At 50.4% G+C, this 115,343-nt stretch carries 96 protein-coding genes, 1 other RNA gene, 2 pseudogenes and 6 riboswitches (1 of these 105 running past the window's edge); of the genes and pseudogenes, 70 read left to right on the plus strand and 29 right to left on the minus strand.

What is annotated here, in order from left to right:
- Positions 1-38: 38 nt before the first annotated feature.
- From MKY58_RS00005 to MKY58_RS00090, 18 genes and pseudogenes are all read left to right on the plus strand, one after another.
- Positions 39-302: pseudogene (locus MKY58_RS00005) on the plus strand (hypothetical protein); the annotation flags it as partial.
- Between the two features lie 266 nt (positions 303-568).
- On the plus strand, positions 569-1,051 hold the full coding sequence (smpB, locus tag MKY58_RS00010; RefSeq protein WP_339322908.1) for an SsrA-binding protein SmpB: 483 nt from the start codon (positions 569-571) through the stop codon (positions 1,049-1,051).
- 239 nt (positions 1,052-1,290) lie between these two features.
- Positions 1,291-1,657: a transfer-messenger RNA gene (gene ssrA, locus MKY58_RS00015) on the plus strand.
- Between the two features lie 311 nt (positions 1,658-1,968).
- Positions 1,969-3,099, plus strand: a complete 1,131-nt coding sequence (locus MKY58_RS00020; protein ID WP_339322909.1) for a protein kinase family protein — start codon at positions 1,969-1,971, stop codon at positions 3,097-3,099.
- Positions 3,100-4,060: 961 nt separating this feature from the next.
- Positions 4,061-5,818, plus strand: coding sequence for a reverse transcriptase domain-containing protein (locus tag MKY58_RS00025; protein ID WP_339322910.1), 1,758 nt, complete (start codon positions 4,061-4,063; stop codon positions 5,816-5,818).
- A 474-nt stretch (positions 5,819-6,292) separates the two neighbouring features.
- Positions 6,293-7,198, plus strand: a complete 906-nt coding sequence (locus MKY58_RS00030) for an ABC transporter ATP-binding protein (protein WP_339322911.1) — start codon at positions 6,293-6,295, stop codon at positions 7,196-7,198.
- Positions 7,199-7,224: 26 nt separating this feature from the next.
- The gene (locus tag MKY58_RS00035) at positions 7,225-7,968 is read left to right on the plus strand and encodes an ABC transporter permease (RefSeq protein WP_339322912.1); all 744 of its coding nucleotides are present in this window, start codon (positions 7,225-7,227) and stop codon (positions 7,966-7,968) included.
- Positions 7,969-9,141: a sensor histidine kinase gene (locus tag MKY58_RS00040; protein WP_339322913.1), complete on the plus strand. Its 1,173-nt coding sequence runs from the start codon at positions 7,969-7,971 to the stop codon at positions 9,139-9,141.
- Positions 9,142-9,747 (plus strand): response regulator transcription factor, encoded by a 606-nt coding sequence (locus MKY58_RS00045; RefSeq protein ID WP_339322914.1) that lies wholly within the window; start codon positions 9,142-9,144, stop codon positions 9,745-9,747.
- A 264-nt stretch (positions 9,748-10,011) separates the two neighbouring features.
- Entirely contained in the window at positions 10,012-10,659 is a 648-nt protein-coding gene (locus MKY58_RS00050; protein WP_339322915.1) for a TetR/AcrR family transcriptional regulator, read from the plus strand.
- Between the two features lie 127 nt (positions 10,660-10,786).
- Positions 10,787-13,105, plus strand: coding sequence for an FtsX-like permease family protein (locus tag MKY58_RS00055; protein WP_339322916.1), 2,319 nt, complete (start codon positions 10,787-10,789; stop codon positions 13,103-13,105).
- A 4-nt stretch (positions 13,106-13,109) separates the two neighbouring features.
- Positions 13,110-13,868, plus strand: a complete 759-nt coding sequence (locus tag MKY58_RS00060; protein WP_339322917.1) for an ABC transporter ATP-binding protein — start codon at positions 13,110-13,112, stop codon at positions 13,866-13,868.
- Positions 13,869-14,126: 258 nt separating this feature from the next.
- Complete coding sequence (locus tag MKY58_RS00065; protein ID WP_339322918.1) at positions 14,127-14,921, plus strand: sensor domain-containing protein; 795 nt, start codon at positions 14,127-14,129, stop codon at positions 14,919-14,921.
- A 337-nt stretch (positions 14,922-15,258) separates the two neighbouring features.
- Positions 15,259-15,459 carry a cold-shock protein gene (locus tag MKY58_RS00070; protein WP_036711062.1) on the plus strand — a complete coding sequence of 67 codons (201 nt, stop codon included), beginning with the start codon at positions 15,259-15,261 and terminating at the stop codon, positions 15,457-15,459.
- A gap of 80 nt (positions 15,460-15,539) precedes the next feature.
- A complete protein-coding gene (locus MKY58_RS00075; RefSeq protein WP_036711064.1) occupies positions 15,540-15,752 on the plus strand; it encodes a cold-shock protein in 213 nt (70 codons plus the stop codon).
- Positions 15,753-15,943: 191 nt separating this feature from the next.
- A complete protein-coding gene (locus MKY58_RS00080) occupies positions 15,944-16,954 on the plus strand; it encodes an AraC family transcriptional regulator ligand-binding domain-containing protein (RefSeq protein ID WP_339322919.1) in 1,011 nt (336 codons plus the stop codon).
- Between the two features lie 206 nt (positions 16,955-17,160).
- A complete protein-coding gene (locus MKY58_RS00085) occupies positions 17,161-17,952 on the plus strand; it encodes an SDR family oxidoreductase (RefSeq protein WP_339322920.1) in 792 nt (263 codons plus the stop codon).
- Between the two features lie 187 nt (positions 17,953-18,139).
- Positions 18,140-18,604 (plus strand): hypothetical protein, encoded by a 465-nt coding sequence (locus MKY58_RS00090; protein WP_339322921.1) that lies wholly within the window; start codon positions 18,140-18,142, stop codon positions 18,602-18,604.
- Between the two features lie 515 nt (positions 18,605-19,119).
- Here MKY58_RS00090 and MKY58_RS00095 read toward each other — a convergent pair.
- Both MKY58_RS00095 and MKY58_RS00100 read right to left on the minus strand, forming a co-directional pair.
- On the minus strand, positions 19,120-19,953 hold the full coding sequence (locus MKY58_RS00095) for a metallophosphoesterase (RefSeq protein ID WP_339322922.1): 834 nt from the start codon (positions 19,951-19,953) through the stop codon (positions 19,120-19,122).
- A 43-nt stretch (positions 19,954-19,996) separates the two neighbouring features.
- Positions 19,997-20,338 (minus strand): hypothetical protein, encoded by a 342-nt coding sequence (locus tag MKY58_RS00100; RefSeq protein ID WP_339322923.1) that lies wholly within the window; start codon positions 20,336-20,338, stop codon positions 19,997-19,999.
- Positions 20,339-20,867: 529 nt separating this feature from the next.
- Between MKY58_RS00100 and MKY58_RS00105 the strand changes: the two genes are divergently transcribed.
- From MKY58_RS00105 to MKY58_RS00185, 17 genes are all read left to right on the plus strand, one after another.
- Positions 20,868-21,161 carry an AbrB/MazE/SpoVT family DNA-binding domain-containing protein gene (locus MKY58_RS00105; RefSeq protein WP_339322924.1) on the plus strand — a complete coding sequence of 98 codons (294 nt, stop codon included), beginning with the start codon at positions 20,868-20,870 and terminating at the stop codon, positions 21,159-21,161.
- A 1-nt stretch (position 21,162) separates the two neighbouring features.
- Positions 21,163-21,558: a type II toxin-antitoxin system death-on-curing family toxin gene (locus tag MKY58_RS00110; protein WP_339322925.1), complete on the plus strand. Its 396-nt coding sequence runs from the start codon at positions 21,163-21,165 to the stop codon at positions 21,556-21,558.
- Positions 21,559-21,740: 182 nt separating this feature from the next.
- A complete protein-coding gene (locus tag MKY58_RS00115) occupies positions 21,741-22,502 on the plus strand; it encodes an Ig-like domain-containing protein (protein ID WP_339322926.1) in 762 nt (253 codons plus the stop codon).
- Between the two features lie 188 nt (positions 22,503-22,690).
- Positions 22,691-22,789, plus strand: a riboswitch (cyclic di-GMP riboswitch).
- A 225-nt stretch (positions 22,790-23,014) separates the two neighbouring features.
- Positions 23,015-27,136, plus strand: coding sequence for an isopeptide-forming domain-containing fimbrial protein (locus tag MKY58_RS00120; protein WP_339322927.1), 4,122 nt, complete (start codon positions 23,015-23,017; stop codon positions 27,134-27,136).
- A 299-nt stretch (positions 27,137-27,435) separates the two neighbouring features.
- Positions 27,436-27,530, plus strand: a riboswitch (cyclic di-GMP riboswitch).
- 223 nt (positions 27,531-27,753) lie between these two features.
- A riboswitch (cyclic di-GMP riboswitch) is annotated at positions 27,754-27,848 on the plus strand.
- Between the two features lie 141 nt (positions 27,849-27,989).
- Positions 27,990-28,757, plus strand: coding sequence for a LuxR C-terminal-related transcriptional regulator (locus MKY58_RS00125; protein ID WP_339322928.1), 768 nt, complete (start codon positions 27,990-27,992; stop codon positions 28,755-28,757).
- 235 nt (positions 28,758-28,992) lie between these two features.
- On the plus strand, positions 28,993-30,201 hold the full coding sequence (locus tag MKY58_RS00130) for a cytochrome P450 (RefSeq protein ID WP_339322929.1): 1,209 nt from the start codon (positions 28,993-28,995) through the stop codon (positions 30,199-30,201).
- Positions 30,202-30,455: 254 nt separating this feature from the next.
- Positions 30,456-31,400, plus strand: a complete 945-nt coding sequence (locus MKY58_RS00135; RefSeq protein WP_339322930.1) for an ABC transporter permease subunit — start codon at positions 30,456-30,458, stop codon at positions 31,398-31,400.
- Between the two features lie 11 nt (positions 31,401-31,411).
- Positions 31,412-32,341: a carbohydrate ABC transporter permease gene (locus MKY58_RS00140; protein WP_160039646.1), complete on the plus strand. Its 930-nt coding sequence runs from the start codon at positions 31,412-31,414 to the stop codon at positions 32,339-32,341.
- 174 nt (positions 32,342-32,515) lie between these two features.
- A complete protein-coding gene (locus MKY58_RS00145) occupies positions 32,516-34,003 on the plus strand; it encodes an ABC transporter substrate-binding protein (protein WP_339322931.1) in 1,488 nt (495 codons plus the stop codon).
- 223 nt (positions 34,004-34,226) lie between these two features.
- Complete coding sequence (locus tag MKY58_RS00150; RefSeq protein ID WP_339322932.1) at positions 34,227-35,954, plus strand: histidine kinase; 1,728 nt, start codon at positions 34,227-34,229, stop codon at positions 35,952-35,954.
- A 6-nt stretch (positions 35,955-35,960) separates the two neighbouring features.
- Positions 35,961-36,722 carry a response regulator gene (locus MKY58_RS00155; RefSeq protein ID WP_339322933.1) on the plus strand — a complete coding sequence of 254 codons (762 nt, stop codon included), beginning with the start codon at positions 35,961-35,963 and terminating at the stop codon, positions 36,720-36,722.
- A gap of 27 nt (positions 36,723-36,749) precedes the next feature.
- Complete coding sequence (locus MKY58_RS00160) at positions 36,750-38,276, plus strand: ABC transporter substrate-binding protein (RefSeq protein ID WP_339322934.1); 1,527 nt, start codon at positions 36,750-36,752, stop codon at positions 38,274-38,276.
- A gap of 303 nt (positions 38,277-38,579) precedes the next feature.
- A complete protein-coding gene (locus tag MKY58_RS00165; protein ID WP_339322935.1) occupies positions 38,580-39,140 on the plus strand; it encodes a hypothetical protein in 561 nt (186 codons plus the stop codon).
- 561 nt (positions 39,141-39,701) lie between these two features.
- Positions 39,702-39,800, plus strand: a riboswitch (cyclic di-GMP riboswitch).
- 1,004 nt (positions 39,801-40,804) lie between these two features.
- Positions 40,805-42,838 carry an Ig-like domain-containing protein gene (locus MKY58_RS00170; RefSeq protein ID WP_339322936.1) on the plus strand — a complete coding sequence of 678 codons (2,034 nt, stop codon included), beginning with the start codon at positions 40,805-40,807 and terminating at the stop codon, positions 42,836-42,838.
- An 80-nt stretch (positions 42,839-42,918) separates the two neighbouring features.
- Positions 42,919-43,572: a class D sortase gene (locus MKY58_RS00175; RefSeq protein ID WP_339322937.1), complete on the plus strand. Its 654-nt coding sequence runs from the start codon at positions 42,919-42,921 to the stop codon at positions 43,570-43,572.
- 194 nt (positions 43,573-43,766) lie between these two features.
- Positions 43,767-43,863: riboswitch (cyclic di-GMP riboswitch) on the plus strand.
- 123 nt (positions 43,864-43,986) lie between these two features.
- Positions 43,987-44,730 carry a hypothetical protein gene (locus tag MKY58_RS00180; RefSeq protein WP_339322938.1) on the plus strand — a complete coding sequence of 248 codons (744 nt, stop codon included), beginning with the start codon at positions 43,987-43,989 and terminating at the stop codon, positions 44,728-44,730.
- Positions 44,711-44,986, plus strand: a complete 276-nt coding sequence (locus MKY58_RS00185; protein ID WP_339322939.1) for a hypothetical protein — start codon at positions 44,711-44,713, stop codon at positions 44,984-44,986. Before MKY58_RS00180 ends, MKY58_RS00185 begins: the two co-directional genes overlap by 20 nt.
- Before the next feature lie 213 nt (positions 44,987-45,199).
- Here MKY58_RS00185 and MKY58_RS00190 read toward each other — a convergent pair whose 3' ends face one another.
- From MKY58_RS00190 to MKY58_RS00205, 4 genes are all read right to left on the minus strand, one after another.
- On the minus strand, positions 45,200-46,381 hold the full coding sequence (locus MKY58_RS00190) for an MFS transporter (RefSeq protein ID WP_339322940.1): 1,182 nt from the start codon (positions 46,379-46,381) through the stop codon (positions 45,200-45,202).
- A gap of 433 nt (positions 46,382-46,814) precedes the next feature.
- Positions 46,815-47,120: a metalloregulator ArsR/SmtB family transcription factor gene (locus MKY58_RS00195; protein ID WP_339322941.1), complete on the minus strand. Its 306-nt coding sequence runs from the start codon at positions 47,118-47,120 to the stop codon at positions 46,815-46,817.
- 262 nt (positions 47,121-47,382) lie between these two features.
- Positions 47,383-48,876 (minus strand): MFS transporter, encoded by a 1,494-nt coding sequence (locus tag MKY58_RS00200; RefSeq protein ID WP_339322942.1) that lies wholly within the window; start codon positions 48,874-48,876, stop codon positions 47,383-47,385.
- Between the two features lie 113 nt (positions 48,877-48,989).
- Complete coding sequence (locus MKY58_RS00205) at positions 48,990-49,760, minus strand: arylamine N-acetyltransferase (protein WP_339322943.1); 771 nt, start codon at positions 49,758-49,760, stop codon at positions 48,990-48,992.
- Between the two features lie 175 nt (positions 49,761-49,935).
- On the opposite strand from MKY58_RS00205, the gene MKY58_RS00210 reads away from it, so the two are divergent.
- Together MKY58_RS00210 and MKY58_RS00215 are read left to right on the plus strand one after the other, a co-directional pair.
- Entirely contained in the window at positions 49,936-51,279 is a 1,344-nt protein-coding gene (locus tag MKY58_RS00210; RefSeq protein ID WP_339322944.1) for a PLP-dependent aminotransferase family protein, read from the plus strand.
- A 42-nt stretch (positions 51,280-51,321) separates the two neighbouring features.
- Positions 51,322-51,732: a hypothetical protein gene (locus tag MKY58_RS00215; RefSeq protein WP_339322945.1), complete on the plus strand. Its 411-nt coding sequence runs from the start codon at positions 51,322-51,324 to the stop codon at positions 51,730-51,732.
- A gap of 120 nt (positions 51,733-51,852) precedes the next feature.
- Here MKY58_RS00215 and MKY58_RS00220 read toward each other — a convergent pair whose 3' ends face one another.
- Positions 51,853-52,986, minus strand: coding sequence for a DUF4261 domain-containing protein (locus tag MKY58_RS00220; RefSeq protein ID WP_339325001.1), 1,134 nt, complete (start codon positions 52,984-52,986; stop codon positions 51,853-51,855).
- A gap of 223 nt (positions 52,987-53,209) precedes the next feature.
- On the opposite strand from MKY58_RS00220, the gene MKY58_RS00225 reads away from it, so the two are divergent.
- Positions 53,210-53,419 (plus strand): hypothetical protein, encoded by a 210-nt coding sequence (locus tag MKY58_RS00225; RefSeq protein ID WP_339322946.1) that lies wholly within the window; start codon positions 53,210-53,212, stop codon positions 53,417-53,419.
- 117 nt (positions 53,420-53,536) lie between these two features.
- Here the strand turns inward: MKY58_RS00225 and MKY58_RS00230 are convergent, their stop codons facing one another.
- Positions 53,537-54,166, minus strand: a complete 630-nt coding sequence (locus MKY58_RS00230; protein WP_339322947.1) for an HD domain-containing protein — start codon at positions 54,164-54,166, stop codon at positions 53,537-53,539.
- Between the two features lie 543 nt (positions 54,167-54,709).
- Between MKY58_RS00230 and MKY58_RS00235 the strand changes: the two genes are divergently transcribed.
- Entirely contained in the window at positions 54,710-55,588 is an 879-nt protein-coding gene (locus tag MKY58_RS00235; protein ID WP_339322948.1) for a hypothetical protein, read from the plus strand.
- Between the two features lie 283 nt (positions 55,589-55,871).
- Here MKY58_RS00235 and MKY58_RS00240 read toward each other — a convergent pair whose 3' ends face one another.
- From MKY58_RS00240 to MKY58_RS00250, 3 genes are read right to left on the minus strand one after another with little or no spacing between them, the layout of a single operon-like run.
- The gene (locus tag MKY58_RS00240) at positions 55,872-57,542 is read right to left on the minus strand and encodes a hypothetical protein (RefSeq protein WP_339322949.1); all 1,671 of its coding nucleotides are present in this window, start codon (positions 57,540-57,542) and stop codon (positions 55,872-55,874) included.
- Between the two features lie 35 nt (positions 57,543-57,577).
- Positions 57,578-58,396: a WYL domain-containing protein gene (locus MKY58_RS00245; protein ID WP_339322950.1), complete on the minus strand. Its 819-nt coding sequence runs from the start codon at positions 58,394-58,396 to the stop codon at positions 57,578-57,580.
- Positions 58,383-59,693 (minus strand): WYL domain-containing transcriptional regulator, encoded by a 1,311-nt coding sequence (locus MKY58_RS00250; RefSeq protein ID WP_339322951.1) that lies wholly within the window; start codon positions 59,691-59,693, stop codon positions 58,383-58,385. Before MKY58_RS00250 ends, MKY58_RS00245 begins: the two co-directional genes overlap by 14 nt.
- 152 nt (positions 59,694-59,845) lie before the next feature.
- On the opposite strand from MKY58_RS00250, the gene MKY58_RS00255 reads away from it, so the two are divergent.
- The gene (locus tag MKY58_RS00255) at positions 59,846-61,111 is read left to right on the plus strand and encodes a methyltransferase domain-containing protein (RefSeq protein WP_339322952.1); all 1,266 of its coding nucleotides are present in this window, start codon (positions 59,846-59,848) and stop codon (positions 61,109-61,111) included.
- Between the two features lie 6 nt (positions 61,112-61,117).
- Positions 61,118-63,703 (plus strand): metallophosphoesterase, encoded by a 2,586-nt coding sequence (locus MKY58_RS00260; RefSeq protein ID WP_339322953.1) that lies wholly within the window; start codon positions 61,118-61,120, stop codon positions 63,701-63,703.
- Positions 63,704-63,758: 55 nt separating this feature from the next.
- Here the strand turns inward: MKY58_RS00260 and MKY58_RS00265 are convergent, their stop codons facing one another.
- Together MKY58_RS00265 and MKY58_RS00270 are read right to left on the minus strand one after the other, a co-directional pair.
- Positions 63,759-64,895, minus strand: coding sequence for a response regulator (locus MKY58_RS00265; protein ID WP_339322954.1), 1,137 nt, complete (start codon positions 64,893-64,895; stop codon positions 63,759-63,761).
- Between the two features lie 107 nt (positions 64,896-65,002).
- Positions 65,003-65,103, minus strand: a riboswitch (cyclic di-GMP riboswitch).
- A 165-nt stretch (positions 65,104-65,268) separates the two neighbouring features.
- On the minus strand, positions 65,269-65,397 hold the full coding sequence (locus tag MKY58_RS00270; RefSeq protein WP_339322955.1) for a hypothetical protein: 129 nt from the start codon (positions 65,395-65,397) through the stop codon (positions 65,269-65,271).
- Positions 65,398-65,647: 250 nt separating this feature from the next.
- Between MKY58_RS00270 and MKY58_RS00275 the strand changes: the two genes are divergently transcribed.
- The 9 genes from MKY58_RS00275 to MKY58_RS00315 all read left to right on the plus strand — a co-directional run bounded on the left by MKY58_RS00275 (position 65,648) and on the right by MKY58_RS00315 (position 74,222).
- Positions 65,648-65,980 (plus strand): helix-turn-helix transcriptional regulator, encoded by a 333-nt coding sequence (locus tag MKY58_RS00275; protein WP_212950562.1) that lies wholly within the window; start codon positions 65,648-65,650, stop codon positions 65,978-65,980.
- Positions 65,977-67,293: an FtsW/RodA/SpoVE family cell cycle protein gene (locus MKY58_RS00280; protein ID WP_339322956.1), complete on the plus strand. Its 1,317-nt coding sequence runs from the start codon at positions 65,977-65,979 to the stop codon at positions 67,291-67,293. Before MKY58_RS00275 ends, MKY58_RS00280 begins: the two co-directional genes overlap by 4 nt.
- Positions 67,294-67,573: 280 nt before the next feature.
- On the plus strand, positions 67,574-68,503 hold the full coding sequence (locus MKY58_RS00285) for a stalk domain-containing protein (protein ID WP_339322957.1): 930 nt from the start codon (positions 67,574-67,576) through the stop codon (positions 68,501-68,503).
- 126 nt (positions 68,504-68,629) lie between these two features.
- Positions 68,630-68,818: a hypothetical protein gene (locus MKY58_RS00290; protein WP_339322958.1), complete on the plus strand. Its 189-nt coding sequence runs from the start codon at positions 68,630-68,632 to the stop codon at positions 68,816-68,818.
- 181 nt (positions 68,819-68,999) lie between these two features.
- A complete protein-coding gene (gene vanG / locus MKY58_RS00295) occupies positions 69,000-70,073 on the plus strand; it encodes a D-alanine--D-serine ligase VanG (RefSeq protein ID WP_339322959.1) in 1,074 nt (357 codons plus the stop codon).
- Entirely contained in the window at positions 70,070-70,933 is an 864-nt protein-coding gene (locus tag MKY58_RS00300) for a D-alanyl-D-alanine carboxypeptidase family protein (protein ID WP_339322960.1), read from the plus strand. The genes vanG and MKY58_RS00300 overlap by 4 nt, the downstream gene beginning before the upstream one ends.
- Positions 70,930-72,126, plus strand: coding sequence for a serine racemase VanT catalytic subunit (gene vanT, locus MKY58_RS00305; protein WP_339322961.1), 1,197 nt, complete (start codon positions 70,930-70,932; stop codon positions 72,124-72,126). The genes MKY58_RS00300 and vanT overlap by 4 nt, the downstream gene beginning before the upstream one ends.
- A gap of 390 nt (positions 72,127-72,516) precedes the next feature.
- The gene (locus tag MKY58_RS00310; protein ID WP_339325002.1) at positions 72,517-73,329 is read left to right on the plus strand and encodes a MerR family transcriptional regulator; all 813 of its coding nucleotides are present in this window, start codon (positions 72,517-72,519) and stop codon (positions 73,327-73,329) included.
- Positions 73,330-73,457: 128 nt separating this feature from the next.
- Positions 73,458-74,222, plus strand: a complete 765-nt coding sequence (locus MKY58_RS00315) for an SDR family oxidoreductase (RefSeq protein WP_339322962.1) — start codon at positions 73,458-73,460, stop codon at positions 74,220-74,222.
- A gap of 206 nt (positions 74,223-74,428) precedes the next feature.
- Here MKY58_RS00315 and MKY58_RS00320 read toward each other — a convergent pair.
- The 3 genes and pseudogenes from MKY58_RS00320 to MKY58_RS00330 form a co-directional block, all read right to left on the minus strand.
- Positions 74,429-74,509: pseudogene (locus MKY58_RS00320) on the minus strand (acetyltransferase); the annotation flags it as partial.
- Between the two features lie 183 nt (positions 74,510-74,692).
- Positions 74,693-75,760, minus strand: coding sequence for a hypothetical protein (locus MKY58_RS00325; RefSeq protein WP_339322963.1), 1,068 nt, complete (start codon positions 75,758-75,760; stop codon positions 74,693-74,695).
- A 221-nt stretch (positions 75,761-75,981) separates the two neighbouring features.
- A complete protein-coding gene (locus MKY58_RS00330) occupies positions 75,982-76,776 on the minus strand; it encodes a DeoR/GlpR family DNA-binding transcription regulator (RefSeq protein WP_339322964.1) in 795 nt (264 codons plus the stop codon).
- Between the two features lie 241 nt (positions 76,777-77,017).
- Between MKY58_RS00330 and MKY58_RS00335 the strand changes: the two genes are divergently transcribed.
- From MKY58_RS00335 to MKY58_RS00365, 7 genes are all read left to right on the plus strand, one after another.
- Positions 77,018-77,770, plus strand: coding sequence for an ABC transporter ATP-binding protein (locus MKY58_RS00335; RefSeq protein WP_339322965.1), 753 nt, complete (start codon positions 77,018-77,020; stop codon positions 77,768-77,770).
- Entirely contained in the window at positions 77,763-79,379 is a 1,617-nt protein-coding gene (locus MKY58_RS00340) for an ABC transporter permease subunit (protein WP_339322966.1), read from the plus strand. Before MKY58_RS00335 ends, MKY58_RS00340 begins: the two co-directional genes overlap by 8 nt.
- A 143-nt stretch (positions 79,380-79,522) precedes the next feature.
- Complete coding sequence (locus MKY58_RS00345; protein WP_339322967.1) at positions 79,523-80,515, plus strand: extracellular solute-binding protein; 993 nt, start codon at positions 79,523-79,525, stop codon at positions 80,513-80,515.
- Between the two features lie 49 nt (positions 80,516-80,564).
- Entirely contained in the window at positions 80,565-81,659 is a 1,095-nt protein-coding gene (gene phnW / locus MKY58_RS00350) for a 2-aminoethylphosphonate--pyruvate transaminase (protein ID WP_339322968.1), read from the plus strand.
- Positions 81,656-82,474, plus strand: a complete 819-nt coding sequence (phnX, locus tag MKY58_RS00355; protein ID WP_339322969.1) for a phosphonoacetaldehyde hydrolase — start codon at positions 81,656-81,658, stop codon at positions 82,472-82,474. Before phnW ends, phnX begins: the two co-directional genes overlap by 4 nt.
- A 133-nt stretch (positions 82,475-82,607) precedes the next feature.
- Positions 82,608-83,297: a hypothetical protein gene (locus MKY58_RS00360; protein ID WP_339322970.1), complete on the plus strand. Its 690-nt coding sequence runs from the start codon at positions 82,608-82,610 to the stop codon at positions 83,295-83,297.
- A gap of 197 nt (positions 83,298-83,494) precedes the next feature.
- The gene (locus MKY58_RS00365) at positions 83,495-83,749 is read left to right on the plus strand and encodes a hypothetical protein (RefSeq protein ID WP_339322971.1); all 255 of its coding nucleotides are present in this window, start codon (positions 83,495-83,497) and stop codon (positions 83,747-83,749) included.
- A gap of 156 nt (positions 83,750-83,905) precedes the next feature.
- Here the strand turns inward: MKY58_RS00365 and MKY58_RS00370 are convergent, their stop codons facing one another.
- Positions 83,906-84,979 carry an LCP family protein gene (locus tag MKY58_RS00370; RefSeq protein ID WP_339322972.1) on the minus strand — a complete coding sequence of 358 codons (1,074 nt, stop codon included), beginning with the start codon at positions 84,977-84,979 and terminating at the stop codon, positions 83,906-83,908.
- 225 nt (positions 84,980-85,204) lie between these two features.
- The gene (locus MKY58_RS00375; protein WP_339322973.1) at positions 85,205-87,286 is read right to left on the minus strand and encodes a hypothetical protein; all 2,082 of its coding nucleotides are present in this window, start codon (positions 87,284-87,286) and stop codon (positions 85,205-85,207) included.
- A 228-nt stretch (positions 87,287-87,514) separates the two neighbouring features.
- Here MKY58_RS00375 and MKY58_RS00380 point away from each other — a divergent pair, with 228 nt between their 5' ends.
- Entirely contained in the window at positions 87,515-87,829 is a 315-nt protein-coding gene (locus MKY58_RS00380; RefSeq protein ID WP_339322974.1) for a helix-turn-helix transcriptional regulator, read from the plus strand.
- A gap of 15 nt (positions 87,830-87,844) precedes the next feature.
- Positions 87,845-88,459, plus strand: coding sequence for a DUF2812 domain-containing protein (locus MKY58_RS00385; RefSeq protein ID WP_339322975.1), 615 nt, complete (start codon positions 87,845-87,847; stop codon positions 88,457-88,459).
- Between the two features lie 181 nt (positions 88,460-88,640).
- On the opposite strand, the gene MKY58_RS00390 is transcribed toward MKY58_RS00385, so the two are convergent.
- Complete coding sequence (locus tag MKY58_RS00390; RefSeq protein WP_339322976.1) at positions 88,641-88,943, minus strand: hypothetical protein; 303 nt, start codon at positions 88,941-88,943, stop codon at positions 88,641-88,643.
- A gap of 300 nt (positions 88,944-89,243) precedes the next feature.
- Here MKY58_RS00390 and MKY58_RS00395 point away from each other — a divergent pair, with 300 nt between their 5' ends.
- Together MKY58_RS00395 and MKY58_RS00400 are read left to right on the plus strand one after the other, a co-directional pair.
- Positions 89,244-90,473: a hypothetical protein gene (locus MKY58_RS00395; RefSeq protein ID WP_339322977.1), complete on the plus strand. Its 1,230-nt coding sequence runs from the start codon at positions 89,244-89,246 to the stop codon at positions 90,471-90,473.
- On the plus strand, positions 90,470-96,091 hold the full coding sequence (locus MKY58_RS00400; protein ID WP_339322978.1) for an alpha-amylase family glycosyl hydrolase: 5,622 nt from the start codon (positions 90,470-90,472) through the stop codon (positions 96,089-96,091). Before MKY58_RS00395 ends, MKY58_RS00400 begins: the two co-directional genes overlap by 4 nt.
- A 168-nt stretch (positions 96,092-96,259) precedes the next feature.
- Here MKY58_RS00400 and MKY58_RS00405 read toward each other — a convergent pair whose 3' ends face one another.
- Positions 96,260-96,556, minus strand: a complete 297-nt coding sequence (locus MKY58_RS00405) for a hypothetical protein (RefSeq protein WP_339322979.1) — start codon at positions 96,554-96,556, stop codon at positions 96,260-96,262.
- Between the two features lie 261 nt (positions 96,557-96,817).
- Between MKY58_RS00405 and MKY58_RS00410 the strand changes: the two genes are divergently transcribed.
- On the plus strand, positions 96,818-97,342 hold the full coding sequence (locus tag MKY58_RS00410) for a sigma-70 family RNA polymerase sigma factor (RefSeq protein WP_339322980.1): 525 nt from the start codon (positions 96,818-96,820) through the stop codon (positions 97,340-97,342).
- Positions 97,339-98,190 carry a hypothetical protein gene (locus MKY58_RS00415; RefSeq protein ID WP_339322981.1) on the plus strand — a complete coding sequence of 284 codons (852 nt, stop codon included), beginning with the start codon at positions 97,339-97,341 and terminating at the stop codon, positions 98,188-98,190. Before MKY58_RS00410 ends, MKY58_RS00415 begins: the two co-directional genes overlap by 4 nt.
- Positions 98,191-98,413: 223 nt before the next feature.
- On the opposite strand, the gene MKY58_RS00420 is transcribed toward MKY58_RS00415, so the two are convergent.
- Positions 98,414-98,875, minus strand: coding sequence for a general stress protein (locus tag MKY58_RS00420; protein WP_339322982.1), 462 nt, complete (start codon positions 98,873-98,875; stop codon positions 98,414-98,416).
- 385 nt (positions 98,876-99,260) lie between these two features.
- Between MKY58_RS00420 and MKY58_RS00425 the strand changes: the two genes are divergently transcribed.
- Together MKY58_RS00425 and MKY58_RS00430 are read left to right on the plus strand one after the other, a co-directional pair.
- On the plus strand, positions 99,261-99,479 hold the full coding sequence (locus tag MKY58_RS00425) for a hypothetical protein (protein WP_339322983.1): 219 nt from the start codon (positions 99,261-99,263) through the stop codon (positions 99,477-99,479).
- 41 nt (positions 99,480-99,520) lie between these two features.
- Positions 99,521-100,705: a DUF4272 domain-containing protein gene (locus MKY58_RS00430; protein WP_339322984.1), complete on the plus strand. Its 1,185-nt coding sequence runs from the start codon at positions 99,521-99,523 to the stop codon at positions 100,703-100,705.
- 116 nt (positions 100,706-100,821) lie between these two features.
- Here MKY58_RS00430 and MKY58_RS00435 read toward each other — a convergent pair whose 3' ends face one another.
- From MKY58_RS00435 to MKY58_RS00445, 3 genes are read right to left on the minus strand one after another with little or no spacing between them, the layout of a single operon-like run.
- On the minus strand, positions 100,822-102,351 hold the full coding sequence (locus tag MKY58_RS00435) for an extracellular solute-binding protein (protein WP_339322985.1): 1,530 nt from the start codon (positions 102,349-102,351) through the stop codon (positions 100,822-100,824).
- 36 nt (positions 102,352-102,387) lie between these two features.
- Positions 102,388-103,272, minus strand: a complete 885-nt coding sequence (locus MKY58_RS00440; protein WP_339325003.1) for a carbohydrate ABC transporter permease — start codon at positions 103,270-103,272, stop codon at positions 102,388-102,390.
- Positions 103,273-103,312: 40 nt separating this feature from the next.
- Positions 103,313-104,266 (minus strand): sugar ABC transporter permease, encoded by a 954-nt coding sequence (locus MKY58_RS00445; RefSeq protein WP_339322986.1) that lies wholly within the window; start codon positions 104,264-104,266, stop codon positions 103,313-103,315.
- Between the two features lie 25 nt (positions 104,267-104,291).
- Between MKY58_RS00445 and MKY58_RS00450 the strand changes: the two genes are divergently transcribed.
- The 5 genes from MKY58_RS00450 to MKY58_RS00470 all read left to right on the plus strand — a co-directional run bounded on the left by MKY58_RS00450 (position 104,292) and on the right by MKY58_RS00470 (position 109,324).
- Positions 104,292-104,606, plus strand: a complete 315-nt coding sequence (locus tag MKY58_RS00450) for a hypothetical protein (protein ID WP_339322987.1) — start codon at positions 104,292-104,294, stop codon at positions 104,604-104,606.
- Positions 104,607-104,690: 84 nt separating this feature from the next.
- Positions 104,691-107,030, plus strand: a complete 2,340-nt coding sequence (locus MKY58_RS00455; RefSeq protein ID WP_339322988.1) for an AraC family transcriptional regulator — start codon at positions 104,691-104,693, stop codon at positions 107,028-107,030.
- A gap of 213 nt (positions 107,031-107,243) precedes the next feature.
- Positions 107,244-107,516 carry a type II toxin-antitoxin system Phd/YefM family antitoxin gene (locus MKY58_RS00460; RefSeq protein WP_036713353.1) on the plus strand — a complete coding sequence of 91 codons (273 nt, stop codon included), beginning with the start codon at positions 107,244-107,246 and terminating at the stop codon, positions 107,514-107,516.
- The gene (locus tag MKY58_RS00465) at positions 107,500-107,829 is read left to right on the plus strand and encodes a type II toxin-antitoxin system RelE/ParE family toxin (protein ID WP_339322989.1); all 330 of its coding nucleotides are present in this window, start codon (positions 107,500-107,502) and stop codon (positions 107,827-107,829) included. Before MKY58_RS00460 ends, MKY58_RS00465 begins: the two co-directional genes overlap by 17 nt.
- A gap of 433 nt (positions 107,830-108,262) precedes the next feature.
- Positions 108,263-109,324: a LacI family DNA-binding transcriptional regulator gene (locus tag MKY58_RS00470; protein WP_339322990.1), complete on the plus strand. Its 1,062-nt coding sequence runs from the start codon at positions 108,263-108,265 to the stop codon at positions 109,322-109,324.
- Between the two features lie 268 nt (positions 109,325-109,592).
- On the opposite strand, the gene MKY58_RS00475 is transcribed toward MKY58_RS00470, so the two are convergent.
- The 5 genes from MKY58_RS00475 to MKY58_RS00495 form a co-directional block, all read right to left on the minus strand.
- Positions 109,593-110,780 (minus strand): glycosidase, encoded by a 1,188-nt coding sequence (locus MKY58_RS00475; protein ID WP_036713350.1) that lies wholly within the window; start codon positions 110,778-110,780, stop codon positions 109,593-109,595.
- A complete protein-coding gene (locus MKY58_RS00480) occupies positions 110,777-112,012 on the minus strand; it encodes an AGE family epimerase/isomerase (protein ID WP_339325004.1) in 1,236 nt (411 codons plus the stop codon). The genes MKY58_RS00475 and MKY58_RS00480 overlap by 4 nt, the downstream gene beginning before the upstream one ends.
- 4 nt (positions 112,013-112,016) lie before the next feature.
- Complete coding sequence (locus tag MKY58_RS00485) at positions 112,017-112,946, minus strand: 1,4-beta-xylanase (RefSeq protein WP_197070023.1); 930 nt, start codon at positions 112,944-112,946, stop codon at positions 112,017-112,019.
- Between the two features lie 320 nt (positions 112,947-113,266).
- Positions 113,267-114,784, minus strand: a complete 1,518-nt coding sequence (locus tag MKY58_RS00490) for a response regulator (protein ID WP_339322991.1) — start codon at positions 114,782-114,784, stop codon at positions 113,267-113,269.
- Between the two features lie 36 nt (positions 114,785-114,820).
- Positions 114,821-115,343, minus strand: the end of a protein-coding gene (locus tag MKY58_RS00495; protein ID WP_339322992.1) for a sensor histidine kinase. It continues 1,283 nt past the right edge of the window; 523 of the gene's 1,806 nt are visible here — the last part of the coding sequence; the start codon falls outside the window, past its right edge; it ends in the stop codon at positions 114,821-114,823.

A 115,343-nucleotide genomic window follows, 5' to 3' on the forward strand; every position in this document is an offset into this window, starting at 1 on the left:
CGGCGGCGGGCGAGAGCGTCGAGGCCAACCGGCCGAAGACGTTCAGCTTCGGTTCCGGCAAGGGCGGCTACAACTCGGCTCCGGCGCAAGGTGAACAAGCCGGCAGCGGACGCCGGAAGAAAACGTCGGGCAGCGGCATCTTTATCGGCGAAGGGGCCGGATCGGGCGAAAGCCAGCGCAAACGCGGCGAAGGTTCCGAGCAGGGCAGCGGCGAAGCTTTTTGGCAGTTCCGCAAAGGCAAAAAGAAAAAGGGTGCCAGCAAAAACGGCACGGCTGCTTTTGTTCGGAAGAAGAAAAAGTGAATTCGGTACGCTGGTGAGAACGTAGAATGAGATTCAACCGGTTCTGAGCTTTTTCAGGAATTTGTGCAAGCTCGCTTTCGGTAGTGCTTGTTTGGTGCACTGGGGATTTATCCGCGGCGGTTTCGTTTGCATCTGGACAAGCTCGGTCTTTGCCTTGATTTTGGCGAAACCAGTTGATACAATGGACTTCTGGTACGTGTGTGGCGACGAACTGTGATGCCCGAGCCGGAAGTCCGCTATTTTGTAATGGGTGAGGAGTGAAAGACATGGGTGGTAAGAAGAGTGACGGGAAGGTACTGGCCCAGAACAAGAAAGCTTCCCATGATTATTTCATCGAGGATACGTACGAGGCCGGCATCGTGCTGACCGGGACCGAGATCAAATCGATCCGAAACGGGAAAGCGAACATCGGCGATGCGTTTGCGACGATCCGCAATGGGGAAATTCATATTCACAATATGCACGTCAGCCCGTTCGAGCAGGGAAACCGGTACAATCCGACCGATCCGACGCGGGCGCGCAAGCTGCTGCTGCATAAGGAACAGATCCATAAGCTGCTGGGTCAGACGAAACAGGAAGGCTACACGATCGTTCCGCTCAAAATCTACATTCGAAATGGCTATGCCAAGCTGCTGTTAGGCCTCGGCCGCGGTAAGAAGCAATACGACAAACGCGAATCCGCTGCCAAACATGATGCACAGCGCGATATACAGCGTGCTTTGCGCGAAAAGCAGAAAATTGCGCGTTAATGACCTGTTATGTGAAAGCTTAGCAAGTTTCACCTGCGTTTCCTTGCATCATCTGTGTCATTTTGGCCGGATGGTGTGATATAATAAATGATGTAAGAGATGCGCATGCCGCGATTCTTTTACAGAATCAACGAATTGCTTCTGATCGTCCTTTCTTTATGGAGGGAAAGGATGCGGAATTAGATTGCTTCTTGTGCTGCAGAGCAGCTCATCTAATCCGGAGAAGCCCTTTATAACAAGGGGGCGTTCTTGGATTCGACGGGGACAGTTCGAGCATGAGTAGCGGGTAGTGGGGACGCGTCCGCTTCATCAACGCTAACGCCAATAATAACTGGCAAACAACAAAACAACTACGCTCTCGCAGCTTAATAACCTGCAGACGTGCTCTCGCTCTGCATCGCCCATGTGCCGGGATGAGGGCTCACTTTTAGTGGGATACGCTGTCTAGTCTCCGCCTGCGGCTAGCTGAAGAAGACAAACAGGCTGACCCTTTCGAGATCCGGTGACGGGGAGCTTGATCGGGTGACATCAAAACTGTCACTACACCCGTAGAAGCTTATGTGGCGTTGTCTTCGGACAGGGGTTCGACTCCCCTCGCCTCCATATGTAACATGCAAAAAAGCGACCTTGACCGGTCGCTTTTTTGCTGCTCATATTCGAAGGGAATAAACCGCTGCGGCTCTTGGGTTTCTGACATCTCTGACGTCGAATGCGACATATTTCTGATGATGTACAAGGTCTACATCTATACAGGCACTTTTGATGTCCTCTTTTGGCTATCCTGCTTGTCTTCTTCCGTTCGCCACAGGCGAAAATGAGAGAATGTTCACTGATGGCTTACATAAAATAATCCTGCATTGACAACCTCAATTAACTTGTGAGACCATAATTTTCAAGTTGATACAAGGAGGATTACTATGTTAGTGCCAGGGGAACTTGTGAAATTCGACAGCATGAAAAACTTCAGATATCTTTCTCCATTGGGGTCTGGAGGAACTGGAGATGCTCATCTTTTTAAGGATGAGACAACGGATATGTTGTTTGCATTTAAAAAATATGCTCCTAAAGATAGTAACAACTCAGATGATAACTATAGACGTTTTGTAGACGAGATCAAAATTCTATTTAATATATCCCACAACAACATTGTCAGGATTTTTAATTATTACTTGTATCCCGAAGCCAAGACTGGCTATCTACAAATGGAGTATGTGGAAGGCACAGCTCTTCATGAATTTGAACCGAGTTTCGGGAAAGACTGGGAAGATATCTTTAAAGAAGTTATATATGCATTTGAATATTTAGAAGAAAAGAAAATATTACATAGAGACATCCGTCCCACGAATATACTAATAGACAAGAACGAGGATGTAAAAGTTATAGATTTTGGGTTCAGTAAAAAATTGGAGTTTGAAGAGACTGGGGGTGAAAGTGTATTTCTTAATTGGCCGGTTACTCAATGGCCTAACGAGACTCAGTTAGAAGGTATATATAACCATCAATCTGAGATTTATTTTATTGGGAAAATGTTTCAGAACATTCTTAGAAGTAAAGGGGAAGTAGAGCGGTTTAAGTTTAATCATATAATAGATAAGATGACTAAATTAGAACAAAAAGAACGTTACGCTTCATTTAATGATATCTCACAAGCAATTTCTGAAGGAGTAATAAGCGAGATTGATTTCTCAAGAATAGAGAAGGATATGTATAAGAAGTTTGCCGATGCTTTAGTTGGTCACATTCTTTATTATAACGATAAATACGATCCAATAAATGATATTGACATTATACTCAATAAGTTAGGGACTCTAATCCGTAGTAGTTCACTTGAAACGTTTATACAAGATAACTCTCAACTTATAAAATGTTTCATTAAAGGAAGCTATAGATACAACGATAAATGCGATATAGAAGTTCAGCATGTGAAAAATTTCTATCAATTAATGGTAAAATTAGATCCATATAAGCAAAAAATTGTACTTGATAATATTCAAACTCGATTAGGTGGCATCACAATTAATATTACTGACGATGACTTGCCATTCTAATTACTGAATTTGTGATAATCTTATATCTGCATCCAAACGGTATGATACAACTAACGGTAATTTTTGGATTGTTACTAACCGTATTGGGCGTTGATTTAGTAAAAAAGCTCTAATTTTGTGATCTATACAAAATGCCGTTATAAAGCTTTCAATTAAGATGTAAAAGTTGCGGATTTTCTTCCCCTATTCTATCTATTTTCAAAATGGCGATTTTGTAACGTGATTTTAAAAAATGTTGTATTCGGATACCCAGCCTTGAGGCAAAGGTCTATAAATAGCAATAGCGGAAAGGACAACTGCATTCTCTATGCTATTCATGTTATTCGTCCACATCAACGCATCCGCACCATCCCAACCTGCCGTCCTCCGTCTTGATGTAGTCCTCGGTATGCGTCTCATGCCTTGCTTACTGTCTAAACAGAAAAGGTGGCCGCCACAAGTAGGAGACTCAGGAAAAACCAATCTATCACTTTGGTTTTTCGTGGAGCTGTGAAGCGTTCTGCGGCTTCTATTCACCTTAGCGGCAACCCGGCTCTCATCAGCCGAGGACATTCAGTTAACTAAATGGTTGGTAGAGAGCGGGAATATCGATGGTGCCGCGTATAAAGCCCTACTCAAAAAGCAAGGAGGTACCGTTCTATCTTCATCCAAGCCTGTTGATATGGATATACCACACGGTTTTCTGCTGGAGCCGATGTTGGAAGTCATCAGCAAGAATTGAGAAAGAAATAAAGACAAAATACAGATGGTTGTAGTATAATATTTTGGACAAACAAGGTGCAGTTGAACTTTTGATGGTGATAATCGCTATCGAATATTTTAATGTATATACACATCGCTATGCACTATTCTAGTTGTTTATCCTAATCGTCGCATATGTATCAACGGTATGATTTAGAAAGGTAGAACTGACTTGTTTGTCTACTTTTTTTAAAAAAAGGTGATTTTTATCAGTACTTCAGTGCAACCTTCATTACATAGCTCAGACGAAGAAATAAAAACTAAATTTAGAAGTTTAGTGGATTTCGAAGATGTAGCAGCACTTTTGGAAATTTCGACTGAGTTTCTTTGGAAGATTCTTATAAGGGACAAACAAATTAACTACACGTCCTTTCCCTTGATTAAAAAAAATGGTGGTTATCGCACAATTTACTCTCCTTCAAAGAATCTGAAAATTCTTCAAAAAAAACTCGCCTATATCCTTTCTTTAAACTTTACCCCTCATAATCGAGCATACGGTTTTATAGAAAAGCGAAGCATCGTTACAAATGCCTCGGAGCATTTGAAAAAAGCCTTTGTACTGAATATAGATTTAGAGAACTTTTTTGAGAGTATATCTTTTGCAAGAGTAAGAAAGATGTTTATTTCATACTTTAAGTTGAATGAAGCGGTTTCAACAACTCTTGCAAATATATGTACTCATCCCGATGGTTTCTTGCCTCAAGGAGCGGCGACTTCTCCAATCGTCTCTAACATTCTCGCTAAGAGTCTGGATAAAGAACTCCTAAAACTGTCCCTTGAAAGTAAGGGGGTTAAATATACACGATATGCAGATGATATTACATTCTCCACAAATAAGAAGGTTTTTCCTAGAAGTATCGCATTTTTGAATGATGATGAGCAGGTAGTGTTAAGTGATAAATTAATTCAGATCATTAAGAAGAATGGCTTCAATGTGAACGAAGACAAAATAAGATTGCAAGATCGTGAAGGCAACCAATCTGTAACCGGAATAACAGTAAATGAAAAATTAAACGTAAGCAGGACATACATTCGTAGAATTCGTTCCATCTTGAATTGTATTGAAAAGAACATTGATGACCTTGACGTTGCAAGGGGAATTTTTGAAAGCAAATATCCATTTCGACAAAGGGCGAAAGAAAACTACCCAGAAATGTTCTTAGTACTCCGAGGTATGATCACTCATGTAGGTCATGTAAAGGGAAAACGTGATCCAATTTACTTAAAATTAGCAAACCGCTTTAACAGTATATCTCCAAAGAAACTAGTTATTAAGTCTGCTGAAATGCAAAAGAATAAAAGAAAAGTCTATGAAGATTATACTTATGTGATAAATCAGGATGATGATATTAAAAAAGTTTACGATCCTCAAAAGGGTGAACTGGTAGATCTTTATTACGGACAAGGGACAGGATTCTTGCTTAAGGGAATAGGCATAGTAACCAATACACATGTACTTGGTACAGTAGTAGAAGCCCTGAAAAATGGTGCTAAGCTTCCTAAAAGTTATCGAATTCATGCATTTAAACATGATTATCAACTGGCTTGTCAACTGAATATTACATGCTACGACCCCGAAAGAGACATTGCAATTCTGACACCCGATGGCATAGACTGCTCATCTATTGGGTTTGAATACAATAAGAGTATCACAAAAGGACAGTCTATTGATTTGATAGGATATCCAGATTATCGGCAAGGACAAGAGATTAGGGTTGAAAATGGTTTTGTTCAAGGTAAAAGAATTCATAAGGGGAGTCAAGGAGAATACATTCGCCATGAAATATCACCAACAATTTATGCAGGAAACAGTGGAGGTCCGGTTGTTAATGAAAATGCAGAAGTGATAGCTGTTGCTGTAAAAGGAGCAACCATGAACGGAGTAGTGCCGAACGAGGTGATTCCTATATCTGAAATTATCAAGTTAGCTCAGGACCATGGCTTACTCGACGATAAATCAATTAATGCACTACTTTAGCATTAGCTTAAAACCTGCAGACATGCTCTCCCTCTACACACCCGTAGAAGCTTATGTGGCGTTGTCTTCGGACAGGGGTTCGACTCCCCTCGCCTCCATTTATACCATCAAAAAAGCGACTGTCTTAGGTCGTTTTTTTGCGTTTTCTTATGCGTTGTGCTGTAAAACTTCGTGGAACGCGGTCTAGTCCCTGCCTGGGGCTAGCTGAAGAAGACAATCAGATTGTGGTTTTTGCTGTGTTCGATTTAAATATGTAGAATCCTGAGCAATAAGTTTGCAAAGCAAGACACCCCAATCCAATGCACGTTATGCTGAAGAAGGGCCTTTAGAGGTCCTTCTTCTTTGCTTTCGTCCTTTTTTCTGACATTTGTCATAACCGGCTTGTGACAACCCACACTAATTGAACCTCGCGCTTTTTCAATATAATGAGGACATCAAGGAACGAAAGAAGAAATTAGCGGAGGTTAGTACAAAATGACAAAGGCGATTGAATGTATAAATCTGGTGAAGAAATTCGGCGATTACTGTGCCGTTGATCATATGAATCTATCATTTGAGAAAGGCCAAATATCCGCATTGCTCGGACCGAATGGGGCAGGCAAGACGACAACCATTTCCATGATCCTCGGAATGATCAAGCCAACCTCAGGAGAAGTTAGGGTCTTGGGGGTTCCATCCGGAACAAAAGAATTACGGCAACGCGTCGGAGCGCTTTTGCAGGATGTGAAAGCAGCAGATGGGCTTACGGTCAAAGAAGTGCTTCAATTGTTCCGCAGTTATTATCGTAATCCGATGTCGCTGGAGCGATTGTTAGACATTTCGGGTCTCCACGCGGATCAGAAACGTCGCGCATCCTCCCTTTCCGGAGGACAACGCCGTAGATTAGCTTTCGCCCAAAGCTTGGCGGGAAATCCAGAGCTTCTCCTGCTCGATGAACCAACCGTCGGAATGGATATCGAGGCTCGTGGCCGCTTTTGGGACACCATCCAAGCGCTGGCAAGTGATGGACGTACGGTGCTCTTAACGACACATCATTTGGAGGAAGCGGGTGCTGTCGCAGATCATATCGCAGTCATCGCCAGAGGACAGGTTGTTGCGGAAGGGACACCAGAACGTTTAAAGGCTCAAACAGCGCTTAGAACGGTTTCATTTCGGGCGGCGAACGCGCCAGCCCAGCAGGAATGGCTCACATTGCCTGGTGTGGAAAAGGCAGAGTGCAAGGGCGAGCGTATTCGTCTGTATGTCAAGGAGACCGATGCATTGTTATTTACACTGATGCAGTCTGAATGGGGAATATCAGATATTGATATACAATCCGCCAGCTTAGAAGATACATTCCTAAGTCTCACCGGTACACATAAACCAACGACGATAAGATAAAAAACATTTTTAGGAGGAAAACAGCTATGTTACATATGTTTGTTGCCCAGACCAAAACAGAAAGTATACGAATTATCCGCAGTCCATTTTTCTTACTCTTCTCCATTGCGATGCCGCTTGCTTTCTACTTTTTATTTGCGAGCATGAATGGGGTAGATCAATCGATTCAATCGACAACTTGGGGCGTCTTTTCATTGATGTCGATGACGGCATTCAGTTTGATTGGTACGGCTGTATCCCAATTCGGTATTCGTCTATCGTTTGAGCATCAAGACGGATGGGTGCGCTTGTTGAAGCTGACTCCACTATCTCCTGCAGTATGGATTGGCAGCAAAATTGTATCGCAAATGGCTGTTCACTTGATCGTCATTGTTGTTATCTTTTTATCTGCCGGCCTTGTTCATGATATACAATTGACAGCCGGGCAATGGATTCTATGCGGATTATGGTTATGGATCGGGAGCATATCTTTTCTGGCGCTTGGTGCCTTGTTAGGAACGCTTAAAAATGCGAATACTTCGGTTGCCATCGGAAATGTGTTACAGATGGGGCTTGCCATTATGGGGGGGCTTTGGATGCCGCTTAGTACTTTGCCAAGTTGGATGGGCTCGGTCGGGGAATGGCTTCCATCTCATCGTTACGCCAATGGGGCATGGAATATGATCGCCGGACAAAATCCGGCAGGCATTGATTTCATAATTTTGACAGGATGCGGTCTCTTCTTTATGCTAGTATCAATCTATATCTATAATCGACGGGATGCGGTCTAATTGAATAAGGAAAAGTGGCGTCTCTTTCCAAAGTCGGAAGGAGCCGCCCCTTATATTTTGTTAACAAATGTCATGATACCCATGTACTTTTTGCTTTATGAGCCATCAAGTATACAGTGGTTTGGCTTTGCTCTGTTAGGCCTATTCGTTCTATCGTTTCGACAATCCTACTTTTATGCAAAGTGGGCCACGCCAATATTGATGGTCCAGGTGGGTATACTTTTAATTTTAGCCGCTGTATTTCACCCTATGTATACGTTTATGGGTTTTATGATCGCTGCTCCGCTGAGCAAACAAAAGCTGCCGATATTACTCTCTATAACGGTCGTTTTCACGATAGCTATGGGATTTATCGCTGTTCCTTACTTGGATCGGATGGGCAGCCTAGTATGGATAGGGCTGGTGCCTATGTTTGGCATCTGTATTCTGCCGTATATTATTCGAACTTCGACCAGGTTTCAACAGAAGTCCGCGCAGCTGCGGGCAGAAACGGCTGAACGAATGGCACAGCAGGAGGAGCGCCAGCGGATCGCACGTGAATTGCATGATACATTGGGACATACGCTGTCATTAATCGCGCTAAAAGGGGAGGTCGTTGAGAAATTGGTCCATCGCCATCCCGAGAGAGCGATCGAAGAGGCTCGCGAAATACGGGAAACGGCACGCGCAGCCTTGAAACAAATGCGTGAATTGGTTACGGAGATGAAAGTTACAACTTTTGCTGACGAATATAAGCATGCCGTATCGTTATGTTCAGCTGCGGGCATACCGCTTAATTTTCAATATCAATCGATTTCAGATTCCAGACCTTCGAATGTAGGAACGGATGACGCTTTAGTGAACAATCCGCTTCCGTTAACACCCTTGCAGGAGACGATTTTGGCGATGTGTTTTCGCGAGACGATTACAAATGTGGTTCGACATAGCCGGGCAACAAAGTGCAACGTTCTTCTCGACATTCAGGAAGGGGAAGTCCGTGTATCTGTAAGTGATGACGGGATTGGGGCAGATCCGGAGCAACTCTCTACTAGCAGTAATGGCCTCGCCGGATTGCGGCAGCGGTTGGTTATGATCGACGGACGTATGTCGCTGTCCTCATCCTCAGGCAAGGGGACGGAGGTCACCTTACATATACCTAGGGTAATACGAAATGAAAAGGTAGGTAGCGCTTAGATGATTCGTATTGTGTTGGCAGAAGATCAAAAGTTATTAAGGGGAGCACTGGCAACTTTACTCTCGTTAGAAGATGATATTGAAGTCGTCGGTCAAGCTGAAAATGGGGAAGAAGTGATGTCCATGATTCAGCAATATGAACCAGATGTAGCCGTTCTGGATATTGAGATGCCGCTGAAAACGGGGTTAGATATTGCGGAGCTGGTTCAAAAAAATAAGTCCGCTTGTCGTGTCATCATCTTGACGACATTCGCGCGCCCCGGATATTTCCAGCGGGCGATGCAGGCAGGAGTTTATGGATATCTTCTTAAAGATACGGGCAGCGATGAACTGGCTGATGCGATTCGTCGGGTCCATGATGGGAAACGTGTCATCAATGCAGAATTGTCGCTCGCGGTATGGGATGATCCATGTCCATTATCGCCCAGGGAGCGGGAGGTCATGAAGTTGGCTGCTCAAGGCTTAGTTCTTCAAGATATTGGAGCACGGCTGTTTCTATCCTATGGAACGGTGCGGAACTATATGTCGGAAGCGATTGGGAAGCTTGGGGCAAATACGCGGATCGAGGCAATAGATATCGCACGTAGCAAGGGATGGTTGGATTAAAGGAAGAGGGCTTGGAAATTATGGAATGCCCCCTCTCTATTACGTAGACAGCAAAAAAAGCAATCTTTAAGCAGCCTGAGTCCTGTATTCATAAGAGCTCAGGTTGTTTATTTTCACTTGAAAGGTTGATGGTTGCAAACTAAAGAAATTCTCCATACAGGAGATGGTGGATTTTTAGACGAGTTTAGGCCCCGCTTGACATCATAGAAAAATATGATACGATTTAACCGACAGACAGTCGGTCTATAGAAAGGAGGTAATATCGTGAGAGTTGTGAAAGAAGCTGAGGAACGCAGAAATGAAATTCTTGATGCGGCGGATGAGCTTTTCGGTCAGAAGGGCTTTGACGGCACAAGTACAAACGACATTCTGGAGAAGGTCGGTATTGCGCGGGGAACATTGTATCATCATTTCAAGTCAAAAGAGGATATTATGGACGCGCTGATTGCTCGGTATAATGTCCGTCTTTTAGGTGCGGCGCAGGAAATTGCCCTAGACAAGAGCATTCCCGTAGTCGAGCGCATGATTCGCGTTGTTATGGCGCTGAACTTAAGCGGGGAAAGCAGCAACGAAATTATGGAGCATATTCACAAGCCGCAGAACGCGCTTATGCATCAGAAAATACAAAGGGTCATAGTCAACGGCGTTACGCCGATATTGACGGAAATCATCCGCGAGGGCATTGAGCAGGGACTATTCAGCACACCGTACCCGTATGAATGCGTGGAAATGATCGTGATCTATGCGAATACCGTTTTGGATGATGATATCGTTCAAATGACGAACGAAGAGCGAGTTCTACGCATACAGGCGCTTGTTTTCAACATTGAAAGGCTGCTTGGAGCCGAAACCGGGAGCCTGATGAGCGTCATGAAGATGTTTGGCGGCGGAAATGGAGGAAGCCATGAGTAATTCAGGGCAGCCTTTCAATAAATTTCTTTGCTTATGGTCGGGACAGTTTATTTCCGCAATAGGGAGTGGGCTTACGTCGTTCGGGCAACTTAAGGTCGGTTAAAAAGCTTGAATACAGAGGTGACTTATGAATTACCGAATCATCCGCAACGATATATCAAAAAGCAAATTAGTTACACTGACAACCACGTTGTTTATCGTTGTGGCAGCTAATCTCGTCTCGCTTGCGGCCATTCTCTTCGTAAATCTTTCCGGAGCACTAAATGATCTTATGACAACGGCGAAAACGCCGCATTTTATGCAGATGCACTCGGGTAAGATCGATTCCGAACGACTTCAGGCTTTTGCGGAGCAAAATCACAATGTCGATCAATTTCAGGTGCTTGAATTTCTTAACATGGACGGCTCGAAAATTCGACTCGGCGCTCATTCCCTGGCAAATAGTGTTCAGGACAACGGCTTCAGCATCCAAAGCGATAAATTTGATTATCTTCTTGACCTTGACGGGCAAATCATAAACGTATCCGACGGTGAGTTATATGTTCCGATAAGCTTTATGAAAGACAACGACATAAAGGCCGGTGACAAGGCTGTCATAGGCGGAAAGGAATTTCGTGTGGCGGGTTTTCTTCGAGACTCGCAGATGAATTCCAAGCTAGCCTCTTCCAAAAGATTTCTGATCAGTAAAAATGACTTTGAGGAGTTAAAGAACCTCGGAAGTATAGAGTATTTGATTGAGTTTAGATTAAAGGATTTGTCGAAGCTCAGTGAATTTGAAACGGCTTATGCTTCGGCGGGACTTGAAACGAACGGACCAACGATGACATATCCGCTTTTCAAAACAGTTAACGCACTTTCTGACGGGGTAATGATCGGGATTATCCTATTTGTAAGCGTTCTTGTTATTGCCATCGCATTTATGTGTATTCGCTTTACGCTCCTTGCGAAGGTTGAAGATGATTACCGGGAAATTGGCGTGATGAAGGCCATCGGGCTGCGTATCTCCGACATTAAGAAGATTTATCTTGCGAAGTACGCGGCGATTGCGGCGGCAGGCTGTATGCTCGGTTTTGCACTTTCTTTGGTGTTCAAAGGGTATCTTCTTGAAAATATCCGGCTTTATATGGGTGAAAGCAAAAACTCATTTGTGGCCTCGTTTCTTGGAATCATCGGCATACTGCTCGTATTCTTTGCGATCATTGCCTATGTAAACGGAGTGCTGAGATGCTTTCGGAAAATATCTGCCGCCGAAGCCATCCGCATGGGCACTTCACAGGAAAAAAACGCGGGCGCAAAGCGTTTGAACCTAAGCGGTAACAGGCTTATCCCCACGAATGTTTTCCTCGGTGTCAAAGATGTTCTCGCAAGGAAAAAACTTTACGCTACAATGCTTGCGGTGCTGATGATTTCGGCATTTATCATTATTGTTCCGCGGAACCTGCACAACACGATTTCCTCAAAAAGCTTCATCCAATACATGGGAATCGGCAACAGTGATATGCGCATAGACATTCAGCAGACCGATAATATGCCTGAAAAGGCTACTGAAATTATAAAAACGATGAGCAGTGATCATACCATTTTAAAATATGCCGTACATACAACAAAAACATTCCAAGCAAAGACGGAGGACGGCTCGGAGATTAAGTTAAAAATTGAGCTCGGTGATCATTCCATATTCCCCCTGGAATATGCCGAGGGCAGAGCACCCACCGCAGAAAACGAAATTGCGCTTTCGGTTATGAATGCGAGTGAGCTGGGCAAAAAGGTCGGAGAAACCATTACACTGGTGACAGAGGGAAAGGAGAGGGATCTCTCAGTAAGCGGTATTTACTCCGACATTACCAACGGAGGCAAAACCGCAAAGGCTGTGTTCACCGATCATTCGGCGGACGTGATGTGGTACGTGATCTCTGCAGAGCTTTTGGATCAATCCCTTATCAAAGGTAAGGTTTCGGAATATGCAGACAGGTTTGCTTATGCAAAAGTTGCGGACATTGAGGAATACATGGAACAGACCTACGGCTCCACAATAAACTCCGTCGGAAAGGCTTCTAATGCTGCTATTGCGGCTGCGCTAGTGATAACCGTACTGGTGACATTGTTGTTTATGAAAATGCTTGTCGCCAAAGATAAACACTCGATTGCCGTCATGAAAGCGTTCGGTTTCACAGACTCGGATATTAAGGCGCAGTATGTATCACGTTCGGCATTTGTTATGGTTGTCGGAATTGTTCTCGGCACGCTTCTGGCTAATACGCTCGGAGAGATGCTTGCAGGCGCGATGATTTCTTCCTTTGGGGCGTCAACGTTTCGTTTTACGGTCAATCCGCTGTCCGCTTATCTGCTTAGTCCGTTAATGATGATAGGTTCGGTACTTATTGCAACCATCATCGGTATATCAGGCGCGGGACAAATCAAAATTTCCGAGAACATAAGGGAGTAGGCATATGAAGAAGATCATTATTGGTGATCATATCGTAAAATCTTTCGGCGAGGGCGATGACAAGCGCAATGTTCTGGATGGAGTGTCCGCCTATATAAACGAGGGCGAGTTCGTTGCGGTTATGGGACCTTCGGGCTCGGGAAAATCAACGCTGATGTTTGCACTGAGCGGGACCGATGGCGTAAATGGAGGAAAAGTCGTTGTTGACGGCAGGGATCTATCGGAGATCGGGGAGAATGAGCTTTCAGACATCCGCAGAACGAAAATGGGATTTGTATTTCAACAGCCAACGATGCTGAAAAGTCTGAATATCCTCGACAACATCATTCTTCCCTCCATGCGGGACAATAGAAAAAACGTCGCGAAAATTACGGAGAGGGCAAGAGCACTTATGAAAAGGACAGGCATTGCGGAGCTTGGAAAGCGTGACATTACGCAGGTTTCGGGAGGTCAGCTCCAGCGCGCGGCAATATGCCGTGCGCTGATGAACAGTCCGAGCATTATCTTCGGCGACGAGCCTACGGGTGCGCTCAACTCAAAAACCGCGCAGGAGATCATGGACATCTTTTCCGAAATCAACGAAGAGGGTACTGCGGTAATGCTTGTCACTCACGACGCCAAGGTTGCGGCGCGGACGGAGCGCATTATGTTCATGCGTGACGGCACAATCGTAAGCGATTTGAAACTTCCGAAGTTTAATGGGACGGAAATGGATGTTAGGGTCGAGAAGGTAACGGCGAAAATGAGGGAAATCGGAATATAGTTTTAATCCAATCATTCTTGTGCAAAAAATCCGAATAAAATTCACAGGATGGATTCCCTATGTACCCTTATCCCCATTTCATGTGTTTTCATCTTCACTTTTGGTGAAGAATAAGTTCATCTGAGCCGGCCGATCCCTAGTCTTAAGTCTAGGTTCAGACCCCCCTTGAGACGGTTATGTCAGCCCAATAAGGCGGTTATAATGAATCTATATAACTCGCTGATACGTGATATAGGAAGCCAAAAGGGGTGTTTGAATTTGAAAGCAATAGAAGCGACGAACACGGCGCGGGCAGGTAAGGTGAAATGGGTCCTTTTTAATCCTAAAACCTACGCAACGATCCTCTATTTATTGCTATCCCTCCCGTTAGGGATTATTTATTTTACAGTAGCGATAACAGGACTGGCATTATCCATCGGATTAACTCCCATATTTATCGGAATACCGCTGTTCTTTGGCGTAGCGAAGCTGTTGAACGGGATTGTGCTTTTTGAACAAAGCATGATTAGACAAATTTTGGGTTTGCCTGCTCCTACCGTTTCGTATTCCTACAATCAACAGCCTGAAGCTGGGCAGAACTGGTTTATGCGAATGGTGAGAGGTTTTGAGGGCGGACTATTCATTCGAAATCTGCTGCTTGTATTCCTGAGATTTGTAACGGGTATCGTATTCTTTGTTATTATGGTTACCGTGATTTCACTGGGACTCGGATTAATTGCGCTTCCCGTCGTGCATATCATATTGATGAATGAAATCCAGCTTGATATTTTAGAAAATAGCTTGTTTAGTTACTTTCATATCGATTGGACTTATAATCAGCAATATCTGCTGTACGTTGGCGTTGGCCTTGTCCTGTTCTGGGTCGCGCTGCGCGTCGTGAATGGGCTCATGCAAATTCAGCGCAGAATCATGTATGTAGATGAGCCATATCAGCAGCCGTCAGTACCGCCAATGGAAGAACAAATACATGCGTCCGTTCAGTCGCGATATTATGAGTACCAAGAGGATCACCCCACTCAAGGGATGATGCAGCCAGCCCATAGAGAGCTTTAGAAGCTCTCTTTTTTATGACCGCTACTTGGCGAACCGTAACCTCATCAATACACTCCGGCGAATTGTGGATTTACCAAGCCGCTGTTCGCCTTTAAGGATCACACAGGAAAGTTTATGCGGTGTCGTACTGCAGGATGAGGCGAAGGAAATAAAATGGAAACAAAAGCAAAACAAGCTTGTAAACGAACTCCGGTTGTGTTATAGTTGATTTATTAGAATTTGAACCTGAGATCACATATTGTAGAGGGTTAGATTTTGATATGTAGCCTTGTACAATATGTGATTTTTTTTTAAATTCAAAGATCATGTAAAAATAAAAATATGGAGGTAATTGACCATGACACAAGGAACAGTAAAATGGTTTAATGCAGACAAAGGATTCGGTTTTATCGAGGTTGAAGGCGGAGACGACGTATTTGTGCACTTCAGTGCAATCGTTGGCGACGGCTTCAAATCTTTGGACGAAGGTCAAAGAGTCGAATTTAATGTCGTTCAAGGCAATCGCGGCCCGCAGGCTGAGAATGTCGTTAAACTGTAAAACTGTAGTTGAAAGGTCCCGCACTTAGTGTCGGGGCCTTTTTTTCGCTCATGATTCCAGAAGAGAAAGAGGGATGCTGCTTGTACGATTCGCGGAAAAGACTGATGATGGAACTTCCAGAGGAAATGACGACGATATGGTCATGCACGAATGAAAAGTGCAACGGATGGATGAGGGATAATTTTGTTTTTTTGATTCAACCCATTTGTGTCCAATGCCATTCCTTCATGGAGAAGAGCGAGAAAATGCTGCCTGTTTTAGAAAATACAAGTCCTAATCAGACGAAGCACTAAATCAAACGAGGGCCGGTGACACCACAATGGCCGCCATTTACACCCGTAGAAATCTATGTGGCGTTATCTTCGGAAAAGGTTTTACTCCCCTCGTCTCCATAAAGAGTCAAAAACTATATAAAAGGGCAGTCAGGATGTATCCTGGCTGACCTTTTATTTTTTTAGGTTAGCATCTAAAGGAGTTATAGGTTATGAAATCCGACCGTATAAAATTCCCGTCAGGATATTGGGCGGGACTACAACTATTGGGAATTTCTCCGCGCGACGTAGCGAGCAAAGCTCGGTTGCCGCTCAGCATGATGACAGAATCGGCTGGCGTCACCGCAGCCCAGTATTTTAAAATCTGGCAAGCTTACTCCGATCTCGTTGGTGACACTGCCGTTGGAATCATCAAACTTGCAACCGTGTTTGAGACGGCACAGTACCCGCCGCCCGTCTTGGCGACTTACCATGCGCATGATTATCGTGACGCTCTTTACCGAATGGCCAGGTACAAACAACTGTGCCCTCCGGAAAGCTTGCGTATAACCGAAGAGGGCGAGGTCTGTACGATCGAATTGGAATGGACGCACAGAGAGGAGCCTGTACCGCCCGTGCTGGTTGGAGCTACACTGGCCCTTCTTCTGGAGCTTGGGCGACGGGGTACGGGCTTGCCTTTAACTGCACGGTCCGTAGAATTTTCTCACCCGATGGGGGGTGTAAAGGCCCTCGAAGCTTATTTCGGGTGTCCGATCCGGACGGGTGCAACCGCCAACCGATTGACGCTGCATCGAAGAGACCTGGATCGCCCCTTTATTTCGCATAATAAAGAGTTGCTGGAGATCTTGACTCCAGTATTGGACCAATCATTGGAGGAGGATCGCAACCGTTCAATCTCTGAGATCGTCAGACGGATCTTGAAGCGCAGTTTAATCGGAGGGGGCCTGGACATTCGGGCTGTGGCAAGCGAGCTTTGCATGAGCGATCGTACCTTGCAGCGCCGTCTTACTGGCGAAGGTACAACTTTCAAGCAGTTGTTGACACAGGTTCGGCATGAACAGGCTCGAGAATACTTGGCAGAACCCGAGCTTAACATTAAAGAAGTGGCTTATTTAATTGGATATGAAGACCAAAACTCGTTTTACCGCGCCTTTCGCCTTTGGGAAGGCGATACTCCTACCAATTGGCGTTCCGAACATTTAAGGGCAAACCCAACGTCATAGAATCCGGGCCTTAACTCGTTCCTAACATGGCTGGCATTTTCCGGCTTCATTATATTTGGCGGGGTAGACAAGAAATTTGGCGTTGTACGCTAGTTACCGGACGGTCCGGACAAAGTAACATAATCCCTATCCGGAGCACAAGGATGTTCCAGGAATAATTTCTAATTCAGCTTGATGTGAATGACAACAAAGGAGACACCTAAGTTATGGATATGGGATTAAAGAACAAAACGGCTTTGGTAACCGGATCGACGAAAGGGATAGGGAAAGCCATTGCCATTGAACTTGCCAGAGAAGGCGTCAATGTCCTCGTTAACGGACGGGAGCATGAAGAGGTAGAACGAACCGTTAATGAATTGAAGTCGGAGTTCCCGGCTACTTCTCCTCAGAATGCAACGGCCGATCTTGTGGATTTGCAGCAAAGAGAAGCGTTGTTCGAGAAATATCCCCACGTCGATATTCTGGTGAACAATATGGGGATTTATGAAATCATGCCTTATGAGGACGTTGACGATGAAATATGGGAAAAATACTTCCGCACGAATGTCCTTGCCGCGAATGGATTATCTAAATTTTATTTGCCTAACATGTTGAATAACAATGATGGGCGAATCATCTTTATTGCAAGTGAAGAAGCCATTATGCCATCAGGGCAAATGCCTCAGTATTGCATGACCAAATCCATGTTATTATCGCTGTCAAAAAGCTTATCTAAGCTAACCGCAGGAACGGAAGTCACATCCAATACGATCATGCCGGGCCCAACGCTTTCCGAAAACGTATATCAGATCATTGACAGTATGTTTCCTGAAGATATGGCATTTTCGGAAAAAGAGAAAAAATTTATGGCTGCAAACCTGCCCCAATCCGAAATACAGCGATTTATCAAGCCTTTTGAAATAGGCAGGCTGGTTGCGTTCGTCTGCAGCCCCTATGCATCCGCATTCAAAGGTTCTCCGATCCGTATGGATGGGGGCATGGTGCCTACGATTTTTTAACATCATATGTGGTCTTTAAGGAAGGCTGCTTTCCGAATCCATCGGAAGGCGGCCTTTTTTCTATATTCAAGAAAATGTTATGAGCTGTATAATAAACAGGAAAGGATTGGATTTATAGTCATGAAAAAGTAATCTTTAAAAATATATCACTTCATTAAAAAGCAAAATTTGAAAGGGAGCGTTTTGTTTGAAAGGCTCAAAATTAGTAGTTATCATGTCGTTGATATTGCTATTAACTACAGGTTGTTTTTCTGAAAAAACATCTTCTGATAAAGTAACCCAGCTTGCAACATTAAATGGTGAAAGCGAGCATTGGCAGCTGCAAGGATATAAATTGAAAATTGAAGGGGATACCCTTTTTGCCGGGGATGGTGAATTACACTATAAGTTTGATGAAAAAATAACTGATCGTGGTTCATTTAGGACGGTTGCAGTAATTGATGATAAAGAAATTGTTTTACAAGAAACGAAAATTGTAAGTGAAGGAAGAAATTTCAATAAGCAAGATACAGGTAAAGCGGAATTAAAAGTGCCTATGAATAACGAACGCGAAAAAATTACCTTTATAAATAAAGATAAAATATATGGGATAATAGAATGGATATCACAAGAAGGAAAACGGATGAAAGAAACTATAAAGTTTAGCGAATAAAATGATTGTTTGCTTCACTAACGGGAAACAACAGCTCGAAACATTTTGTTTTCCCTTTGCTGTGGAAATTCACTGAGCAACAACAATATTATAGAAAAGAGCCTATTTATTTTTAAAGTGCCTTAAGAATAGAAGGTTTTAGTTTTACGGATATGGTGGCAGCAAATGCTGGGTTGCTAGCTCCTGTTGCCAACATAAAAAACACCTCCAAGGTTGAAAGTCGCTCCACCGAAGTACTTTTCATTGAGTATCCCTTTTTCGTAAACCTCGCAAAACGTGGAGTTGTATATTGGATACCCAACAGCTATTCCAGTTTTTCCACCTACTACTGAGACGTTTTCATTTGCTGATACTGTAATCTCAATTCCTTTTGCATTGCTGAGTAGAAGGCTTGTTACAAAATGAATTGAAACCAGTTTTGCGTCTGGAGATGCGCCAAAATTAATAGAAACGGCGTAACCGGTCTAGGGCCCGGCAGTATCGTCTGCCGGGCCGTTATTTTATGGGGTTATAGGCTATGCGGTTGATTCTCGAGCTGGAAATTCAATGCTATATTGGGCTTCCTGTACCCATTCCTTCTTGGCAAAATCTCTTCCTTTGATCAAAACCTTGTCGTCGTAAACTTCCACGTATAACCCTTGGCTGCTTTGTTCTTCGGTTATACTGTTCCATGATGCCATCACGCTCGCCGTATTCACCATCGTGAACTTATCGCGGTGCAACGCATGAGACATTTCCAGTGCCGCATGGGAATGCCCGGAAAAATAGACGACTTGCGGATACCGGCCCAGCAAGCTTCTCAGCTGTGCATCCGGAACGACGCCATGCCATTCGACGGACCCGGCAACCGTTTCCTGGAATGGCTGATGCAGAATCACGAAGATCGGTTTAGCGGGATCCGAACGCTCGGCAAGCTTTTGTTCCAGCCAATCCAGCTGTGTCTCGGATATATAGGAATGATCTTTTAAAGTCGCCTCGTCTTTATAATCCGTTCCCAAAACGATAAAATGATAGCCGTTCAGCCAAAAGTCGTATGTAATGCCCGTGCCGAGCTTCTCCTCGAAGCGCTTTCTTTTGACCTCATAGCTTTCATGCCACCGAATATCGTGATTGCCCAGCGCAAAATACGGACGGGGATGTGGTACCGCTTCCAAAACCGCCAAAAAGCCGTCGTATTCTTCCTCCATACCCCGGTCGGTCATATCTCCGGCAATGATGAGCGCCGCGCTATCCGGGTCATTTTCCCGAATGTCCTCCAACACGCGAATGAACTGCCTACTGTGTCTGGATTGCAGATCTGTCTCGGTAATATGGATGTCGCTGATCACTTGAAAACTTAATCTTTTCATACGGTTGCCTCCCCAATGAATATGTAATTCGGGTCCTACAGGATCATTTAAAAGTTAGCCTGCGGGATGAAATAACCGGCGTAATTTCGTGTCCCGACTCCATATTGCAGTGCCCAAGCTCAAGAGGGCTCGGCCCGACGAATTCGCTCTGAACGCCTTCCACCGACAGCTCGCCTTGCTTCAGCGTAACGATCGCATACAGCGGATCTTTGTAAGAGACCGTATATTTCAACGTCGGATATTGCTTGTCGACTTCCTCGAAGTATCGGATGCACTCATACCCGGAACCGAGCCATTGGTAGGACATGCTGTTGATCTCGATATAAGATATGCCGTCGATGGTCGTGACTGCATCAAGATGATTATGCCCGTTCAAGCAGGCCATAACTTTGGAATATCCGGCTTCCTCATTTGAAGCGCAACGTATTCGGAGCACTGCTCATTCGATCACTCCTTGTTTTTTGGACGTTATTGGCAACATGGTTCAAGCCATCGCTGAAAACAAATACTTTCTGATAGTTTAAGAAATAGCGCTTGATCTGTAAACCCAAAAAGTGGCTCTTGAACCGAACCGTCAAAACCGAAAGCCAAAAAACGTACTCCTAACGGATACAGAACATGACCCGAGTGAGGGCACCTTTTTAAAAGCGTCCATCTCCCGGGTCAGAGTTCGGTCCGAACAAGGGCTGGGATTACTTTTCTATTTATATGCTTTCAGATCGAAGCATGGCCCTATCCGTTCCTTTATTTGTTCCAGCCTTATCCGGCTTACGGGTGACTGGGAACCTTGATCAGGTCGTTTTTTTCTTTATATTCCTTATTAAAATTGTTAAAATGTAATTATGTTATAACGTTATTACAGTTATAAGGTATAACATATTGCGTTTCGATCATACTATAGGAGGAAAATGAACATGGACGGTGTGATCAAATTGAAAAACAATAAACAAAAGTTGACCCGTTATTCCCGAAAAATCGGCCGAATGGGTAATAGTCTAGGTGTAAGCCTGCCTAAACAACTGGCTGAGCGGTTAGATGTTTCGCAAGGTGATGAGGTTGAATTCATCGAAAATGAACGTGGCGAAGTGATCCTTAAAAAAGTTCAGCAAGCGAAACTTCCTGACCATGTCCGCCCGGAAGTGTTGGAGGCGTTTTTTGACGTATTCAATAAAGATCGAGGAATACTCGATGATCTAAGGGATCGATAATATGTCTGTCGTGTTTATAACCAAGGAAGAAGTTATTGCCGCGCATTATTTTATCATGACAAGAATGAACGATGCAGATCAAGCAGGTGTCAAAGACCATGGCCTGCTTGAATCTGCGGTACATAGACCGCAACAAAGCCTGTTTGGGGAAGATGCATACCTAACCTTATTTGACAAAGCAGCCGCATTAGTCGAATCTTTGGTCAAAAATCATTGTTTCCACAATGGAAATAAGCGGACAGCCTATCTTGTGACAAAATCATTTTTATTGTTAAACGGCTTCCATTTGAGAATGGAACGTAATGAAGCGGTAGAGTTTATCGTTGATATCGCACAAGGGAACTACGAACTCGAATCGATTGCTCAAATCCTTGAAAAACATTCGTATGCTAAGTGATGTGGCAATGGAAGAAATCAAAGTGATTTTAAACTTATAGCTTCACCCTTTGAACTTGCAAGGGAAATGGCATACAAGCGAGGAGGGCATATTAAAGCAAGGACAATAAATGAGGCCCGCTCAAAAAAATTAATCCTATAATTTTCCTAAAAACGACAAATGGCGAGGGGAATACTAGAAGAATGAGTCTCGTTGAGCCGGAACTGCCGGTCGATCCAGTAGATCCACCGGTTACTCCACCTGTAGATCCGGGAACGGACCCTGAAACAAGCCCGGGCACCACACCGAATACGGGAACGGGAACGGACCCGGTAAAACCAAATCAGGTACCAAGCGTGCCTTCCTATACTACGGAGACGACAATCAACACGCCGGCGACCGGAAAAATAGAAGGTACGGACGCGGATGGAGACAAGCTGACGTATACAAAAGGAAGCGATCCGAAGCACGGTACGGTAACGGTGAATCCGGACGGAACGTGGACGTATGTACCGGAGCGTGATTATACCGGCAGCGACAGCTTTACGGTGACGGTGAGCGACGGCCGGGGAGGCACCGTGACGTCCGTCGTGACGGTTAACGTGAAGGGAAGCGAGGCTGGCAACGGAACAACCGTTCCAGGAACCACTCCTGAGCCAACGAATCCGGGAAGCGGAACGACACCAACGAATCCTGGAAACGGAACAACGCCGTCGAATCCCGGAACAGGAACAACGCCAACCCATCCTGGAACCGGAACGGCTCCGGATGCGGGCGACGGATCGGACTCTCCGTTTGGAGATAACGGAACCGTTGCAGGGGAGTCTGGAAAAGCTCCTTCACCGGGAGAACAATCCGGCAACAAGCTGCCGAACACAGCTACGAACGTTTATAGCTTAGGGTTCCTCGGATTGATCATTCTGTTCGCAGGATGGTTTTTCTGGAGAAGAAATAAAGTGCAATAACGATCTCTCAAGAAGAAACATCTTTCTATACGAAAGGTGTTTCTTCGCTGTATAAGAAAGTCGCAATTTTCACAAAAACGACAAATGGTGAGGAAAATACTAGAAAAATGAGACTAAAGAACCTAACTTATGATTCTTTTATATTATATTTTTAAATATATATTAAATTTTTGATTACATACACGATCGTACGATCAAGGCAAACTCATTGAAAAATGGGGACGCAAAGCTATAGGGGCTAACGTATTTGCTGTAAAGTGCGAATGCTATGCCAGCCAGTTGCCGAATACGACGGACAACTCCGTCTATTAGCGTTTGCTTGTGGATGGGGTTTTTTCTTTTTCAGATATTTAAAATTTTAATTATGGATAGTCGAGGGGTTATGCCTTGTCTATAGAAGAGATGAATAAGCGAGGAGGAGAGGCTTTGACCAAGAATAATACATACTTATCCTAAAAGAACGAGATTACCGGCGCGTGATTTGGAAATAACAACGATTGGGGGGAGAGGAATTGAACCTTACCCGTACGGTAACTAGAGCAAATGTGGTAAAACGTCTGTTTATTCAATTTAGTGTATTTTTGGTCGCTTTGAGCGGTTTTTTTCCATTGAACCCGGTGCAAACGGAAGCCGCGGAGCTAAATCCCAAGGTATGTCCTACACCAGTAGCGTTGATAAATGGTGATTTTGAAAAGCCGGAGGGACCTGGTACCTATGATAACTCGGTAGCAGGAGGCGGTTATTACTATGCAGACACGGTTCCAGGGTGGAAAACGACTGATGTCTGGCGTACACCAAGAGGAATTATTCAAATCATGGACCCTGCCCGACCGAGCACGATACCATCAGATACTCCGAATAAGGAAAATCTCACGAGTAGATATGCAGAATTGAATGCTGATCAAAACAGTATGTTATACCAGGAATTACCGACCATACCAGGGCAGACGATTTATTGGCGCTTAGATCACCGAGGATGGGCTGGTGTGGATATGATGAGTGTTAATATTGGACCGATTACGGCCGATCCATTCAACACCACGCCAGAAATAAAGAGAATTTCAACTGGGACTACATGGGAAACTACTTCAGGAAGTTATAAGGTTCCAGCAGGTCAAACCATGACGCGTTTTGGATTTAAAGCAATTAGTTCATCTAATGGGAATGTGGCCTTCGGTAATTACCTTGATAATGTCTTCTTAGGAACAGAACCATGTGTAGTTGCAGAGAAGACTGTCTCTCCAGAAGGAAAAGTATATGCTGGCGATGTATTAACCTATGAAGTAACCATTAAAAACAATGGTGGAGATATTGCAGCCAATACCGTCTTTGAAGATGCGATTCCAGAAGGAACGGAATACGTTCCAGGCTCGATGAGAATTGTGAGAGGAACGAATGCCAAGGCATTAACCGATGAAGATGATCCAGATGAAGGGCATTTTGACGGGCAAAAGGTAATCATCAGGCTCGGCGATTTGCCAAACACGACTAACTCACCTGATGGGATTACCGTACAATTCAAAGTGAAAGCACTATCCAGCCATGCAGAAGGTTCTGTCGCCAATATAGCGACTATTGCCTACAAAAACTTGCTGACAGGTGGAAATGAAACAATCCAGTCCAATAATGTGACAACATCCGTCCAGTATAGAGAACCACATTTAGAAGCTGAAAAAACAGCGGGACTGTTTAAAAAGGCGGACGGAAACACCGACGCCGTACATCCGGAAGTCGGGGACACACTGCAGTACACGATTCAGACACGCAACACGGCCTCCGATAGTCGGGTAACCAACCTGACGATCACGGACGAGGTTCCAGCTGGTCTGGAATATGTTCCGGGCACGCTGACAGTTGACGGTGTGCAAGTCACCGATGACCAAGATGGCGACAAGGGCCATTTCGCTAACCGTAAAATCTTCGGTCAGTTCGGAGATGTGACCGATACCGAGTGGCACAAGGTGACGTTTCAGGCTAAAGTGCAGCCGGGGCAAGCCGGCAATGACATCCAAAATGTCGCTGTCGTAGATGGCGACAATGTCACCACGCCGAGCACGCCGAAGCAAATTGTCGAGGTTTATCCGCGTGAAACTTCGCTGGAGTCCACGAAAACAGTGAAGCTGTTTGAAAAAGCATCCGGCAACACCGACGCCGCAAATCCGGAAGTCGGGGACACACTGCAGTACACGATTCAAACGCGCAACAATATTAAAAATAGTCTGGTAACCAACCTGACGATCACAGACGAAATTCCAGCTGGTCTGGAATACGTAGCGGGTACGCTGAGAGTCGACGATGCAGCCGTTTCCGATGCCGAAGGTGACGACAAGGGCCAATTCGCGGACGGTAAAGTCTTCGCTCAATTCGGGGATGTGAAGGATACCGATTGGCACGAAGTGACGTTCCAGGTGAAGGTATTGCCGGGACAAGCCGGCAAAGTCATCCGAAATATCGCTGTCGTGGATGGCGACAATGTCAACACACCTAAAACGCCGGAGAACGTTGTCGAGGTTTACCCGCGCAAAACTTCGCTGGAATCCGCGAAAACAGCGGAACTGCTTGATAAAGCGGCCGGGAACACCGACACCGTACATCCGGAAGTCGGAGACACACTGCAGTACACGATTCAAACACGCAACACGGCCTCTGATAGTCTGGTAACCAACCTGACGATCACGGACGAGATTCCAGCTGGTCTGGAATATGTTGCGGGCACGCTGACAGTTGACGACGTGCAAGTCACCGATGACCAAGATGGCGACAAGGGCCATTTCGCTAACCGTAAAATCTTCGGTCAGTTCGGAGATATTACCGATACCGCGTGGCACAAGGTGACATTCAAAGTGAAAGTGCTGCCGGGTCAAGCTGGCAAAAACATCCGAAACGTAGCTGTCGTGAATGGCGATAATATCACCACGCCAAACACGCCAGAGAAAGTTGTTGAAGTTTATCCGCGCGAAAACGCTCTGGAGTCTACAAAAACAGCGGAAGTGTTTAAAAAGGCAGACGGCAACACCGATGCCGCACATCCGGAAATCGGGGACACACTGCAGTACACGATTCAAACACGCAACACGGTCTCCGATAGTCGGGTGACTGACCTGACGATCACGGACGAGATTCCGGAAGGTCTGGAATATGTCGCGGGCACGCTGACAGTTGACGGCGTGCAAGTCACCGATGACCAAGATGGCGACAAGGGCCATTTCGCTAACGGTAAAATCTTCGGTCAGTTCGGAGATGTTACCGATACCGCGTGGCACAAGGTGACGTTCCAGGCGAAAGTACTGCCGGGACAAGCAGGCAAGAATATTGTCAATATTGCGGCCGTCGAGGGCGACAATATTGGAACGCCGGACAGACCAAGAAATGAAGTCGAAGTTTATCCGCGGAATCCGCAGATTGAAACGAAGAAGTCCGCAGCGAATACAGTAAGCAAGGCCACCTATGAAGTCGGGGATACGATCACCTATACGATTCGTGTAAGAGGCGTGGTCAACGATACGTATCTGGAGAATCTGACGATTACAGATACATTGCCTGCAGGCTTGAAATACGTGCCGGACAGCCTAAAGGTGGACGGTGCATCGGTCACCGATGAGAACGATAACGATGCCGGTTATTCGGTAACGGGAGAAGTGTATGGCTCATTTGGCAATGTTATGGGCATGAACTGGCATACGCTGGAGTTTAAGGCCGTTATTCAACCGGGACAAGGCGGTCAGACGATCCCAAATACAGCGCTGGTTGATGGCGACAACATCGTTCAACCAGGCGAACCAACAGAGAAAATTGTCGTTGAGCCGGAACCGCCGGTCAATCCTCCAGTAGATCCGCCGGTTGACCCGCCAGTAGACCCGGATCCACCAGTAGAGCCACCCGTCGACCCGCCGGTCGATCCTGTGGATCCACCGGTTACTCCACCTGTAGATCCAGGCACGGACCCTGGAACAAGCCCGGGCACCACGCCGAATCCGGGAACGGACCCGGTAAAACCAAATCAGGTACCAAGCGTGCCTTCCTATACTACGGAGACGACAATCAACACGCCGGCGACCGGAAAAATAGAAGGTACGGACGCGGATGGAGACAAGCTGACGTATACAAAAGGAAGCGATCCGAAGCACGGTACGGTAACGGTGAATCCGGACGGAACGTGGACGTATGTACCGGAGCGTGATTATACCGGCAGCGACAGCTTTACGGTGACGGTGAGCGACGGCCGGGGAGGCACCGTGACGTCCGTCGTGACGGTTAACGTGAAGGGAAGCGAGGCTGGCAACGGAACAACCGTTCCAGGAACCACTCCTGAGCCAACGAATCCGGGAAGCGGAACGACACCAACGAATCCTGGAAACGGAACAACGCCGTCGAATCCCGGAACAGGAACAACGCCAACCCATCCTGGAACCGGAACGGCTCCGGATGCGGGCGACGGATCGGACTCTCCGTTTGGAGATAACGGAACCGTTGCTGGCGAGTCAGGAAAAGCTCCTTCGCCAGCGGACCAAACGGAAACGCAGTCCGGCAGCAAGCTGCCGAACACAGCTACGAACCTTTACAACTTAGGGTATCTCGGATTGATCATTCTGTTCGCAGGATGGTTGTTCTGGAGAAAAAATAAGGTACAATAACAGTATCTCTCAAGAAAAGAAGAAAACATCTTTCAGCGCGAAAGGTGTTTTCTTCGCTTTATATCCACATGCGCAGTTGCCATTTACCAATGTACCGAACATCAGACGATCAAATATCGAAAAAGCCAAATCAGCTTAGATTTTTCTCTTGGCTCCTGTATATAACATTATTTCCTAACAAAATGGTACGATGGTCCTATATTCATGGTAAAATCATGTAGTCTATAGTTAAAATAAGTCGGAAAATAAAAATTTATGGAAAAGATGTCCCGGGACTCGACAATTTCATAGTTCGTTTCGTACGACAATAGCAAACCCACTGAAAAGTGGCGACGCAAAGCTATAGGGGCTAATGCGGATCAACTTCGGATCGCGATGCCAGCCAGTTGCCGAATACGACGGAAGCCTCCGTCTATTTATCTATGCCTTTAAAGCTGACGGAGGCTTTTTGCGTTCTTTAACATACTTTAAAGAGGAGAGAATTGCACAAACTTAAATTAAACTTTCTGGGCTTTATCTGTAGCAGCACCTTTCTTCCTGCAGCGAAAAAATTCGAATTGATGCAAGCGTAGGATGGACTTTCAAAACGTAAAAGCTGTCTTAACTGAATAGTTATCGTACGATAATAGCAAACCCACTGAAAAGTGGCGACGCAAAGCTACAGGGGCTAATGCGGAACGACTTCGGACCGCGATGCCAGCCAGTTGCCGAATACGACGGAAGCCTCCGTCTATTTAGCTGTGTTTTTTATATGCTGACGGGGGTTTTTGTTTCTCTTGAAATGGAGCGGCGGCGATAACGAGAGAGATCGATCTTATTATTGATCGCAATACATTCGAAAGAGGGGAACACAATGATCGATAGCAAACGTTCGTGGAAGCATGTGTCGGATATGGAATCAAAAACATTCTTGGAGGCAAACCATCCATTTCCTCATGTCGATCATAGATCCGAAGCAGGCGACAGGCTGGTTGAACAGAGAGAGAGCCTTTCTTTGCTGCAAGAGGAAATCCGGAATATAAGCGATTTGCTGTCTATCCCTTATTTATTTATCATTGCTGATCCTGACGGGAATGTTTTGGATTTTCTCGGAACCGATTCGTTAAAATGCTTTTTTGAAAGGAATCATATTCAAAAGGGCAACTCCGTTGCCATCCAAGACGCAGGAATGAGCGCCATTTCATTATCCATCAAATTACAGTCTCTTTCCGTCGTCATTGGGACCGAACATAGCAATAATTTGTTTTGGGAGCTGGCATGCGTTTGTACCCCAATTCGAATAAAAAACGTTGTTATAGGCTACCTTGGCCTCAGTTTTCACTCTTTTCACGAGGTGACATTTGCCTTGCCGCTTATTGAGCGCCTGGCGAAGAGCGTTCAAGAAAAATTGTCTCCTAAAAATCCATTGGTTTATAAGGAGCAGGTCTATGCCCTGTTTGATCAGTATGATTTAACGAATCGGGAAAAGGAAATCGCATTTGGGTGGCTGGAAAATAAAAACGTTCCCGAAATTGCGGACATTTGCGGGATTAGTCAAAATACGGTTCGAACGTTTATTAAGAAGATCTATGCTAAAACGAGAGTCCATCATAAAGGAGCGTTTCTTAAAAAGTTTATATGACCACGTTCGAAACCAATAGTACCCAATTTTGGGTATTTTTTTGACGCTTGCGTTTTTTTATAATTACATCAATGTTGTAGTTACTTCATCACTCGACAATTTCATATATCGTACGATCATAGCAAACCCATCGGAAAGGTGTGACGCAAACCTACAGGGGCCAATGGAACCCTCGGATCGCGATGCCAGCCAGCTGCCGGCTTATTAATTATCACGTGAAGGGCAGGTGATTCATTTGAAATTGGCCGACATTGACTTAACAGACCTTGAGTTGTTTGCAAGCGGCAGAATGGAACCCGTTTTTGCTGCTCTAAGGCAAAACACGCCGGTCTTTTGGAACCCCACTTCACGCTCGAGCGGGTTTTGGGTATTAACCAGGTATCATGATATTTTGCATGCATGGAAGGATACAAAAGCGCTAAGTTCGGAGTATGGGAATATGTTGCGTCTGCACGGGAAACGGGATCCTGCTGCCGGCCGCATGATTAACTTGACCGACCCACCTCGCCATACCCAGCTGTATGCTTTACTCAGTTCAGCCATGAATCGGAGAACGGTGGCGGAGATGGAGCCGCGAATCCATGCCATTATCTGCGAGCTGCTTGATGGTGTGGTTGAGGGTGAAGTGTTCGATTTTGTAGAGGACGTCGCGGCTAAATTGCCGGTTGCCGTTACCTGCGAGTTATTGGGAGTTCCCAGGGCTGACGGGGATTTCATAGCGGATCTTAGCAGGGCCGTAGTCACTGGGGAGGATCCGGAATTCAAAAGAGAGGATTCGGTGATGAAATCGCTCTCGACGGCCCATACGCAAATACTAAGCTATTTTCTCGACATTATTCGTTCCCGTAGACAGAATCCTGCTCAAGATGTGATAAGCCGCTTCATTCAAACCGATAGGGATGGGGAGAGACTGAGCGACCAGGAAATTGCCCTTCATTGTTTTGTTCTTCTGCTGGGTAGTATCGAAACGACGAAGTACGCTGCAGCAGGGGGGCTGCTCGCTTTCATTACGCATCCAATCGAATGGGAACGTTTGCTGCAAAACCCCGCTTTACTATCAAGCGCCGTAGAGGAAATTTTGCGCTGGACGACTCCCAACGTACACGTCATGAGAGTGGCAACAAAGGATATACGAATCAGAGATCATACTATTTACAGCGGACAGGCCGTGACGTTATGGACCGCATCGGCCAATCGGGATGAGGAAGTCTTCCCATCCCCCTATACATTTGACATTGGCCGAAGCCCCAATCGACATTTAACTTTTGGGGCAGGGCCTCATTATTGTTTCGGGGCCGATTTAGCCCGGTTAGAACTAAAGCTCTTGTTTGGCGAAATTCTAAACCGCCGCTACCTGGCGGAAATTCTAGAGGTTCCCCCGCGGGTCGTCTCCAATTTCATGCAGGGTTACAAACACCTTTCAATCGTTTTTACCCGTCAGTGACTGGTAAGAGCATACATTCATTCCGTGTGGTCCAGCTGTTGTTAGGTTATTCCAACTGAGCACAAGCTGCTTCCGTGCAACCATTGACGACCGATTTCCTGGTCGATGGTGGTTGTCTTTTTTTGTCCATTGACCTTGCAAAACCTAACGTTTGTTGACTACTTTATCATGTTTGTTATCTGGATGAAAGCGCTCTATTTCCTATAAAATTGACTTACAACAAGCAATATAGGATGACGGAAGAGGTGACAGACATGAGCACTAAGACAAAGGGTAAGCGCTTACGAACGCGATGGCGCAAGCAAGATGCCGAGCTGACGCTTTTGGCGCTGCCGACGACCATATGGTACATTCTTTTCTGCTTCTTACCCATGTTCGGCATCATTATCGCCTTTAAAAACTTCAAAATAAGCGGCGGATTTCTAAGTAACGTCATTAACAGTCCATGGGCGGGGTTCAAGAACTTCGAATTTTTGTTCAAATCCAACGATGCCTGGATCATTATTCGAAATACGCTGGGATACAATATCGTTTTTATCGTCCTTGGCATTGTCATCCCCGTTGCTTTAGCACTGATGGTCGGGATGCTGCACAATCGGAGAGCAGGCAAAGTGTATCAAACCATGATGTTTTTGCCCTACTTTCTGTCATGGGTCGTCGTTTCGGCGGTAGGCTGGGCATTTTTGAGCTTTGACAAAGGGATTGTCAATCAAATGCTGGTTAATATGGGCGGCGAGCCGATCAACTGGTATATGGAGTCGAAATACTGGCCTTACCTTTTGATCTTCATGCATGTTTGGAAAAGCGTAGGTTACGGTATGGTCGTTTACTTGGCGACAATCACCGGCATTGATAAAACCTACTATGAGGCGGCCGTCATTGATGGCGCTTCCATCTGGCAGCAGACACGATTCATTACCCTGCCTTTGATGAAACTGGTTATCGTCATGATGTTTATTTTGGCCGTGGGCCGCATCTTCTACACGGATTTCGGATTGTTCTTCCAGGTACCGCGGGATTCGAACTCCTTGTTTAACGTGACCACCACCATTGATGTATTGGTTTATAAGCAACTCAAAACGGCAACTGTCGGCATGGCTTCCGCGGCCGCATTCGTGCAATCCGTACTGGGTTGTATCACGATTCTAACCGCAAACTGGATCGTTCGCAGAATAGATCCGGATAGCGCGATGATGTAGGGGGTGCGTTTATGGCAGCAAGAACGGTTTATGAAAGCGGTTTGGATAAATTCAATCGCCCGAGCAAAGGCGTCAACATCGTTTTCAATCTCATATTTATTTTGCTCGCGTTAGTATGCGTGGTGCCGATGCTGGTTGTGCTTTCCATATCCTTATCCAGCGAGGACTCCATCCGTCAGACGGGATATCACATCATTCCAACCGCGCTATCCGGCGATGCTTACAGTTATATAGCACAGCAAGGGACGATGATTCTGCGTGCGCTCGGTATATCGGCATTGGTCACGATTGTGGGCACGGTACTGGGCGTGCTGCTGACCGCCTCTATGGGTTACGTCATCTCCCGGCCGAATTACAAGCTCAAAGGGCTGCTGACCTGGATCGTATTTATTCCGATGATCTTCAATGGAGGTTTGGTTTCCAGCTATTACATCAACGCTAATTTGCTTGGACTTAAGGATACGGTTTGGGCGCTGATTTTACCGCTGGCGGTTTCGTCCTTCAACGTCATTATTTGCAAAACGTTCTTTAAGAGCACGATTCCGGATGGCCTGATCGAATCCGCGGAAATCGACGGCGCGGGCCAGCTGCGTATTTTTTTCTCAATCGTTTTGCCGATTTCCTTGCCGGTTATCGCAACCATCGGACTGTTCCTGTGCTTTGCTTACTGGAATGACTGGTTCCAATCGATGCTGTACATCAACAACCAGGATCTGTATTCCTTGCAGGCGCTGCTGAATAACTTGATGAGCAACGTGGATGCTCTTGCGAAAAATGCCGCCAGTATGGGCGTCAGCTACGCGATGCTTGCGGCAACGATGCCGAAAGAATCCGCGCGGATGGCGGTGGCGATCATTATCGTGCTCCCTGTAGCCTTTGCTTACCCGTTCTTCCAGCGGTATTTCATTTCCGGCCTGACGATTGGCGCCGTTAAGGGATAAGGCGTCGCCCGAAGGCTAAGCATTTGGGGAAAGTTTCGCTAAAGGCGGTCTGTCAGCCGAGAGAACGCGTCGAAAAGACGTTTTCTTTATAAACAACGCCGTTCTGAGGATGACCTTTTTTATACAAAAGCTTCAAAACGGCGTAAGAACAACATTTATAAGGGGGAAATACTTATGAAAAAGCCTTTGAAGCTCCTTTCTACCGCTTGCGTTCTGACGCTTCTGATGTCAGCGCTTGCAGCTTGCGGCTCGAAGTCGGATACATCCGCTTCCGATCCGAAGGCTTCCGACGCTTCCAAAACTTCTTCATCTTCCACTGATGTGCCTACTTTGGTATGGTGGACGATCGGCGGCCAGGTTCCGAACAACTTTGACAAGGCTGTCGCAGCGATGAATGAATACACAGCCGAGAAAATCGGCGTCAAAGTGGATATCAAAGTGGCCAGCTGGGGCGAATGGGATACGAAGATCAACACGATCGTAAATACGGGCGAACCTTTCGATATCATGTTCACGAACGGCTCCAAGTACAATCAGCAAGTTGCCATGGGCGCCTTTGCCGATCTCACGGATCTCGTGCAAAGCGAAACGCCGGACCTGTATAAGCTTATTCCCGAGAAGGTATGGGATGGATCAAAAGTTGGCGGCAAAATCTACTCCGTACCTACGTACAAGGACTCGTCCCTAACCCAGTATTGGGTATTCGATCATAAGTATGTTGAGAAATACGGCATTGATGTGCCAAACATGAAAACCCTGAAGGATCTCGATAAACCTTTCCATGACATGAAAGCAGGAGAAGGCAAAAGCTTCTATCCGCTGCCGATGACGCAAAGCGAAGGCTTAAACGGATTCTTTAACGAATACGACGATATGGCCCTTGGACTCGCTCCTATCGGCGTAAAGGCGGACGATGCTTCGCGTAAGGTCGTATCTGTTCTCGAACAGCCGGACGTGATGGAGAATTTGAAAATGCTGCATAAATGGTATCAAGACGGCATTATCAATCCGGACGCGCCAACCAAGCCTGAACCGGATAAAGGCAAACCATTCTTGAGCGCTCAAGGGTTCCCTGGTGCAGAAGTGAGTTGGCAAGTGAACAATGGCGTTGAAAAGTACGATATGGTGCAGAATTACGGGCCGATCTACACGACAACGACGATCCAAGGTTCTTTGAACGCTATTTCCGCCAACTCGAAATATAAAAAAGAAGCTCTGAAATACCTGGAACTGGTCAATACCGATCCGAAGCTGCGCAACATGCTCGCTTTTGGCGAAGAGGGTGTGGATTACAAGAAAGTGGATGGCGAGAAAGTTGTCGAGCGCACGACAGATACATGGCCGCTCGCTGCCTACACGCAAGGTACATTCTTTAACATGGCAACACAGAAGGATGCGCCTAAAGACCAATGGGAACAGGTTAAAAAGCTGAATGAACAAGCGTTTGCGTCTTCGCTGCTGGGCTTCTCCATGGATATTACCAATCTCTCTACAGAAGTGGCGAATACCAAGGCGGTGTGGGACAAATACCGTTATGAATTGCTCACGGGCGCATCCGATCCGGAGAAAATGGTGCCGAAGATCGTGTCCGAACTGAAAGCCGCAGGCATGGATACCCTCATGAAAGCCGCCCAAGAGCAGATTGATGCTTTCTTTAAGTGAGTCATAAAAGCCAACGCCCGACTTGGAAGCCCGAACGGAAGGAGCACTCGCCCGTTCGGGCTTCCTTATTTGCCAAAATCCCAATGTCGAAATGGATCGAATTTTGCATCCTCCTGCTATAGGAAAACAAGATATAATGAAATTGCTTTCGTGAAATGGAATGCTCATCGTTCAGGATTTTGCAAAATCCTCCGTTAACAACCTGATGCAAAGGAGGCGTCGCATGGGTTCTTTTCTGCAGATTAAGATATACCGCGGCAAATTCATTGCGTATACAGTATTTGTGGTAACTTTAGGTTTGGCGCTTGGCATTCTGACTTGTGCGATACTGCTGTATCAATGGATCGAAAACGCCCGAACCGAGGCCGTCAGCGCCTTTGCCCGCATCGAAAACGAGCTACAGTATGATGCGGATCGCATCGAGGCATACATGCAGCGAATATACTCCAACAATCGGCTGATGACCGATGCCAGGTACTTTTTGGGCAATAGCGCGGAGGGGTATCTGACGAACAGGCTGAAAAACAGCCAATTTAACGAACCGCTCGTCTCCTTTCCGGACGATATGAAAGCTTTTTTGTACAGCTCAGGGCAGGGAGACATTACGCAAATCAGCCTTCATACCGCGTCGCGGGGCAATGCGGTTCGCTTTGACAGCAGCGGCAATGACAGCTTCGCGTTCCGCCTGCCGAACACGGATGAAACCTTTCGCGAGACGATCCAAAAGGGATTCGTATACCGCAAAAAGTTATCCGACCCGAACCAGATTTCCCGCCAGATCGGGGAATTTCGTTTCTTGATCAGCAGCGAGCAGCTGTTCAAAAAAATAAACAGCTACAAATTGAACACGGCCGCAGCCGTAAGCGCTTCCGGCGAGGTGTACATGATCTTAGGCGGGAACCGCCATGCCGGGAAACTGGTTCTTCAAGCGGCGGATGACGGACGAACCAGCGGCTATCTTTCATTAGGCGGGTTGAAAAGCACATATTTTATGATCTTTTCTTCCACCAAGTTTGATTTCCGCTTCGTCGTTCTTGTCGATCTTCCGATGCTTATGCGTCAAAATACCGGCATTATTGCGGCGGTGTTATTCATTATATTGATGGCGATGATCAGCGTATTGCTTATTATTGTTTACAATCTGCGCGACGACGCGCGATTCCTTCAGCGCATTATCTATTCCATCAAACGCGTGAAAACCGCGGACTTTACGTCGAATTCTCCGGCCCGTTACAGGCGGAACGAATACGGCATGATTGCCCGGGAACTGGATGACATGGTTCTTCAGCTTGATAAACATATCCGCACCGAATATTTGCTGAAGCTCAAACAGCAGGAGACCGAAATGAAGGCGCTTCAACATCAGATCAATCCCCACTTCCTGTACAACACGTTAGAGGCCATTCGCTCTACCGCTTTGGTGAACCGCGATGTCGACACCGCCGATGCCATCGCGACCTTAGGCGCTTTATATCGGGATATCGTGAAGAAAGAAAACATCATATCCATCATCAGCGAGCTGGAACTTTTGCAAAAATATTTGAAAATCATGGAGCTGAAATACCCGGGGCGGTTTTATTATCAGCTGAATGTGGATGAGGCGCTTTGGAACGTATCTACCGTGAAATTTTGGATGCAGCCTCTGGCGGAGAATTTTTTCGTTCATGGCTTCGATCCGGGCAACGAATTTAATTTGCTGGTCGTCAACGGCTGGGAAACGGATCAGCGCTTCGTGCTCGAATTTGTCGACAACGGAAAAGGAATCTCCAGGGAGCGTTTGGACGAAGTGAGGGTGAACCTTTCAAGCCGTGACGATGCCCCGGTGCGGAGCATAGGTTTGCGCAACGTGTATACCCGGCTGCATTTTTTCTATGGGGAGGGCTTTTCCATGGAAATCGGGAACAACGAGGAGGCTGGGGTTAAGATTACCGTAATGATCGCAAAGGAGTGAACAGGCATGTACAAACTTCTTATCGTGGATGACGAACCTCAAATTCTGGAGGGCATGAAACGGACTTTGGATTGGGCAAGCTACGGTATTCACCGGGTTGAGACGTGCGAAACCAAAGACGATGCGTTGTCCAAAGCGGTGGAGCTGCTGCCCGATATCGCGATCTTCGATGTATGCATCGGCACGGATCGCGGCTACGAAATCATAAAGAAGCTGAATGAACTGCGAATGCCTACCAAATATATCATGATGAGCGGCTATAGCGAATTCGAATACGCCCAGGAGGCGATCCGCTGCGGGGTGAAGGATTATTTGCTCAAGCCCGTCGAGCGTTCCAAGCTGCAGCAGGTGATTGAAAAAATCATTGTAGAAGATTTGCACGGCACCCTGGACGGCGCAAGCGGTGAAGATCCGAACACCGACCCGATTCTGGGAATTCCGTATGATCAATTATCCAAGCTGACCAACCGCATCCTGATGATGGTGAAGGCGGAATATGCCCAGAACATCACTCTGAAATCAGTGGCGGAGCGTTTTCGGATGAACAGTACGTACCTTGGACAGCTGTTTTTGAAGGAAGCGCATATGAAGTTTTCGGAATATTTGATGGCCTATCGAATGCTTCACGCGCGGGAACTCATTTTAACCACCAGCGAGAAAATTTCCAGCATCGCGCTTTCCGTGGGATACCCCAATCTGAATTATTTTTACACCCATTTTCAAAGTTATTTCGGCAAGTCGCCTTCGGAAATGAGAAAAAAGAGCTAGGTTTAACGCGGCAAGGGAGGCCTTTGTATGCAGCAACCCTCTTTTTGGGGTCGTATCATCCTATATGTTGCATTAACCGTCATGTTAGCGCTGTCGGGGACGGGGTGTTCCTCGTCTTCCGGCGAAGATGAGGGGAAGCCCGGCGGAGCCACGGTGAATCTCATCTACTACACGATCGGCGAGCCGGACAAGGATCTGAAGCTGGTGAACGATAAAATCAATGAGATCCTCGCCAAAAAGATCGGCGTTACCATCACCTACGTCAAGGTAGGCTGGCAAGAGTATGAAGACCGATTGAACACGATGATATCGGCGGGAACCCCTTTTGATGTCGCTTTTGCCCAGGATTTCACGGGTTATGCCAAGCGTGGCGCATGGCTGCGGCTGGATGACTATCTCTCTACCGCAGGCAAGGAAATGTACGAGGTCATCGATCCCGTTTTTTGGCAGGGGGTGCGTATGGACGACGGCGGCATTTACGGCATCCCTACCAATAAAGAACTCGCGGTGCGCCAACAGTGGACGTATCCGGATGAACTGGTGAAGAAGTACGATATCGATATTACAAAATACAACACGTTGGAATCGCTTGAACCTTTGCTGCGAATGATCAAACAAAAGGAACCGGATTATTTGCCTATGGAGCTGGACAAGGACTCGCAGAACTTCTTTGCCTTGGACGGCTACGAATACGTCATAGACAAGAAGCTCCCTTTGATGGTGAAGTCCTTAGATCCAAACGCTCCCGTGGTGAATATATTCGAAACGAAAGAAGCACGGCAAGTGCTGAATACGCTGCGGCGCTATTATAAGGCGGGCTACATCAACGAAGACGCTGCTTTACGGGAGAATCAAAAGCTGAAGAGAGGTTCGAAGTTGTTCTGGAAAGCCTCCGACGGCGGCCCTCTTGCGGTAAACAGCTGGAGCAAGGACCGCGGCTACAAGGTGGTGGCGAACGCCGTAACGCCGGAGCTTGTCACGACGGAATCTTTGCGGGGCGGCATTATGGCGGTCAGCGCGGAAACCAAGCACCCTGTAGAGTCCATTAAATTTTTAAATTTACTCAATACGGACCCCGAAGTGCGCAACTTGTTCAATTATGGGATAGAGGGCGTGCATTATAGCTTGGACGAGAATGGCCAAGTCGTGCCTATTCCTCCGAAGGACACTAGCGGGAATGCCATCCCGGATGAATCGCCCGGTTACACGGGGGTCACGTATACTCAGGGCAACTGGTTCATTTTGAAGACGATGGGCGGCGACTTTCCGGACCCTCTGAATAAATGGGATCAGTTCCGTTCTTCCAACGCAAGAGTCGTTAAATCCAGCATGCTGGGGTTTACGCCCGATCTATCCATGATGCCGATCCAGATGCAGAACATCGAGATGGTATGGCAAAAATATTACCCGAGCCTGATGACAGGCAGCGTAGATATCGATACCGAACTGCCGAAGTTCAACCAGGAACTGAAGCAGGCCGGGATTGACAAGGTGAGAGCCGAGGTCCAAAAACAGCTCGACGCTTGGCGTATGGCGAACAAGCAGCGGCTCTGATGCTTCCGATGACGACGGGGACGATGAAAAAGGTACAGCCATGCGCGTGAAAAACACGAGTGTGATGACGGAAAGCAGTAGGGCGCTGCTGTCGGTCTGCAAGCTGGCTTCGGAGCAAAGCAACTATCACGGCAGCCGCATGGGTTTACATCGATTAACCGATAGAGTTTGTAAAATTATCCATATATACATTTCTTCATATAGAGAATTTTTCTAAAAATAATCAGACTTTTGTGTTTTTTTCGGGTTTAAGTAAGTGTAGAAATGGTCATCTACAAAATTTATTATGAAAGGAAGTAGTTCATGAAAAAGCTAACGTACTTCCTCGCATTGTCCTTAGCTGTAGGTAGTTTATCTATTTTCCCACTTAGAGGTGCTACAGCAAACGAAAATGTTTCAATTGATCCGCCTGTACCACCTGCCGTGCAGATGGTTTTTCCTGAGTCTTCGGTGCCAAGCGTCAAATATTTCGGTGTTCCGTCGGACTATTCGGGAAATGAGCCGCTTAGTGAGTATAAATCAAGAAAGATGAGTGAGTACGCAAAAGCTCTTGGCATTATCCAAAAATACATTCAAGAAAACAATGTGAATGTTGCTCTAGATTTAGATGATAGAGGGTTTGTGCAATTTGTGTTTTCACTGGGGGTTAATCTAGATGCTTTCTCTGAGGAAGACCGGGAGGTTGTCCTTCAATTTGTAAAATTTATGGATTTATATGAGGCTATCGGGAAAAACCAGGAGTTAAAGCAGTATGAGGAGAAAATTAAGGCAAAAAGATCTTTATCCTCTGAAGAACAATCAGATTTAAAAATGCGTTTGCCTGCGACCCCGGAATCCATCGTTAAACCGGAAAAATTGATGTGAAAGCATCGTTTGATAGTGCTGCAGCAGTTGCATATGCGTATAAATACTGGTCAAGTTATAACACAAGCTATCCTGACTATTCCGCTAATGGTGGTGGCGGGGACTGCGCCAACTTCGTCTCGCAGGTATTCAAAGCTGGTGGTATACGTCAAAAACCAATCATTCATTCGCCTGGGCAGCTGCCCAGGGATATGCTGGATATCTTACATATCATACCACGGACACGAAAGACAAAGCTATGTCACAGTGGATCAAAGATGGCTACTTAGTCAAACATATAATTTATTCTCTATTTAACGGACATGCCTTGATGCCGCCGAAGACGGCGAGGCACTGTACGTAAAGGACGTTATCGATGTACTTGAGGCAATAATTGGAGAGTTAATCAATGGCCGGTTCTCTTTATTTCTCCAAAAGCCGACAGCTTTTTCTAATAGAGCGGTGAGTAGGAACGACAAAAACGAAGGAAATATTGAAAAATGAGACTTTAGACCCTAACTTAAGATTCGCATATATTATATTTTTAAGTAAATGTTAAAAATTTCAACTACATATAAGTTCGTACGATCATGGCAAACCCATTGAAAAATGGGGACGCAAAGCTAGAGGGGCTATCGGATTTATTGAAAGAAGAAAATCCTACGCCAGCCAGTTACCGAATGCGACGGACAACTCCGTCTATTAAGCGTCTGCTTTTTGACGGAGTTTTCTTTTTTGATATATTTTAAAATTTAACTAATGATAGTCGGGGCATTAAGCTTTGTCTATAGATAATGATTAACCATGAGGGAGGAAATGTTTTAGGGGAAAATAAAACTTAGTTGGTGGACTTGAGGCGAATGAAAGATACATATGAATGCCTCCATTTAAAAAGAAGTAGTCACTGAAAAATAAAAGGAGGTTGAAAAATGAACTTGCGGTATATGAAACGGGCTGCAATCGCAGCAACGACAGCTCTAATCGTCAGCAACTGGGTACCGCTTGCGCCACTTGGGAATCAAACAGCACATGCGGATCCCACTCAGGTTTCTTGCGGGAACAGGGTTGCATTAATTAACGGTAGTTTTGAGGAGCCGGATTTGTTGAATCTTCCTAGTAATGACATCCATGAAAATGGTGGTTCTTGGTATACTATCGATGATGATTTTGTACCAGGTTGGCAAACTACTGATAGCACAGGAACTATCGAGTTTTCATCACCAACCAAACTTGGCGTTGACCCTCGACCTGAGTCCAAATACCATTATGTTACTGACGTCCCGGATGGAGAGCAGTATGTGGAATTAAACGCCTATAATTTCGGTCAATTATACCAAGATGTTCAAACAACACCTGGACAAACCATTAGTTGGCGACTGTTTCACAGAGCTGCGTATGAATATCAGACCCCTGGGGACGATACAATGGATGTAAGAATAGGCTCAAGTACAACTGATCCAAGTCAACTACCTGTTGTTGAAACAATAAAAACTCACACTTCTCAAGGATGGAAGGAATATCGTGGAAGTTATGTAGTTCCTGCTGGCCAAACCGTAACGCGGTTTGGTTTTAAAGCAGTTGGTAGTGTCCTTGGATATGGGAATAGCGGCAATTTCCTGGATGACATTTTCCTTGGTACAGAGCCGTGTGGTGTTGTAACCAAGTCTGTAGATCCAGTTGACAATGTGCAAGAGGGAGATACCTTAACCTATACGGTCAACTTTAAAAATGAAGGTGGAGACGAAACAGGCAACACCGTATTTACAGACACCATCCCTGACGGAACCGAATACATCCCTGGATCTTTGGAGATTGTATCCGGCCCGAATACCGGGAAGCTGACCGATAAAAGCGGCGATGACCAAGGAGAGTTTCTCGAAAACGAAAAGCGGGTGGTCGTTCGTTTAGGAAACGGAGCGAACCAAAGCCAAGCAGGCAGAATCCCGAATACCGATGTCTTGCCTAACGGAACGACAGTCCAATTCAAAGTTAAGATTCTCTCGAAATACAAAACGACTACGGTCGCCAATCAAGCGACTGTGGGGTACGATAATTTGCTGACAGGAACTCATGAGGAACGGAAGTCCAACGGCGTTACGGTCGATGTGAACCGTCCGCCGATTTCGCCGGATTTTGAAGAAACGACATGGAGCGGCATAAACGTAACCGGAAGCGTATATGGCGTGGACGCAAACGGCGATCCGCTGACGTTCGAAAAAGGAAAGGATCCTGAAAAGGGTAAGGTGACCGTAGGTCCGGACGGAAAGTGGGAGTATACTCCTGATGGTGTCGGTGATTTTAGCTTCACAGTTATCGTAAAGGACAGCAAAGGTGGAAGCACCACCTCGACGGTGACGATTCACGTGAAAGAGCCGCCAAACCACCCGCCGGTAACCGAAAATGACAACGTAACGACAGAGAAGGACAAGTCGGTAACCGGCAGCGTATATGGAACCGATCCGGATGGGGACGAGTTGAAGTTCGCCATCAAAACCGATCCGAAACACGGCAAGGTGGAGTTGAAGTCGGATGGAACGTGGGAGTATTTCCCGGACCCGGGATATAGCGGCCCGGATATCTTTACTGTAATCGTGGATGATCAGAAGGGCGGGGTAACGACCTCGACCATTACGGTTAACGTAACGGATAAGCCGACTCCGCCAACGAACCGTCCGCCAACCGCTTCGGATAAAACGGTAACGACGGAAAAAGGCAAATCCGTAACGGATACCGTTTATGGCACCGATCCGGATGGCGATCCATTGACGTATACCAAAGGCAAAGATCCGGAACATGGTACCGTGACGGTCAATCCGGATGGCACATGGACCTACACGCCAGAGCCTGGCCATGTAGGAGGAGACAGCTTTACGATTATCGTGGAGGATAGCAAAGGTGGAAAAACCACGGTGACGATCACGGTCGACGTGAAGGAACCTGCGACGAACCCTGGCACGAACCCAGGTACGGATCCGGGAACAACCCCGGGAACCGATCCAGGAACAAGCCCGGGAACCGATTCAGGAACAAGCCCGGGAACCGATTCAGGAACAAGCCCGGGCACTACGCCGAATCCGGGCACAGACCCAGGAAAACCAAATCAAGTACCAAGCGTGCCTTCCTATAATGCGGAAACGACGATCAACACGCCGGCAACCGGAAAAATAGAAGGTACGGACGCGGACGGAGACAAGCTGACGTATACGAAAGGAAGCGATCCGAAGCACGGCAGCGTTACCGTGAATCCGGACGGAACGTGGACCTATGTACCGGACCGGGATTATACCGGCAGCGACAGCTTTACGGTGATCGTGAGCGACGGCCGCGGCGGCACGACGACGTCGGTGGTGACGCTCGACGTGAAGGGAACGGGCACTGAACCGGGAACAACGGTTCCAGGAACTACCCCTGAGCCGACCAAACCGGGAACCGGCACGACGCCAACGAATCCGGGAAGCGGAACGCCGTCGAATCCAGGACCAGGCACGACGCCAACAAGCCCTGGAACCGGAACGGCTCCGGATGCGGGCGACGGATCTGGATCTCCGTTGGAAGATAACGGAACCGTTGCCGGGGAGTCTGGCAAAGCTCCTTCGCCGGGAGAACAATCCGGCAGCAAGCTGCCGAATACGTCGACGAACGTTTACAATCTAGGGTTCATCGGCATGGTTATTTTGCTGGCAGGATTGCTTTTGTTTTGGAGAAAACGTAAGGTATAATCGTTATAACTGATATGAAGAAAACACTTTTCTGCGCGAAAGGTGTTTTCTTCTATATGAAAAGGCAGGGGGGAAATGGTTTGAGGAAGAAAGCGGGAGCCGTATTGATGGCCCTTGGGATCCTTATTGTATCCATTGCCGTTTACCAATACGTTGAACATCAGATCCAATTAAAAAAGGCGCTGGCTCAGGCAGAGGTTTTGGTCGGCTCAAAATCCGGCGAGCTTCCGGTAACGAAGCCATTGCCCACGGCTAAGGCAGCCCCGAATCCCTCTGTAACGCGGGAACAGTTCCATCCCGCCGATAATGACGTGATTGGATTGCTGGAGATACCAAAGATCAAGGCGGAATTGCCGATCATTGAAGGCACGGATGAAGAGATGCTGGAAAAAGGCGTTGGGCATTATAGCGGTACCGTGTTACCGTCCGACGGCGAGCAAATATTGTTATCCGGGCACCGCGATACGGTGTTCCGCAAGTTCGGCGAGCTCGGGATCGGCGATCGTTTCATCGTCAAAATGCCTTACGGTTCCTTCGAATACGAAATAGCGAGCACAAAAATCGTCGATAAGGACGACACCTCCGTCATTCGACCGATGGGAAAAGAAGTTCTTGTCGTTTCGACGTGTTATCCTTTTCGTTACGTAGGTGCCGCTCCCGACCGGTATGTCGTATACGCCTACCCGGTTCCAACGGATCAGGGCACCCCAAGCAAAACGAACGGATCGGCGTAATGCCAAAGCCGCAGCCGCGAAGGCTGTGGCTTTTTTTATTGCGGAAAATGGCCCATTCTAACCCAAACGCCGGCAGCTGTTGCAATCCGGAAGCATACCCAATTTTGGGTATTTTTTTTGAGGGGGTCGAATTTTATAATGAGATGTAACAAATTGATTTTAAAGATATGAAAGAGTTAACAACGTCATACTTCGTACGATAATAGCAAACCCATCGAAAGGTGGCGACGCAAAGCTACAGGGGCTAAGGTGGATGCTCTACTGCAACCGCTATGCCAGCCAGTTGCCGAATACGACGGAAGCCTCCGTCTATTTTTCGTATGCAAAAATCGGACGGGGGCTTTTTGTATTCGGAACACGCCAGTTGAGGTATGCGGTAAGAGCGGCTAGATTCAAACTTTGAGGAGGATGTTTATGAGTCATGTTAAGAACAACGAAACCTATGTTTCCGGAGCGGCTGTAATTGAAAAAGGGGCAGCGCCGTACAGTCAATATGCGCCTGATATGCACGTATCGGTCGGTTGTATCCCATGTACAAGGGCGCACTTGTCAGCGGTTTCCGCGGCCCTCAAAGAGGGGGATGCAGAAACGGCCCGTGAAGAGATCTCCGCACTGATGGAGTACGATTTGACACCGGAGAAGTTAGCAGCAACACCGGAGAAAGACCGTGAAGTATTATCCAAGTATGCAAAAGCCATTTCCAGCTTGCAGAAAAAACTGGCCGAACCTGTACCGGAGTTGACGGCGATTGCAGCATCGCTCAAAGAGGCCATCCGTTTCGCCAGGGTAGACGGTATAGAACATCCTGAGGTGCAAATGCGGCTGGAACGTTCCGAGGAACTGGTGAATGGCTTGGAACGGATTCGATTCGCACCGGAAAACATACAGTCTCTGGAGCCCAAGATGCGAGCTGAAATAAAACTCGTGTTGCCGGAGATCCGCGAGGCACGCCATCAACTGTTGAACGGCATCACCACACCGGATGATCTTGAACATGCAGGCGCTCGGTTTGCTCTCATTTCGCGGAGAATCAACGTGAACCCCGATCCGGAAACATTACAAATCGCGCAGAAGGAAGCGGCGGAATTGAATTCCAGCTTCCGCCGGGATGTACTCCAAGCTTGGGGAGGTAAGTCATATGAGTCTACCAGACAATGAAATCGCATATGGCTTGACCATGGAGTGCAGCATTGCGGACCATCGTCCTTGCGAGCTTGCCACCATCGTTGGCATGGCGGTTGACATCAGCGAACAGGAAGGGATCGCTCTTCCACCGCAGCTTAAGCGGATCATGGATACACAGATTTTGACGGAAAGCAGCGTACGTTCGGCCCTCCATGAATGGGTGCATACCATTCCCGAGTCCCAAAAAGAAGTTGCGGCAGCTTTGTTCCATGTCCTTGAAAATGGATAAGGCACACGAACGGTATTGTATAGTGCCGAAACCAGGATCAAGTTGTCCGAGGGATCAATCCGAAAGAGAGAAGGGCAGTTCTGGAGTATAACTCTAGGGCTGCCTTTATCGTTTTTCTTACGTATACGAGAAGCTTGCGGCGGGTTTAGCGCAAAAACAGCAGAAAAAATGAAAGGTCGTGGCTTTACGCCCCGACCTTTCTACATTTGGCGGTTAATCAGCGTTAGATGCAAGGGCTTTTTCTTTCATTTGCCCATTCAACAAGAACGATGCCAGAAGGGCAATCACGACGCCGGCCGCGCCAATCCATGTAATCTGCGACAAGGAAATTTGATCGACTACGATGCCTCCGATGCCGGCGCCCGCCGCCATTGACAATTGCATCGTGGACTGGTTTAGACTTAGCATAATGCCCGAATATTCAGGTTCGATCCGAACCAAGTTAAATTGCTGTGTTGGGCCGGTGGACCAGGCGGTGAAAGACCATAACATAAGGATAGCGACAATCGGCAACCATGAATTCGTAAACGCGACGGTAACCGTAAGTAAAACCAAAGCGGCAATATGCAGCAGCATGCCCCCGGTCAAGGTGGGAGTCACTCCCCATTTGTCCGTACTGTATCCCCCGAATTTAGAACCGATTAAGCTTGCAATGCCAAACGCCAGCAAAATGCCGCTCAGCGCGTTTTCATGCACGCCCGCCACCGTCAGGAGATAAGGCGAAAGATAGGTGTAGGCTACCGAGTAACCGCCCAGCCAAAAGAAAGTGATCGCCAGCCCGAGAACCGTTCGGCGGTTTTTAAGCAGCCCCAGCTGCTTGGTCAATGGCACAGGAGCATCGCCTTTCACGCGCGGAATGGCAAAATACAACACGATCATTGCCAGCAGCCCCGCTAAAACAAGAAAACCAAATATGGATCTCCATCCGTACGCGGCGGCTGCCATGCGCCCCAGAGGAACGCCAACGATCATCGACACGGTGAAACCCATGACCACATTTGCGATCGAACCAGCTTGCTTTCCTTCAGGCGCAATTTTAGCGGCTATATCCAGAGCCGTCACGACGACGGTCCCTGCGCCCAAGGCCATCAAAGCCCGCGCGGCCACAAATAGTCCGTACCCTGGCAGTATGAATGCCAGCACATTAGCGATGACGAAAACGCCCATGGCGATGACCAGCAGCTTCTGACGTTCCATCTTGGCCGTTAAAGCCATGATCACGGGAGTGCAGACAGCATAAATGAAAGAAAAAATCGTCACCAATTGTCCTGCGGAAGTAATCGAGATGTCTAAGGATACCGAGATCTTATCCAAAATACCCGAAATAATATATTCGGATGTCCCAACCAAAAAACTGACGAGTGCTAATAAGTATATTTTCCAAGTGCCCTTCATGAATTTGTTCTCCTTTATTCAAGTTCCTTTCATAATAAGCATCCTCAAATCGATATATAAGTATATTTCGATTTGATATACAAAAATAAACCGTTTTTCCCTGCTCAGACATAAACTGCAACGTGCCGTGGCCGACAACACGTCAAAACTACATATTGTTATATGTCGATATGATCTTCAAAAATAAAACCGAAATATCTGTCGGACCTGATCATGAGGCCTCCATCCGCCAATTCCCCGATAAATAAGCTAATACCCATCGGGCACGAACGTATCGCGCTCCGTGGCTGACAGCATCTGTTCCGGCATGCTTTTGTTCATTGGACGCAATAAAAGGGGCTTCGTCGCCCGCAACCGACAGGGCGCGGCGAATCCAGGGCGACGGCAGCCGTCATCGGGTCCTTATTTTTCCCATCGGAAGCTGAAGTTAGCCTTATTCGATCTCCCCCCTTAACTTAGTCATCGCTTCGCGAATCTTTTCCTCATCCCTTTTGTAATAGGTGTACTTGCCGATTCGTTCGCTCTTGATCAACCCTGCTCGATGAAGAATCGTCAAGTATTGGGAAGCGGTGGATTGGGTCATATTTAACTTGTCGGTTACCTGGCCGACGCATACCCCGATTTTTCTCATATCAATCCCTTCATGGGGCGTAAAATGCTGCTCAGGTTCCTTTAACCATTGCAAAATTTGGATACGGGACTCATTGGACAATGCTTTGATAATATTGATCAGTTCCATACGCATAATTATATCGCGATTTATCGATGTGTCAATCCTTTCCTTGGGATCTGAAAAAAGAACCTATAGGGATGCACCATGCTCTTTTAGGGGGTATGAGGTCATTAATGGTTAGCGCGATTTCAAAAAAAAAAAACACAGCCGCGAAGAGCTGTGGTCTTCTTTTGCATTCAGTATGTTACCGCGTCATGGAGTCTGGCGGCTACAATGTTTTTCAAGGCTCTTGCGGGCTAACCTGCTGTTTTGTCCCGGGCTTCGCGAGCTATTTCTTTTGCTCCGGGTCCGATGCGGACTCTTGGATCATCGCATGTTCTTCATGCCACCACAGCGCTTCTTCCGGTTCTTTCAGCAGCTCCTTGATTTCGTGCTTCTCCTCGACGGCCGGCGGGGAGCCGCGCAGCGATTTGCCCGACGTGTCGGTAAACCAAAACGTGACGACGACCAGTCCGATGATCGACGTGGCGATCAAAAAATAAGCCGGAACGAGATTGTTTTGGGTCAAATTGATCAGCCAGGCCATCACAAGGGGGGTCGTGCCGCCGAACAAGGACGCCGAGATATTGTACGTGATCGCCAGCAGGCCGTACCGGACATCGGTAAAAAACAGCGCGGGCAGCACGGAAGGCATCGTCCCCTCGAAGCAGGTGAGGAATACCGCAAGGATCAGCAGTCCGAGAAATACGAGCCCGAGCTTGCCGCTGCTGATCCACAGGAAAGCCGGGTAAGACAGGACGAGCAGTCCGGCCAGGCCGATCTGCATGATCCTTTTGTTGCCGATCCGGTCGCTGAAATAACCCATGGCCAGCACGATCGGAATCATGATGAACATGACGATCAGGATCAGGAGCAGCCCTTCCGCTTCCCCGTAACCCAATACGGCGGTCAGGTGTGACGGCATGTAGGACAGCACCATGTAATTGACCACATTAAAGAAAAAGACAAGCACGGTACAGATCAGAATGACTTTCCAATGCCTCGAAAATAATTCCCTGAGCGGCGTCTTCGGTTTATCCTCATCCTTGGCCTGCTCCATTGCTTCAAAAGCCGGCGTTTCCTCCAAATGGCCGCGGAGATACAGTCCGACCAAACCGATCGGCGCCGCGATGAAAAACGGGATTCTCCAGCCCCAAGCAAGCATTTGCTCGGAACCGAGGAGATAGGTCAGCAGCGTGACCAAACCGGAGCCGGCAATATAACCGACCAAGGTGCCCACTTCCAGTCCGCTGGATAAAAAGCCTCTTTTTTTGTCGGGCGTCGATTCGGCGATAAAGGTCATCGCTCCCGAATATTCCCCTCCGGTGGAGAATCCCTGTACCAGCCGGGCAAGCAAAAGCAGCACCGAAGCCGTCGTTCCGATGGAAGCGTAACTCGGGATGAGACCGATGCAAAGCGTCGAGATGGCCATCATCAAAAGCGTGATGGTGAGCACCTTTTTGCGGCCCCAACGGTCCCCGAGACGCCCGAAAAACAATCCGCCGAAAGGCCTCACGATAAACGCGATGGAAAAAGTGGCAAACGTATAGACGAGCTGCACCGAACCGCTCATTTCCGGAAAAAACACTTTCCCGATGACGACAGCAAGATAGGAATAGATCCCGAAATCGAACCACTCCATCGCGTTTCCGAGAGCCGTTGCAATCACGGCCTTTTTCGCCATTTGTGCATCGACGATCGTAATGTCGTCTTTATGCAGCTTGGGCCCCGAACGTTTGCCGATCAGCGGCCATTTATGCTTTGGCTTTTCATCACTGTTCATCGTTTCCTGTCTCCTAACGAAAAATTGATCATTTCGCCGTTAGTATTCGCTGGAAACGGGAGGATGATGCGCAAAAGCGGGATATGCCGAAGTTTTTTGATTTATTTATGGCTTCACTTGACGGGCGGGAGATTGATGTTAAAAATATCGGCAAGAACCCTTTCGAAGTCTCCGGGCCTGATCGATTCTTTGGTTTTCAGTTCGCTTTGAACGACCGTCAACGAATGATCATGCAGCGTGATGCGCCCTTCTTCGGTCAGGATCATCGCCACCGGCACTTTGTTGAATCTGGATTCCTCGCCGTATTGGGTCATCATAAAAACATCGTAAAAATCTTTCAACTGCTTCGTTTCGGTCGGATCGAATTTATATAAGGCATCCAAGTCCGATCCTTCACGTCTCTCAAGGACAAGCTTACCCTCCTGGCCACTCCAGGGACGAATCCGATAGGAGCCGCCGTCCGCATCATGCACCTCTTCGCCGGTTAACGGCACCGGCTGTCTGGGGGTTCTCCCGCCGAAACCGACGTCGACCAAATAATCGGAGCCGTCGACCCGTACCATGTTGATGGCATGGGAGCCTGTCACGAACCATCCATCCTCCGTTTTGACGGTAGCCGCCGTCCGCGATACGGAAAAGCCAAGCTCGCGCAGCAGTTCGTGAAACAAGCCGTTTAACTCGTAACAGACGCCGCCCCTTTTGCGCGACACGATTTTGTCGAACTGCTTGTCGGCTTCAAGGGAAAGCGGGACCCTGCCGACGATATCCAAATTCTCGAACGGAATGCGCGTGACATGGCCGTGCTGAAGCAGCCGAAGAAAATCCAAGGATGCCCGGCGGGGACCATCGATGCCTAATCGTTCCAAATATGCGTCTATATTCATAAAGCCAGCTCCTTTTGTGGTTCCTTTCATTGATACAACACCCGGTATCTCAAAAGTACGATAAATCGGGCGAACCCACCATGCCTTTTTAAAGCAACTGTATCGGTACAGTTCAAAATTCAGGTATACTATGTACCAAAGCATGTCCTATGCTGAAATAGAGGAGTGGATCGGCGTGAAAAAATATGCTGCCATTTTGGCAGATATCGAACAGAAAATCGAGCTGGGGCAGTTTGCTCCGGGCCAAAAGCTCCCTTCCGTCCGTTCCGCGGCCGCGCATTACGGGTGCAGCGTCAGTACGGTGACCCGCGCCTACGCCGAGCTTGAAAAAAGCCACGCCATTTACGCCGCTCCGCAAAGCGGATTCTATGTCGTGGACAAACCGGCGAAAGAAGGGGACGGTCGCGACGACGGCGTCCTGGATTTGGCCTCGGCATTGCCAGATATCGACTTGTTCCCGTACCTGGATTTCCAGCATTGCCTGAACAAGGCGATTGATACATACAAACATGATCTGTTTACCTATGGCAGCCACCAAGGGATGGAGAGTCTTCGCCGTACGCTGGTGAACCATTTGGCCGTTGATCAGGTATTTGCCAAAGCCGAACAGATTTTTATCGCCTCCGGCGTCCAGCAGACGCTGGAAATGCTTGCGAAAATGCCGTTTCCGAACGGAAAAGAGGTTATTTTGGTGGAGCAGCCGAGTTACGACATCTATTTGCGTTTTCTTGAAACGGAAGGCCTGCCGGTCCGGGGAATTGCTCGTACCGCAGACGGCATCGATCTCGCTGAATTGGAGGAGATGTTTCAAAGCGGGGGAATCAAATTTTTTTACACCATGTCCCGTTACCACAACCCGTTGGGCACGTCGTATACGGTTCGGGAGCGGGAAGCGATCGCCAGGCTGGCGGACAAATACGATGTATACGTCGTGGAAGACGATTATATGGCGGATCTCGGGGAGGAGCGCTGTTTTGATCCGATTTTTGCCTACAGCCGGAAAGGGCATGCCATTTATTTGAAGAGTTTTTCGAAAATCATTTTTCCCGGCCTTCGCTTGGGGGCTGCCGTCTTGCCTCTGCATCTTGTGGAAACATTTCACCGGTACAGAAGGTATCCGGACACTTCGCTGCTTTCCCAAGCGGCGCTGGATATTTATATCAAAAACGGCATGTATGAGCGGCACAAACGTCATATCTGCAGCCAGTACGCCGCGCGGATCCGGGCCGCGAACGAAGCCATTCGAAGGCATAACCGGGAGGGGCTCGTCGAAGCTTCCAACGTCGATTCAGGGATTTATATCCAGCTGAAGGTGCAGCCTAGGGTCAATTTGGAACGCCTCATTGCGCGGCTTGAGGAACGGGGCATTCGGGTCGTGTCCGGCAAAAGGCATTACCTGTCGGATTTCCGGGAGCGCGAAAAATTTATTCGGATCAGTATCTCCCGGGCCGACCCGGAGCGGATCGACGAAGGCATACGCGCCATTATTGAAGAGGTCAAGAGGGGCGGAAGTTGGTAGGCCGTTAATCCGTATGAGGCAGCTTCGAAAGGGAGGTTCTCTATGGCTTATATCCTTAAACTGAACGGCGTCAGCTTGATATATGCATTTGTGCTTTTTGTCCATACGGAATTGATGGCGAATGTGTACCGGATCGAACGGCTTACGGGTTGGGAGCATGCCGGGAAGCTGGTCGATGCAGCGAATATCGCGCTTTTTGTCTGTTCCACGGTTCTGCTCTTTGTCATAAGCAAACGGTGGACAGGGCAGCGCAAATGGCGATATGTTACGACCGTTCTTTGGTTTCCTTATTTTTGCGTCTTGATCCGCGCCTTTACGGCGATGTATCCCATCACGGACCCGCAGGACATGCCGCTGCCGGTGGTGGGTTTGATCGCGCTTGGCGAAACGTTGATATTTCCGCTTTATATCGCGGGGATTCAATTCTTGTCGGGGATACGAAGGGGCATATAGAACTTTTGCCGCCAACATGGACAGTTCCTCGGGGCCGGAATTGCACGCGTCAGCGCCACGGCAAACCGCAACAGCGCACCCTGTAAGCAGGATGCGCTGTCTTTTTTTAGAGGAATTCGTTCAAAATTTGATTTTAAGACTGCTTCCTTCGACGTATACGCCCTCCGAACGGACGATGGGCAGCTTATGTTCCGCGCTGAAGCCGATCGTTTCCCCGTCTTTTAAAGTCACGTTTTGTTCGATGACGTAACCGCTGATGTCGATCAGGAAATCGCGCAGCTCGGAAGGGGAGGCTTGGGTGTCCAGCACCTCGATTTCATCCTTGCCGAATGTTTTCAACCCGAAAGTGTAGCCGCTGATGCCGTTTTCCGTTCGGACAAGGCCAAAATGCACCAGGTTCAGCAGCGGGAACATGTCATTGTCCGTTTTCATCAATTCCGCAAAATCCACGAACAGCCCCGGGTGAAAGACGGTGCCTGAGGAATACAATCCGACCGCGTTCGGGAGTTTCAAGCAGCTGGAGGCCAGCTTTGCGTATAGTTTGCCGCTATCAAGCGGGGAGCCGGAGCGGGTAAACACGGCCACGATGATTTGGGCCACATGGGTTTGGGTCTTTTCCACGGCTTCTTTCCAAAGGTAGTTCGCTTGGGCGTTATGTTCGGCTTCGCCGTCCGGAATCGGAGCATCGACAAAACTTAAAGCCGCCATGCAGCCATCCGCCTCGAACACGAGCGTGCCGTCGGTTTCTTTTGCGTTGTCGCGGTCCGTCTCTTCGGCCTCCGTGCAAGAAATATTCCAATCCTGCAAAAGATTCCGTTTGATCTGCTCCATATCGCATTCGTGGGAATCCAGCAGCACGAATCCGTTAAACAGACCGCGCTTGTCGTTCTGAGACTCTTCAGAGTTTGCCTCTTGTTGCCCCTCCTCGAGCGCCGCCGCTTGCTTCATCCAGAACTCGCGGATCATTTCTACCATGACTATGGCCTCCTGTTGGGCCGTGGCAGGATCATAAGGCTGCATTTCGCTGAAAACATGGCCGCAATGTTCAGTATCCAGGTCATGCTCATAACCGCCGCACACGCCGAGCAGCCATTTGCCGAGCAGGCTTTTTTTATATTTGAATATGTAGTAATGCATGCCGTGCAGATCAAATTCTCCCGCGATTTCAATTTTACTCGGTTCCTTTCCGAGTTCGCGTTCATCGGCCAGCCACTCGATCATGGACTGCATGGCTGCCTGCCGTTGGGTCGTCATCATTTCCGCTCCTAACATAAAAATATAGTCTACAAAGGTACATTCTACCAACCGCGGGAGCTGAATTCAAATTCATAGATTGCGGCATGAAAGCTTGATCAAGCTTGTGTTTTCTCTAAAAAATTGTGATGTATATCATAGGAAGCGGAAATTTAAATTTTGAATAATAAGGAGAGATGCTTTGCCAAAAAAGAAACAGAGTGAAGGAAGAGGGGGAAGACCGATGTCAGCCGGCTGCGAGCAGGATTATATGATCGAGCGCGTAAAGAAGGCCTTTGCGTGCAAGGTGTTGTGGTGCGAAGGGCGTCCGTGCTTGGAATACGGCAGCAGGGAGGAACTGGATCGCATTTCCGAATACGTTCAAGCCGAGTTCGGCAAAGAATTGCTGGATGTATTTTTTACGGCCGTTGCAAGCCTTCCGCCGGAAGCGTGAACCAGGATGCGCATTGGCCAAATCAAAAAAGCCCTCATGTCAGGGGGCTGAACCATCCTTGTAGCTATAACGGCATTAGACAATCCAAGGTCTGCGAAACTCCTTGAAAAACGGGGGTTATGATCGGAGCGCTTCATTCGTAATCCGTTCGATATCGATCGGGGATTGCGATCCCTCGCGAACCAAGTCGGGCAAAATTTCACGCAGAAAATAATCGACGCAATGCAGTTTGATTTGTTTGATTTTGATGAGGGCGCTGCGGTACATTACAATAAATTCCTTTTCGGTATTTCCCCGTTGCAGCTCGGCGAAGGCTTCATAGATCTGGTCCATCTTATCCGCCACCTCGAGGATGAGCCCTTCGACGGAATCGTCTTTGCCTTCGCGCAGCTGTCTGCGAAAAATAGGCTGAAACTCGGCGGGAATATGCTCGTCAATGAAATGGGCGACCATTCCTTCTTCAACCTGCTGCAGCATGGCGCGCAATTCGAGCGAGTGGTGCTTCACGGGCGTTTTGATATCCCCGATAAAAATTTCACCGTAATCATGGCTGCTTGTAATCTCGTATAACTTCTTCCAGTCTACCGTTACCCCGTTGCTTTCTTCAATGTCCGCCAATGTTTTGGCATATTGGACGACCTTCCAGGAATGCTCAGAAACGCTATGCTCCTGAAATTTGAATCTTCCCGGGCAGCGAATGATCCGCTCCAGATCCGTCAGCGATTGGAAGTACGCATGAATTCCCATGTTTTTTGCAGTCCTTCCTTATAAATATGGTTTTTATGTGCCGTACATCTAGTATACATCCGGTTTGTAAAAGGATCGTTAACGCATGCCAGAACTTATTGGAAATAGGATGTGGGCACTTGAGCGACAAAAGAAGGTCCCGATCAAAGATCAGGAGCCCCATGTGTTAAGCAGTCGGTTGTTTCATGATTTCGATCAATTTCAAGGCGGGTGACCTCCTTATGGGGAAGACGATATCATTTCTCGATAATAAGAGGTTATCTGAAAATCGCCAAAAATGAAAGCATCGCGCATCGGAGCTCGAAAATACATATTCGGCGTCTTGTTAAATAACAGGGGGCCAAAAGTACGGCACAACTTTGGTAGGAACCGCTGCGGCGGCTATTGCGGCAAAACGCTAGGCGAAAGGAATCGTTTTTCCGGGACATTCCGCGAAATGGGTTGTGCGCCGGGCGATGTTTATATACGATCAGTCCAGGTCTTTTTAAAAGTCTTTTTCAAACGATTGAACAAACGAAACGAAAAGGAAAACGGAGGGAAAGCATGAAATTGTCGAAGGTGATGATGGTAACGGTCTTATTGGGAGGCGTAAGCTTGCTAGGCACAGGGTTCACGGCAAAGCAAGAAGCAGGTACGCCGGCGGCGTTAGGGGAATCGGTAGGCGACAGCGGCGAAATCCGTGTCCCGCACAATGAACGGCTGCTTCTGTCCACCGACGAGAAATGGATCGCGAAGGAGGGCCATCAGTCCGACCTGATCCGGCTGCAATGGACGGCGGGCCGGGCCAAGCCGGCGATCGCCTGGGCCGATGAGAACGGCATAGACAAGACGGCGATCATTTCCCACGATAAAGCAAACAACCCGGAGCAGCACGACCATAAACATATTTCGTTCGAGACGACGATGTCGCCGACCGGACAATACCCGAACCAACTGTTCACCCGGTTGGAGATCCCTTACGACACCGACATCAGCGAAATCCGCACCCATTCGTCCAACTTTAACGTGATGAGCGGCATCCTGCGCGTAGCAGGCGAAACCGGCACGAACCGGGACCTTCAGTTCAGCGTGGCCGGCAACGATAACGAGACGACGCCAAGATGGGCCGTCCGCGCGGACAGTTCGCAGGAAGCGGGGGATAACGCCGGCTCCGATCTGCAGTTCGTCCGTTACGGCGATAACGGCGAAGCGTTCGATTCCGCGCTCACCATGCAGCGCAGCAGCGGCAACATCGGAGTCGGTACGGATAACCCCGATACAAAGCTCGATGTGAACGGGGACAAGATCCGCATCCGCGAAAAGCATACGCCCGCATCGTCCAGCGAGCCTTGCAGCCAGGGGCAAATGGCTTGGGACGAGCAGTATGTGTACGTTTGCGTTGCCAAAGACAGTTGGAAAAGAACGGAGCTCTCATCCTGGTAAGTCGGAGGAATGGGTTTGCTCGCCTCTTTTTTTATCCTAAACGGGGCGGAAGGGACCGTAGTCAAAAATAAAGAGCGCTCGAAAGCGTATTGTATTGAAATGCAGGGCGGTATGATTTCTGAAAAGTGACTCCGAAAGGCCGCATGCAGCCCAAGGATCAGATGCCGAAGTACCTCCGCCGACTCGGGATCTTTCCTTGAACGCTGCATTACGCTTCGGAAGAAACGCAGGATTTTCGGAACGGAGGATAGCTCGTATGTAACTAGCGCAAGAGTATCCTGGGCTACTCTATCTTTCCAGGGAAAAACTCAAGATCATCCGGTGTTTGGAGGGAAAATGGCTCGAGAACTTCCTTTCCGCAGGTTATAAAATTCACCCCGGCAAATGGGTAACGGTTTTCAATTATTTTATAATGAACATTTTCTTGAGGAAGATAAGCTCCCGTCCTAAGGGATTGGGTCGCTTCATAAAGATTGCCTCCATGATCGAACAGCGCTTTTTTTAGCATGCGAATGTTTATAATCCGGTTGGAACCGTCGTTGATTTTCCCGCTTCCAATCGAAATCTTTGTTAATACAAAATAATTGATATGATCGACGGGATCGATTTCACCAAAGGTCTTCTTCATGAAAGATTGAAGATTTGCTGTAATTCCCGCTTCATAATTAGGTATTTGAACATGAAGTCCTTTGTATAAATCTTCGTCACGAGATACAATTTCCTGAGCTGTAACAGGTTCTGTAATCCATTTCATTTCTAGAGCTGCTATTGTTTTGGAAATCGGATCGTAAATTGCATAATCCACGTCCGGTAGGTCTCCAGGAAGTTGAGTGGGGCCTCCTCCTTTCAGTGTAGGAAACAGCCTTAATACTTCTTCTAATTCATGCACGAAATAGGCCTCTTTTGACACGGTATCTTTATCTACCGTCCCAGCGTATATTCGGTTGAGTGTCGCATTTATATTTCTTCCTGCTAGATTATGGCTAATGAATGTCGGACTTACGAATCGTGCTCCATCAGTCAATTTAATAATGGGTTCTGTCATTAAACTTCCATACTTCTGTTTACCTTTCATGGTGCCGAAAGTAAGATCATCAAGTATTGCCTCCACAACGTGCCGGTCTACGCCATCGAACTCGTCAACATGAATAAAGTATAGAAGATTTGGCAGCATATGCTCCGGCAAAACACCGATCTTGTCCAAGATCGGCAGACAATCCTTACGAGCGGCGTGTGATGCCATATAGGCTTTATACAAAAGTTTGCTCCATACGTGCTTGATATCCTTAACTTTATATCCAGCCAAATCCATTTCATCCGGAAAATGAAATAACAAGTCTGTTTGGCTATTCGCAATAGCTGAATAGTATGCATCTTTCATACGCCAGTTCATTAGTTTAGGATACTTTCTATGTAGTGCTTGTTTAATGGCTGACATTCTATCTTGATATAACCTCGAGTTTTCCTCGATCAGTATCTCATTCATGATTTCATAACGTTGGATTTTATCGTCAACGGGACGAAAAGCAATCGTAATCTGATCAGGTGAGTCTTCTTCGAGAGAGGGGGATAGTATCCCGGGGCGGATCCCTTTATAATTAACCTCCACATATTGGTATAGGCTAGAAGTATTCAGTAGTTCAATACATTGATCTATTGCGGGCTGCCCTGTCCCATCCTCCCCTTCGGTTTCAGGGCAAATGTTATTTATATGCTGAATGGCTGTGCCAAAAGCACCTTTTAAACCTTCTGATTTTTTTTCTGCTTCGGATAACGTCTCTGGGTTATCTTGACTTCGTATCACTTGCAATTGGAGTGATAATTCTAAAGATTCATATAGTGAAGCAACTAATTGCAGTGCTTTATCTCTGTTGATATTATACATCGGCAAATTATACATCGCCCCATCAAGTTGGCTTTCAATCTCGCGTAAACGTTTCTCTGCTTTGGACACGTATTAGCTCCCCCTATCTTTCAATATTTTGCTACTTAAACTTCTTCTCTCTCACTTGCTTTCCCATACCGCTCCAGCGCCTTCGTCGAAGCTTCCACCATCCGCTTTTTGACGTAATCCCCTTCCAAAACTCTGACCCGTTTGCCCAAAAAACGCAGCTTGGAAAGCAGATATTCGATTTCTTCCCCCAGGAGGCATACCTTGACGGTATATAGGTTCCGGTCCGCGTCATAGGCGACTTCCTTCTCAAAACAGGAAAATGCGTATAGAATGCGGGACAGTTCGCGGTTATACATAGGAAGAATTTCGATAAGGACCTGCGTTTTGCGCGACTCAAGGGTGAGGCGGGTCCGTTCCAGCATCCGATCGACTCGTTCGTGCGAGATGTCCGCTTCGGCGATGAACAAGATTTTGTCCAGTTTCGTTTTCATGAGCGCGTGATGCCGAACGCGGTGCCACAGCAAATACCATTCCCGTTTGACCATCGAATACTCCAGCTTGTAGGGCACGCCCAATTGATCGGAAAAGATCCGGTCGCCCCGGACGCTGTACGACAGCCGAATGCCATGGCGGTTCAGGATCAGGCGGCGGATTTTCCCCAGCAGGGGATGGTAGACCTGCTTTTCCCGGCTGCGGGCTTTTTCGATCAGATGAGGATGGGGATCGAAGGAATCATCCGGATCCAACATCGATTCCAGTTTGGCCAACGTTCCGGCCGTAAACGCTTGGGCCGCTGCGGGATGCGCCAGCGCCGTTTTGAGCCAGGCCCGCTCGTGGGCAGTTGCCATGAACGTGCCGGCATCGTCCAGGCGAGAAATGATCTGGTAATTGAAAATTTTTTCAAACGGATTCATAGTAGGCCCGAATCTCCTTCCATTCCGCGATCAACTCCCGGCGCAGCTGCACAGGCTCCAGTACCTCGCAGCTCGACCCGAAGCTCCGCAGCCAAGGTTTGATTTCCTGCGTGCCGTTCACCGTGATCTCATAGATGAAGGAGTCTTCGCGTTCCTCGACGATTTCTCCCCACTGCCCCTGTAAGAGCACACGCTCTTTAATGAAATTCGGCTCCGACCCGCCGGGACTAAAAAATCTGGCCCGCACCGTCACCGGCCGCCCCGTGTCGATCAGCCAGCTGTAGCGAATCCGGTCCATCAGCTCCGCCTGCTTTTCCTCGAACCATGCCTGCGCCGCGGGCTCCCCGGTTTCGACCTGCGTCATGCCTTCCATCCGGTATTTCCGGATGCCTTCCCGTCCGTAACCAAGCACATACCATCTTCCGTATTGGTGGTCATACACCACCTTCAGCGGCAGCGTCGTCTCCAGTTTCCCTTGGGATTCGCGCTCGAACAGCGGGTTCGTGTTTTGCGAGCCGTAGCTTTTGTCCGATTTGGGCGAGAAGTACAAAAACTTCATTTTGCGCCGGCCCCGGATCGCATCCAGAATGGCGAACAAATGGGCTTCGTCCAGGATTCGCGAATGGTAATGGTATTTGTACAAAAACGGCTCGACCGTCTCTTTTTCCGCGCCGCTGCGAACGAGATGTTTTTTGAGCCCGTCGCGCAGCAAATATCCTTGTACGGATGGGATTTGCGTATTGGCCATCACGTCCACGAAATCGTATAAATCGAGAAGCTCCTCATCCGTCAGCTCATGGATCAGTTCGTTCCGGATGCGGTATATATAAGGCCTTGCCCCGTTTTCCCTTCGAACGACGCCGACTTCCTCCAAGTATTTCAAGTCTTTGCGTATCGTTTTTTCGTCCGGCAACGAAAGGTCCGCGGGAAGATCCGCCATGCAGCAGTCGAGCAGCTCCGACGCGGTCATCGGCCGGCCGTTCAGCGCCGCGAGCACCAGCGACAACCGCCGGCTTTCGGACTCTTTAAGCGACTTGGCCCGGAACAGGAACAGCAGCATCGGGTCGGCCGAATCGTCGTACCGGTATCTGATCGCTTCGGCGAACTCTTTGCCCTGCTCCTCCGGCAGCTGTTGGTACGTGGCGTGCACGATGTCTTTTAATCGGCGGAGCGTTTTGTCGAAGGTGTTGACGGAGATGCCGAGCCGTATGGCAAACTGCTGCCTGTTGTAAGCCCCGCTCGTCAGAACGAGCATGCGCAGAAACTGGATCTCTTTGTCGAAGCTTTCTTTGGCCATCCGTTTTTCCCTTCTTCCGTAAAAAATGCTCCTTTCATTGTATCAGTGGATGGAGATGGGGAAAATGCCAAACTTTTTTCCTGTCGTAATACTTCCGCCATGTTCGCGCGGCCGGAAATACGCGATGATAACAGCACAGGAGGGAGTTACCGATGGCAATCGTTCAAGTAAAATCGACCAATCCGCAATTTTCGTATCTCATCAAAAAAAATCCGGGTTCCGGCATGATGCTGCGGAGCATCCGTCAGGGAATCGCGTACGGCTGGTATACCGATGAAAGCACGTATAACGTTTATTTCAAGGACGCGGACAATGAAATTTCCTATAAACAGCACCAGCAGGAGACTTTCGAATATCTTAACGTTTCGCGCTATCATACGCCTTTATTTCCGCTGAACGCAATCGGGGAATTTTTTTCGGCCCCGCTGAAAACGCAAGACGAACGGGATGCGGAAGGCTATGAACATACCTTTTACATTCCGATGATCCATATCGAGTTGACGCGTTATATCGATTTTTTTGCGAAACATCTTCCGGAATTTACGTTTACGACCGACCATCTGGCGCATAAAAGCTATTCGTTAACCGTCACGACGCAAAAAAGCCTGTATCAGCTTCTGCATGTGGTCAGCGTATTATGTTTGTTCCTGTCCATGTTCGGCAACGAATACATCGATATCTCCGAAAAGGTGCTGGAGAAGTACATCCGGAGCATGCACGTCATCGACGCGCCGTTTTACATCCGGAGCCTGTTCGTTCGCAACTTTTTGTCGTCCAAGGAACGGTTCGGCCGATACAAAGCCGAGCTCGAAAAAACGGACCGCTACAGCATTCAATTTGCGTACGGGGGAACGGCGCTGCAGCGGCGGAATTTCATCGGGGGCGTGCTGCCTTTCGACAAATCCATTCTGGATGTGGGCTGCGGCGAAGGCTTTTACGCTCTTCCGTTCGCCGGCAAAATCGACGGCACGTATTATGCGGTCGACGTCGACGAAGAGGCGCTTTACAAAATGACGCGCAGAGCGGAATCGAAGCAGATCGCCAACATTGCGGCTTTTGGATCGATCGGCCATTTCCTCGCGGAATACAGCGGCGAGCGGGTGGACGTCATTTTGACCGAAGTGATCGAGCACATGAGCGAAGGGGAGGCGGGGGAGCTGATCCGCCAGATTGGGCAAGAGGTCGATTTCGGCCATTTTGTAATCACGACGCCGAACAAGGACTTTAACCGGTTTTACGGACTTGCGGGTTTCCGCCACAACGACCACAAATGGGAGATGGGGCGGGAGGCGTTCCGGCTGTGGCTGCTTGATGTGATCAGGGACGCGGGCCTTTCATGCGAATTCGTGGACATCGGGGACGAGGTGGACGGCATCCGCACGACGCAGGGGGCCATCCTGAAGAAAAAGGAGGTTTAATGAATCATGGAAATCCGGACGAAAATGCATACGATCTTCATGCTCGTCGGTTCGACGGAATGCGGCAAAACGACCTTTGCCAAGGAAGTCCTCATGCCGGGACTGCGGTTTGAAGACGCGGATAAAAACATCAAAGCGAATATTCAATACCTGTCTTCCGACCAAATCCGGCAGGAGGTGCTCGGGCATGACTACGATAAATACGACCAGGTGATGCTGGAGGCAAGCGAGCAGGCGTTTCACCTGTTGTTCGAGAAGCTGAACATGGTGACGACGTTTCCCGTCAACGCGGAGTTCGTCGTCGTCGATACGACCGGGCTGGCCGAGGATTTCCGCGCCAAGGTCAAGGATATTGCCCGCCGCAACCATTACCATCTGGAAGTCATCGTGTTCGATTACCGGAAACGGGAGGATTATTACGCCTCGGAACGTTCGAAGCGGCTCATCACGAAACATATCAACCGCCTGAAAAAGGAGGTGCTCGGAGCGCTTGCCCGCGAGGGGTACGACCAAATCCATAAAGTGCGCGCGAAGGATTTTTACCGGCCGGAGGTGGGCGTACGGAATCCCGAATACAGCGTGGTGATCGAGGATCTTGACGCCTATCTGGATACGGTGCTGCCGCAAAATCGGCAGTATATCATCGTCGGCGACGTCCATGAACGCGTGGATGAACTGCAGGGGCTGCTGCTGAGCTACGGGTACCGGATCGAGGCAGGCAAGCTGATCGCCGGGGACCGGGTGCGGGACGCGAAAATCATCTTGGCCGGTGACTGGATCGACAAAGGGAAAAAAACGAAGGAAATCGTGGAATTTTTGCATGATAACCGGGAGCATTTCCTGTTTGTGATGGGGAACCACGAAAATTTCGTGTACAAATATGTGCGGGGCGAAATCAACGGCGCGGATCCGGAGCTGCTTCGCACGTATTTCGATTCCGTCGGGACGCTGCGGGCCGATCCGGAACTTTGGGACAAATTCGAGTGCCTGGTATCGAGGGCGAAGCCGTTTTACCGTTATCTTGGCTTGAACGGCCCATCCTATTACGTGACCCATGCCCCGTGCAAAAAGAAATATATCGGCAAGCTGGACGCAAATGCCGTCCGCCATCAGCGCAACCTGCGGATCGATCGCGAAGCGCCGCTGGAAGGGCAGCTGTCGTTTTTGCAGGAGGAAGCGGTCGGGAACCATCCGTACCATATTTTCGGCCATATCGCCGCGAAACGCGCTTTCCGCATCCGAAACAAAATCCATATCGATACCGGGGCCGTCCATGGAAATGGACTGACGTCTGTCATGATCACGTTCAAGCCGTTCATGAAGTCGCATTCATCGCGCACGGCCGCGATGGCGGAAGAACTGCCGGTATTGTTCCGGGAAGAGCGCAAGGTTTCCGTGCAGGATTTGGGCGAGGAAGAAATTCGCAGACTTCACTACTGTTCGCGCCATCGCATTAACTTTATCTCCGGCACGATGTCCCCCGCGGACAAGGATCCGGAAAGAAACGAGCTGGAGTCGCTGAAAAAAGGGCTGGATTACTTCCGCGAACACGGCGTCCGGCAGGTTGTTTTGCAGCCGAAATATATGGGCTCCCGCTGCAACGTCTATTTGCATCAGGAACCGGAGCAATGTTTTGCCGTCAGCCGGAACGGCTATAAGGTGAAGCAGGCGGACTTGACGGAGATTTATCGGAAACTTCTGGATCGGTTCGGCGGATATATGAAGCAAAACGGGATCGCCATGCTGCTGCTCGACGGGGAATTGCTGCCGTGGAAGGCGCTCGGAGAAGGGCTGATCGAACGCCAGTTCAAGCCGATCGAAAAAGCGCTGGAAACGGAGCTGGCGTTTTTGCGGCATAACGGATTCGAGCCGGCTTTGCAACAGCTGACGGAACAATACGATGCCAGCGGGTTCGAGCAGGACCAATACCGTACCGCCAAAATCGTCTTAAGCGAAAAATACGGCGCCAGCGTTTATCAAACCTATAAGCACCTTCATGACGTCCGGGAGAGCAGCGTGCCGCTTGCCGAACATGTCCGGGCGTACGAAGTCTATAAGAAGCAGCTGGAGCTGTATGCGGAAGATGCGGAAATGGAGTATAAGCCGTTTGCCGTGTTGAAAATCGTATACGACGATGGGCGGGAGCAATTGCCGGCATGGAGCACCTCGGAGATGTACCGTTTCCTTTCGGAGGATGAAGCGATCGCGCTGGATTTGTCCGATCCGGATAGCGACGCCCGGGCCGAAAGCTTTTTTGGCAAGCTGACCACGGAAAAGCATATGGAAGGAGTCGTCATCAAGCCGGAGACGTGGAATGGCCGGACGGTGCCCTACATGAAGGTGCGCAATCCCGACTATTTGACGATCGTATACGGCTACGATTACCGGTTCCCGCACAAATACCGCAAGCTGATGAAGCAAAAAAGCATTATGCGCAAGCTGCGGACATCCTTGAACGAACATCGGCTTGGCGTGCGGATGCTTGAAGTCAAATTCGGGGAGATTTCCCCTCAGCATCAGGCCTATCAGGAAATCGCCGCCAATCTGCTGTTCGAGGTCGGCCAGGAACGGGAGATCGATCCGCGGCTGTAAACGAAAAACAGCTTGAAATCCGCCCCCGAACGTAACGTTCGGGGGATTGCCGCAATCAGCGCGTCTGCTGTTTCCATTGTTCATACCACGCCAAGATTCTCGGAGGGAAAGCAAGCTCCAACTCCCGCATTCTGGTGGCAAGGAGCCAGTACTGCTCTTCGACGCCGCTTGTGTCGCCCAGGCTGTCGTAAAGCGTCATTAGGGTCAGATACGTTTCTTCCCGGTCGGGGAGCTGCCGCTGAATGCGCAGATTCACGTGAATCGCTGCTTTCGTTTTCCCGCGGTCCATATAAAACCGGGCCAGGTTCTCCGCGTGCTGCAGCCACAAGAGCCGGATTCGTTCCCGTTCGTATTCGGCCCACAGGTACTCGTATTCCCCCAGATAATTCCCTTCGAACTGATCCAGGACCTGCTCGTGTTCCTCCGCGTTAGTGAGGTCTATAGCTTCTAACCGCTTAAGCCGATGTTCCCATTCCTCGACGTCCACCCGGGCTCCCCCGATGGTGAGCCGGTATCCGGCTTCAAGTTCTCCTTTGATGATGCGGATCATCGTCAGACCGGCCTTGGACAGGGTTTGGCGGATATGATAGATTGTCGTGTACAGCTGCTGGGTCGCCCGGGACACTTCAAAATCGGGCCATAAAAGCTCGATTAACGTGCCGCGATCGACCGTACGCTCGCGGTGGTGAAGCAAATAAGCGAACAGCTCCTGCGCTTTGTTCGTGCGCCACTTCAACGTTTGCGGCTCCATCCCGGGAAGCTGGACCCGAAGCTGATTGAAGCACAGGAAAAGCGGCGTTTTCGCATTGCCGGACGCTTCGGGATCTTCCTGAAGCCTTTCGCGCAAACGCTGAACGGTCAGGCGCAAGCGGTCCAAGCGCACAGGTTTCATAATATAGTCCAGCGCATAAAGCTCAAAAGCGCGTACGGCATATTGGTCGTAGCCCGTCACGAAGACGATTTCAGTGTGCGGAACGGCAGCCTGCAATTGTTCGCCGAGCTCAAGCCCGTTCATTTCAGGCATATGGATGTCGAGAAAGACGACGTCGGGTCGCTGTTTGACCGCAACTCCAACCACCTGATAAGGATTTGAACATAAGCCCACGACGTTAACGCCACCGATATCGTATTCAAGTTTCTTTTTAAGATATTCCAGAGCTAATGGCTCATCGTCGACTAGTAAAGCCCTCATCCTGATTCCACCTTTATTCGTATTGCCTTCCTTGCGGTTATGCAGGAAAAAGAAAAAACCTCCGTCAAGCAGCAGGCATGCTAAATAGGACGGAGATTCCCGTCGTATTCGGCAGCTGGCTGGCATTGGGCATTTGCTGCTCTGGCAAAACCGTTAGCCCCTGTAGCTTTGCGTCCCCGTTTTTCAAGCGGGTTTGCCATTTATCGTACGAGCGTATATTCAAGTAGAGTGAGTAAACAAATGAATTATACAAGAACCGTCTGAATATTTTCTGAACTTGGTCTGAACCGCGGAATCGGAGACGCTGAAACATCCTGATATTAAAACAACCATTGCCGAAAAGCCGGTCAATGGTTGTTTTTTGCAGTGCCGATTATTTATCGATCATGTCGGTTGTTTTCAGCATTCTGGCAATCAGCGCGGTGACTCCGGCACGCGTCATTGGCGCTTTCGGACTCAGAACTTCAGGCCCGTTGCCTTGAAGAATTCCGGCTTCGATCAATTGCGCCTCATCCGCTTTTGCCCAAGCCGCTGCGTCAATAAATTTTGTATTTCTGCAATATGCCTTAAAAATTGTTTGACAACCGGACCTATACAAAACCTATACAATTTTCGAAAACCTTCCTTTATATAGGGGGCTTATTGAAGATCGCTTATTTAGGAATTCTTCTTGCATTTCATGGTTTATTTACATATACTCATATACATAGTAATTCGATATATCGTAAATCTAGGTATAAGGAGATCGTCGGATGGCAGTCAATAAAGAGCTGCTTAAAGGCAGCACCGCTATTTTAGTGCTCACGTTGTTGAACAAGAAGGAAATGTACGGCTACGAACTGATCAAAGAGATCGAGCGAAGCTCGGAGGGGGTATTTTCGATGAAGGAAGGAACGTTATACCCCATCCTGCATTCCCTGGAGGCCGAAGGTTGGCTGGATGCCTATTGGAGCACGCACGACGGGCGCAAACGCAAGTATTACCGCATTACCGACCGGGGCAGAGGCCAACTGAAGGAAAAAACGCAAGAGTGGGTACAATTCCGGACCGCGGTGGATCGGGTTATAGGGGAGGGAACATCGTGAACCAGCTTGAACAATTTGCGGTCGTTGCCGCATTTTTGAACCGGGTATGCAGACACGTTCGCGCCAAGGAGCTGCATGCGGATATCCGCGAGGAGCTAACATCCCACGTGGCGGAACGAATGGAGCTTTTGCTTGAGGAAGGGATGCCCGAGGAAGAGGCTGCCGCGGAGGCGGTCCGCCAGATGGGGGACCCGGATGCGATTGGGCGCAACCTGCACCAGGCTCATAAGCCTGCCGTGGAATGGAAGATGTTTGTTATTATAGCGGCGATGGCGCTTTTGGGCATTTTCGGAATGTTTGCCGCCCAGCAATCGGGAATGTACCCGCAATTCGGCACGAGGCTTGTCGAAAATAAAGTGCTGTTTACTCTTATGGGCATGGCCTTCCTGATGGTTTTCTACTTTATCGATTACCGCAAACTACAAAAGCATTCGGCCGTGCTGTTTTACGGCATGTTACTTCTGATGTTGCTTACCCTTTTTGCAGGGATCGACCTCAACGGAAGGAAAGTGTTTCTCGCGTTTGGACCGTTTGGCGTCAATATCATGGCCGTTTCGCTTCCGATACTCGTCTTGGGGCTGGCGGGCATGAAGCCGGCTAAGGATTGGCGCGGAGCGGAGCACCTTGTTCAGCTGGTCGGCAGGGGAGTGTTTCCCGTTGTGTTGTTTTCCTTAGGATCTTCCTGGTTTTACGGCCTAATCTATCTCGCTGCTTTTATCTTGCTGACTTGGAAAACAAAAAAGAGCGGCACCCAATTTTTGTTGCTGGCCCTTCCGCTGCTGTCTTTATACATTTTCGCCCTTACTCAAGCCAGCCAATTATACCATCGTCTTCATGCGTTTCTATATCCGGCGGGGGAGGGCAGCCATCAGTTGCTTCAAACCAAGGCGGCGATTCTTTCGGCGGGCTGGTTCGGGCATGGATTTGCCGCTCGGCTGGATACGCTCCCTTATGTGTACGCCGACTCCTTGTTCCCTTATCTGATTTATTGTTTCGGTTGGGGATTCGGCATCCTCATCGCTGGGCTGGCGTTCTGGTTTATGGTCCGGGTCTGGAAAATGAGGGACCTCATCCATGACGAATATGCAAGAAGAATCGTCGTCGGATTCATGAGCCTCTTCGCCATCCGGATGTTCTGGCCGATTCTCATGTCCTTCGGCATCGTCCCGATTGTCAGCGAGGTGCTGCCTTTCATAGGGTACAGCAGTATGATGCAAGTCTTCGATTTTGCCGCTGCAGGGCTGCTGCTGTCGGTTTTCCGGCGGAAAAACATGATTCCGAGGGAGATGGGAGAAGCACTGCCGAGGCGATGACATTTGAATGCTTCCGAATCACAACAAGCCCTTCCGACTTCCGCAATCGGAAACTTGTTTGTGTTCGGTTTATGGTGGTCTGACGCTCTGTTGCCTTCCGGGAAAGTCTGCGTTACCCTAAGCGTACATCATGCTTCTGAATAAAATCTGAATCACCAGGGAGATTGCAAAGCACGGCCCCCGAAAAAGCGCGTATGGGATTAATTGGATGGACCTCTTTTGAAAAAGGTGGTACGTTGAATGGGCATACGCACAGGAACATACATAGGGGGAATCAAGGTTGAAAAGAATTTTTCTAAGCATGATGGCGCTGCTGACGGTGTTTGTCTTTGCCGGTGCGTCAGCACGGGCCGAAGCCGTTCAGGAACGTACGCTTCAAGGGCAAGGAGTCATTTTGAAGGGAAGCTCCCTCATTCCGGCCGCCGAGTTTATGAAGGCTGCTGGGGGACAGCTGTCCGTAAGCAAAACAAACGAAATCGAAATTTCTTACAAAGGGACGACCGTTCAATCAAAGCTAAACTCCAAATACGCCAAAGTGAATGGTGTAGGGACTTCCTACGCCGTGCCTGCGCAGAATATCAACGGGAAGCTCATGGTGCCGCTGCAAATGGTCAAAGACGCAACGAAAGGGAAGACGTCCGTTGAATACGGCGACCGGGACTACGGGGATCGTTTCGTCAAAACGGTTACGGTGAGCCTCCAAAACGTGCGCATTCACGTCGGGATCAACGATCTGTACGAATCGTACGCCAAGTATATCGGGAAGACGGCATGGCTGTTCGATCCCGGCCTGATTTACGATCTATACGGCAACCTCGTAAACGAGCAAGTTGAGCATTTGGCTGCCGTCAAAATCACCAACGTCGAGAGGGATTCCTTGCTGGATTCGTACGTTAACGTTTACTTTTTTTATAAAGGCCGAACGCTGAAAGCGAATTTGCCCGAGTATGACTTCGCTTCGTCGTTTTTGACGACCAGTCCTTATGCGACATACCATTTTTCGCAAGAGACTTGGAATAAAATTAAAAACAGAACGATCAGCATCGGCATGACCGCGGACATGGTGTATCTCTCTTGGGGGCCGTACAGCCGCAACAGCCGGGATATCTATTCGTGGGGAACGACCGATATGTGGGTGTATGAGCATAGCTATGGATCGGACGATTACCTCTTTTTCCAAAATGATATTTTGACTTCGATCTCGCGCTAATCAACCCGTATAACCCAACAATGATGAAGGGGTTTCTCATGGACATTCAGCATCTCGCTTCAGGGTATAGGAGAGTGGAATGAAGACGCCGAGAGAGGCCCCGTCTACCGGAAACCGGCGATCCGGATGCTGGAGTCGCTCTACCGGAATTACGGCACATGGCACGATCCGGAGGAAGAAGGGTTGATTCTGGATGGCGCGGGCAACCTGCCGCAGGGGCAAAACATCGGCGTGCCGCTGATCTGCGGCCACTATTTAAATTACGTGGAAGGTTTGGCGCGCCTTCGGAATAAGGGTCCATTTTATGGGGAGTAAGGAGCTTGGGGGAGCGGGCGAAAGTGCCTGCTCCCTTTCTTTAGGTTTCTTAAGTTTTCCTTTACCAACGTTTATTTTTCGTTTCAAAACGCTTAATTTCCCCTCCCTATAATAAAAACATCTTAAGCGGGCGGAACGGCGAAGGCCTGATGTCCGGAAGCGATGAACGGGGGAGAACTTGATGAAATTAATGCGGAAAACGACGGTCGCGGTATTATTCGGCGGCTGTTCGACGGAATATGGCGTATCGCTGCAGTCTGCGGCTTCGGTGATCGATCATTTGGACAGGGACAAGTACGACTTGGTGCTTGTGGGGATTACGCAAGAAGGCGTGTGGCTCCGGTACGGCGGCGGCACGGACGACATCCGGGAGGACCGCTGGCAGCAGCATTCCAGCTGCATTCCGGCATTTTTGCCGCCAAGCCGGGACATGGCCGGGCTGGTGGAGCTGGTCGGCACGGAATACCGCGTGACGCCGGTCGATGCCGTGTTTCCGGTGCTGCATGGCAAAAACGGCGAAGACGGCACGGTGCAGGGCTTGCTGGAGCTGTCGGGCATTCCCTTTGTCGGCTGCGATACGTTGTCTTCGGCGGTATGCATGGACAAGTCCATCGCAAGCAAGCTGGTGAAGCTGGCCGGCGTGGATACGGCGGAGTCGATCGTCGTTCATGCCGGGGATGATCTCTACGGTGTGGTCAAAATGGCCGAGCCTCTAGGGTTCCCGCTGTACGTGAAGCCGGCCCGTTCCGGCTCCTCCTTCGGCATCGCCAAAGCTTACGACAAGCTGGAGCTGATGGAAGGCATAAGGTCCGCCTTGTTGCATGACGATAAGGTGGTCATCGAGCAAAACGTCTCCGGTTTCGAGGTCGGCTGCGCCGTGCTTGGGCATGCTGCCGATCCCTTGATTGCCGAAATCGACGAAATCGAGCTGCGCGGCGAATTTTTCGACTATGACGAGAAATATTCCCTTGCGACGTCCACGATCCATCTGCCTGCCCGAATTTCGGAGGATGCGGCGGCCAGCATCAAAGAAGCGGCCAAGCTTATTTACCGCACGTTGGGCTGCACGGGCCTGGCCCGGGTGGACATGTTTGTCTGCCCGGACGGCCGCATCGTGTTTAACGAAGTCAACACCATGCCGGGATTTACGGCGGCCAGCCGGTACCCGAACATGATGCGCGCAAGCCATATCGGCTACCCGGAGCTGATGGACCGTCTGATCCAGCTTGCGTTATCGAAGGAGGCAAGAGCATGATGCTTAAGCGAGCGATACGTCTGCAACCGAAAATGGGCCATCGCGGACCTTTAGTGCTGGTGAACAGGGAACATCCGCTGCAGCATTCGATCCACTCCAGTTATTTGGCTTCCGTTGAGGGCATCGCCCGGGCAAGCACGGAAGAAGCCTGCATGCGCCTCGAGCGGACATGCCTGCGGCAGCTGAAGGCATTGCTTGCGGCCTGCGGCGGCGCAGAGGCCATCGGCATCGTCAGCGGTTACCGGACGCGGATGGAGCAGCAGCGCATTTATGACCGGTCTTACGCAGCCAACGGGCCGATTTTTACGGCCAGCTATGTCGCGCGGCCGGGCGAAAGCGAGCACCAGACCGGACTGGCCGTCGACGTCGGGGAAATGGACGCGGGCGTGGATTACATCTGCCCGTCGTTTCCGGAGGACGGCGTATTCGCGGAATTCCGCCGGAGAGCCGCGGAGTTTGGTTTTATCCAGCGATACCGGGAAGGGAAAGAACATCTCACCCATATCGCCTGCGAGCCGTGGCATTTTCGCTACGTCGGCGTGCCTCATGCGATCATCATGGACCAATACGGGATGTGCCTTGAGGAGTATACCGAATATATGCGGCAGTTTAGGTCTGACGGACCGCATCTCTTCAAGAAGTACAAGGATCATTTGATCGAGATGTTCGCCGTGGAGGTCGGGGAGGAAGGAACCGAGATTGCCGTCCGCACGGAGCCGGGTGCGAAAGTGGAGATCTCAGGCAACAACGTCAATGGATGCGTCGTCACGATTTTTCATGAATGCAAGGGGCCAGGAGGCGCGGCCGGTCCGGAACATGGAACAAGCCTGGGGTTCGGGAAGGAGCAAGCCGTCCGATGAAGACTTCGGCTCTTATGGACCGGCTGCTGATGCTCCTTATTCCGATGGCGGGAAAAAAAGAAGCCCCAAGCCGCGGCGACCGCGCTTGGGCGGAGATCAACCTGACCCATCTGAGGCATAACGCGGCGGAGCTGAAGCGGGTGCTGCCGCCGCAATCCCGGATCATGGCCGTCGTCAAGGCGAATGCTTACGGGCATGGAAGCCTTGAAGCCGCGCGGGAGCTGAGCCGGGAAGGCATTGCCCACTTTGCCGTCGCCGAGATCGGGGAAGGGATCGCCCTGCGCAAACATGGCGTACGCGGCGACATTCTCGTTTTGGGTTACACGTCTCCGGAGCGAGCCCCCGAGCTTGCCCGTTACCGCCTGACCCAAACGATGGTCAGCAGGGAATACGGCGAGGCGCTGAATGCGTATGGAGTGAAGCTGAACGTGCACGTCAAAATCGATACCGGCATGAACCGTTTGGGCGTGCCGTATCATGACCCGGATTCGATCATGGCATGTTACAGGTTTTCGCACCTGAACGTAACGGGGACGTTCAGCCATTTGTCCATGTCGGACAGTTTGGGGCAGGCCGAGACCCGTTTTACGCAGCAGCAGCTGGACCGTTTTGAACTGGTGATCGGGCAGCTGAGGGAGGCGGGAATCGATCCCGGACTTGTGCATATCCAGAGCAGCTATGGCATCCTGAATTACCCGGAGGTGAGCTGCGATCTGGTCCGTCCCGGCATCGCGCTGTACGGACTGCTGAGCCGCGAGGGAGACGAGGTGCGGACGAAGGCCGACTTGCGGCCCGTCCTTTCCTTAAGGTCGGTTGTGACTCAAGTGAAAGAGGTAAAAGCCGGCGATCCGGTGGGATACGGACGGAACTTTATTCCTTCCCGCGACCTTCGGATCGCGACCGTGTCTATCGGCTATGCCGACGGGATTCCGAGGTCGCTTTCCGAACATGGCGGGTACGTGCTCATTCGCGGGCAGCGGGCGCGCATCGTCGGCAGCATCTGCATGGATCAGCTGACCGTCAACGTGACCTCCATCGCCGGCGTCCGGCAGGGCGATCCGGTCACGCTCATCGGACAAGACGGGGCGGAGACGATCACGGCCGGCCAAATCGCCGCGCGGTGCGGCACCGTGGCGAACGAGATTCTAAGCCGTTTGGGGAGCCGGTTGAAGCGGGTCTATCGATACGATTAAGATGGGCCGACATGTTTCTTTTTTAGTTAGGGTTCGATATGAAAACAAAACGGATCTTTCCTTGTCGCACCGGCAGGGGAAAGGTCCGTTTTGTTGTATGTGTGCATATTTCGCCTTTTCATGAAGGGCTGGAGAATCCGCATCCTTTACGTCGGTGTTTTTGATCGCTCTTGCCATGGAACCTTTTTGTCTACGTTTCATTCCATGAAGTTCGGCCTAAACGTTGCCCTATGAAAGAAGGCGAAAGACCGGTTAGAGGTTTTGCTGAATGAAAGATCGAAGTAATTAGCAATCGCTTGAATACAAGGGGTCATATAAATCGGTTTCTTGGAATGAAATGATTAGTGGTTTAATCGACCTAAAGAAAGGAGAGGGCTTAAGATTTTTAAGATCGGTACATTTTCTAAATTAAGCCGGGTATCTGTCAAAACATTGCGTTATTACGATCAGCGGGGATTGTTGCAACCGGACACGATCGACCCAAATTCCGGCTATCGATATTATTCAGCGGAACAACTGTTAGTCGTGCAAAGAATCATCGATTTAAAGAACCGGGGGTTTACGCTGGAAGAGATCAAGTCCCTATTGGCTGAAGATGTTTCGCCGGCGGAAGTGAAAAAATCTTTGACGGCCAAGCAGCTGGAACTGCAGCAATTCATCGAGGAGGCACAAAGCCGGTTGAAGGAGATCAATTCGGGGCTGGAGCGTATTCGAGATTTAGACGACCCTTCCCCGGCCGTCCCGATCGTCATTCGAAACGTAAAATCCCAGCTTGTCGCATCCATTCGCGATACGATCCCGCGCTCGCACTTATGTCTCCTTTTGGATGAAATTAAACAATATGTGCGTGAGCATCAGGAGGATGACAACCGCTCTTTAACCGTTCAATGGCATAACAACGACTACGAAGAGGATTTGATCGATGTGGAAGTCGCTTTACCCGTTGCAAAGCCTATTCCGGGAAGTGACAGGGTGAACGTTCAATTTTGGCCGGAATTAAAACAAGCTGCCTCGCTGGTTCATTGGTGCGACCCGTATCATTCTTCCTGTTCGGCATTGGCTGAGCTTGCGACATGGATATCGTCCAACGGATATCGGCCAAGCGAAGCCAAACCGATCCGGGAAATATATTTGACGGCAGATCAAGATCTGTATGGGAAACTCCGGAGGGCTGAATTGCTCATTCCGATTGAAAAAATATAAAAAGACGAATCTTTCATTGTTCCGTGCAAAAGGAAGGATGAAAGATTTTTTTTTTTTTGGACGTGTTGACTCTCCCCTATGGTGGAGGGTGTAGATTGTCATTAATCAAACAATAAGGAGTGGTACAAATGAAACGTTTGGAAGGAAAAGTCGCATTAGTCACCGGAGGAAGCCGGGGCATTGGCCGGGGCATCGCGCTGCGGCTGGCAGAAGATGGGGCTCTGGTTGCGGTCCATTACGGCAATCGCTTTGCTGCAGCGGAGGAAGTGGTTAGTACCATCGAAGCAAACGGGGGGCAAGCATTTGCTGTGGGCGCAAACCTGAACTCCGTTGCAGGCGTTCAAGAATTGCTTCAATCGCTAGATGAGCAGCTTGTAGAGCGAACAGGCAGTCATCATTTTGATATTTTGGTCAACAATGCCGGCATCGGTACTTCAAAAAATCTTGAAGAAACAACGGAAGAATCTTTTGACGAAGTATTTGCCGTTAACGTCAAAGCCCCGTTTTTTCTCGTACAGAAATCGTTGTCCCGTCTGCGTGATGAAGGACGGATCATTAACATATCCTCCGGAGTGACTAAAATTGCTATGCCGGAATTGATGGCTTATAACTTGACTAAAGGAGCAATCAATACGTTCACTTTTCAACTGGCAAAGCTGCTTGGACCACGGGGCATCACAGTCAATGCGGTTCTTCCCGGTATCGTCGATACGGATGTTAACGCATCCTGGCTGTATACTCCGGAAGGACAACGGTATGCAACGGAAATATCTGCACTGGGGCGCATTGGGGAACCCTCGGATATTGCCGACATTGTTGCGTTCCTCGCATCTGTCGACGGCCGATGGGTTACGGGCCAGATGATCGATGCTACGGGCGGATCCCATCTATGATCTAAATTTTGCTGAAGCCTATAATCCTTTTAAGTAAAAATAAATCCGATTCCTCCGTTGCCTTTATGCGGAATCGGATTTTGCTTTTTCGATCGCTGCTTCTTATGAAAAGCAATCTTTGCATCACTTGGGTGTCGGCATGGACGGCAGCGAAGGCCTCACTATAAGCTTCAATACCCTCAGACAACTGTGTTGTCCGGAACATCTTATGTTACCACAGCTCCGGAAAACAACACGACGTTATCTCCGATCGTTAAGCCCGGATTAATGACGGCTCTTCCGCCGATTTTTGACAATTCCCACCGTCTTACCTTTTCTTACCGCATTCATGCAAGGGTTAGCGCTGCGATCTTAAGGTCGTCGAATGAGGAAAGAGCAGACTAGTTCATGGTTGAAGCCACAGGCCGCCAGCGGCCGCGGTATAGGTAAGCAACCGTTAAAAATTAGGGTATTCCGTATGTTATATGCACTCAATTCATTGAAGCAGGATAGGAAGAAATTATAGCTTTACCGTCTTTGTATTCTAAAAAGTAGCTAACTTTTAAATTTGAATTATAGCTAATAAATTTACTTCCGGTTTCCCATTTCTGATCTTTCAGGATTGGCTCTCCAGTTGATGAAAACAATGACCAAGTTTGTTTAGCCAGATCCCCTATAAAAAGTTGACTATTGTTAAAAACGGTTACCCAACCCGATGTTTTATCTATATCCTCATTAAAGTATGATTCTAATGTTTTAATCTTATGATCTGTACTAACATTGATGATCCTATAAAATACTTGAGAATCTGCTGGTTTTGGTCGATTAGCACTAGCTAAAACTGGTTGATAGGTATAAGAATTGAAAACCGAAAGTTTGTTATCCAAGAATTTGAATTGGAAATCCGTATTGAAATCTTTGAAAAGAAATTCTTGCTTTGTATATAGATTTATAGTCCTGAGAAAATAGTCGTTTATACCGATCCCCTGCGCAACATATTTAATTGCCAAATTAGGATATTTTTCAAAATCCCAATCCATGACACTTACACTTTCATATCCCTTATCTACAACTTGGGCATTATAAGTAACAGTTGGTTTTTTCCAAGGGTATTCATACAAATGAAAAACATTTTTTGTTTGTACCATAATTCTCTCATTCACTTTTCCTGTTGGGGCAACCCATTTTAATTTATCACCGGTATCTTTTAAAGGAATTTCAGTTTTTGAAAGTAAACTTCCCTTATAGGAGAATACACTTTTCGTGATTTTTGTAGGACCAGTTTTTTTTAAAAGAACAATTTTTTCCGGACTTTTAATAACTCCTAAATCTAAAATGGGATTTGAGTCATTTGATAAATTGATCGGATTATTTGTTTTAACGTCTACTAGATTAACTTTATTAGAAGCATGATCTAACAAAACTACTGCATTCTCATTGAGTACAAAGACATCGGTCGTATCCATTTGTGGCACCATGACATTTGAGTCAGCAAAAGATTGATTTGAAAATAAAACAATGCCCAATATCATCGAAATTAAAACAGCTATTTTTTTCATGAATTTAGTATCCTCCGCCTTTTAAAATTTATTTTATATACTATAAGCACAAAAACGATGACAATAGTTGCTGAATATGAAAAAAATCCTGCAACTATTTTGTTTGTTCGAGCAGAAAAGGAGCAGTTGTCGAGAGACAACTGCTCCTTTCTAATACTTACTTAATGGGCATATTCACTTCTACTTACAGAAGCTATACCGATTTTCGTCACCTTAGCTAATTAAAATCGCCTCTCGTTGCTTGGTTTCGACGGTGTTCCGTCTGCAATAACCAGGTTCGTCCCTGTCTTTTTGAATTTGGACAGGTAGCCGCGATCCAGATGCGCATCCGTCACGATCGTGTCGATCCGCTCCAGGGGCGCGATGGCAACCGTGACGTCTTTGCCGAATTTGGTGCTGTCGGCCGCGACGATGACCTCTTTGGAGAGCTCGATCATCTTTTTGCGCGTGACGGCTTCCTCCAGATTATAATCCGAAATGCCCCTTTCGATCGTAATGCCGCTGCAGCAGATAAAGGCTTTTCGCACGTTGAGCTCGTGAAAATTAAAAATGTAGTCGAACGCGACGACGGACTGCTCTTCCTTCCGGATTTTGCCCCCGATGATGATCAGCTCGGCATCGGTGTCCATCAGCTCCTGGATGACCGGTATGGAGCAGGTAATGACCGTCAGGTTCTTTTTATCCTTGATGTATTTGGCAATTTGATAAGTCGTCGACCCGCTGTCGATATAAATGCAGTCGCCGTCCTCAATCCACTCGCTGCATTTGCGGGCGATTTGCTCTTTTTCTTCCAAATGGTTGACCATCCGCTCGTCCATCGACGATTCCCCGAACCGGTCGGCAAGCTTGATGCCCCCGTAGATTTTTTCGATTTTCCCTCGGCCGGCAAGCAGGTTGATATCCCTCCGGAGCGTATCGACGGAAATGCCCAGCTCCTCGGTCAGCTCCGTTATTTTAAGCACTTTTTTGACGGTTAATAGGTCGAGAATTTTCTTTTGCCTCTCCAGTGGCAGCATCGCTTTCACCCGCTCATCTATGACGTTGGCGTTTCGAACCGAAACAATTCCAGTGTACGTTCAGCCTCCCGGGGATTCAATAGATTTTACATAGATCATCATGTTTTATCGTTAGAGTAGGGATAGAGTTGGTCAAGAGTTATGAAATAGTTATGCATAATTTACGCAAAATTTACACACTCGCGTATTCGGGTTGACATACGGTTTTTATACTGGGGTTGTGTTTAAGGAGGTGGGCGGCTTGCTGAAGCTGCAGCATATTGGCAAACAATTCGACGGTAAAACCGTTTTGGACGACATCAGCTTCGAGATCGGCACGGGGGAAATCATGTCGCTCCTCGGCCCGAGCGGAAGCGGGAAAACGACGCTGCTTCACCTGATTCTCGGCTTGACCGGGGCGGACCGCGGCAGCATTCGTTTCGGCGATGAGGATTTGACCCGCGTCCCGATGAAAAAGCGCGGCTTCAACATCGTGTTTCAGGATTACGCCCTGTTTCCGAACCTGAATGCCTACGACAACATCCTATACGGATTGCGCAATAAAAAAGGACGCGTGAACGCTGCGGAGGTTCAGGAATATATCGACTTTTTGGAGTTGACTCCGCATTTGAACAAAAATATCGGCGAGCTGTCCGGCGGGCAAAAACAGCGGGTGGCGCTGGCGAGAACGCTCGTCACGAAACCGAGGCTGCTGCTGCTCGACGAGCCGCTCAGCGCGCTGGACGGGGTGATCAAGGAATCGATCAAGCAGCGGATCCAATCGATCGCGAGGGAATTCAAGCTGACGACGGTAATCGTGACCCATGATCCTGAGGAAGCCCTAACGATGTCCGACAAGATCCTGATCATCAACCAGGGCCGAATCGCCCAGTTCGGCACGCCCCAGGACATCATCGACCGGCCGGCCGACGACTTCGTCGAGCAGTTCATCATTAAGCAGTTAAGCATCAAACGGCAAAACATTTTGAACCTGTTCGGTGAGATGTATGCATAAAGTCAAACCGGAAATGCGCGTCGTCTTTATGCTGCTGATGCTCTTTTTCGCCGGTTTTTTGTTCCTGCCGCTGCTCGTTTTGCTGATTCGTTCCCTGGAAACGGGCGAAGGTTTTTCGTTTGCGAACTACGCGGCGGTCTGGGAAGGAAGGAAGCTGATCGAGGCGGTCCTGAACAGCGTCAAGGTGTCGGCGGCCGCGGCCGTCATCGCCACGGTGCTCGGATTCATTTTAGCGTATTCCATTCACTGCACCCGGATCTTTCGCCCGATCAAAGGCATTCTGAAAACGGCCGTCCTCGTGCCGATGCTGCTGCCGACGATCACCTACGGATTCGCCATCATGTACTCGTTGGGTAACCAAGGTCTGATCACGAAGCTGATCGGGCGCAATCTGTTCGAAATATACGGCTTTAACGGCCTGCTGACGGGATATGTCATTTACACGCTGCCGCCGGCTTTTCTGCTGATCCATAACGCTTTCGGTTATATCGACAAAAAGTTCATCATCGTGTCCAAGCTGATGGGCGACGGGACGGCAAGAAGCTTTTTTCACGCGGTGCTGCGGCCGCTCGCGGGCGCGCTGGGCGGGGCGTTCGTGCTCGCTTTTATCCTCAGCTTCACGGATTTCGGCATTCCTGCTTCGGTGGGCGGAACGTATCCGGTCATCGCGGCGCAGCTGTACCAGGTGATGCTCGGCTCCATCCCGGATTTCAACCAGGGGGCGGTCATCGCCGTCGTGATGCTGGTTCCGGCCGCGTTCGGGATCTGGCTGCTGCGGTACCTGGACAAGCTCAATTTCCATTACGACAAAATCTCGGCCATCGAGCTGCCGAAGCACCGGGTCCGGGATACGGGACTGGGCGTTCTGTCGTCCGTGATCGTGACCGGCATGCTTTCCGTTTTTGCGGTCATGTTCGCGGCGCCGTTCATGAACGGCTTTCCTTACGATACGGCTTTTACGCTTAAGCATGTCACCGGCGTATTCGCGTCCGGCGATTTGACGGGTGTATACAAAAATTCGCTTTGGGTCGCGCTGCTCACGTCGCTGCTGGGGACGCTGGCCGCATACGGAGCCGCGCTGCTGAACGTGCGCACCAAGCTTAAGGCGAAAGGCGCGACCGATGTCGTGTCGATGGTCACCAATACGGTGCCGGGAATGGTGCTCGGGATCGCGTACCTGCTTTTGTTTAACGGGAGCAGCCTGAAGGGAACGTTCGCCATCCTCGTGCTGTGCAACATCGTGCACCTGTTTACGACGCCGTATTTAATGGCCAAAAACGCCCTGTCCAAGATGAATCCGTCCTGGGAAACGACGGGCGAGCTGCTCGGGGACAGCTGGTTCAAGACGGTGTACCGGGTGGTGCTGCCGAACTCGGCGTCCGCGATCATCGAAATGTTCGCTTATTATTTCGTCAATTCGATGGTGACGATCAGCGGGATCATCTTCCTGGTGTCGGCGCAAACCTCGGTCGTGGCGAGCAAAATCAAGGAGCTGCAGCATTTCGCCAAGTTCAACGAGATTTTCGTGCTGTCGCTGCTGATCTTTTTCACCAACCTGGTGGTTAAGGTCGCGTGCGATTGGATGCAGCGGAGGAGGGCGGTGCGCTAATACTTTTCCGTACACGGAGCGACCGCTTCGCGTGGAGCCCTTTAAGTAGATACCCAAGCCAGGCAACCCGTAGCGGCCTTACTATCTCGTAGCGGTTTCCACCGCAACAACTATTCCATTATTAAAAGCGAGGGATTTACGACATGTCCAAAACATTCAAAAGTATGCTGCTTACGTTATTCGCCATCGGCTTCGTGCTTGCTATGACGGGCTGCGGCAGCGGCAAAGCGGAGGAAGCGAAAAAGGTCGTCATTTACACGAACGCGGACGAAGAGGCCGTCGCCTCCATGGAAACCGCGCTGAAAAACGCCGGGTATGACGGCAAATACGTGCTGCAATCGCTCGGCACCTCGGAGCTCGGCGGCAAGCTGATGGCCGAAGGCGGAAAAATCGAAGCCGATCTGATCACGATGAGCTCCTATTTTATTGAAAGCTCGCAAAGCCAGTATTCTATGTACAAAGATCTGTCGTTTACGACGGATGCGCTGGAATCATACCCGTCCTATTATACGCCGATATTGGCCAACACCGGTTCGATTTTCGTCAATACCGAGGTGCTGAAGCAAAAAGGTTTGCCGATGCCCACGTCGATCAAAGACCTGACGAAGCCCGAATTCAAAGGCCTTGTCTCGATCCCGAACATTATGGATTCCTCGACCGGCTGGCTGCTCGTTCAAGCGGTCATTAGCCAATACGGCCAGGAAGAAGGCAAAACGGTGCTCCATGACCTGATCGCAAACGTTGGCCCGCATCTGGAAAGCTCCGGCTCCGGTCCGATCAAAAAGGTGCAGGCGGGAGAAGTCGCTGCAGGCTTCGGCTTGCGCCACCAGGCCGTCAAAGCGAAAGCGTCCGGCGCGCCGATCGACTATGTGGACCCTGCTGAAGGTAACTTTTCGCTCACCGAATCCGTGGCGGTCGTGGACAAGAAAAATGCCGTGACGGACCTGGCGATGAAAATGGCGGAAACGATCATCAAAGACGCGCGGAAGGATCTGATCACCAATTATCCGGTGGCGCTGTACAAAGGCGAGACGGTGGAAAACGTCAACCAGCCTGCGCATCCGATGAAGTTCGTCGAACCGCTGACCGTCGAGCTGCTGAAGAAACATCAGCAATTTTTTGAGGCAGCCCAATAAGGCTGCAGCCGACGCCTGAAATCCAAACCGAACAAGGGAGCCAAACAAAATGAACAATTACAAGCTGTTAACCCCGGGACCGCTCACCACGACCGCCGCGGTGAAGGAAGAGATGCTGTTTGACCGCTGCACGTGGGACGACGACTATAAATCGATTACGCAAAAAATCCGGTCGCAGCTGCTTTCGCTTGCAGGAGCGAGTCCGGACGAATATACCGCCGTGCTGATGCAGGGCAGCGGCACGTTTGCGGTAGAGTCCGTGATGACCTCGGCCGTGTCCGACGACGACAAGGTGCTGATCGTGACCAACGGGGCGTATGGCGAGCGGATCGTCCAGATGGCCGAGTATATCGGCCTGAACTACACGCCGTACCAAGTCAGCTATGATGCGCAGCCGGAGGAAGGGGAGCTTCGAGCGTTGCTGGCGGCCGATCCGGAAATTACGCATATCGCGATGGTCCACTGCGAAACGACGACGGGCATTTTGAACCCGCTGGAGACGGTGGCGAAGCTGTCCAAGGAATACGGAAAAACCCTTATTATCGACGCGATGAGCAGCTTCGGCGGCATCGAGATCGACGTGGCGGGGCTGGGCATCGATTATCTGATCAGCAGCGCGAACAAATGCATTCAAGGCGTGCCGGGCTTCGGATTCGTCATCGCCAAGCTGGATCAACTGAAAGGCTGCCAAGGCGTCGCGCGCAGCTTGTCCCTGGATTTGTACGACCAATGGAAAGGAATGGACAAGGACGGCAAATGGCGGTTTACGTCCCCGACCCATGTCGTGGCGGCATTTTCGAAGGCGCTGGACGAGCTCATGGAAGAAGGCGGGGTACCCGCCCGGCATGCGCGGTATCTCGAAAATAACCGTTTGCTGCGCCAAAAGCTTGCGGAAATCGGCATTCCGGCCTATATTTCGGAAGAGAAGCAGTCGCCGATCATCACGACCTTTTTATTCCCGGACGAACGTTTTCGCTTTGGAGACTTTTATGCTTACGTGAAGGATCGGGGATACGTGATTTATCCCGGCAAGCTAACGGACGTCGACACGTTCCGGATCGGCAATATCGGCGAGATTTATCCGGAGGACATCGAACGGTTATGCGGCATCATCAGCGAATATATGGGAGGAACGGGACGATGAACAAGATCGAAGGCGTTATTTTGGACTGGGCCGGAACGGCAGTGGATTTCGGTTGTTTCGCGCCGGTGAACGTATTTGTGGACATATTCAAAAAGGCGGGCATCGAAGTGACGATGGAAGAAGCGCGCGGCCCGATGGGAATGCTGAAAATCGACCATATCCGCGCCATGCTGTCCATGCCGAGGGTGTCGGCGCTGTGGGAAGAGGCTTACGGCAGGGCTTTTAACGAGGAAGATGTAAATCGGCTGTACGCCGAATTCGAACCTGCATTGATGGTGTCCTTATCCGAGTATACGAATCCGATTCCGGGCGTCATCGACACGGTGGAAGGGCTGCGCGCCCAAGGGCTGAAGATCGGTTCGACGACCGGCTACACAAGCTCCATGATGGAGGTGGTCGTCTCGGGCGCCCGCGAAAAAGGATACGGGCCGGATCACGTCGTGACGCCGGACGATACCGGGTCGTACGGAAGGCCGTACCCTTACATGATCTACCGCAACATGGAGCATCTCAGATTGTCCGCGGCTTGGAAGGTCGTTAAGGTAGGCGACACCACTTCCGATATCAAGGAAGGCGTGCAGGCCGGCGTATGGTCGGTCGGGGTGGCCGTCGGCAGCTCGGAAATGGGACTGAGCGAAGAGGAGTACCACGGCTTGGCGGACTCGGAAAAAGAAGCGGTGATCGAAAAAACGCAAAAGGTATTCATGCAGCATGGGGCGGATTTTACGATCCGTACGCTGGCTGAGCTGCCGGCATTGATTGAACGCATCAACGGGCTGCTCGCGGAAGGGAAAAGACCGGGCACCTGCTCATAAGCGACTTCGTGTTAAAGAAAACAAATGCTGCAGTGATTCACAAACCTGTCTCCATGAACACCCTCAACTTGTAATAATATGGAATTTATATATACTGGTGATATTGATCAGAAAATTGACGATAGGAGGGGGCATGGTGAGAAAAAAAGGGTTAATCACTGCGCTTCTTGTTAGTATTTTCTTGGTTTCCGCAATTTCCGTTTCGGCGCAAGGGAGTCTATTTAAGGGGTTTCCAACCGTTCATTTAAAGTGGAATGAGGAAGAAATAAGCGATCCTTCCGGTACTCCAGCGGTGATTATAGACAATCGAACGATGATTCCAGTGTATTTATTTAAAGAAATGGGGATTTCTGCAGTTAAAAAGGGAAATACGGTTGAAATGTCGAACAGCAAAAACGAATACTTTATTAGTTTAGATGCCCTTCAAGCTTTTAATGAAGGGACCATCCAAGTCATCGATCAGATTAATACAGATATTTTGTCTCTATGGAAATCTGTTCAAAACGGCACCCTAACGGATTCTGCTATTCAGTCGCTTAAGGAGCAGCTCAATAGAGTAATTGATAACAGTAAAGGTAGTGGCAAATTAGTATATTTGAAAACAGGGCTTCATGATAACCCCTCTAATATCTATCGAGCAGCTGACGTATGCCAATACTATTTAAAAGCGATGGATCATTTGGAGAATTATCAAAGGACTTCTAAGGAAACTGAGCTTGCTGAATTCTTTAAAGAAGTTGGGCATGCCAATAGTCAACTCGATTTAATTAAAAGCGATTATAACCAAATGATGAAATCCACCCTTGAAAGAATGCGAAGATAAAATCATAAGTTTTGAATTTGGACCGCCATTTCATACCTTGAATGGTGGTCTTATTGTATTCTCACCCGTGCCCCGCAGATTCCAAGGCCGGATATCGAACCCAAAATGATAACCGTCCCGTTGTCCGCGACGTTATAACAATTGATTGAACCGATTTATTAAAGGGAAATCCATTCATTTAAGGAGCTGAACATGAAATGAATGATAAAGGGAAGAAACGGATTCACGAAGGTCAGGCAACGGAGGATCCTGTATTTGCTCATCAAGCAGCGGAAGAGACAAGATATGTTGACGATCCATTGCTGCCCATGCAGCGGATCGAAGGCGGGGGCGGGCCGAAAAGGGTGCATCTCGACAGCATGCCTGCGCCCGTAAGGTATTTGGGGTACTTTTTCGTTTTTATCGTGCCTGTTTTATTCGTAATCCTGATCATCATCAGTTTTATCAAGTAGGATCCTTCCAAAAGTTCGCAGCTCCGCGAAAATACAGTGAACAACCCACCGTACGCCGGTGCCCGGCGCGGTGGGTTGTTATTTGCCTCGTTACATCTATTCGAGCATTAGAACGTGTAAGCCGGAACATATAGATCAATCATGCCGTCTCATTGGTTATTGCGAATTGGGCTTCGTATACAGCCCGATATGTTTTCCGTAATTGGTTTTCGCTTTCTTGTTCAGGCCGAGATTGGAGTATAAGGCTTCCATCGCCTGCGTTAAATCCTCTTTGTTCCAATACACGAACGGGCTTTTCCAGTCGCCTTCCACGTTTAGCATGCGGGTCGTGTCGGGTTTCATTTGTTTGAAATTGAAGAGCCACCGCTTCAGCTTTTCCTCCGGAATATCGGTTTTGACGTTATCGCCGATAATATCCAGCATGTCTCCCCACTGGCCGATGCCGTTCAGGGAAGTCAGTTTGTCCAGCATTTGGTTCAGGACCTGCTGCTGGCGTCTGTTGCGGTCAAAATCGGAAGAAGGCCCGGTGCCGTCATTGGATTTGCGGTATCTGACGAAGTCGAGCGTTTGCTGTCCGTCGAGATGCTGCAGCCCTTTGGTCAGGTTGATATGCGTCCCGTCCGCGTTATCGATATACCGCATATCCATGTCGACGTCGATCTCGAGTCCGCCAACGGCGTCCACCGCCTGACGGAACCCGTCAAAATTGATGAGCACCATATAATCGATCGGGATCTGCAGCAGCTCCCCGAATAATTGCTTGGTTTCGGCCATCGCGGTCGTTTTGTCCTGGATGTAGTGGTGGGCGTAAAAGTAGTTTGCTTTATGGCTTGTTTGTCCGGCAGGCGTAATTTTTAAGTCGCGCGGGATCGAGAGCAGGCTGGCCGATTTGGTCTTCGGGTTCAGCGTCGCGATCATCATGACGTCGGTGTTCATCGTTCCGCCGCTGCCCTCGCGGTTGTCGACGCCCGCAAGCAGGAACGTCACCGGCTTCATGTCTTCTTCGCCGATGCTTTCGATTTCGGCGTCCGCTTCGGGTACCTGATGCGAAACTTCCTGCTGCTGCGGGGCCGTGTATTCGGCGGCGGAAATTTTATGTAAGGCTGACATGGCTTTATGGTGCAATACCCCCGCATAAGCTCCGGCGATCACAATCAACAGTCCGATAACGCTGATACAGCTAAGTATGACAGTACGATAAATGCTTCTTTTTTTCTTGGAACGGGTCATAAATCCTCCAGAATATAGTTGTGGCATGAACGCCCCATCGCCTCCATGGCAGCGCGTAATTCACTCCTTTCGAAAAATGTTCGCTTGTCATATGTATACTACAAAATATACAATCGATCAAATTTAGGACCAAATCTCCAGCCAATGTATATTATCTCGAAGGATAACGCCCCTAAATTAAGCAGCCGCCTTCCTAGGGAAGACGGCCGTCGTCAATTGTTCTGCTTAGTCCCACTTCAGCTTCGTCTGCACGGCCGAACTGCGGGTTCCGTCCGGGCTGACGGCGACCAGTTCGATCGTCGTTTCCGCTTCGCTGCCGATCCGTTCCAGCGATTTGACGTAATAAACTTCGTCCATGATCCGTCCGATCGCTTCCTTATTGCCGTCCGGCTTGATCCGGTAAAGATCGTAATACGCCACATGGTCCGGATTCCATGTCCAGGATACAAACAGCTCCGCCTGATTGCCTTTCACGTAGGCCTCATCGATCTTCAAGTCTACAGGAGCCGCAGGCTGTTCGGAAGCGCCTTTCGTTACGGCCATCCGTCCGATATTCATGCGGTAGTCGACCGTTTCGGCAGACGCGAAATGCAGCCCGATCGTCGCCAGGGTACGCCCGCTGTAAGCTCCGAGGCTCAATGTTTTGGTATTCCAACCTGCCGTATCGCTGCTGCCGATATCGACATATTCGAACCGGTCCGGCTGATCCTCGAACAGGAGCGCGGCCTTCATATGCGTCGGCGTGCCGGCGGCATCCGACTTATACGTGATGGACAGGTTCACGTCATTCGAGATCACAAGCTTTGTTTTGAACAAACGGAGATCGGTCGGGTTGGCGGCACCCAGCTTACCGGACACCTTCAGCGACGAACCGCCGTCGTAGGCCGTCCCGTAATCGAAGGATGCAGCAAGCGGCGCGCCGGTTCCGGCGCTTTTCGCCCACCACTGCCAGCTCGGCAAAATGTCCTGGATGCCGGCGTTGTTCCATTCCTTCGCGCTGGATATTTCCCCATCCAGGAAAAAGGCGGTGCCGTGCCCCGTATTAAAGGAACTCTGGAATGGATAGGAGCCGATCACCGACCGCTCCGGGATAAAATGCGCCACCCCGTCCCAGCAGCGGTATTCCGTCGGGTTGTTCGGAACCCCGCGATCCGGGTATGGGCTGCAGCCCGTCGTCAGCGTGCGGCCCGTGCGGGTAGGGTCCTGATTCGGCCCCGACCAGTAGACCCGTTCCCGCCGGAATACCTCCTCCTGCGCATTCGGGTCGAATTTGTTCGGGGCTCTGTTCCATACCATATCGGTTCCGAACAACGCCCATCCGCTTTTTGGCGCCTTGCCTGCCGGAAAAATCCACCGGGGGTCGTACGGCGGATTGTAGCCGTATTTATCGTTTTCCGTACCTGCAAACAGCACCTTGTACGGGTCCAAGCCCAGGCTTTGGGCATACGCATTCGCATTCGCCAACCTCGTTTCGTTCCAGGCATAGTTCATGAAGATGCTGTTGTTGACCGGCACCCCGTTATCCACGATCCAAGGCGCGTTGCTGCTGCTGAAGCCGTTCACGTAGCTGACCCTGCCGTCCACCGACAAGGAATCGTACCACTGCAGATGGAAGCCTTCCGGCGCTTTCGCGCGCAAATATTTGATCATCTCCATCAGCTTCTGGGCGTTTTCTTTGGAAATGCTTGCTTCCTGATTGATAAAATAACCGTCAAATCCGAAATACTGCGCCATCTCGATCATTTTGTCCGCTACCGGAAACGATCCGTCCGGCTTTTTCTCGACCCAATCGGAGAAGTTTTGCCCCGCTCTGGGCCAGAACCATCCGCCCAAACTGAGCACGCCGTTTCGGTGCGCGGCATCCGTATACGCCGGATTCGGCAGGTTGATCACGCCAAACTCGGGATTCGTCACCGAAGAGCCGTCTACCGGGAGCCCGTGCCATGACCCGTAAAGGTCGGTGTACTGCCAAAAGTTCAGCAAATTCCGGGAGAAGGAGTCGTTGTAGCGGTACGCCTCGAAAAAAGCCTCCTTATCGTAGTCCGCGGATAGGTTCATGACCTGCGGTTCTGCGCTTAACGCCGGGTTGGCCTGGGTCGGGGCAAAGGCGGGAATGCGCTCGGCCAGGGGGATGCGGGACCTGAAGTATTTTGCGAAGCGGTCTGTTTCCGGGCTCCAGTTCTTGATTTGGTTTACGTTGTACCCGTGCATGTAAGGCTGGTGATCGGCTTTCGGCGTTTCGGCCGCAGCGGCCGCGGTTTGAAGGGCCATGGCTGCGACCCCGGCCGCAAGTAGGGCTGCTAACATTTTGGGAAGACGGCCTCCTTTTTTTCGAAAATGAAACAACAGAACACCCCGTTTCTTTCGAATGTAGCTGTACTCTTTATTCATAAGCCTGCCGGAGCAAAGTATGACCTCAAGATCGAAGATGGCTCGGCAAAATAAAAAAACAGTTGCAATATACAGTCCGACTATATATAGTGGAACTATACAGTTCTACGATATAAAGCGAAGCTGAATAAAGGGGGTATCATCTTGAGCCGGGACAGACATTTGCCGCTGACGGAAACGGTTTATTATATATTGCTTGCTTTGCGGGAACCCGCCCATGGATATTTGATCATGCAAAAGGTGGAGGAGATGAGCGCCGGCCAGGTGCGGATGGCTGCCGGAACGCTGTACGGGGCGGTGGAAAACCTGCTGAAGCAGAAATGGATCCAGCCGGTCCAAAGCGAGGACAGCCGCCGCAAGGTATACGTCATTACCGACCAGGGGCTTGCCATATTGCGTCAGGACTTTGAACGCATGAAACATATGATTGAAGTAACAAACGCGATCATGGGATCGTAAGACGGAGGAACCGCCATGAAAAAGATGAAATTTTTTACGAATTTTGACCGTGAAGAACAGTGGTTAAACGAGATGGCCCGTCAGGGGTACCGATTGGTCAATAAATCGATGACTTATGAATTCGAGCCTGCAAAACCGGAGGAGGCGAATTACCGGATCGATTACCGGACCTTTAAAACCCGCCAGGATTTTGAGGACTACAAGGCATTGTTCGAGGACTGCGGCTGGACCCACGTTGCGGGGACGAAAACATCCGGAGCGCAATATTTTAAGCAAACGGGCGACTGGGGAGACGACGACATTTTTTCCGACGTCAATTCGAAGGCGGCGCGGTACAAACGCATCTCGGATATGTGGCTGTCGCTGGCTTGCAGCTTCATTCCGCTTTTTGCGGTTTTGATTTCGACGGGCGCAATTCATGTGACGGCTTTTGTAAAGCCCAAGCTGCTGTATTATACACCGGGATTATGGGAGATGAGCGGATCGCAATTTTGGAGGTCCTTCCTGTTTGAAACGCCGTTCGCCGTTATGAGAGGGTTTAGCTGGGCTGTCATTCCGATCATGATTCTCGTGTATGCCGCTTTTGCGTATAAAGCGAAAAAGGAGTATATGAAATCGCAGCAAGAGTAGAAAGAATGGAGTTACTTATAGATCAAAAGCTTCCAGAAATTCGGCGACGGCGGCCGGTTCTTTCGGAAGCTTTTTTTGATCTGTAAGAAAGTATCATTTCCGGGGTCACGAAAAGCGTATCTCAATCTGCCTTCGAAGCCAAAGCCCCACCTTGTCCGGGGTTATGTTGCGGCACTCTTTATTAATCGAAAAACGGCAAGCACAGGCAGAACGCAATGACCCACAGCAGGGTCAGATTCGCCGTCGCATAAGCCCATTTGAAGGAAAAACGATGGTAAAAAAACCAGCATATAAACGAAAGCAGAGGGCCCAGCGGATAACTCAACAGGATCGCAACGTAAGTGTAGACAAACCCATTGTGGGCTGCGGCGGGGTCGTCGAACGAAAAGGCGACGATGATCAGCATGAAGGGGTAGAGCAGCAGCGTGAGTCCGTATAAAATATTTAAAATAAGCAAAATCGTAAACGCGGTCCGGTTCTTCAAACAGGGTCCCCCTTTTCGAATCCAATTTGCGATCAAAATGAATACTTACGCTATTATATGGGAATTCCCCGAAAATACCAATTCCCCACAAGATGCGAAAAAGCACGGCAAAATGACTGAAGAAAAAACTTGGCGCCGATTGACGAGTAAGCGTTTTCATAATAAGATGAAATCAGTTTGATCTCAAGCATCAGGGGTTGACATACAAAATAAATAAAGGAGGTTTATTTGCGTTTGTGCAAACGTTTGCTCAATGAATGAAGCAGATTTTGATCATCACTTTTATCAAGGAGGCCTTATATGAGCTATCGCAGAAAAAAACCAATCCGCGCGTTGTCTTTGCTGTTGGCGATCATGATGACAATCGAACTGATTGCCGGCGTTTTCCGCCCGGTTTTGGCCGAGGCGGCGGAGGCGGAGCCGAAAAGCACGTACGCGGATGAAGGAAAACTTTATTTCCGGCTGCCGCAAACGCTGATTCAGGTCACGGCTTCAGGCGCATCCGCAGGATGGAACGAGGCGGCCGAACTCACCGATCCGGACAACGACGGTACATACACGGCTGAAGTCACCGGGCTGCAAGCCGGAGAGGAATACGCCTACGCGATTGCCGTCAACGGCGTGCAGCAAAGCGGGTCGCCCCTGACGGCTTCCGCCGATGATCAAGGCATTTTGCGCCTGTCCTATACCCCCGTGTTTAAGGTGACGGGAAGCTTTGACGCTTCCGGGGGAGCGGACCAATACCCGCTTGCGCTCGAAAGCGGCACGTATCAATACGAGACGGAGATGCTTCCGGCCGGGGAGTATACGTATGCGTTTATCGCTTCCTCCGAAGGGACGGGAGACATCCGCTTTTCCGACCCGGGCAATCCTCCGGCGGACGGCCCCGACAGCAAAATCACGGTGGAGGCCGCAGCTTCGGAACAGCCGCCTGCAGAACCTGCGGCGAAGGCCGGACTCTCCGGGCCGGCGCCCGACCCGCTGGTTGATCAGCCGGGAGGCGCGTCCAAATGGGTGATCGCCGGCAGCTTCCAGGGCTGGAACAACAGCTCCGAAGAGACGAGAATGAAGCATTTAACGGGAGATTTTTATCAATATTCCGCGGTGCTGGATGCGGGCCATCATGAGTTCAAAATCGTTAAAAGCGGCACCTGGGACGGGTTTTCGAACAACGGCAACAATTTTGCGTTCGATTTGGATGCCCCCGCAAAGGTGAATATTTACGTCAACGAAAAGCTTGGCGAGGCGCGCATCAATTTGCCGAACGTGCAGGGCCTGCCGCAATATGCGCCCAAGCTGACCGAAGCCGAATGGCCGAGGCTGGTAGGCAATATCCAAAAGCTGTTTGGCGAAAACGAGTGGGCTCCGGGCGAAGCGAAGCAGATGTTCGTCGATACCCGGTTTGACGGTTCGGTGTATGAGCTGCAGCGCCCGGTGCCTGCAGGCAAATACGAGATGAAGGTGGTGCTGGGGGACCGGAGGATGGAATCCCGAATTACGGGGACGAAAACGGCAACAATTTTCTTTTGAACGTCCTGGATCCGTCCGACGTCATATTTTCCATTGATCTCAGCCAGCCGAAACCGGTGCTGACGACCAACTACATGCCTTCCGACGCCGCTTACGACGGCAAAATCAACAAAGGCAAGCTGTATTTCGATTCGCGTCAGATGACTTATAAAAAGCCTTTCGGAGCCGTCAAGGAGCAAACGGAAGACGTCACGCTGCGGATCGCCGCCGAGGCGGGGGACGTGCAGGTTGCGCGCGTGGAGCTGACGAATCCCGAGGGAATGTCTTCCGCTTACGATATGCATGTGGCGACTTCTTTTGGCGGGCTGGACTATTGGGAGGCCACGATTCCGAAGACGGCTTTTCAAGGCATCGGCGTATGGAATTATAAATTCATTCTCGTCGAGGGGATGGCCAAGGTGGAGTACGGGGACGACAACAACCGCGGCGGAGCAGGCACGACGGCTGACGACGGGGTGCTCCCGTACGAGCTGACCGTGTACAAGAAGGATTTTAAAACGCCGGACTGGATGAAAAACGCGGTCGTGTATCAGATTTTCCCGGACCGGTTCCTCGACGGCAACCCGGACAACAACCGGGCGAAAATCGTGGACGGTTACCGCGGCGGCGCCATGCCGGGCGAAACGATGACGGAGAAAAACGGGCATAAGCTCCAATTTTTCGATGGCGGCGTCCCAGGCGACCCCGTGCCGGAGGATGTTGCAGGCTCGTGGAGCGACGTGCCGGAAAACCCGGACCGCGTGCTCCCGCAAAACAAGCCTTATTTTCCAGGTGCCAAGTCTGACGGCGTGTGGACGAACGAATTTTACGGCGGGGATATCCAAGGCGTGGCGAAAAAGCTGGATTATTTAAAATCGCTTGGCGTCACCGTCATTTATTTCAATCCGGTCGCTTGGGCGGCTTCCAATCATAAGTACGACGCCACCGACTACAAGCACCTGGATCCGATGTTCGGCGAGCCGGTGTACAACAAGCCGGGCGACCCGACCTCGGGTTTGAACTACGAAGCGACAAGAACCGCATCCGACCGCGTCTTTGCCGAGTTTGCCAAACAGGCGCGCGCCAAAGGCATCCGGCTGATCGTGGACGGCGTGTTTAACCATGTCGGCGACGACTCCATTTATTTTGACCGTTATGAGAAATATCCGGAGATCGGGGCTTACGAATTTTGGTCGAAGGTTTACGACAAAATGAATGCGGATCCAAGCCTGACGTTGGAGAAGGCCAAGCAGCAGGTGGTTGATTCGTTTACGTCCCAAATCAATCCGGCGACGGGCAAGCATTACGCTTACCCCGAAGACTTTGACTTTACGACGTGGTTCAAGGTATCGAACGAAAAGGTCGACGGCCATTACAAATACGAAGGCTGGTGGGGTTTCGACTCCCTGCCCGTCATTGACGCGCCCGAACCGGCTGCCAGCGATGCGGACGGTCTGTCCGGCAACCACGAATGGAACGTTCAAGGATACCGGGACCAGGTGATCGGCCATGACTTGACGGGCCTATCGGATGACCAGGCGGCACAGCGGATGCAGGAGGCCAACTCCCAGCGCTGGGAATGGCTCGGCGCCCGCGGCTGGCGGCTGGATGTTGCGCCTGACGTGTCCTCGGGCACGTGGCAGCAGTTCCGCAAAGCCGTCAAATCGACGGAGGGAAGAACCGACGTCAACGGGGAGCCGATCGACGACCCGATCATTTTGGGCGAAGAGTGGGGCGTGGCGACCAAGTTTTTGCTTGGCGACCAGTTCGATTCGGTAATGAACTACCGCTTCCGCAGCGCTTTGCAAACGTTTGTCCTGAACGGGAACGCCACCCAGTTCCATGAATCGCTGGAATCGATCCGCGAGGATTATCCGCAAGAGGCGTGGGAAGTCATGCTGAATCTGGTGGATTCGCACGACACCATCCGCTCGATCACCAAATACGACAAACCGTCCTGGGAAGAAGAGCATTTGCAGATCGCTCCAAGCCCGTCGGACCGGGCGCTTGGCATGCAGGCGCTGACGGCCGTTTTCCAGATGGGTTACCCGGGAGCGCCTACGATCTACTATGGCGATGAGGTAGGCTTGGAAGGCACGAAAGATCCGGACTCCCGTCGCACATTCCCGTGGGAACGGGTAAGCGAATCCGGGGGAGGTTATGCAGGAACGGGAAAATACGCGGATCTGCTGGCAACCTACCAAAAGGCGGCTGAAATCCGAAACGATAACGAGGTATTCCGTACGGGCGATCTGACAGTGGCCTATGACGAAGGCGACGTGATCGCTTATGCGCGCAAAACCGATACCCAGGCGGGGCTCGTCATCGTCAACCGCGGCGGCAGCGACGCGACGATCAGCCTCGACACGGCTGGTTTCCTGCCATCCGATATCACCCTCACCGACCGGCTGGGAAGCGGCACGACGGTTCAATTCAAAGACGGAAAAGCCAGTTTGACGGTCAAGGCGATGAGCGGCATGATGATGACTTCGGATGCAAGCCTGAAGGCCGTGCCTAAAGTGAGCGGACTGCAGGCAATCGGAGGCAACGGCTCCGTCGCGCTGTCGTGGAATGCCGTTCCTGAAGCGGCGTCTTACCGCATCTACCGCGCGCCGATCGAAGGCGGGACGCTCGAGCAAGCCGCAACGGTGAACGGAACGGACTGGACGGATACGAACGTACAGAACGGAACGAAATATTATTATGCCGTGACGGCGGTCACGCCGGATGGGGAGAGCGGTTTGAGCGATTACGCATCCGCTACGCCTTTTTATCCGGTGCAATCGGTGGAAATCACAGGCACCTTGACGCCCGTGACCTTGGGGGCAGGGCATAAGACTTCGCAAATCCAAGTCACGATCCACATACCGGGATTATCGGATCATCCTGCTTACGCCGGAAAAGAAATGCCGGGGGTTGCCGCGAAGCTGGCTTTTTACAAGGAAGGCGATAACAAGGAGGATGCGGGCGAAACCAAGCTGCGTTATTTGGAAGATACGCCGGACGGGCGGAAGGTGTACTGGGCTGCGTTTGAACCGACGGAAGCCGGGACCTTCCATTATTTCGCCAAGGTGTCCACCGACAACGGACAGACATATACGGAATCTGCTTCCGCATCTGTCGATGTCTATGCCGATCCGGTGAATACGACGCCGCCGGAAGCACCGGTCCTGGCTTCGATTGGCACCGAATCGAGCCGCGCGCAGTTGGCATGGACCCACGCGGGCGGCGCGTTCAAATTCGAGGTTTACCGCAAGCAGGACGGGCGGAATTTCAAAAAGCTGGCCGTTCTCGATGCTTCGGCGCGGGGCTATACGGATTTTACGGTAACCAACGACACGACGTACACGTACCGGGTTGCAGCGATCGATGCTTTTTATAATCGGGCTTTCTCGGATGAGCAGACGGTGACGCCGAAGCTCGTCATGGTCGACGTCAAGCTCCGCTTGCATTTGCCGAGCTACACGCCGGTAGAGGACGATATTTACATCGCGGGGACGATCAACGGCTGGAACCAGGCCGGAGGGAAGCTGAACGTGCCAAGCGGGGCCACCACCCGGGACATCGTGGAATACGATTTCAAAATGATGGCCGGAAAACAGATCGAATACAAATATACCCGGGGAACCTGGGATACCGAAGCGCTGACCTCCCATTCCCGCCTGGCCGACGATCCTTCCGACATGAGCAACTATGCGTATTCCTCCGAGAATACGAACATGAAGCTGACCGTCAAAAACGAGGGCGGCAACAAGATGACCGTCAACGATTACGTCCTGCGCTGGGTGGATATGCCGATGATCGTTATGCTTCCGCGGACTTCCTACGGGGAGGCGATCGCCTACGAAACGACCGAGGACCGCTTTACGTTAAAAGCCAACGTTCCATACGGTTCGGCCGTGACCATCAACGGGCAGCCGATTCCGGCGGATGCGCTCGATGCCCAAGGGAACGTGGAGGTCCGGGACATTCCGTTGCTTCCGGGCATGAACCGCTTCTCCGTCCATACCGAGCCAAGCGCGGAAACGCTGAACTTGCCGTGGTATAAGGATAAAGGGCGGGCCGCAAAGGCAACCAAAACGATTGAGCTCGCCATTACGCGCAAAGAGAAGGGAGGCGAACCGAATCCCGTTCGCGTGACCGGCGTGACGCTTGCTCCGAACGAGCTGCATTTGACGGAAGGCGGCCCTGTCGGAACGTTGACCGCCCGCGTTCAACCGGAGGATGCGGCCGACAAGGCGGTGTCGTTCGCTTCGAGCGACGAAACGGTCGCCAAAGTTGATGCCAACGGCACCGTAACGCCGCTGAAAGCAGGTACCGCAACGATAACCGTCACGACCCACGACGGCGGTTATCAGGCACAAAGCACCGTCACCGTGTCCAACAAAGGCGGGGACGGCGGCAATGGCGGCCAGGAAGGCGGAGGTTCGGGCGGATCAGGCGGCAGTGCGCCGGGCAGCTCTTCCGGCACCCCGTCAAGCCCGGGCAGCATCCCTAGCGAAAAGGATGCCAAAACCGCCGTGTTCACCGTCGAACAGATCACAACGGCAGTGAACCATCGCGGCAATGGCAGCCCTGCCGAAATTGATGCGGGAAGCGCCGACCGCGTGCTGCTTCCGGTTCAAACGGGAAGCCTGCTGCAAGGCGCGGCGCTCCAAGTGAAGCGCGGTGCCGATACGGTAACCGTTCCGGCCGCCGTTTTGGAGCAGCTTAAGGCCGCTGCCGACGGTGCAGCGCCAGGCTGGCAAATTTGCCTGCAGCTTGCAGCCGTCGACGCTTCGGCGGTGCAGCAGCTTCTGTCGATGGCGGGCGCGAAGTCCGGGACCCAGCTCGAGCAGCAATCGGAGTGGTACGATCTGAAGCTGCTGCTGATCGATGGAAGCGGAAAAACGATGAAGGAACTGTCGTCGTTTTATCCGGCTCTGCGTCTGAGCCTCAAAACCCAAGACCAGGCAAAATGGAACCTGACGGCGATGTATCGGGTATCGGACGACGGCGCCGTGGAATGGATCGGCGACGCCTCGAATGCCGGGGGAACCCTAACGGCAGACATTCGGAAGCCTGGCACGTATGCGGCTTTGGAATGGCGGAAGAGCTTTGCCGATCTGCCTGCAGGCCACTGGGCGTCTGATGCGGTTTCTTACCTCGCCGCGCGCCAAATCGCAACCGGAACGAGCTCAGACCGGTTCGAGCCGCAGCGCAGCGTGACGCGTGCAGAATTCGCCTCCCTGATCGCGCGCGCTTTGGGGCTGGAAGCGAAGCAGGCGGCGGCGGCATTTGCCGACGTGCCTGGCGATGCTTGGTATGCGGCGTCCGTAGCCGCCGTGCATGAAGCGGGCATCGTGCAAGGACGTTCCGAAGCCGTCTTTGAACCAAACGCGGTGATCACCCGCGAGGAAATGGCCGTGATGCTTGTCAGAGCATACCATGCGAAGCACCCGGCAAATTCCGGCGTTTCCGGCGTAGATGCCGTATTTACGGACGCCGACCGGATCAGTCCATGGGCCCGGGACGCCGTTCAGACAGCTGCAAAGTTAGGCTTGCTGGAAGGGAACGAAAACCGCCGGTTCCTTCCGCAAGGCCAAGCGACCCGCGCGGAAAGCGCCCAAGTCATTTACCGGTTGCTCTCTGGAAAATAGGAAATACAAAGATGACCCTCGTAATAAAAACGGGGGTCATTCATTTTTGCCGACAAGCGTTTCGATCGTGATTCGCGTTATGCCGCTCCCGGCAGGCTTGGCCCATTCGGGGAGATCAAGTTCAACCGGGCCATTCTATTCGGCCGCGCCGGCCTTGCACCAAAGTCATTATTCCAAAGAAAGCGACGTGTATATGAAAGCAATATAAGCGATGACCGGCAGGCTTAGTCCGATAAACAGCGACACGTAAAACCACGGGGATCGCAAGGCGTGAACGATGCCATGATCATGATCCAAATCCTGGCCCGGCTGCCGCTTCTTCTCGGCCCTTTGAACCTGCATGGAAAAACTGTTCAGCAATCGTTCCGCTTGCTCCTCCTGCAGCGCAGACAATGCCTGCCATAGCTCCGCATGTTTTTTCCGCAGCTCCTCTAGCCGCTTATTTTCCTTAACTTCCTCCGTCATGTGTCACACCGTCCTTTTCCCGCTTGGGTTGAGGGATTCGTTTATTGTATATAACATAAAATGGCTCTCCAAAGTTACGACTGAAATTGATGGAGCTGCGCCTGATTCCGATCCGTTTTCGATGGTTTCCTTTTATTTGCAAAGACGTATTTGAAACTTTTTTGGTGTTTCCCCAGTCAAACGGGCATAAGCGGCATTCAAAGACCTCGGGCCCGGGATGAGAACCGCGGGGCGAAATGCGCCTTTAAAGTCGTCAGGGGGGTGAATCAACTGAACAGCAAGAAGGGAGCATTCACGGAGCGGCAGTTTGGCGAGCGGATCGAAGCCTGCAAGGAAAAGCTCTACCGCTTTGCGTACTGCTACGTGAAAAATGAACAGGAAGCTTTGGAAATCGTCTCCGAAGCAACGTACAAAGCATATCTATCCTTCGGGAAATTGAAAAACCCGGAGTATTTTGAAACCTGGATCAGCCGGATCGTCATCCACTGCGCGCTCGACCATATCAAAAGAAAGAAAAAATATACGTACACGGAAGACGGCGCGGCGGAATTTGCCGCGAAAGAAGACCCGGTTTCTTTGGAGGAGAAATGGGATCTGTATGACGCGCTGGATCGGCTGAAGCCGGAAGACAAGGCTTTTATCATATTAAAATATTTTGAGGATAAACGGTTCAAGGATATGGCGGAAGTGCTGTCCCTGCCCGAAAACACCGTCAAAACGAAGCTGTACCGGATTTTGGGCAAACTCAAAAAACATTTGATCAAGGAAGAGGTGGATGTACAATGACGGGGAAAGAACGCTATGACGACATCGAGATCCCATCCCGCCTTTCCGGGGTCATTCAGGACGCCATGAAGCGGGGACGCGCCCATAAACGAAACATGGCATGGCTCCGCGGTTCGTCCGCTCTCGTGGCGGCCTGCGCCGCTTTCATCATTACGGCGAACGTGCCTGGCGTGGCCATGGCATTGTCGGATGTACCGGTGATCGGGTCGATCGTCAAAGTGCTGCAGGTTGGAAGCGGGGGCGAGCGTACCGACGGGGTGTCCGTCACCACGACGGCGGAGGAAAATTCGCTGAACATCCATTTCACGATCGACGGCGAACGGACGGCGAGCGCGCCGGCGTATACGGTCGAACGTAAGGAAGCGCCAAACCGCTTGATATTTACCTTTAACGGCGTCCGGAACCTGGATATGGAAAAGCTGAAGCAGGACATTCGCGGGCTCTCCAACGTCAAGGACGTTTACAGCAACGTGATTTTGGACGATTCCGCGGTCCGGTTTGTCGTCGAGCTGGGTGACAATATCGATTATTCCGTGTCGGAATACCGGCAGCCCGGGTATATCCAGCTGAAGCTGTTTGGCGCAGCGAAACAGGAAAAAGCGCATGAGGTCTATTTTGTCCGCAGCCAGGAAATGGAGCAGGGAGAAACGCTGGCGATCCTTGAGGAGCAGTATGCCGGGGACGGCAGCGGCGTCATCAAAACAAAAAACGGCAAATTTGTCGTCGTCATGGGCGGTTTTGCTTCCCGCGGGGAGGCTGAGGAGCTGCTGCGCAAATTATCCGCCAGAGAGGACTATTTCGAGCCGCTTAAAGTCGATGGCTGGATGAGCAATGAAAATCCGGAGTGAGGCATGAAGCGGGACGGCAACCCGCAGTGAAGGATCTTCTTTCGGATAAGGGGCGCCGTCCCGGACACGAACGGACCTGTTCTCCCGATGACGGCCCGTTCCCGAAATAGCGAAAAGGACAGCTGCGCGCTGTCCTTTTCAAGTTTCGAAGGCTGTCGGCAGGAAGGCCTTTTTTTGCAGAGCTTCCTTTGCCGGCTTTCTTTTATTCATCTATTTCACTACATTAAGAGTCGTCCCTTTGACGAGCCCGGGCTTCCCCGCCCTTACGGCCGGCTTCCTCGCGGCTCATTTTGCCATCTTTCCCATCGCTGTCGCTTCTCGCTTCGCCGCCCTTACGGCCGATTTCCTGATAAAAATCGCGGTCATGGGAATCCGACGTCGCTTCGCCGCCCTTACGGCCGATTTCCTGATAGAAGTCACGGTCGTGGGAATCCGACGTTGCTTCGCCGCCTTTGCGGCCGATTTCCTGATAAAAATCACGGTCATGGGAATCCGCTGTCGCTTCGCCGCCTTTGCGGCCGATTTCCTCATAGAAATCGCGGCCATGGGATTCCGATGTTGCCTCTCCGCCTTTACGGCCAATTTCCTGATAAAATTCACGGTCATGCGTTTTGGCGGTCGTCTCGCCACCCTTGCGTCCAGCTTCTTCGAGTGTCATCTTACGGTCATCCTTATTGTTTGCCATTTCGAATCACTCCTTCTAGGGTATTGAGTTTTGCTTGCGCACTCTTTACTTACCCGTGCATCGGAATCTGAAACATCCGATGGATGCTGGAGCAGGGTGAGCGGATTCATCCTAAGCCAGTTTCGACCCAAGCGACTCCGCCTTTTCCAGCCAGCGCTTGCGCTTTTCCGGGACCAGCATTTTTAACTTGCGCCCCCCACCAGGTCGGGTAGACCCGCACCAGATGGTCCGCCTGCAAAATGGCCTCGTGTATAGTTTGTTCCCCCTTATCGATACGGCGTCGTGTAAAATGGAATTGAACCCATCATAACGGGAACCAAGTGGCAAGCGACATGGGGAAACGCGCGAAAAACTTGATCATTTGCGCCGGTCGGGAGGAGACGGATTGAAGACAATGGATGTACCGGTCACGCTGCTGTGGCCGATTCGCAAATCGATGGCCGCAAGGGGACTCGACAGGGAAGCGTTTTGCGCTTATGACAGTGTAGATCACGGGCTGCTTGCACACGCGGTTGCGAGAAATCGCAACGGAAGAACTCGAACGGATCGTGCAATCGGCGGCCGGCAACAAGTTTGGGACCTATTTTATGGCGTTAACGGTTAAAGGGATGAATGAACCGTCGCTGACAGGAAGGGGAATGTTTTTTGCCTTATTTTACGATATTTGCATCCCGAAACGATATCGAGGATATCGGCGGGCTGGTTCATGAGGTTTTTGCGGACGGCTTTAAAGTAACGGGCGGGGCTCCGGGGGAAAAGGAGATGACGGTTCAGCCGAAGGGCTGGTTTAAAAACAACAAAATCACGATTCGCGTCGCCTCGGAAGATACCGATCCGGAGTATTTCGCAAACAATATTCCGGGAATGATGGGATTTTACGACCGCATCCCGTTCCAGGACGAGGATTTGAAGCGCCGCGTGCTGATCCAAATCTCCGTGATTAACACGATGCTGGCGATCGAAACGGAAAAAGAATACGGCCAAGACGACCTGGACCGCTTCGTCAGGCTTGCCGCCAAGGTGGACGGCATCGGGTTTATCCCCGACGGGACGCTGCTCGACCGGGATGGGCGGGTCATCGTGTATCCCGACGGCAGCTCCGATGCCGCCGATTTCAGTCCGCGGGCATGCACGAGAAAAATCCGGGGCGAGGACCGTACGACGCCGGAAGGCGCGGAGCGAAAGCAAAGAAGTCTGGCGTATCTGACGGAAAAGCAAGTCCCGTTCGTGGAGCATTTGCCTGAACTGCCTCCGCTTAGCGAGCTGAAGGTCAGATCCAGGGAGGAGATCGCCCGCCGGGCCGCCGCGCTGCTGATCGTCATCCAATACGCGTGCGACGTCGCCCAAGAGGGAGACTTGGCCGAGTCGAAAGCTTTCGTGAACCGCCTGCTGGAGCAATTCGGGGTCAAGGATGCGTTAACCGAAGCCGAAAAGGATTTGCTGGAGGAGGCGGAGCCCGAGTATCAGGACGCCGTCAATCTGGTCTGGCAGTACGAGGCTTATTGGGCGCTGCTCTGGGCGCTTGGGGTGGTGGATTCGCTTGATTTTCCGGATCATGCTTGCGACTCCAATGCCGCGATTGAGGCGGTATCGAGCTGCGGCGGCTTCGACGAGTTTTTGGAGCGGACGGCGCTTCGACGCGCGGAAGACATATTGGACGAAGCGGACAAAATCTATCGCTTGCATTGGGCCTGCGTCAATGACCGGATTCGTGGCAGGGAGCCTGCGGCCGGCCTGAACGAAAGCGTCGTGATGGAGCGCCGCCGGGCGTTGTTCTGGATGATCGGCTACCGGGACGAAGCATGGGACGATATCAGCATGGATACATAATGGAAGCCCGGAACGTAAAAGGGATGTCCTCAAGGTGCGAACCTTGGAGACATCCCTTTTGTTTTGTTGTGCATAGTCCCGGCGGTCCGGTGGGATAACCCCGGCGCTTTCCCGCCTTACTGGCTGCTCATCTTTTTATGATACGCTTCCGTCATTTCATCCGCCACCTGCTTCAAAGTCGGGTCGTTGCGCAGCTGCTCGATGAATTTGTCGTAGTTTTCGATGGTGTCTTTGCCGATGATGACCTTGGTGCGCATGTCGCTCACTTTTTTCGAAATTTCCGGATAGTATTTGTTGTAAGCCTCGGAGTACAGCTCGCTGCCGGGGTTCGGCGTTTTGATCTTTTTGCGTTCATTCACGATTTCGACGTTCCGGTTGTACACATCGTCAGGCATGCCGACCGCGCCGATGGACATATCGTCGCTGATCAGGTGAATCAGGTTGTTCATGTTGCCGTCGCCGAGATGGTCCTTTTCGCTTTGCGGCGTCGGGATTTTCCGGCCGTTCTCGACCTTGTAGTGGACGCCTTCGATGCCATAGGTCGCCAGCTCGTTGCCTTCCTTGCCGTAAGCATAGTCGAAAAATTCGAGGATTTTTTTCACTTTTGCCTCAGACACTTTTTTCGGAATCAGGTACACCCCGTAATACGGCGTGCCGGACGGCGTGTATTTTTCCCCGCCGGCGTTTTCCAGGTACGTGATCGGCATATAGTCGGCCGTCGGCACGACCTCGCGGATTTTGGAGCCCGTCACCCACGCATGGTTCATCGATTGGGAGGTGCCCCCTGCATTGCCGCCGCGGATCAGGTCCACCGTCTGGGAATATTTCATGATGGCAAAATCTTTCGGGAACAGCCCCGCGTCAAATGCTTTTTTCAGCCACAAAACGGCATCGCGGGAAGCGTCTTCGGTGATGACGGGAACAAGTTTGTCGTCTTTCAGCTTCCATTGGCCTTGCGTTCCGTTAAACACGCCGTACACGAAGCCCATCGTATCGGGGTTGGCCGCATAAGGCACTTCGTCCGCCTGTCCGTTGCCGTTCGGATCCTTTTCCTTGAATGCCTTCAGCACCTCGAACAACTGGTCCATGTTCGTCGGCGTTTGCAGTCCGAGTTTATCCATCCAGTCCTTGCGGAGAATCGGGAAGGCACCCCCGCCATAGCTTGGATAGTAGCGCGGAATGACGTAGTTTTTGCCGTCCACCTTGGAGGCGGTCCACATTTCGGCGAGATTGGAAGCGCTCAGGTTCGGATAATCCTTGATGTACGGCGTCAAATCCCAGAAGACCCCTTGCTTGATCATTTTTTGCAGCTGCGGGTTGATCAGCGACTCCACGAACGTCACTTCGGGCAGGTCACCGGAGGCGAGCATGACGTTGATTTTTTCCTCCGACGTGGACGGGGACAGCCAGGTGATGTCGAGCTTGGTGTTGGTGCGCTTTTCGAATTCCTTCCAGATCGGATTGGTGTTGTCGATAAATTCGGTGGCGTAATTCAGTGTCTGCATCTGGATCGGCGTCGGCCCGTCTCCCTCTTTCGATGCCCCTTTGGAGCCGCCGCATGCCGTCAGCAGCACGCTCGCTCCCAAGAGGATCAGCATGGATTTCATCAGCATCTTTTTCTGTACCTTTGTTCCGGATGGACTCATTTCATAACCTCCTTTGATTTGGCAAACCTGTATGTCTCATTCCTTCACGGAGCCGACCATGGCGCCTGTCGCAAAATGCTTCTGAAGGAACGGATACACGAGCATGATGGGAACGGTGGCAATGACGACCGCGGCCATTTTGAGCGTTTCCGTCGGCAGCTGCCGGTTCATTTGCAGGGACACGTTTTGTTCGCCGCCGCCCATGGTGGTCGGATCGACGAGCATGTTTTGCAGAAGGACCTGCAGCGGCCATTTCGACTGCTGGTTGATGAACATGATGCCGTTAAAATACGTGTTCCAATAGCCGACCGCAAAAAACAGGCCGAAGGCGACGATGGCGGGCAGCGACAGCGGGATGATGATCCGCCAGAAGACGCTGATTTCGGTGCAACCGTCGATGCGTGCGGCTTCGTCCAGGCTGTCCGGGATGCCGTCGAAAAAACCTTTCATGAGCAGCACGTACCAGCCGCTGGTAAGCGAAGGCAATATCAGGGACCAGACGCTGTCGATCAGGCCCAGATTCCGCACGATCAAGTAGACCGGGACAAGCCCCGGCGTGAATAAAAAGGTCAGCAGGATCATGAACATCATCGTTTTGCGGAAGCGCAGGCGCCGGCAGGAGATGGCGTAAGCGAGCCCTCCCGTCACAAGCAGGCTGAGGGCGGTGCCGACCGTGGCCAGAAACACGCTGACCATCAACGAATTGACGAACAAGCCGTTGCCGAGCAAATATTTGTAGGCATCCAGCGACCATTGATGCGGCCACAGGATCAAATCCCGGGTGTAATACTCCGTCGAATCGGTAAACGAAAGCACGAGGGTGTAATAGATCGGGAAAACCATGGCCAGGCTGAACAAAATCAGAAGGCCGCCGTTGGCGCAGGCAAACAGCCGGTCTTTCCAGGATGCATTGACTTCCATGATCATCGGCTAAACTCTCCTTTCGGTGGGGTCTGGTGCGTTAATATAGGCTTTCCTGGCCGAAGCGTTTGGCGGCTCTGTTCGCGCCGACGACCAAAATGACGCCCACGATCGATTTGAAGAGGCCGATGGCGGTGCTGTAGCTGAATTCCCCTTGCCGGATGCCGACGCGGTAGACGTACGTATCGAATACTTCGGCGACCTCGGTGACGGCGGCGTTCATCATCAGGTAGACCTGCTCGAAGCCCGTGTCCATGATCGTTCCGAGCCGCAAAATGAGCAAAATCATGATGACGTTCCGCATCGCGGGCAGCGTGATATGCCACATCCGCCGGAAACGCCCGGCTCCGTCGATGACGGCTGCTTCGTACTGCTGCGGGTCGACGCCGGCAATGGCGGCGAGGAAAATGATCGTGCCCCAGCCGACCTCTTTCCAGATGGACTGCGCCGTCAGCATGCCCCAAAACAGCTTCGGATTCGATAAAATATCGACCGTATCTTTGTCCAGCGCCGTCAGCAGCTTGTTGAACAGCCCTTCGGACTGGGAGAACATCAGATAGGTCAGGCCGTAAATCAGCACCCACGACAAAAAGTGCGGGATATAGATGAGCGACTGCACGGTCCGTTTCATCAGCTGATGGCGAACCTCGTTCAGCATCAGGGCGAGGATGATCGGCGCCGGGAAAAAGAAAACCAGATTCATCAAGCTGATCCCGAGCGTGTTGCGCAGCAGCATCCAGAAGTCCGGGTTCGAGAAAAACCGGGTAAAATGTTCGAATCCGACCCATGGGCTTCCGGCAATCCCCAAATAAGGGGAGTAGTCCTGAAAACCGATGACCAGGTTGGTGATCGGAATATATTTGAAAATAATGAAAAACAAAATGCCCGGCAGCGCCAGCACGTACAAATACCGGTCCCGTTTCAGATCCGGCCACAGCGGCCGTTTGGATTCCCGCAGCCTTGCAGCACCGGATTGGGTTGATCGTTTCCGCATCTGTTTACCTCGCTTTCTTTTGTCTATGGAAAATTTCGTCTTTCGCGAATTTGTCCTTTGCCCACAAAACTTGGTTTCGAACGGGCTTGGAAATCGCGCATGCCATAAGCACAATGTAGAGGCTCGCGGCATTTCCGGCAATTTGATTTTATTTTCGGGCAACGACGGCGGGGTTTTTTATGCCTTTGCGATCGGGCTTTCGTGGCTTCGGTTAGAGCCTGAAGGCGAGGCACTCCCCGTTATCCGTTTCATGGCGTTGCACTTTTTTTACCCGAAGGGATTGGCCCCCGGCATCCGGCGAAATGGCATGATTTTTCGCGTTGTAAGCCTTTTCATGTGAGCCTCGTTTCGTTATGATGGATGGTACAACACGCCGTTCGCGAGTTATGGCTTATTTCGAACAGTACCGTCAGGAGTGAGGGATTTGGGGAAGGAATGGACAAGGAAATTGGCTTCAAAAGGAATCATGTATTGGAAAACCATCGCGCTGGCCATCATGCTCACCTGCGTTCCCATTTCGATCGTAAGTTTTATCAACTGGCATGTCGGCAACCAGTACCTGATCCGGCAGCACCAACAGAACAACGAGCAGCTGCTGAAGGATACGGCGCGGCAAATCGATGAGCAATTTTCCCAGCTTGTCCAATATGCCGTACACATGATGTCGAACCCTATACTGAAACCGTCCCTGGCCGACACGAACTTCGTGGACCAGTTCGAAAAAACGCAGGAGCTCAGCGATACGCTTTATTTTATCGAAAACGGCGATCCGCTGGTTGACCAAGCTTATCTGTATGTGGCCAAGCAGAACAAGATCATGCAGCCTATGCTTGGTTTGCGCCCTTTGGATGATCCGGCGGATGCGGCCGCCTGGAAAAAGATCATGTCGTCCGACCAAAGCATTTTTTGGACGAATGCGCTGCCCCGCCCGTACAATAAAGGGAAACCGACGCATGCCATCGTCATGAAGCTGCCCTTCAACAGCCAGCAATCCTACGGGGCGCTTGTGTTGTACGTCAACCCGGCCAAAGTGCACCTGAACGCCAATTCCGAGCAGGTCGCTTTTGTCCTCGACGGGGAGGATACGCTGGTCGGGCAATCCGACGCAAGCAAACAGTATCCGGAGGTCATGCCGCGCATTCTGGAGAAGTTGCGCACCGTCAAACGTACCTACGACACGCAGATGCATTTTCAGCTCCCGGTAAAAAACGACAAGCTGCTTGTGAGCGTGTTATCCTTTGAAAAAATGGGCGGCATTTGGACCTTCGTCTCGGGTACGCCGTCGTCGGCCGTTACGGCGCCTACGGGACCGTACCGGCATGTCGTGGTCGTGTATTGGATCGGCTCCCTGTTCGTGGCGCTGGCCCTCAGCTGGTTCGCCTCCAACCGGATCTACAGGCCCATCCGCAAAATCGTCGATTTGTTCAAGGAAGGCAAGCCGGAGCCGGCTTTGGCGAACGACGAGCTGAAATACATCGAGGAAAAATGGAAGCAGTACCGGTCCGTCAACGTGACGCTGCAGAGCAACCTGAACCAGTCCATTCCGAAGGTGCGGGAAGCGCTCATCAACCAGTTTGTGACGGGCCAGGCGGCCCATCTGACGGAAGCCGAAATCATCGAAAAGCTGCAGGCGCTGCAGCTGGATCTGATGGAACATCGCTTTTTTATCGTGGTATGCCGCCTTCATTCCCTGACGCTGGGACGCGGCCAGCTAACGGGGAAGGACGTGCAGCTGCTGACTTACGCCGCCATCAACCTGCTGCATGAAATGTCCGAGCGGACCGGCTCGTACGTGCATACCCTGGATTTTATGGACGGCTCGTTTGCGGTCATTTCATGCGTGCCGGCCGCCGGGCCGGGGAATGATCTGAAGCCGACGCTGATGCAGCTCGGCAGCGACATGCTGGATACCCTTCGGGACGTGCTGAGCATGCCGGCCACGATCGTCGTGAACGGGCCTGCGGCGGCCTGGCGCGACGTGCCCTATTTGCTGGAACAGGCCAGAAGGGCGCTGAGCTACCGCACCTTTACGTCCGACAGCCAGCTGCTTGAAGCCGGGGCGGTGCTGGAGAAAGCCAACGTGGAGGTCGAATTTCCTTTCGAGCTGGAGCAGGAGTTTACGCATACGCTGAACCTGGGACTGGAAAAAGAGGCGGAGGATATTTTGATCCGGTTCGTCGAAGCGCTGCAGAAGGACGGGGCGCCGGAATGGGTCGTGCATCAAGGCCTGATGCGGCTGAAAAACAGCCTGTTCCGTTCGATGCTGCAATCGAACCATAACCCTTACGCCATCTGTGACGGGATCAAACTGCAGGAGGAGCTGGAGGCGCTCCGGGACGCCAATGCGTGCATCCAGTGGTTCCGGGAAAACATGATCCGGCCCTACATCGAGGTGTTGAACCGGAGTTATCATCCGTTCATGAAGGGCATCGTGGACCAAATCATCGCGACGATCCATGAAAATTACATGGCCGAGCTTTCGCTGGAAACGTTCGCCATGGAAGCAGGGGTCAGCGTGTCCCAGCTCAGCAAGGCGTTCCGGCAAATGACGGGATCGAACTACATCGACTATTTGACTTCCCTCAAAATGAACCACTGCAAAAAGCTGCTCGTTTCGACCGACATGAAAATCAGCGATATCGCCCGGGCGGTCGGCTATCAGCCGCCTTACTTCAACCGGATGTTCAAGAAGCTGGAGGGAATGACGCCGGGACAATACCGGGACCAGTTCAGTCCTGCGATGCAGGAAAAGAAGGAAGCGTGAAAAATGGACGGCCCCGCGTTTTTTCATGGGCGGACGGTTGACGGGGAGAAAAAAACTGAAGCTGAGGGATGCCTCAGGGATGAATGGAGGGAACCGGCCATCTGGCCGGTACTTTTTGATTTAGAGGCGTTTTTTCCCTTTTGGTGGTTATGATGTTGATTTTAATGATATAATAATGTCGGAATAATGTCATTTGGAGAAGGGAAGTGCAAAATGAACATTAAACCCTCAACCACAATCCGGCAGGATTATAATGGTTTCTCAAAATATTGTCATGAACTCGATGAACCGGTTATTTTAACACGAAATGGCGAAGCTGATCTTGTTGTTATGAGCCATGAGGCTTATCGCCGGATGGAAGCACGGATTAAATTACAATCAAAGCTTTTGATTGCTGAGAAACAGGTAACCGAAGGGGAAGCATTACTCGATCACGACCAGGTTATTTCAAGAATCCGGAGGAAGATCGATGCAGCAAAGGAATAGGGTGCAATATGCTCCGGCTGCGGTTGATGATATGGATGAAATTTTTTCATTCATATCTCAGGACAATGTTTCAGCTGCAGAAAATTTGTTGCAAAAACTAGACGATCAAATTTTAAATCTTGCGGAGTTCCCTTATATGGGGTCCGTCTTGTCGGAAGATGATTTTCCCTTACTGCAACGAGGTTACCGGTTCATTGTCGTGCACCCTTATTTAGTGTTTTATCGGGTAATTGAAGATACGGTGATTATTCATCGGCTTTTACATGGGCGACGGGATTATCTTCGTGAGTTATTTGGTCCTTCATTAAAATAAAGCAACCCAAAGAAGCCATGGGCAGGATATGCGCCCATTCGGCTTCTTTTTATGTTGGTTCGGTTCTTGAATTCGGAAGACTGGGATTTTGGTTTTAATTATAGAAAAAGAGAGCGCTGCATTAACTTGAAAAAAGTGGAGGTAAATATGGCGGGAGAACAGAGAAAGGAACGAAGCGATAAGAAAAAAGCGATTGCTCCATACATAAGTGTTACCCGGCATTTTATCCGTTTATAGACAACGTATATCGTTATATCAAGTTCGGCCAACCCGATGCGGATTTGCCTCCGATCGAAGATGGGCACCGGAATCAAACCGCGCTGGATCGAATCTTAGGTTCGTAACCCGATCCGGTTTATCCCTTTGCGTTCCTTTGTTATAATAAAATAAATAAAAAATGCAAACAGTCGTTGCTAGCGGGGGGAGTTATACGTTGAAAAGGGTTACGATGCAGCAGATTGCCGACCATCTGGGCGTTTCGAAGTTTGTCGTCTCCAAGGCGCTTTCGGGAAAAGGCGGCGTCAATGAACATACGAAATCGCGGGTCATTCAAGCCGCTTCCCAGCTCGGATATTTTGCCCAGAAAAATGCCTACATGAAAAATAAAGAAGGGGAACCCAACGTCATTTCGGCATCCGGCAAGCAGTCTGTCATCGTTTTGATGCCTAACATTCGCTTTCAGACCAAGGATTCCCTATATTGGGGAAAAATTATGGAGGGCATTTCGCGGGAGTTGGAACGGAAGGGCCTCGGCATGGTTATCGTCACGGAGTCCCGGGTCGACTCGTTCGTCCATGTGCTGAATCCAAGCGGGATTTTCGGCATGATCGGGGTCGGCAAAATCGATTCCGAGCTGCTGCTGGAGACGCACCGCCTTGGCATTCCCATGGTCCTCGTCGATCATGAAGACGACCTGATTCCGACGGATACGGTTTTCGTCAACAATACGGACGCGATCGCCCGGCTTTGCAACCATTTGATCGGCCTTGGCCATACGCGTTTGCAATTTGTCGGGGACGTTCGCTTTTCCCGCAGCTTTCAGGACCGATGGATCGGATATCGCAAAGCGCTCGAACAGAACGACCTGGAGGCACCCAAACCCATTGATCCGATGCTGACGCTGGATGGGGTGGACAGCGGCGAGTTCGCCGGGGAATTCGAGAAATGGCTGACCAAAATGAAAGAAAAGGGGCAGCTGCCGACGGCATTGGTTTGCGCCAACGATTCGATCGCGTTCGGGGTGATATCCGCATTGCGGAAACACGGCATCCGGGTACCGGAGGATATTTCCGTCACCGGCTTTGACAACATCGACGCCGCCGACCGGTCCCAGCCTGCACTGACGACCGTGCATGTGCCGAAGGAGGCCATGGGCGAACGGGCGGTCAAAAAGCTGCTTGAAAGGATCCGGTATCCGGAACTTCCCGTCGAGAAAATCCTGGTATCCGCGGACATCGTGCACCGGGACTCCACGTCGGAGCCTAAGGAGCCGTAAAAAGGCGCGGCGGCAAAAAACGCATCGGGGAAACGGCCGCGCCCGGCCGCGGATCGCTGCGGCTCCGCCGGCCGGGCCGAAACCGCACCGTCATCAAAAAGGGAATCCATCAGCCGATAAACGGCAGAGGATCCCCTTTTTGATATTTCAGGATTTTGCAAACCCCGATTCCGGCCGCTCCCTGGTCCCATATATAGGTGAACGAAACCGTTCCGCTCTATAAATTGCTGATTGAAAGCGGCTCTCCGGATTTTTGCCGAATCTTTATTTAAATGCGGGCCTTGAGCAATTCCAGATTACGGTCGATCAGTTGGATGCGTTGTTCCACGCATGCATAGGAGCGCAAGGCGTCCTCCGGCGTGTGCAGCACGTAATCCAGCAGCTGGTCTACCGTGGTGGTGGCCACATGTACCCGGGTATCGGAGGAAGCGTAATAAATGTATACGTTTCCGTCGTCGGTGGCGATCACTCCGTTGCAGAAGACGACATTGGAGACGTCGCCCACCCGTTCTTCGCCTTCCGGCGCGATGAAATGCCCGCCTGGGCGGTGCGTCACCTGGTAAGGACGGTCCAAATCGGAAAGGAAAGCGTATAGAACGTATCTGAGGCCGGCAGCCGTATTGCGGACCCCGTGCGCGATATGGAGCCAGCCGCGGTCGGTTTTGATCGGCGCGGGTCCCTGCCCGTTTTTGACTTCCTTGATGGTGTGGTATTGGCGTTCGTCGATGACGATCTCCTGGTCGATGACGGCATGTTCGATGGAATCGGATAATCCCCAGCCGATCCCTCCGCCGGAACCGGCATCGATGAACCCGTCCTGCGGCCGGGTGTAGAAGGCATATTTCCCGTCGACGAATTCGGGATGCAGCACGACGTTCCGCTGCTGCGGCGATCCCGTCTTCAGATCGTCCAGGCGCTCCCATGTGACGAGGTCTTTCGTGCGGGCGATTCCGCACTGAGCGATCGCGCTCGACAAATCGCCGCGGGGAGCGTCCGGATCTTTCCTCTCGGTGCAGAACAAGCCGTAAATCCAGCCGTCTTCGTGCTGCACAAGCCGCATGTCATAAACGTTCGTATCCGGAACGTCGGTTTCGGGCATGACGATCGGATGGTCCCAGAAGCGGAAGCCGTCGATCCCGTTGTCGCTTTCGGCGACCGCGAAAAAAGACTTGCGGTCCACGCCTTCGACGCGGGCGACCAAATAAAATTTGCCGTTCAAATGAATGGCTCCGGGATTAAAAACGCCGTTCACGCCAAGCCGTTCCGAAAAATAAGGATTCGTTTCGGGATTAAAATCGTATCTCCAGATCAGGGGCGCATGGTTTGCCGTGAGCACCGGGTAGCGGTAGCGGTCGTAAACGCCGTTGCCCGGCGGCATTTTTTCGTTTTTCCGGTTGATTAACGTTTCATAGTTTTCGGTCAACTGCCGTTTTCTTTGCTCGAACAAGCTCATCATATCCCCTCCGATAATCGTGAATCGGCTTCCCGGCCGTTCGTTTCTTTTTGAAGGCGGGACAGCATTTCAAGGCAGGCCCTGCCGTTATGGTACGGGCATTTCCATGCGCTGATTTTCGGGCCGCCAGGCAGCGGCACGCCGTTCGGGTCGACGCCCCAATGCCATTCCCCGTGCTCGCGGTCAACGATGTATTGCTGAATGAATTTCCAGGAGTCCAAGGCTGCAGCCCTGAATTTGGGATCCCCCGTCAATTCATAGGCATTGTAGAAGCCGACCATGGCTTCGGCTTGCGGCCACCAATCCTTGTCGGCATCGGTCACTCCGTCAGGGTCGGCTTCGTTCCAGATCCCGCCGTCCCGGTCGACGCCGTTTGCGATGACGGCTTCCGCCATCCGGACGGCAACGGCTCTTACGCGTTCCAGCAGCGGCTGATCCTGAAGAACATCGGCGGCTTCCAGCAGCAGCCAGCTGCCTTCGATATCGTGGCCGTAGGAAATATGCGAGCCTTTTGCGTTCCATTCCTCGTCAAAAAACAGCCGGAAATGCCCCGTGGCAGGGTCAACGATCTTTTCAATCGTCACCTCGATTAACCGCGCCAGGCTTGAAGCCAGCGCCGGCGATTTCCATGCCCGGTACAGGTTCGTATAAGCCTCCAGGACGTGGAGATGGGTGTTCATCGATTTTTTCTCATTCAGGTCCTTGTTGCTGAGGCTGAAGCTGCTCGTATGGGTCCAGTCGCGTCCCAAAGCTTCGATGTAACCTTGATGGATCGGGTCGTGGCTGTGCCGCTCAATCAGCTCATACAGCTCGATGGAGGCATCCAAAGCCTCCTGGTGTCCATCGGCGAGATAGAATTCGGATAATGCGTAAATCGCAAAGGATTGCCCGTAGATCTGCTTCTTATCCTGGGACGGATGGCCGTCGGCATCCACCATCCAATACAACCCTCCGAAGCTCCGATCCAGAAAATGCTCGATCAAGTAATGATAAGCTCTGCTTGCGATCTTCAGGTATTGCTCGTCTTTGTAGCGGCGGTAAGCGGCCGAAAACGTCCATAAGATGCGGGCGTTCAGCACCAGCCCTTTGTCGGCCCGTTCATTCACGCGGAGCTGCCGGTCGATTTCGCCGTAAAAGCCGCCGCGCGCGTCGTCCACGCTTTTGTCCATCCAAAACCGCAAAATATTGTTTTTCAGCTCGTCCTCAAGCTCCTGCATCCACGGCAAGGCGTCCATCATGTCAGCATCCTCCTTGGGCATGCGCCCCGTCTTTCAGTCTAAGGGCGTAATGTTCCCTAATGACGGCTTCGGCCTCTTTGCCGTATACGCAATATCCGTCATCCGCGGACGCTTCATCCCGGCGGTACAGCTCGGCCGGCCAATCCCACAACATAAATCCTTGCACCCAATCCCGCCCGCTGCACTTGCCGAACATGGTGCGGTAAAAATCGGCCTGCTCGGTTTCGTTCACCGCGCCTTGAAACGTCCAGTCGTTGGGAATCGAAGCCGAACCGGTTCTGCTCGGGCATCCGGCCTCCATAAAAATGAACGGCTTGTTGAACTTCCGGACGACGGCTTCAATCCGGTCCAATTGGTTGTCCCAATCCTGAATCGGATAATATCCGCTGGAGCTGATCACGTCGAGGTCGTCCCACCAAACAACGTTATCCTCCTGATATTTATCGCAATTATACGTGAGGATTCCGCTGTAAACGTCCCTGACTTTAGATATCAGCTCGCGCCATTCCCGTTCCCGGCGGTCCGTTTGCACCATTTCGCAGCCGATGCACAGCATCTCGCACCCGGTTTCCTCGGCGATCTTCGCAAAATGAAGGATATAGCGGTCATAGGAAGCAAACCAATCGCTCCACTTCGGTTCGCAGGGCACGTCCTTGTCGAAAAAGTTGATGTGGGCCCGCCACGTCCCGTCGGCGCAGTTGACGATCGGCTTCAGGCACACCTTGAGCCCCAACGATTTGGCTTTGGCAACGGCCCATTTGACCTCGTCATCCGTCACGGTCGGCTCTTCCCAGTAAGGGATCTCCGTGGAGAAGGGAGTCGCTTGGTAAGCCGAAAAGGCAATGGCGGTCCAATTGACGCCGGTCGTTTCGGACATCGCTTCCATGGAAGCGGAAGCTTTTTCGGTAGCCCACGTTCCTCTGACTCCCATGAATCCCCATGTCATGCCCGCGATAAATGGTTCTGTTAGTTTCAATTCGTTCACCTCGTGTCGTTTAAATAACAGGCTTATTCGTTTGAATCAAACAACTTGTTATGATTTGTTATCATAAATAATAACAAAATAAATACCATATGCTAAATATATACCGGAACCTCGGACGATATCAATACCTAAAAAGCAAATGAGTGCTAACGGAGGCATGAAAAATGGAAGCGGTTATGATGAAAAACAAAAAGCCGCTTGGGTAAGCGGCATTCGTGTCAATCTTTATCGTCGATCGATGTTTGGCGATGAAACGGGACAGGCGATCACAATCTTTTTTTATATTCGTTCGGCGTTACGCCGACCATTTTTTTAAACAATTTATTGAAATAGGCGGGGTCCGGATAACCCACTTCGGCGCCGATTTGGTGTACTTTCATGCCCGGTTCGGTCCGAAGGAGGCGTTTGGCGTTTTTCATCCTGACCTCGGCAATGTACTCCGTTACCGTGAGGCCCGTTTCGTGTTTGAAGAGCTTGCTCAAATAACTTGGGGTCAGGAAGACGAGATTGGCCAGCGTATTCAGCTCGACATGCCCGCTGTAGTTTTCGGCGATCCAGCGTTTGACCGTCTCGACGGCCTTGCTGCCCATTTCCTTGCGGGCTTCCTGCACTTCCGCCAACGCGCCCATGAAAAAGGACAAAAACAGCTGCTTCATTTCCGCAAAGGACAGGCAGGCAAGCAGCTGCTCCTTCCACCCGGCATGGGCCGGCGACTCGAAAACGTCCTTCAGCTCCCGGATTTCCGCAGCCGCCGTTTCTTCAATCTGGCAGCACGTCTCCAGGATGGCTTCGGGAGAGGCCGATGCCGACCTGAGATGCTCGAACCGCCGCTGAATCCACTCCTGCAGGGATGCCGCGTGAAGGAGATGGAGCTGTTCGGTAAAAAACTCCCACTCCGCGGCGGTTATCTCCTGCACCTGCGGAGGCGTTTGGCGGCCGCGGGCGGCGCCACAGGGGACGTAATAGCGGGTGGCGTGCGCATAAATTCCCGTATCGCAGGCAAGCTTGGCCTCCAGGTAGGACGCCTTGAGCATTTTGACATCATTGTAGACATGGCTGGAGCCGGCATGGACCCGGCCGTCGGCCCCGCCATGGAACGCGTCGCCCGTCAGGAACCTGCCGATCCGGTTGACGTCTTCCGCTCCGGGAACTTCGGCGAAATAAAAAATATAGGCTGTCAGCCGGCATCGAAGGGCGAACCGATCGAATAACCATTCGGGATCAAGCCCCTCCGAACCCCGGCAGCATTCCTGCGCTTGCTCCGGTTCCCCGAAGCCCGCTTTTTGGACGAACGCCACAAAATAAGGCCGGGGAAGCGTCAGCTCTTCCCAAACAAAGTCGGCCACGGCCTCGCTGTGAAGGCAGGTGTGGATCAGCCTTTGGCGGTGGACCGCCTCTTTTTCCCTGGCGGACTCGCGTTCGTCGTTTAACCGGTAAAGCAGCTCAAACAGCTGTTCCTTGTTGATCGGCTTGAGCAGGTAATCGACGGCGGATGCCCGGATGGCTTCCCTGGCATATTCGAATTCCGTAAATCCGCTCATGAGGATGGAACGGATATGGGGGTGGGTCGCCCTTAAGCTTTTGATCAGCTCAAGGCCGTCGATGACAGGCATCCGGATGTCCGTAATGACCACGTCGACTTCGAGTCCCGGAAGATGCCGAAGCATATCCTCCCCGTCCGGAAATTGGCCGACGACCTGGAAGCAAGGACTTTCCTTGCCGATGATCTTCGCCAGTCCTTCGCGAATCAGCATTTCATCGTCCACGATGATGATTTTAAGCAAGCGGCTTCGCCCTCCTTTCTTCTCGAAACGCCGGAATCATTCCCCGTCATCGGGCAGTTTTTCCTTGATTTTGATCAAAACGCTCGTCCCGGCCCCCGGTTCGCTGTGAACCTGCAGGCCGCATCCGTGGCCGTAATGCAGACGGATCCGTTCGTTGACGTTGTGGATGCCGATGCCGAACGATCCGCCGGCATCCGTCTCTCTCAAGCTGGCGTTCAGCGCAAGCAATTTTTGCCCGTCCATTCCGACGCCGTCGTCTTGAACCCGGAAAATGACGTGCTCGCGTTCCTTCCAGGCGGCAATCGAAACCGTGCCCGTGCCCGGCTTGCGCTCCAGCCCGTGAAACACGGCGTTTTCGACGATGGGCTGGAAAATCAGCTTCAATACCGGAAGCCCGCGAAACGCCTCGGGGACATCGATCGTCAGCTTGAATTTTCCCGGGAACCGGATGGACAGAAGATCGAAATAATGTTGGACGTGCTCAAGCTCTTGGGCTATGGTCACCGTTTCTTCGCCGCGGACGATGCTGTACCGCAGCTGGGTCCCGAGCAGGTAAGTC

Origin of the sequence: Paenibacillus sp. FSL W8-0194 (assembly GCF_037969745.1) — a bacterium.
In the GTDB taxonomy this organism is placed as follows: domain Bacteria; phylum Bacillota; class Bacilli; order Paenibacillales; family Paenibacillaceae; genus Paenibacillus_AQ; species Paenibacillus_AQ cookii.

Coding starts and splice junctions, on each gene's coding strand:
- MKY58_RS00185 (WP_339322939.1), top strand. CDS start 44,711: ATGAGTCTACCAGACAATGAAATCGCATATGGCTTGACCATGGAGTGC.
- MKY58_RS00485 (WP_197070023.1), bottom strand. CDS start 112,946: ATGGGAGTCAGAGGAACGTGGGCTACCGAAAAAGCTTCCGCTTCCATG.
- MKY58_RS00080 (WP_339322919.1), top strand. CDS start 15,944: ATGAAATCCGACCGTATAAAATTCCCGTCAGGATATTGGGCGGGACTA.
- phnX (WP_339322969.1), top strand. CDS start 81,656: ATGAACAAGATCGAAGGCGTTATTTTGGACTGGGCCGGAACGGCAGTG.
- MKY58_RS00450 (WP_339322987.1), top strand. CDS start 104,292: ATGGAAAATTTCGTCTTTCGCGAATTTGTCCTTTGCCCACAAAACTTG.
- MKY58_RS00190 (WP_339322940.1), bottom strand. CDS start 46,381: ATGAAGGGCACTTGGAAAATATACTTATTAGCACTCGTCAGTTTTTTG.
- MKY58_RS00475 (WP_036713350.1), bottom strand. CDS start 110,780: ATGATGAGCTTGTTCGAGCAAAGAAAACGGCAGTTGACCGAAAACTAT.
- MKY58_RS00265 (WP_339322954.1), bottom strand. CDS start 64,895: ATGAGGGCTTTACTAGTCGACGATGAGCCATTAGCTCTGGAATATCTT.
- MKY58_RS00225 (WP_339322946.1), top strand. CDS start 53,210: ATGTCAGCCGGCTGCGAGCAGGATTATATGATCGAGCGCGTAAAGAAG.
- MKY58_RS00215 (WP_339322945.1), top strand. CDS start 51,322: ATGGCTTATATCCTTAAACTGAACGGCGTCAGCTTGATATATGCATTT.
- MKY58_RS00200 (WP_339322942.1), bottom strand. CDS start 48,876: ATGAACAGTGATGAAAAGCCAAAGCATAAATGGCCGCTGATCGGCAAA.
- MKY58_RS00300 (WP_339322960.1), top strand. CDS start 70,070: ATGATGCTTAAGCGAGCGATACGTCTGCAACCGAAAATGGGCCATCGC.
- MKY58_RS00150 (WP_339322932.1), top strand. CDS start 34,227: ATGGGTTCTTTTCTGCAGATTAAGATATACCGCGGCAAATTCATTGCG.
- MKY58_RS00420 (WP_339322982.1), bottom strand. CDS start 98,875: ATGGCAAACAATAAGGATGACCGTAAGATGACACTCGAAGAAGCTGGA.
- MKY58_RS00460 (WP_036713353.1), top strand. CDS start 107,244: ATGAACATTAAACCCTCAACCACAATCCGGCAGGATTATAATGGTTTC.
- MKY58_RS00095 (WP_339322922.1), bottom strand. CDS start 19,953: ATGAAAAGATTAAGTTTTCAAGTGATCAGCGACATCCATATTACCGAG.
- MKY58_RS00370 (WP_339322972.1), bottom strand. CDS start 84,979: ATGACCCGTTCCAAGAAAAAAAGAAGCATTTATCGTACTGTCATACTT.
- MKY58_RS00105 (WP_339322924.1), top strand. CDS start 20,868: ATGGACGGTGTGATCAAATTGAAAAACAATAAACAAAAGTTGACCCGT.
- MKY58_RS00260 (WP_339322953.1), top strand. CDS start 61,118: ATGGAAATCCGGACGAAAATGCATACGATCTTCATGCTCGTCGGTTCG.
- MKY58_RS00045 (WP_339322914.1), top strand. CDS start 9,142: ATGATTCGTATTGTGTTGGCAGAAGATCAAAAGTTATTAAGGGGAGCA.
- MKY58_RS00365 (WP_339322971.1), top strand. CDS start 83,495: ATGAATGATAAAGGGAAGAAACGGATTCACGAAGGTCAGGCAACGGAG.
- MKY58_RS00160 (WP_339322934.1), top strand. CDS start 36,750: ATGCAGCAACCCTCTTTTTGGGGTCGTATCATCCTATATGTTGCATTA.
- MKY58_RS00275 (WP_212950562.1), top strand. CDS start 65,648: ATGGCAGTCAATAAAGAGCTGCTTAAAGGCAGCACCGCTATTTTAGTG.
- MKY58_RS00110 (WP_339322925.1), top strand. CDS start 21,163: ATGTCTGTCGTGTTTATAACCAAGGAAGAAGTTATTGCCGCGCATTAT.
- MKY58_RS00085 (WP_339322920.1), top strand. CDS start 17,161: ATGGATATGGGATTAAAGAACAAAACGGCTTTGGTAACCGGATCGACG.
- MKY58_RS00340 (WP_339322966.1), top strand. CDS start 77,763: ATGCATAAAGTCAAACCGGAAATGCGCGTCGTCTTTATGCTGCTGATG.
- vanT (WP_339322961.1), top strand. CDS start 70,930: ATGAAGACTTCGGCTCTTATGGACCGGCTGCTGATGCTCCTTATTCCG.
- MKY58_RS00055 (WP_339322916.1), top strand. CDS start 10,787: ATGAATTACCGAATCATCCGCAACGATATATCAAAAAGCAAATTAGTT.
- MKY58_RS00155 (WP_339322933.1), top strand. CDS start 35,961: ATGTACAAACTTCTTATCGTGGATGACGAACCTCAAATTCTGGAGGGC.
- MKY58_RS00180 (WP_339322938.1), top strand. CDS start 43,987: ATGAGTCATGTTAAGAACAACGAAACCTATGTTTCCGGAGCGGCTGTA.
- MKY58_RS00205 (WP_339322943.1), bottom strand. CDS start 49,760: ATGAATATAGACGCATATTTGGAACGATTAGGCATCGATGGTCCCCGC.
- MKY58_RS00465 (WP_339322989.1), top strand. CDS start 107,500: ATGCAGCAAAGGAATAGGGTGCAATATGCTCCGGCTGCGGTTGATGAT.
- vanG (WP_339322959.1), top strand. CDS start 69,000: ATGAAATTAATGCGGAAAACGACGGTCGCGGTATTATTCGGCGGCTGT.
- MKY58_RS00070 (WP_036711062.1), top strand. CDS start 15,259: ATGACACAAGGAACAGTAAAATGGTTTAATGCAGACAAAGGATTCGGT.
- MKY58_RS00125 (WP_339322928.1), top strand. CDS start 27,990: ATGATCGATAGCAAACGTTCGTGGAAGCATGTGTCGGATATGGAATCA.
- MKY58_RS00115 (WP_339322926.1), top strand. CDS start 21,741: ATGAGTCTCGTTGAGCCGGAACTGCCGGTCGATCCAGTAGATCCACCG.
- MKY58_RS00375 (WP_339322973.1), bottom strand. CDS start 87,286: ATGTTAGCAGCCCTACTTGCGGCCGGGGTCGCAGCCATGGCCCTTCAA.
- MKY58_RS00035 (WP_339322912.1), top strand. CDS start 7,225: ATGTTACATATGTTTGTTGCCCAGACCAAAACAGAAAGTATACGAATT.
- MKY58_RS00325 (WP_339322963.1), bottom strand. CDS start 75,760: ATGAAAAAAATAGCTGTTTTAATTTCGATGATATTGGGCATTGTTTTA.
- MKY58_RS00165 (WP_339322935.1), top strand. CDS start 38,580: ATGAAAAAGCTAACGTACTTCCTCGCATTGTCCTTAGCTGTAGGTAGT.
- MKY58_RS00020 (WP_339322909.1), top strand. CDS start 1,969: ATGTTAGTGCCAGGGGAACTTGTGAAATTCGACAGCATGAAAAACTTC.
- smpB (WP_339322908.1), top strand. CDS start 569: ATGGGTGGTAAGAAGAGTGACGGGAAGGTACTGGCCCAGAACAAGAAA.
- MKY58_RS00060 (WP_339322917.1), top strand. CDS start 13,110: ATGAAGAAGATCATTATTGGTGATCATATCGTAAAATCTTTCGGCGAG.
- MKY58_RS00445 (WP_339322986.1), bottom strand. CDS start 104,266: ATGCGGAAACGATCAACCCAATCCGGTGCTGCAAGGCTGCGGGAATCC.
- MKY58_RS00385 (WP_339322975.1), top strand. CDS start 87,845: ATGAAAAAGATGAAATTTTTTACGAATTTTGACCGTGAAGAACAGTGG.
- MKY58_RS00315 (WP_339322962.1), top strand. CDS start 73,458: ATGAAACGTTTGGAAGGAAAAGTCGCATTAGTCACCGGAGGAAGCCGG.
- MKY58_RS00345 (WP_339322967.1), top strand. CDS start 79,523: ATGTCCAAAACATTCAAAAGTATGCTGCTTACGTTATTCGCCATCGGC.
- MKY58_RS00435 (WP_339322985.1), bottom strand. CDS start 102,351: ATGAGTCCATCCGGAACAAAGGTACAGAAAAAGATGCTGATGAAATCC.
- MKY58_RS00290 (WP_339322958.1), top strand. CDS start 68,630: ATGCTGGAGTCGCTCTACCGGAATTACGGCACATGGCACGATCCGGAG.
- MKY58_RS00230 (WP_339322947.1), bottom strand. CDS start 54,166: ATGGGAATTCATGCGTACTTCCAATCGCTGACGGATCTGGAGCGGATC.
- MKY58_RS00255 (WP_339322952.1), top strand. CDS start 59,846: ATGGCAATCGTTCAAGTAAAATCGACCAATCCGCAATTTTCGTATCTC.
- MKY58_RS00330 (WP_339322964.1), bottom strand. CDS start 76,776: ATGCTGCCACTGGAGAGGCAAAAGAAAATTCTCGACCTATTAACCGTC.
- MKY58_RS00220 (WP_339325001.1), bottom strand. CDS start 52,986: ATGACGACCCAACGGCAGGCAGCCATGCAGTCCATGATCGAGTGGCTG.
- MKY58_RS00415 (WP_339322981.1), top strand. CDS start 97,339: ATGACGGGGAAAGAACGCTATGACGACATCGAGATCCCATCCCGCCTT.
- MKY58_RS00480 (WP_339325004.1), bottom strand. CDS start 112,012: ATGGACGCCTTGCCGTGGATGCAGGAGCTTGAGGACGAGCTGAAAAAC.
- phnW (WP_339322968.1), top strand. CDS start 80,565: ATGAACAATTACAAGCTGTTAACCCCGGGACCGCTCACCACGACCGCC.
- MKY58_RS00140 (WP_160039646.1), top strand. CDS start 31,412: ATGGCAGCAAGAACGGTTTATGAAAGCGGTTTGGATAAATTCAATCGC.
- MKY58_RS00395 (WP_339322977.1), top strand. CDS start 89,244: ATGAGCTATCGCAGAAAAAAACCAATCCGCGCGTTGTCTTTGCTGTTG.
- MKY58_RS00195 (WP_339322941.1), bottom strand. CDS start 47,120: ATGGAACTGATCAATATTATCAAAGCATTGTCCAATGAGTCCCGTATC.
- MKY58_RS00135 (WP_339322930.1), top strand. CDS start 30,456: ATGAGCACTAAGACAAAGGGTAAGCGCTTACGAACGCGATGGCGCAAG.
- MKY58_RS00245 (WP_339322950.1), bottom strand. CDS start 58,396: ATGAATCCGTTTGAAAAAATTTTCAATTACCAGATCATTTCTCGCCTG.
- MKY58_RS00145 (WP_339322931.1), top strand. CDS start 32,516: ATGAAAAAGCCTTTGAAGCTCCTTTCTACCGCTTGCGTTCTGACGCTT.
- MKY58_RS00360 (WP_339322970.1), top strand. CDS start 82,608: ATGGTGAGAAAAAAAGGGTTAATCACTGCGCTTCTTGTTAGTATTTTC.
- MKY58_RS00440 (WP_339325003.1), bottom strand. CDS start 103,272: ATGGAAGTCAATGCATCCTGGAAAGACCGGCTGTTTGCCTGCGCCAAC.
- MKY58_RS00100 (WP_339322923.1), bottom strand. CDS start 20,338: ATGGCCTGCTTGAACGGGCATAATCATCTTGATGCAGTCACGACCATC.
- MKY58_RS00405 (WP_339322979.1), bottom strand. CDS start 96,556: ATGACGGAGGAAGTTAAGGAAAATAAGCGGCTAGAGGAGCTGCGGAAA.
- MKY58_RS00030 (WP_339322911.1), top strand. CDS start 6,293: ATGACAAAGGCGATTGAATGTATAAATCTGGTGAAGAAATTCGGCGAT.
- MKY58_RS00235 (WP_339322948.1), top strand. CDS start 54,710: ATGAAATTGTCGAAGGTGATGATGGTAACGGTCTTATTGGGAGGCGTA.
- MKY58_RS00250 (WP_339322951.1), bottom strand. CDS start 59,693: ATGGCCAAAGAAAGCTTCGACAAAGAGATCCAGTTTCTGCGCATGCTC.